Raw genomic sequence first — 115343 nt, 5'->3', positions numbered from 1 at the left:
AATCATTTACTTTCGCCAAAAGCCGATTTTTTTTCAACAAGTAAAAACCTGTGGGCAATGCAAAGAAAAGCACGTTGTATCCACTGCCCCCAATTTACATAATTAAAGCGTAGACTTATCTCCCGTCAGGGAAACCCCTAAGTACAAGTATAAGAATGTAAAGCATCTGTTGATTTACTGTGCTTATATTTCACAGCGAAACGTTAGCTTTTACAGCCAAAGACGGCGGTAGACGTTTACGCTCAAGCAAATGCAATTGGGAGGTAACCATCGTGTATAAAGTGCTGCTTGTCGACTATGACTCCACATCGTCGATGGAGATGTTGCAACATATGCCAGAGTGGAATGGAATTGGATTTGAATTGGACGCTTATGCGAACAGCTCTGCGGACGCTATCGAATTTCTCGATCGAAACTATTTTTCGCTCATCCTGGTCGGCATGAACGGCTCTCACCATGACGCCTTGTTTCTTTGTGATTACATTCGCCGGAAGAGCCGCGTACCTCTCGTCTTGATAGGCGGAAGCAACGACTTCCAGCTTGCCAGAAAGGCTCTCTATTACCAAGTAAATGATTATTTGCCAGACCCTGTTTCTTCTGTCGAACTGACTACATGTCTTCTGACCGTCAAAGGCGAGCTTGATTGTGTAAACGATAAAAATAAAGCGCTATCATGGACGCCAGTGGAAAATGATGCCCAGCTTCAGCCTAATATCATCGAGAGGGTCAAGGAATATGTCGATGAATCGCTGCATCAAAATATTACCTTAAAGCAAATTTCCAACAGTCTGCATTTCAATTGCTCGTATTTAGGTCAAAAATTCAAGTATCAGGAAAATATGACCTTCAATGAATATTTGCTGCAACAGCGCATGGAGAAAGCAAAGCTGCTGCTTGAGAATACGGACATGAAGGTGTACGAAATCGCGAATGAGATCGGATATTCGGAGATGGATTGGTTCTATAAGAAGTTCAAAGCGTATACCGGTGTAAGTGCTAACGAATATCGTAAGATGTTTTCCATTATCGCGTAACCGCTTACATTTTTTTTGCATAGCAGTATCGACTGACATTTCTAGCAAAAAAACCTCATCCTCGCCTAATAGCGGGAAATGAGGTTTTTGCTTTTGTATAGGAGGTTTCCAAATCACGTCATAATCTTTAAGATTGCTGCTACGTTAACTTTCCGTTCGTTCCTAACGCGGATAGAGGACAATGCGGCCATCCTCCATTTCTACCCTCACCTTGTTGATTTCTTTGAATCCTTCCGTGTCTAGGAAACCGGAAGGAATTTGCAGGCGACCCGCTTTATCCAGCACCGCATATTCCGTGTGGCTCTCCGCCTCCAGCATAGCGCTTTCGGCATCCAACATGGCCAGCTCATCAGCGTACGAGACTTTGCGGATCATCTCTGCCGACGTTTTGCCATCCCGAATCTGGACGACCCGGTCCACCTTGCGAGCCAGTTCCGGATCATGCGTTACAATTACGATCGTAATTCCGATCGATCGATTAAGCGCTCGGAACAAATCGAGTACTTGATTCGATGTGTTCGTATCGAGGGATCCTGTTGGCTCATCGGCGAGCAGCAGCTTCGGATCGTTGGCAAGCGCGATCGCGATCGCCACCCTCTGCTGCTCACCGCCAGACAGCTCATTCAGCCTGTTCTTCATCCGGTGGCCAAGCCCAACCGCCTCCAGCAGCTCCATAGCCCGTGCCCGCCGGCGCTTGCCGCGAAGCAGCATCGGAAGCTCCACATTAGCCAGCGCCGTTAAATAAGGAATAAGATTACGCGCATTGTTCTGCCATACAAAACCGACTGTATCCCGCTTATAGGCTACCAGTTCCTTTTCTCCGAACTTCAGCAGGTCTTTGCCGTCCACATAAAGTTTGCCGGCCGACGGCTTGTCAAGTCCCCCCAGCATGTTCAGGAGCGTCGACTTGCCGCTGCCTGAATTGCCGATAATCGCCATTAGCTCGCCGGCCTCGACCTGTAGATCCAGACCTTGCAGAGCGAACACCTCAAGATCCGCCATTTTGTAAATTTTGACGAGTCCTTCACTTCTAATCATCCTTTACTCCTCTCCAAGCTTGAGTGCTTGTGCAATCCGGATTCTCGACAAGCGGTAACCGAGAATAAGCAAACCCAGGGTCAGCGTAATGCCGACGATGCTGTACAGCTGCAAATAATCACTGAGCTGCTGAATCATTTCAAAAGGCGGCACTTGATCCTTCGTTGCGAAGGACATCTCGAAGAGCGGTACGAATAGCTCGCTTATCGAATTGCCGATGAAAACACCCAGAACAACTGCCGCTCCCGAAGTCAGCAATTGTTCGCTGACGAGCATGCCGATAATTTGTCCGAACCGAATACCCATTGCCCCGAGCACGCCGTATTGAAGTGTTCTGCCTGACAGCGTGAGCACCCAGAACAGCAAGAAGCCGAAAAAGCTGATGAGCATGGAGATAACGAATCCGAGCGTCATAACGCCATTGATTGCGAGTCTGAACGGATCGTTTTTCGATTCAATCAGCTCTTGCGTGGCATCCTGAAGCTGGATGATTCGCAGCTTCTTCTCTGCCAGTTGGTCGTAGACGAATTGGCTTGTAACGCCATCCTTCAGTTTCAGCCATACTTCGTATGGCTCTACAGCAAGTCTCTTCTGAATTGTTCCGAGATGGCCTACGATCAAGTTGGGCTGAACCGCTTTTTCATTATCCTTGCTGCCCGTAGGAAGCGGATTCCAGCTTGGCCAGTAGTCGATAATGCCATAGACGATGAATTGCGCCTGATCGAGCCCGTCCCAGGACAAGCTGATGGTGTCGCCTGGCTTTGCTTTTGCCTTCTTCGCGATTGAACGAGAGATCAGTACCGCCTTCGTATTAGGCGCGAGGAGATTAAGGTAGCCGTTAATGGGATAGTCAAGCAGCCCATCCTTCATCCATGTCGTCTGGCCGAAGTTCATCGTGTCGATGCCAAAGAGCGTCGTCGCTCCGCTTGCCCCGCTGGCAGGCGTGACGAAGCGCGCATTCTCTTTCTTAAATACTTTAGCACTCGCCTCAATGCCTTCCAGCTCTTCGAACGGCTGAAACGGCGGCTCGATGTAATTTACCCGGCTCGAGCTGGACGGTGTCGGTTCGGTCAGTGTTTGAGAGGCCGACGACATATAGGTTGAGGGACGCGCATCGCTTTCCCAGCGGGTCATAATCGACATATCCGCTCCGATGGCGTACTGAATCTTGCTCTCCATGTTGTCGTTTATGGTTCGGGCCGCATTCGCGCTAAAGAGTCCTGTCGCAACGGTCATGATCAGAAACAGCTTAATCGTCTGATATTGACCAGACGATCGGCTAATCTGTATTAGCGTGTTGTACAGCGCCGGCGACCACCATCTGCGGCCTGCCCAATAGATTAGACGTATGAACCACGGATAAACCCGCAGCAGCAGCAAGCCGCCCCCGAGAGCAAAAAGCGAAGGCATCAGAAACAGCATCGGATCGAGCTGGAAAGCATCCGAATCAAGCCCTAACCGCTGCAAATCCTCCTGCCGTTTGTTGAAATTATAGAGCAAATACATAGCAACGCCGACGAGGATAAAATCAAGTCCAGTCTTATGCCAAAACGTCAGCTTGTTATGGCGGGCATTCTGCTGCTTATGACTGACGATACTGACTCTGGTTGCCATGAAAGCCGGTATGAGAGTCAAAACCAATGCGGCAGCTACCGCTGCACCCGACATCAAGTAAGCGCTGCTGGTCAGACTGACCTCAAGGGCCGAACGATCGACGAACTCTAGGAAACCGTTCGAGGCGCCTAATACTTTAGTGAACAGAATGCCGAGAAAAGGACCAACCGCAAGTGCGCTAACGCCAAGAAACAGGCTTTCGAACGTATAGGCCGTCATAATCTGCAGACGACTTGCCCCTCTGCTGCGCAGGACGGAAATCTCCGTCTTCTGCCGTTCAATAATGAGATTGGCGGCCATGTAGAGATAAAAGGCGAGCATCAGCATGACCGGCGAATAAAGAGACAGCATCATGATATCAAGCTTCTCTTGCTTTCCTTGATAGGCATCCACAGTCGATGTGGCAGGGATATTGACTTCGTCGACGCCGATGCGACCACGGAAATATCGCCTGATGTCCTTGTCGGCCTGTACGAATGCATCAATCGAATCGATCGTTAACTTCTCGTAATCAAGCGCCACGCGCCAATCGAGGCTCGCGAGCTTCGTCTTGCCTCCAATTATAAAATCGCTCTCGAATTGATCGAATGGAATAATAAAACCATCGCTGTCCTCTGAAGCGAGATAAGGCAAATAAGGATCAGCAGTCGGATCCGTCTCCATGATCCCTACCGCGATAAAGCGGAACTTCATTTTGTCCGGCGCTTCCGCGATCAATTCATCCCCGAGATCACGCTTCGTCGCAATAAGGAACTTCTGCGTAACGAGAGCCTCGTAAATGCCATCCGTGCGTACGGCTGGCATCACGCCGTCGATCAGGCGAACGCGCTTCTCAAGACCGGATAGCGACTTGATGCTGCCCGCCGCCTTTTGCGACTGCTTCTCCTGATCCGTAGCATCAGCTCCGTACACCTTCATTCGCTGCGTGAAGCGTTGTTGATAAGCGGATAAAGCTTCGAGTCCCGCTCTTCCCGGTATCGTTTGCACGAATCGGTCAGCCCGCCTGATGGCCTCTACTGTCTTCTCGTCCACGGTCGATGAGGATACTGTCGTTCCGATGCGGATATATCCCGGATACACGCCTTCTTGAAGCTGCACCGATTGAAGCTCCTTCTGCAGCGTCTGCTGCAATATGGCTTCGGAGTAAAGCGGCATGGAGCTGAACAAAGCCACGCACACAGTAAGGCCGATCCAAAGGTTCAACTGCAGCCACTTGTTGTTTGCCATCTTTCGAAGGATCATCGTCCATAAGGCCATACGTACACCCCATCCCAGCGCCGGATACATTGCTGTATCCGGTCTTCATTGTTAGTTAGTTGTTCAAGATGACCTTCTGGCCTTCCTCGAGTCCCTTAATGATTTCGGCCTCCGTCGGCGTTATCAGCCCCACCTCTACGTCGACCTCCTTGCGTCGCTCGCCTTCCGCCACCTGTACGTAATAGCGCCCCATGTAAGAACGAATAGCCGAGCGAGGCAGGATGATGACGTTCTCGCGCTTCTGAAGCTCGATCGTCAGCTCGGCGCTATCTCCGATTTGGATGCCTGCCGGGGCCTTATCCATGCTCATGTAGAGCGTTACAGCATTGCGCTCTGCTTTGGATCCGTCCGTTCCGATAGGCACAGTGGAAGGCGATTGCAGCACTTTGCCTGTATACGCCTTTCCCTTATATTTCAAATTGACCGGCATTCCTGCTTCGACCGGCTGTACCTCCTTCATGTCTGCGGCAACATAAGTAAGCTGAATGCGGGACGTATCCGCGATCGATACGATAGCCTGGTAGGCGTTCACAAAGTCGCCCGCATTCAACGTCTCCACGAACGTCACCGTTCCGGGTAGGGTCGCATAAAGACGTGATTTTGCAAGACGCTTCTCCATCGACTGAAGCGATATTCTCTCGCGTTCGAGATCGATTTCGCGCAAACGCAAGTCAGTGGTCGACGCGCCGTCAAGATATGCTTGCTTGAACAGCAGCTCTGCTCGTTCCACGTTAAGCTGTTGAAGGCTAACCTGAAGCTCAAGATCACCGGTTTCCTGCTCCACGAGCAGATCGCCAGCGTGAACTTCCTGCCCGGCGCTTACCTTGATTGCTTTGAGCCGGCCTCCCGATTCCTTGAATGACAAGTTCTCCGCGCTCGAGGAAACGAAATGAGCCGTTCCTTTCAGATATGTCTGAATCGATCCGCGGCTTGCTTCTACGATATCCAATTGCTCCTGCGCTGGCTGAACAAGCGGCGGCTGCAAAGCAGACTGCTCTGCAGGGAGAAGGCCGCATCCGGACAGCGCTAGCATCAATGCCAACACCACTGCCGATCGGCGCACGCCTGAAAGCAGCAGTCCGCCTCCCTTATTCGATGTTCGTTTGCGATACAATTCTTCCATCCTCCAATGAAATGACATGATCGACAAGCTCCATAATGCCCGGGTCATGCGTGGTCAGAACGACCGTCATACCAGAACGATTAACGAGCTCCCGGAATACTCTCATCACTTGAAAGCCCATTCGGCTATCGAGCTCCGCCGTCGGCTCGTCCGCGATGAGCAGCACAGGCTCGTGGGCAATTGCCCTTGCGATCGCCACGCGCTGCTGCTCTCCTCCTGAGAGCTCGGCCGGCCGGTGCTTCATTCTTTCCTTCATCCCAACCTGCTCCAATGCCCGTTCCGCCGCCTCCCGATTGCCCTTAAACGGCGTGCCCGCAACGCGCAGGCCGAATTCCACATTCTCGTATGCATTCATGAGCGGAATAAGTCCAAATGACTGGAAGACAAGGCCGATTTCTTTGCGCCTCAGAGCACTTCTCTCTTTTCCGGTCATACGCGTAATTTCTCTGTCTCGGAAAAACACTTGCCCTTCCGTTGGCTCGTCAAGCGCGCTGAGCATATTCAGCAAAGTCGTCTTGCCTGAACCGGACCTGCCCTTAAGCGCAACCATTGATCCGGCTGGTATAGCCAAATGAACATCCGATAACGCGGTTACGGCGCCACTGCCTCTACCGAATACACGCTTAAGGCCGACCGCCTTCAGAATCATCCCGCCGATTGCTTCTCCCGGCAATTCTAACTTCGCCAATACCGCTAACCTCCTCATTTTTCCCCGTTATTACTATTTATTTTAACGCTTTCATTTCTGTAGAAGTACCTGTTCATTTCTTGTTCGTTTACCCTATAAACGATAGCTTTGTTCTCCATTAACGACTAAAAAACAACAAATTGAACCCTAAATCGCAAGCTAAGGCCTCTTTTCAATTGAACTATATAAGTTGAACTAAAGTTTCTCGTTTTGGTCGCTGGGCGAGAAGATCATTCTTACGATCGCGGTTGTAACCAGATTTTTTGATTGACTAAGACATTTAAAGGTAAAAATCCGGCTACAAAGGCGAACTCTGCGTTTCTCCAGAACGATCTTCTCGCTTCGCTTAAACTGTATTCCTTTAGTTCAACCAATATAGGAACTCCACTAACAACAAAACCTCTGCTTTACATCAAAGAAAAGACTCGCAGCGAAGAGGCTGCAAGTCTTTATCTGTTCAAGGAAGATGAATCGATTTCATTAAGGGTAACCTTTTCAATTATTTAGAAAACTGCCATGCACGAAATGTGAACAAATCCGTATCGGCCTTGCCTTTGAACACAAAATACAGATCGTGAATGCCTACGGCGCCTTCAACCACCGTATTTACTTCTGTCCAGCCTGTCGATCCGTCATCAGCCTGTGGAACAGCAAGCGAACCTATCAAATCGCCATCCGGACTGTCCAAACGAAGCTCTATGACGGCAGCTTCGCTTCCGCCTGCTATGAACGCCGAGAACGTAGAGGCGCCGGCGCCGAAGTCCACACCTGACACAGCTGTCCAATCGCCGTTGTGAATAGCTCCGATTGCAACCTCTTCTACCGTCGTTCCGTTATCGTCCATCTTATGTAGCAACGCATCAATGCCTGCGCTCCAAGCAAGCGTCCCCGCCTCCACTCGCACGAACGGGTTAAGCTTATCGAGCTGCGGTACGCCTTTCAAATCCGCTTCAATTTCTAGAATCGAGCCGTCCGCGCCGAAGCTCACTTTGTTCAAATGCGTCGATCGATAGCCTTTCGGTACACCCATCGCCTTTGATAATGTCTGCGCGTGATACGCAATGTACCATTCGTCCTGGAATTGGAACATCGCATGGTGGTTATTGCCGCCCACGCCGAAGAAGTGTCCGGGATTTTTCAGAATGGTGCCTTGGTATGTCCACGGCCCCATAGGATGATCGCTTGTCATGTAAGCGATTTCCCCTGCTGGCGGGCTTCCTTCTGGACGAGTGCCGTCGTAGAAGTTCGAGCAGTATGTGTAATAATAAGTACCGCCTGCTTTATTAATGCCGGCATCCTCGAACATAAATGGCGCAGGAATGACAGCGGCTTCACCGACGACGCTGATCATGTCGTCCCCTAGCTGCATAACGCGAGCCGTATCCGGCTTCTCCTCTTTGCCCTCTGGGATACCCCCGCCAAAGTAGATGTACGCCTTGCCGTCATCATCGACCAGCACCGCCGGATCGAACAGCCATGTCACGCCTTCTGCGGCCGGCGCCGATCTCGCAATTAACGGCTTGCCGATCGGATCGATCCAAGGTCCCGTCGGGCTGTCGCTCGTGAGCACGCCAATGCCACTGGCGTTATTCGCAAAGTAAAGGAAGAACTTATCCTTGCCGTCAATCACCTTATGCGCCGCTGCCGGCGCCCAGGATTGCGTCGCCCACTTCGCCTCCCCTTCGGGACCAGCGGCAACTACGAAACCATGATCCGTCCAGTTCATTAAGTCCGAGGAGGAAACGATCGACAGCCGCTTGATTGATCCGTAAGAGTTATCCTTCACCTCTCCAGCGGAGTCGTATTCTAGTACGTCGTAGGTATTGTAAATATAAACACGGCCATTATATACGAGAGCATAAGGATCTGCGCCGAATTTATGGGATACGATCGGATTGCCGTTCTGCGGAAGCTTCCCGACCGCGCTGGCAGGCGGCTCATAGCTCAACTTCGAGGTTGCCTGGTTAACGTCATATGCCGTGTTATTATGATTGGACTCCAAGATTTCCAGACTGCTTACCTTCAATTCATCTTTCATTTTCACAATCAACTCCCGCTTTTGTTTTAATGTAATCGTAGCCAGCGCTTTGCTGCCGTCAAGATTCGTGAATGAAACCTTGGAACCGTCGTCATTGCTGATCCAAAGCTCCAGCCCTTCATCGGAAGGCTTTAAGGCGACATTTGCCGCCGAAACATTATTGAGGTTCAGAACGATCGAACCGACTTCGAATGCAACCGGAATGTGAAGCAAGGCGCGAATTTGTACAACCTCAGCCCCGATCGGGAAATCATCCATGAGTAAATCCACTTCATATGTGCTATCCCTCTTCTTGCTAAGCTCTACCGTCTCTTCATTCAGATAAGCCGACAGCTTCACATCAGGCCGCTGCTCCGATTCATTCCGGTTAGCTTGCAATTGGCTTAGAAGGAATATCGCTGTGGCGGTCACTGCAAGGGCGGCAATGATTCCAAAGCGCTTCTTGCTTGTCAAAAAGCTTTCACCTCTTTCCCTATTATTGAACATAGTAAGGTTAACCTCGGCAAGGAACAACCCGCCAAGTTCTCAGTCATTACCCGTCAATTTCTAGTTGTTATGCAGATGAATCCGATCACGAAGCGAAATAGCAATTCGAGCAGCACCACCAACTAACAGCCTTCGGTCAAAAAACTATTGCAGGTTCCATTTATTTCGATATTCGGAAGGTGACATTTGCTCCAGCTTATCGAATTGTGTGATGAAGTAATCGGAATTGTTAAACCCGACACGCTCTGCCACCTCGTATATGCGCAAGTCCTTAATCCTCAACAATTTTTTCGCTTCTGTAATTCTCACCTGCTGCAGGTATTCATTAAAGTACACACCGTATTTTTTTTTGAAAAGCTGTCCCAAATAAGCCGGATTCAAAAAAAATTGACCAGCAATGATTTTTAAACTAATATTTTTGCTGTAATTTTGGTCGATGTACGTTTTGATTTTGTGAATTCTCCCCTTCCCGTAGGTTCTGTATAGCATGTTGATCAAATCGCTTGCTTCGAAAACGAAAGCGTTAAGCAGCCGTTTGATCTCGTCTAATGTGACATTGTAATCATACCAATTAATAATTGGTTCAAAGGACGTCAGCTCGGTTTCATCACCTTCCATGCTTCTAATCGATATACAAATTAATAACACGCAGTGTACGATGCTTGTTTGGATCGCCTCGGACGAGAAACGTTTCTCGCGAAATTCAGAAAATATCCGATTAACGACCAGTTTGATTTCATATGAATCATTCTCCTCTACTGCCTCTACCAACTTCCGACATAGGTCGCCGTCTAATTGTCCGTAAACCAATGTTGTTTCTTTCACTTCGCTATATGCAATGAAACACTCGGCGCTTCTGTAATACTTGCTAGTTACTGCTTTCTTGGCGCTTGCATACGATTCCTTGATCTTATCCAATTGCTTGACCGTTGTTCCCGCGTAGGCACGATACGGAAGCCCATAGCGATGTTCGAGCCGCATTAATAAAAGCTCCATAAACGTCTTTATGCTTCCTCCAACGCCAGCAAGATACATTGAGGGAACGATCAACCCATAGGTTCTTCCGTGTTCGTATATAAACGGCTCTGCCGCTCTTGGGACGATTTGCTGTATCGCATCCCGAATGTCTGCCCGAATTTTCTCCTTTAACGGAAACTTCCTTCCGCTCCAAGGATGAACGTTATTCAGCTCAATTAACGTGTATGTAAACGCCTCTGATCCGATCGCCATTTCCAGCAGTATGCTTTCCTCTTTCGCAGTCCCCGTCGATTCTCCCCTGATCAATGTTTCAATCTGCTTCTGGTTCTTCAGCATGCGTTTACGCACTTGAAGCTGTTTTTTCTTCTCCAGCTTGTCGTGCAGCTTCACAAGTGCATAAACAAAGTCATCTTCGTCGATAGGCTTAAGCACATAATCCAATACGCCCAAACGAACGGCCTGCTGCGCATAACAGAAATCGGTATGCCAGCTTATTATAACGAACTCGGTATCGAGCTTCTCCCCCTCCGCAGCTTGGATTAAGGCAAGACCGTCGAGTACGGGCATTCGGATATCAGTAATGACAAGATCAGGTTTTTTGTCTCTAATCATGGCAAGCGCGTCCTTGCCATTAGCCGCTTCACCGATCACTTGATAACCGTTGCCCTCCCAATCTATCTTTCCTATAAAGTCTTTGCGGAAAAATAGTTCGTCGTCGACAATAATAACGCTATGCATGAGGCAGCCCTCTCTCTTCGAAAATTGAAAAGTGCTATATTTTTTAAAGTAAACGCTATAATTCCTTAAGCATCGACCATGTTATGATATGTTCAAAAAAATGTACTGTGGAGGTTGCGACAATGTCAGACTCAAACCAAGGTGCTTTCCATACAGGCAGCTACAGAAATCTATTCAAGGAACTTGGGTATTCCTTTCAGGAAATCGAAAGCAAGCTCGAGCAGGCTTGGAACGAGCTGTTCTATGGCAACCCTGAAATGCGCATCTATTACCCTTTGGGCGACGACAAAGGGTATCTTCTAGATACCGGCAATCTGGATGTACGCTCAGAAGGCATGTCTTACGGCATGATGATGGCGGTGCAAATGAACAAAAAAGATGAATTCGACAGACTATGGAACTATGCGAAGACGTTCATGCAACATAAGGACGGGCGTTACAAGCATTACTTTGCGTGGCATTGCAAGCCGGACGGCTCTCGTATTTCGCAAGGTCCAGCACCTGACGGGGAAGAGTTTTTCGCCATGGCCTTAATTTTCGCCTCGAACCGCTGGGGTAACGGGCCAGTGCCGTTTGATTATTCCGAGCAAGCCAAAACAATTCTGCGCGCATGCATCCATCAGGGAGAGAACGGCGAAGGCGACCCGATGTGGGATCCAGCAACTAAGCTGATTAAATTCATACCTGAATCGCCGTTTAGCGATCCCTCCTATCATCTCCCGCACTTCTATGAATTGTTCGCGATTCATGCCGATGAACAGGACAGGCCGTTCTGGAGAGATGCCGCAGAAGCGAGTCGCGCTTACCTGCATGCCGCCTGCCATCCGGAAACGGGACTCTCCCCCGAATACGCGAACTATGACGGAACGCCTGCAGTACCTCAGCGGCACGGCGACTTTCGGCATTTCTTCAGTGACGCTTACCGCGTAGCGGCGAATATCGGACTTGACTATGAATGGTTCCGCAAGGACCCATGGCAAATCGATCAGAGTAATCGCATCCAGGCGTTCTTCCGCAACATCGATGTTTCCGACTATCGTCGCTATACAATCGAAGGCAAACCATTTGATGAACCGGCGCTGCATCCGATCGGCCTTCTCGCCACGAATGCAATGGCTTCTCTCGCTGCGGACGGACCCGATTCCGCCTATTTTGTCCGCTTGTTCTGGGACACGCCCCTCCGTACCGGCGAGCGGCGCTATTACGATAATTGCCTGTATTTCTTCAGTCTGCTGGCATTAAGCGGCAATTACCGTATTTATTAAACAATTTCACAAGGTGAAACGGCTGTCGCCGTCATTTGGCGGCATGGCTCGATTTATTCCGAGTTATATAAGATTTCTTTATTGTGTAAAACATATAAAGTCTTACATTTCAATAAAAAAGCGGCAATCGTCTCCCTTGCTAACACGAGGAAACGATCGCCGCTTTCTTCATCTTTCATCCATCCGCAAGATTGCGATCCGCGGCATCGCTCGGCCTCTCGTTACATCAATTTATCGTCTTCAAGATACATCCACAACCTGACGAATCATATGTTTTTACCCTTCAAATTGTAGTACTGCAACAACCGGCTGCGCGCAGAAACAATAAACAAGGCGAAAGGATAAGAGAAACCTTATCCTTTCGCCTTGTTCATTGGAATTCATCTATACGTTGAGTGAATCGCGATACTCTTGGGGCGTCATACCCGTCACCTTCTTGAAGAAACGCGTGAACGAATGAGCGGCTTCATACCCGACTGATACGGCAACCTCTCTTACCTTCAAATCGTTGTCATGCAGCAGTTCCTTCGCTTTTCTTGCTCTGCAGGTGTCGATATATTCAGATAGATTAATGCCTCGTTCCTGCTTGAAGAAACGCGACAGATAGGATGGATTGAAGTAGTGGATTTCCGCAAGCCTTACCAAAGAAAGGTCCTCCCTCAGATGGTCGTCGATGTACTGGCAGATTCGGTCAATAACTTGAGAGGTTCTGTCCCGCTCATCGCTCTGCTTATATCGGAAAATCGCTTCCGCGGTTTGCTTCAAATACTCGAACCCCTCCTTCATCGAGGCATGGCAGTCCAGTCGCATCAGCTTCCCGTGATCATCAAGGCGGCTTTGCAGCCCCAGCTTGTTCAAGCACGAGTAGAGTATCAGAGCAACCGAATAATAAGCTTCGATGGATCGCTGCGCTTGCTCGTTGTGAAGCAGCGCTACTCTCGACAATTGCTCCCAATCAGAATAAAACTCTTCCGCGCGGCCAGCCTCCAAATGTGCAGCCATAATCTCTACTTTACGGCTCGGTACGAATGCTTCTTTCCCCGAAAATCCGTCCATATTCTCATCATGATCCCTTAGAATCATGCAAATGCCAGTTCCGATCCTAAGCTGCTGCAGTCGGCGCAGTCTCTCATATTGCTGGGTGACGGCCGTCCAATCGCAGCTTGCTCCGCTTATTGTCAACGTGATTTCCAGTTTAAGAGAGGAGAGGCAGGCTTCTTGGATAAGCTCGAGTACCCCCTCGATATAACATGCAAAGTCGACCGCTGGTTTCCCACCGCTTTCACTTCCAGGCTGTATGAACCACATAAGGTCACCATGCCGATCGACAATTCCGATGCTCTTCACATGTTCCTTCAGCAAGGAATCCCATATCGTCCTGGCCGAAGCAAGCAGCTTGCTCCTCTCCGTATACGTCATGCCGGACGGGTACGACAACCTAGCAAGCACGAGCATGACAGTTTTCGTTGGGTCCAGTCCGATATTCAAATGGCCGAATTCCTCCATGAGCTCCTTCTGCTCCGAACAGAGCGAATCGCTCTCATGCAGCAGTTGCCTCATATAATCACCTTGCGCCATAAACTCGTATGCATACTTCTGCTCACGTGATTGCTCAAGCAACATGTTCTCGACCGTGCTTCGCTGAATATCGAGCAAGGCGCCCCGGACGGCTTCCGTCACTTTCGCATACCCTTCTGTCTTCAGCAAATAACGGACATCCGGCATTTGAAATGCCCGGTAAGCAAAATCGAATTCGCTATGTCCCGTAAGGAAAATGACCTTGCATCTCGGCCAATACGTCAATATTTCTTCCGACAACTCCAGTCCGTTCTTGCCCGGCATGGCGATATCAGTCATTACAATATCGATGCGCGTTCGCGACATCCACTCCAAAGCTTCCTTAGCCGAATACGCCTTGCAAACGTCCAATTGATCCGGAATGAGCTTGCTCAACACCTCATAAAGTCCGTCGGTTATAATTTCCTCGTCATCGACGATTAGCAGCCGGTGCATCCCCATCCGCCTCCTTTGAATTTATGCGTATTTCGACTCGCAAGCCACCTAACTCACTTCTTGATAGAAACAAGCCGCTGCCTTCGCCATAGGTCAGTATAATCCGACGGTGGATATTAATGATCCCTGTCATTTCATGCGCTTCCCCGTTATTTGCCATTTGACCGTTCAAAGCGTCGATTAGAGCGTCGTCGATCCGGCTTCCGTTGTCTTCGACGACAATCATGGACTCCTGCTCATTCCGTACAAAGAAGATTCGCAGAAAGCCCTCCTCCGACATTTTCTCAAGACTATGTTCATACGCGTTCTCGATAATCGGCTGAACGATAAGCCTTGGTACACGTATGCGCTCCATTTCCTTCGGCAGCTCGTCGAACTGTACGCTTATGCGTCTAGAAAACCTAAGCTTCTGGATCTCGGTATACATCCTTGCATGCTTGATTTCCTCCGAAAGGTAAACATTATCCTCCCCATTGCGCGTAATGAATCTGAAATATTCGCCCAGCATATTTGTAAAAAGCTCGATACGATCCGTATCGCCCGTTTTGGCAAGCGAATTAAGGATAAAGAAGCTATTGTACAGGAAATGCGGGTTAATCTGTGACTGCAGCTGCTTCAGCTCAGCCTTCTGCATCATCAGCTTCTGCTTAAAATCCTGATCGATCAGCGTCTGCAATTTGTTCAGCATCTGATTAAAACGATCATATAAATAACCGAATTCGTCCTTCTTCTCGTGATCGATCTGAATATCCAGCGTGCCGCCTTCCATTCTGCGGAAGCTCTGAACAAGCAGCAGCAGCGGCCGATGAACGAGCCTGTATGTCGAGAGGGAATAAACAACTATAGCGAGAATCGACGTGCCCGTGAACAGCCAAGCCCATAGATTAAACTTATTAAGCGGCCTTTTGACCGTCTCCTCCGGCAAATACGTGACGACCGAAAGCCCTAATTCCGGTGAATTGGCTTTGTCGACATGATACGATTGTCCATTTACTTTCAATAGCAGGGAACTTTCTTTCGAAAGACGAGTTGTTTGCAAATATTTGTCCAAAATAACGCTAGAATTGTCGTTGCCAAGCAGCGTAAAATCCACCTCATCGGCGATCAAAAAAGAACCGCTCTCAGCATAAACGCTCAGTTGATTTAACGATTCCTTCAGCTTCGCCGTATCGAGCTCGATCTGCACGATATAAAGCGGCTCTTCCCCCTTCCTTCCCCCGAACTTGGAGGCGCTTAGGTGAAGTGAATCTCCCTGCCTGATGAGACGCTTCGCCCCGTTTCGTTCCGACACGGCACGGATTTGATCATACCTTCCTTGCTCGAGATCGTGAACGGCATTGCCGAATGAGAGCGTTTTGCCGATGGAGGGGATATGAACGTATATATCCTTCATATAAGCGCTGCTGTTCTTAATGGAGGTCAGCCGATGAACCAAGTAGTCCATGCTCTCCTTCTTCTCGACGCTGTCCATCATATCCCACGTTACCGCGACTTTCGTAAGCTCTCCTTCCTGCAGCATATCGAATTGCTGAACCTCCAGCCATTCCACCTCGCGGTTCATGTCCTCAAGATACGATGACAGCTGCGCCAAGGTGTTTCTGGAAATGTCCTGGCTCGCGTTGGTGTAGCTCCAGTTATATAAATAAACGCCAAGTAAGATAATAGGCAAAATAACGACGAGATGCATGATAACAAGCCTTAAAAACAAAGCATGGCGCATGGAATTGACGGGTATCTTAAGCAATCTTACACAACTCCTCGCAAGCAGCTTTATCTATGGAGGGAACAAGGAATACTAAAGGAACGCCATGAGAGAACCTACTTCTTATCTAGGATGTACCGTCTTTCTTGGTATACCACTCGTTTACCTCAGCCGTCATCTGCGATCCGCCTAATCGATGCCATTCTTCGACGAAGCGGTCAAATTCCTCGATAGGCCGTCCGAGAATAATGTTCATATATGTTTTATGCTTCAAATCGTCCAATATGGATTGCTTCTCGATAATCGCTTGCGTCGGAACGCCGACGAACTTCTCGTAGAGCAGCTGATTGTTTTTTTCATACTCCCTGAAGATGGAGAACGCCCCCTTGGGCCCGTAAGTACGTTCCCACCCCCAGCCGGTTACGTTGTTTTTAGTCAAATACGCATCGATATTTTTTTTGATCGCTTTAGCTTCATCATGCAGCACCGCTTCGTCTCCCGTGGTCCGGAATTCATCCAGCTGCAGAAAGGCCTCGTAATTTTTGAGCAATGGCGCGGGAGTAAAAGGCGAGAGCTGCCATGCTGGATACGGAGTGCTGTAGTAGGTTTCGTATTCCGCTGTAACGCCCCAATTTTTCTCTAGATGCAAATTGATCATTTTCACGATCGCTTCGGGGTGCTCTACCCCTTTTTTGACGGCTAGAAACTGCGTAGTCGCAAAGCGAAGCGGTACTTTGGGCTTCTGGCCGCTATCCGACACAATAGGGAATGGCTGCCAGTCCGCATCGGCATCCTTTTCGTAGCTTGCTTGAACCAAGAATGAACCCCATTGCTCTCCGAACATCATGCCGATTTTCCCTTCCGAGATCATCGCCTTCTCTTTACGGCCGTCCTTTAACGCAAATTCCGGATCAATTTGTCCATCGCGGTACATCTGCTGAAGAACGGCTAGCGCTTTTTTCACTTCCGGCTGAACGGCTCCATTCATAAGCTTGCCCGTATCATCCTCCAGCCAAATGTTTGGGTAAGCGCCGTAACCGGCCATAAAATCCAAAGCCCCCATAACGGGATCCCACAAATATTGCGTTAGCGCCAGCCCGTACGTGTCGTTTTTGCCGTTTCCGTCGGGATCGTTTTCTGTAAACGCTTTCGAAATTGCGAGCAAATCATTCATCGTCTCTGGCGGCTTTAAATCGAGCCGCTTCAGCCAATCGGTCCGTATCCATAAGTATTGGGCGCCTTCGATCGATGCCGACGTTTCTGGTATCGCCATCAGCTTCCCGTCAATCGTTGCCGCCTCAAACGGCCCCGTCCCTTCCTGGTTCAGCACATCCTTGGTGAACGGCGCTGCATACTGCTCGTACACGCTGGTTAAATCCTGCATGAGTCCTTCGTTTGCCAATTGCCGCAACTGCTGCGCATTCACTCTGACGATATCGGGTATGTTGCCCGATGCTAACGCAGATCCTAATTTTTGTTGATAGAGATCCCTTTTGGCAGTCCATTCGTACTTAACCCGAATGCCAAGCACATCCTCGTATAGCTGGCTCCACCGATTGTTATCGAGTGTCTCCCCCGGAAAATTGGCTATCAAATCCGTAAAGTCTTCGTCTATTTCCCGTACGAGCGAAATTTCGATCGGAGGATTATATTTGGTTAAGCCTAAATCCGAATACATCGATTGTTCCGTAACTTCGGTATCAGGCTTCTCTGCCGCTTCCTTATTTTCGCACGCCGTAAGCGTCTGCATAAACATGAATACGGCGAGCATGAGCGCAGCCTTATTCCAAATTCGCTTCCGCAAGATGACAACCCCATTTCTCGACAACGAATTAATCATGCATGTTTATTATTCTCCATGATTGATCACCAAAAAATCAAGAGCCAATCCTTTATAATGTTACCCAATCTTTACTTAATGAAAAAAACGAGGTACAAATCGGAACCCGATTGCCGATAGCATGCAAAAAACACGCCGGTTCTGGCGTGTTTTCATGTGGCCTATTATTCCTCTCCCAGCTTAAGCGCTTGGCTAATTCGCGTACGCGACAACCGGTAGACGAGAATCGACAAGCCGATGCCAATCGTGAGCCCAACGATGCCATAGAGCTGCACATAATCTCCAAGCTTGCGCACGATTTGGAACGGCGGCACTTGCTCCGTTGTTGCAAAAGACATTTCGAACAGCGGAACGTATAGATCGCTCGTCAAGTTGCCGATATAGACGCCGATAATGATTGCGGCTCCCGAGGTGAGCGCCTGCTCACTGACAAGCATGCCGAATACCTGGTAGAACGGAATGCCCATTGCCTGCAGCACTCCGTATTGAAGCGTGCGTCCGGATAAGGTCAGTACCCAGAAGATCAAGAAGCCGAAGAAGCAGATGAGCATCGCAACGGCAAAACCAAGCGTCATAACGCCGTTCATTGCCATCCGCAGCGGAGCGTTCGCGGACTGTATCAATTCCTGCTTTGCGTCACGGACACCCACAAGCGGAATTCCTTTCTCCGCAAGCTGATCGTAGATATGCGAGCTGGAAATGCCGGCCTTCAGCTTATACCATACCTCGTATGGCTCGAGTCCAATCCGATTCTGAATTGTACCCAGATGTCCAACGATCAGATGAGGTTTCTCCGTCTCCTTGTCTCCGAACGACCTTTCGGAAGGTAGAGGATTCCATGTCGGCCAATAGTCGATAATGCCATATACAGTGAACAGGGCTTGGGATTGTCCCTGCCAATAAACCCGAATATTATCGCCCGGCTTTACGCCGTGCTCCTCGGCAATGGAACGAGAGACGAGCACCGCCATCGGGTCTGGCGCAATAAGATTAAGATAGTTGTTAATGTGAGAATCAAGCAATCCGTCTTTCATCCAGACCGTCTTGCCGTAATCCAACGTGTCGATGCCGATTATCGTCATAACGCCTGAGCTCTTGTTTTTCGTTTCTACGAAAAACGCGTCTTCCTTCCTGAACACTTTGGCTGCCGATTCCACGCCATCCAGCTCTCTCATCGGCTGGATGGGCGGCTCAATGTACTTCATTTGCTTCGAATTCGGTGCCAGACTTGCTTGACCTCCGGAATCGGACTCGTAGGTTTCCCACTTGGCCTTCACCGTGATATCCGCGCCGATAGCATATTGGATTTTACTTTCCATATTATCGTTAATTGTCCGCGCTGCATTGGCACTGAACAACCCTGTCGCTACAGTCATAATTAGAAACACCTTGATCGTCAAATATTGGCCGGATGAGCGACTGATCTGCACAAGCGAATGGTAAAGCGACGGCGGCCACCATCTGCGACCAGCCCAATATAAGAACCGAATGAACCATGGATAGACGCGAAGCGCCAATAGCCCCCCGCCAAGCGCGAACATTGTGGGCATGAAGAACAGCAGAGGATCAACCTGCAAGACATTGGCATCGAGCGCAAGCCGCTGCAAATCGTCCATTCGTTTATTGAAGTTAATCAGTAAATAGATGGCCAATCCGACCAAAATAATATCAATTCCGCTCTTGTACCAGAACGAGAGCTTAGCTCCTCGAGCCATCTTCTGCTTGTGGCTAACGATGCTAACGCGAGTAGCCATAAATGCCGGAATCAGGATCAGCACAAGCGCCGCACCAACGGCAACCGCTCCAATCTTGTAAGACTTGCTGCTCAAGCTGATCTCAAGCGCCGAACGCTGGACGAACTCCAGAAAGCCGCTGGAAGCGCCCAGCAATTGTGTAAATTTCACGCCAAGAAACGGTCCGATCGCAAGTGCACTGAGGCCAAGAAGCAAGCCTTCTACGGTATAAGCCGTCATCAGCTGCGTACGGCTTGCTCCTCGGCTGCGCAGCACGGATATTTCCGTCTTCTGCTGATTAATAATCAGGTTTGCAACCATATATAAATAGAAGGAGAGCATTAGCATGACGGGCGTATACAACGCCAACATCATAACGGTCAGTTGACTCTCCGTCGCATGATATGATGCCGTTGTCGGCGTTGCCGGAATTTCGACCTTGGCAATGCCGATATAACCTTGGAAAAAACGTCGAATCTCGGTATCCGCCTTAACGAGCTGATCGATAAACTCAACGTTCAACTGCTCATATTCCATAGCATAACGCCATTCAAGGAATGCGATTGCCGCTTTGCCTCCTTGTACAAACTCGCGCTCGAACGTCTCGAATGGAATCATGAATCCGTCAACGACCTCTTCTGCAACAAAAGGCAAATATGGCTCCGCATTTGGATCGGTTACAATAAGTCCAACAGGGATTACACGGAAGCGTGCACGATCCCCTGTCATCACTTCGGCGATCAGTTCTTCTCCGAGCTCCCTCTTCGTCGACAGCAAGAAGCGTTCTGTAACGAGCGCCTCGTAGACGCCGTCCGTTCGATCGACGGGCATCCGTCCCTCAATAAGAAGAACCCGATGTTCCATGTCCGTCAGCGTCCTAAAGCCGCCTGTCGCATTCAGCACTTTCTTCTCTTGCTCCGACGCGTCCGCCCCGTATATTTTCATTTTTGATGTAAATCTTTGTTGGTAGAACGCTCTTGCTTCCATACCCAACCGCTCGGGTATCGATTGTACGAATTGATCGGCCTCGGCGATCTGGCTTCTCGTCTTCTCGTCCGTCGTCTTGGAGGAGACGGTCGTACTAATTCCTACATATCCAGGAAATACAGCTTCCCTCTCTTGAAGCTGCTGGAGCTCCCTCAGCAACGTCCGCTGCAGGATGGCATCAGAATAAAGGGGCATCGAGCAGAATAGAGCCACACATACAGTCAGACCGAACCACAAGTTCAGCTGCAGCCACTTATTATTCACCATCTTGCGGAGAATCATCGTCCATAATGCCATATATACACCCCCGTCCTTGATATGAAGTTCATAGCAGGTTGGTTTGAAACCTAGATTATCGGTAAGCCAATGACTGCAATTCGAACATTCGGCAATATTCCCCTTGCAAGCTTAGCAATTGTTCATGTGAGCCTTGCTCGACTAGTGTGCCATTCTTCATGACTAGAATATGATCCGCCATTCGGCAGCTTCCGAGTCGATGAGAGATGAGCAGCGTAATGCGTCCTTCGGCCAGCTCCGTGAATCGCTTGAACAACTCCGCTTCAGCCATCGGGTCCATGGATGCTGTAGGCTCGTCAAGTACCATAATTGCAGAATCTCGCATAAACGACCTTGCGAGGGCAAGCTTCTGCCACTGGCCGACGGACAGCTCGTGCCCCCCATCAAAAATCGGGCCGAGCAACGTATCCATGCCGTCCGGAAGCCCTTGTACAACGTCCGCGGCACCGGACCGCGCGGCAGCCGCCTCAATTGCGGCCAAGTCTTCCATCCGGCCTACATCGCCGAACCCAATATTCTCCTTCACGGATACTTGGTACCTTAGAAAATCCTGGAATACCGCTCCAGTACGGTCGCGAAATGTGTTAACGTCCAGCTCCATCAAGTCAACGCCGTCGTATTTTATAGAGCCCGAATATTCACGGTAAAGTCCAATCAGACAATTAACGAGCGTGCTCTTGCCCGCGCCATTCTCCCCTACAATCGCTACTGTCTGATTCGGTTTGATTCGGAACGAAATATCGTTAAGCACGGGCTTCAGGCTGGTTGGATAGGCAAAAGTCAAATGATCAACGGTAATGCCTTCCGCAATGGGGCTGTTCAGCACATGCCGTCCCTGCCCGTTCTCTTCCTCCTCCGAATCCAAAAAGTCGTAATACTCGTTCATGACGAGCGTTTCCTCGTAGATGGACGATAAGTTCTGAGCAATCATGCGCATTGAAGCTTGAGTCGTGGCCAGCACTTGCGCGATCGCGACATAAGCCCCGAGCGATAGCTGCTGTGAATAACATACCCAGACCGCATAACAGGAGAATAAAAAGGCAAGCACTCCGTTCAGACCTTCAATTCCTATTCGCATCTTTTGCGATCGAAGCTCGACCTTCTTCTGCTCGCCAGCATTTTTCCAGAAATATCCGCCCCAATAGTGTAGCAGCTTATTAGCGTGCCGATACAATCTGACCTCCTTAGCGGACTGACGGTTGGTCATCAGATCGAAGAAGTAGAACAGGCGCCGCGAGAACGGCGTCTGCACACGCATCAGCCAATACTTCCATTCACCGATTCTCATATGTACAACAAGCGTCGGAACGACAACAAGCACCATTCCCAGCGACAATACAAAGCTAAAATGCCACAGCAGGGCGAAGAATGAAGCGACCGTGAGCAGCGATTGGCCAATGGAAAAAAGCTGCTCTATCAGTTGAAAACCTCGAAAAGAGACGTTCATCTTAGCCCTTTGCAGTTGATCATAGTATTGTGGCTGCTCGAATCGAGACAGCGGAATACTCATTGATTTCCCCGCCAGCATCGTTTCCATTTTGAATTGCGTCTTCTGTTTCATCAGCATCGTCATGTATTGGGCTGCGGCATCCAAAAGCGCGCCAATCAGCAGCAGACCGCCGCTTGCCGCCAGCCACTTGACGGGCTCCGACATCTCGCCATCACGCGTGAGCAATCCGGCGACCGCATCTGTTAATTCCTTCACGACCAATACCTGCATAGCCGGAATGAATGCGCTCACAACTCGCATAACGAGAAGCAGCAGCACAAGTGGCGCCGATAAACGCCACACGAGCATCAATGAACGCCCCAGTATGGCTATTATGCTACGAATCCCGATGTTCGGTCTCTGAGTTTGATTTGTCATATTCATCTTCTCCATTGCACGCATAGGATTCCGGCTGCTCAAGGTGATGCCATAAAGTCAGTTCAAGCATGAGACGCCTCCTTTTTATCTTACACAGTTTCATAACACTTCGAAAAGTTGTTTCGCGTATGCAATTTCATTTCAACTCCAGCTCTAACTCTAAAGCATAATGGTGCAGGGATTCACGAATCGGCAGGCCATTATGAATGGCAGCTAACCGATTAGGACTGCTCCATTGCTCAAAGTATGGCATGGAAAATGCCTCATGCATGAAGAGCGCTGCCGGAACGGAACGTTTCATTTCATGTATAATTAACGTTTAGAGGAGACCACATATTCGCTAACGCCTGTTTCATTCATATTCAGAGGTTCAATTGCGCCGCGCCGATACAATTCTAGCATCTGATTAGGCGCAAGTTCGAAGATATCCGGTACATCCTGTGCCCTCTGCGTTACTGTATACAAGTCGGCACAGAATTAGAGCCTTGTGTCAAACTATAATCATTTATCCAACGTATCGTAATGTTCGTATTGGGATTGAGATCTCCAAATCGTTCGATTTTCCGCGCTAGCCGATGGTGCTCTACTCCATAAAACGAGCCGTTACTGGAGACAAGCTGGATGGTCAGCGTGTCTTTCGACTTGGGTTCCTCACTGTTCCGTGCTGCTTCTTCAGCTGTTGTTGTCGACACGCAGCTGGATAATAAAGTGATGAAGAGCAATGCTACATTTATCATCATTGTGTATTTCACGACAGGGCTCCCACGATGTAAAAGTAATCTGTCAGATAACCGATTAGACTTGCTGCTCTGCATTAGATCTTTGCCGATAAAAGGCTAGTCTGCTTTTCTTCGACTGCTTCGGAGCCCACGTAAGGAGAAGGTCAAATTGCTCTTCATTCGTAATCAATCCTTTGGATGTGACTTTACCATCCGGAGATAGCAAATAGCCGAATGGGAAACGATCGGTCTTAATTGCTTTCAAACTTTCCTCGTTCTCCAGTTGAACAATCGGCACCATCAGGCTGTAGTTATGACCGATTGCCTTAACCTCTTGCAAATCACCATACATCATTGAGATAAACTCGTATTGATCGTTTTTGTTCTGCATGAAAGGATTGATCAGTGGATATAACGTCGTGCATGTGCCGCAGGTCGGAGAGGTGACCAATATAATTTTCTTTTTTCCTGAATCATTATGAACCGCAGCTTGTCCGCCAGTGATCGTCTGAAAGTGTGTTACTGGAAATTTCTCCCCTAGCGGCGCACCGAAATCGGAGTACAACAGTTCTTTTAGCTTGAAAGGCATATAGACCTTATTGCGCAACCGCAGCACACTGACCGCTAACATTATGACTAATAACCATAGAACAGCATTCGCTATGGATTGCATGTTATCCAACTCCCCCTAACTTGGAACCGTCACTTGCTAAAGTACCAAATGCCGCGTACGGCATTAAGCTGTAAACCAGAAGCACACCGATCGAACCAACTCCAGCATAATAGATATCTTCGATTGGATACTCCGCCCATACAGTTGTTGTTCCGGTTGATAAGAGATATAGGGTAATGACAAGTAACAGGACAACCCGTAGTACCGTATTCCAACCGAACGACTCTGGATTAATATTGCCGAAGCAATTACAGGCCACTTTCAGCTGGCGTTTATATGCCCGGTAGATAGACCACACAAAGCAGCCTAGTAAAAACAAGATTATTAAATACGCGAGATACTGAGTCCCTGAAAATATAAGAAGGATCGAAACAGATAATTCTAGCAGTACAACAACAGCTGCACTCGGTAAAACAAGTCGACGACTGATTTCTAATTGTTCAATCGTCTTCTTAAAATCTGCGAAACTGATTAGTTTTCCGAATCCAGACAACAAAAAGGTAATCAATAACAGGAACTGCAAAAAGGGACCCATCACTTTATGATCCTCCTATTCCAACATGAAATATAATGAGAAAACACGGCATAAAGCCGTGTTTTCTCATTATTGTAAGCATGTAGTCCACTGATTTTAAAGGTTGCAGCAACCCGACGAAGTCTGGGATAGAATGACACCATCACATACGTAATTCACCAGTTGAACCCCCAGTTTAGAAGAACCTCCGCAGGAACTCGCCAGACAGCCCCCTGATTGATATCCACACATATAATCACCTCCGTTTCTATTTTTTACCAAGACCAGTCCTTGGAGAGTACAGACTACAGAATCGACAAAACTCTCGGACTCACAATCATTTTAACATTTATGGAATAATTTATAATACATGTCTAATTATTGGTTTTTGACTCAAAAACATTATTTGTCTCTCGCATCGCTATCCAGTTGATCCGCATACTGTTTTAGCATATCTCTAATTGACTGCCCGTCCCTGATCGCAAGCAGTGGTTTTGGCAAAAATAATTGTATCGCGTCATAAAAACCGATTTCGGCTACCTCATGCGTATTAAGTATTGCTGGAACGGACCTTTTCATAGCCTTTATAATTATCAATTTCCGTGCAGCGTCCACTGGCTCCTTCAAGGTTCTTGTAGCGGTCTGAAGTGTATGCGAAGCAATGTCCGTATACAATGAATCTCGGTCTTCTGATAGATACCGAATTAACTGCATAGCCAATTCTTTATGTTCAGATTTCGAGGTTAGGGATAATCCCGATATTAAAGCCGGATTATGACCGTTCGTTCCCACAGGTAACGCTGCCACTCCGATTTGGTTATTCTCTTGCGCAATCTCCTCATAGCTGTTTTTCATAGATATATTAAACCCATACGCATATTCTATCGCTAGCGCGATTTTACCATCGACCAAATCGTAAGGCATAGGGGGACGTAAATCAGTTAAGGACATCGAGGCATATTCCATTTTCGTTCCGATAGTCATAATCCACTTGGCAGCTTTAATTGCATTATCACTATCGATATAACCGGCGAATGACCTGCCGTCTACTCCGACAACACGTCCACCGTACAGTCCCGTTGCCCACTCCAGTGTAAATGGCGATAGAGGAATATAGAGCGTCTCTCCCGCAGCCTTCAGCTTGACGATCGCATCGTTCAACATATCGATATCCCATTTTTCCGAAGGAACTTCAATCCCCAAGGTAGAAAAAATATCTTTATTGTAGTAAAGAATCATCGGGTTAATCTTGCTTTTCATACCCAGAACATATCCGTCATTAGTCGCAATCGCATAATCATCTAGATCCGATTCGTTCAAATTTAACGGCTCGATAACTTCCATCCGATACAATTCTCGCATCTGGTAGGGCACCAGTTCAACGATATCCGAAACGTTATTAGAGTCCTCATACAGCTCAGAAGGTACCTCAATTGGAGTCCAAGGTGCAAACAAAACTGGAGATTTGCTATACGGATTATTATAAGACTGAACCCACTCGATCTTAATTTCCACATTCGAATGCATATCGGCAAAACGCTGGATCTTCTGAGGGAGCGTATCCCCGCTATAACGACCAACCAGCTTAATTGTTAGCTGCTGTTTCTCCCCGACTCGAGCAGACGTATCGTTATTCTTGAGTGTATGCGATGACGACATACAACTCGATAACGTCATAACGAACATTAGCAGTATCCCCAGTTTTCTGATGTTTGACATGAACATATTTCTCCTCTACGCCTTTACTTCACATGACAATGTAATGCCAGATGTTAATCTCGAGAGCCAAATTCAATATCTAATTCTTTCGCATATTGCTAACGCCTCTCTCCCATTCTGTCCGTTCACAATCACTTGAAGAGACTTGGTGCTGCTAAACCGTATTTCTTGCTCAATATTAGACTTTCCTCCAACATTCACGGGTTCATCTAATTGATCGTAATTTGTACATTCGGATACTTTTCGCGGAAACGGTCGATTTTTTGCTTCAACGGATTATCCTCGTTTGACGAAGCTATCGGGGCCCAGGAAACAAGCTGTATGATCAATGACCTTTTTAGCAGTAAGATTGCAAATAACCTTTTGAATTTCATGACGCTCATCCTCCTTTTGCTTGTTCGTCAATGTATACGAAATGTTTTCTTCATAAAAAAGTGTAACGTTTACATGTTTTGTAAACAACCTTTTGTTCAATGGTTTCTATACCTGTTAGATGATGGGATTTTCTACACAAGAGCATGGGTCAGATACTCATTTCATCGCACTAAAAAACAAACAAGCAGCCGACATGGTCGACTGCTTGTTTGTTCTATTCATTGCCGCTATTCGGTTACGAATATGACTTTCTAATCGTGCGTTCTGCAAATTGATTCTCCCACGTAGCGAACCTACTTTGTTCAAGATCTGCTCCTTATGGGTCATCCATGCAGCTACAGGACCAACCAATGAAGCCGGCATCAAGATCTGCCTCGGTACAATCTCGAATGGAAACTATGAGACTCTCCTCCTCGTATTTTCAATTATTTCAGGTTCCTTCAGATAACATGCTTGCTTTAAACACTCCGTAAATATGGTGTTTTAGGTAGAACAAACTCAGCATATACCTCACCAGAAGGGTGGGTATTTCCTGTTTCAACAAATCCTAATGAGGCATATAAATTTTTCGCAATGATGTTTTCGGGGTTATAGGTAACTTCAACGACCCTCGCTTCACCATGAGAAGATGTCTTAGCGAATTCTATAGCTTTTTCCACGGCTTCCTTCCCATACCCTTTGCCTTGATATCGCCCATCAATCATGATTTTAAAAACGCCATAGCTGCTGTATTCGAAATTCCCATTTCCATCGTCATAATACATCATGATAAAGCCGACCATAGTCTCATCTTTATAAATAGCAAATGTAATAATGACCTGCCCCTCTTTTGATGCGATATATGCTTCTGCGAGTGCATGTTGATTAGAGGAGATAAAGCGTTTCTGTTCCTCTGCAACTTTCAGCTCAATACATTCAATAAAGTTGTCCCACGTTATTTCTCTAAATTCCACTATCCAAGCCACCCCACAATCATTATTTTTCAAGCTCCTACAACCACGCGGTAACGTGAAGCCTGAAGGTTAAACATTTGAGCGTACTTCCCGTCCATTCTCATAAGCTCTTCGTGTGAGCCTTGCTCAATGATTTGACCATTTTCCATCATGAGTATGCGATCCGCCATTCTGGTCGTCGATAAGCGGTGTGAAATAAAAATGATGGGTCGATCTTCTGCCTTCTCCAGCATCACTTGATTCAAATGATATTCGCTCATTGGATCCAAGGCGCTGGAAGGCTCGTCTAATAGGATGAGAAGAGTCGGCTTGGCGAACACTCTTGCGATCGCTACCTTCTGCGCCTCTCCACCAGATAGCTCTATCCCGGCGTCGTCAAACTCCTTGGTAATGGAGGTATCGGTCCCCAATCGCAAGGTCTGCAGCTTATTGCCAAAATCACTTTTCTCCAGCGCTTCTCTTACCAGAAATGAATCGCCGGATGAAAACTGATTCATGACGACATTTTGGGAAAGCGTAGCAGCGAACAGCTGATGATCCTGAAACACTGAGCTAATCTTCATACGGTAATCATCCAGCTTGAACTGATCGATTTGTATCCCATTTAAACGAATTTCTCCCGAGCTTGCATCGTATAGACGCATGATCAGCTTCGTCAATGTCGTTTTTCCGGCACCATTGTAACCAACAATTGCAATTTTCTCACCTGGCCTAATGCTGAAATTAACATTATGAAGAATACGCGGCCCGGATGGACCATATTGAAACGATAACTCTTTTAGCATTAATCCAGTAAACTTATCCGGCACAGGCAGTGGATCTTCAACTTCCTTCAGAGCGTTCTTTTGCTCCAGGAAACTTCTTAACTTCTCGATGTACAAGCTGTTTTCTTGCATCTCACTGATGAGTGTCGTCATATATTGCATGTTGCCTTTTAGACGCCATGATGAATTCAACAGTGTAACCGCGCTGCCAAAGCTTAACGTTCCTTTCACTAACGTCATAAAAACAACATAAGTCACGTACAGGCCGCTCAATATCAACTCATTGAAGAAATACTCTGAGGTGAAGTTTAACCAAAACTGCTTTTTCGAACGTTTTTTAACAATCCCGTGCATTTCTTTATGCGTATCGGTGAAATCTCTAAAAAATTTCTCCTTGATGGAATAAAGTCTTAATTCCTTCGCGTAATCAGCCAAGTAAAACAATCGTTTCAGATAGATTCGTTTACGATCCTTTTCGTTAAGCTCCATTCTCATTTTGTACCTGATTTTATTGGAGATCATGCTGACAATCAGAGTTAGAATGAAAGACGCGAGCACAAATAGCAATCCAAGCTTGTCAACAAACAAGAAAAAGCTAATAGAGGTTATAATAACCGTGACGGATCGGCACAATTTTCTAATGTTGTTTATCGTAGCATCAATTCGATTATGGGCATCATTGGCGCTCCATACATAATCATTATAATAAACAGGATCATCATAGTTGGCCAAATCGGTGCTAATCGCTTTTTCGTAGAGATCCATCCTTATTTTTTGATACAGCAATTCCTTTCCTTTCGGTTCAACGCTTTGAAAATAGATGCTGTCCAGCACAAAGCAAATTGCGATAAACAAAATTGTAAGTCCGATATATAGAGCAACGGTAGAGAAGGAAGTTCCATATTGAACGCTGTCGAATACAAACTTAATCAAAATGACATGCTCAATAAAAATTTCGATTTCCTGCAAGCATGCATACAAGCAAGTAAAGATGATATAGTTGCGGGAATGGCGCAGCCCGTATTTCATAATAAACCAATTATTTTTAAGGACTCTAGTAAAGCTATGCTTATTGGGCTTCATGCAGATTCACCACCCCTGCCAACTCTTCTTGATCAACATACTTTTCCGCTTGCTTTAAGAATAGCTCCGCATATTTCCCCTGCAGCTGCATCAATTCCATATGTGAACCAGACTCTCTGATTTCGCCATCCTCCATGAAATAAATACGATCTGCAAGCATAGCTGATGACATGCGATGAGAAATAATAACAACAGCTTTATCCTTGCAGGCTTCCATCATACTTTCAAAAATTTCATATTCCGCAATCGGATCCAACGCGCTCGTAGGCTCATCAAGCACGAGGATTTCAGCCTGTTGCGCAAAGATTCTTGCTATCGCAATCTTTTGAAACTCGCCGCCTGATAAAACAACCCCGTGTTCATCAAACTCCTTCGTGAGCATCGTATTTATTCCCTCCGGCAAAGAGGCTACCTTATCATAAACTCTGCTTTTCTTGAGCGCATCTATGACGAGCTTGCGGTCTGCTTCGGAAACCAAATCACGCATAAGCACATTCTCTGCAATCGTCATCGAAAAAATCTTGAAATCCTGAAATATGGTTCCATACATTGAGCGGTATGACAGGAGATCAAACTCTTTAATATTTTGGCCATTCCATAATATTTCGCCGTCAGTAGGATCGTACAATCGCATCATGAGCTTGATTAGCGTTGATTTGCCGGCGCCATTATGGCCGACTAGAGCAATTTTCTCATTCTTATTAACTTCTATCGTAATATCGCGAATAGCAGCCTCAGCTGCCCCATCATAAGTAAAGTTAATATGCCTAAATGTTAATTTCTGTATTGGCGGCGCAATTGCTTTAACTGGACCGGCATGCTCCTCGATTTCGGAAACGTAGCTTAAAAAGGTTTTTAAATTTTCAATGTAAATGCCGTTTTTATTAATTTCTACAAAACTATCAGACAATCGGATGAGCGACCACGCACCGCCGACCATTGCGCTTCCCAGAACGATAAAGGAACTGATAGAAATCGACTGCTTGACAATAGCCAAATAAGCTCCATACAACAGAACCCCTTGGAATATTAGTGTAAAGGTTGTAAATATCTTAAAAAAGGAAACAACTCCTGCTTTGACTCGATACTTATGAACGACCGAAATGGCACCGTCATACCCTTCTATATAGGTGTTTCTCAGAACTGAAAATATGCGGGACAGACGGATTTCCTTGGCAAAGTGGGATAAATAGATGACCCGGTTGACATAATCCATTTTCCGTTGGTAGGGTACCCGTTCATTATTTTGTTGAAACTGAATTCGGTTAAGCTTTTTTCCAAAATAAAAATTTCCGAAAATAGGCAATAAAGCAAACCATACCACCCATGGGTCAATGGCGTACATCACGGCAAATATGCTAATGGTTGCGAGCGATACGAATATCACCCTTGAGAGATTTTCAAGAACAGCGCTGACTCTTTGATCGGCTTCTTGAATGGCTTTTGTATACTTGTTATAAAACTCATAATCCTCAAAACATTTCAATTCTACGGATGCTGCCTTCCGAAAGAGAATGAGATACAGCTTCTCATATAACTTGAGATCACTTAAGGGTTTGAAGCGAATTTCATACCAATTGTCTAGTAAAATTAAAGCAAGTATCAACACTAACGTCATAATTATGAAATGGATAATTTGCTGAAAGTCCCTTTCGATTGAAATAGACTCAATGAGGTACTTCATGAAATATACAGAAAAAAACACATTGCCAATCATTCTACCGGCTTGAACTGCAAAATCCGCCAGCACTCTCTGTGGATGCATACTCCAAGCTAATCTGAACACAAATAAGTTATTGGCAATAATCACTTTAATATGTTGAATTGTAAGTTTAATTTTCTCCAAGGCCGTTTCTTCCTCCAATAATTAGTAATTCAAAATTTACTACATAGTGGAATTGGAAACAACCTGTCAATTAGCTGATCATTCACCCGTCAAATCATAGTTTATTTTACATTTTATTGAATTTACTGCCAATATCCCTTAAGATTGTTAAGCTGTAAATAATCGAAGTAGCGATAAATTCTAAAGGCAGGTGACGATGTGAGTATAATAGCTGTTAACCGAATTACTAAGACGTATCGGCAATACAGAAGATTTCCTGGACTGATTGGGTCCGTTAGAAGTCTATTTACAAGGCAATATACGGAAGAAGATGCTGTTAACAATATGTCATTTACGATCAATGAAGGAGAAGCCATTGGTTATCTGGGACCAAATGGTGCGGGTAAATCTACAATGATTAAAATGATGACAGGCATCCTGGTCCCAACGAATGGAGACATTAAAGTACTCGGCGCAGTACCGCATGAAGCAAGAAAAGCGAATGCACAGCAAATCGGGGTCGTTTTTGGACAACGAAGTCAATTATGGTGGGACCTTCCTGTCACAGATTCCTTTGATCTTCACAAATACATCTATAAAATACCGGATTCTGCTTTTCGTAAAAATCTGGAGCTTTGCATGAGCCTGCTCTCCATCCATGAATTTGTGCAGAAGCCCGTGAGACAGCTTAGCCTGGGGCAACGTATGCGCGTTGAGATCGCCATGGCGCTGCTTCATGAGCCCAAAATTCTATTTCTCGATGAACCAACGATCGGTCTAGATGTCATGGCCAAGGATCAAATTCGGCGCTTTCTTCGCACTGTAAATCGGGACCGTAAAGTAACGATCGTATTAACTACCCATGACATGAAAGATATTGAAGAAATTTGCCCACGTATGCTTGTCGTTAACAAAGGAAGCCTGGTCTACGATGGCTCTGTTGAAGATTTGCGAGCTAAGCTGGGAAGTGAAAGGAAAGTTATCATCGATTTCCGAGTCGATCCCGGGCTGATCGATATCCCTGGCATTACGATGCTTCAGGACGAGGGAATACGCAAAACCTTTCTAGTACCGCGAGGTGAATCAACCGTATTTGAACACGTCAGCCGGATTGCCTCCCAATACCCTGTAGAAGACGCCTCTATTGAAAGCCTGGATATCGAATCTGTCATACGCAAGCTGTATCTTCAACTGGCTAGCGAGGAACAAACGATCAGCAAAATCGGATGAGAAGGAGCAGACAATGTCGACCTATTTTATGTTTACGTTAAAGGCCTTTGTTAACCAGTTAGCATATCGTTCCGAAGTATGGCTTCGTCTGCTGGGCAACTATTTTGCAATACTCATCCAAGTGGAGATTTGGAGGGCCGTTATCGGAAATGGCGGTTCAGCCAGTACGACAGTCGAACAAATGATTACATATAGTATACTAAACACCCTCCTTTTTGCTCTTTTGCTAAACCGGGTTAGCAGTAAAGTTGACGGCAGTCTCAAGTCCGGCAGTATCGCATCAGAGCTCGTCAAGCCGCTCTCCTATCCTTTATATCTGCTTTTTGACGGGCTTGGACAATCGCTTTATCAGTTCATTTTCACAGTTATCCCCTCTCTGATTCTTGCATGGATTTTGTTCGGGATGCTTCCTCCTGCTTCCACGATACATTTCATTGCTTTCCTAGTGGCTCTGCTAATGGCTTTAATACTTTCTTTTCTTCTTGGTTATCTTGTTTCTCTTCTGGCCTTTTGGTTCTTAAGCCATTTTGCGCTCAGTTGGACGCTTGGCGGCCTAACTACCATTTTCAGCGGTTCGTTTCTGCCCTTGTGGTTCTATTCCCCTTCTTGGGCAGCGGTCGCCAAGTTGTTGCCATTCCAATATCTAGGCTATGTACCTGCGGCGATTTATCTCGGCAATCTGAACGAGGCAGAATTATGGAGAACCGTCGCGTTGGGATGTGTATGGATCATCTTGTTGCTTGTTGTTGCCTATTGGCTTTGGGGCAGAGCCGTACGGCGATTAATCGTTCAAGGAGGCTAATAAGAAAGGAGGCGTACTATGACTTTATTACTCTTCAGTAAGCTGGTTCGATTATTGTTGAAAGAGAAAATGGAATACCGAGCTGATTTTGTACTTTCTGCCTTCGCGCAAATCATTTCCTATGCAGGCGACTATATTGTCATTTGGCTGTTCATGAAGCAATTCAACTCGATTGCTGGCTGGAACTGGCCTGAAATTGCTTTGCTTTATAGCATCGGATTATTTACATATGCACTTGGCGCTTCCTTTTCTTACGTGCAAATGTCGGGTCTGGAAGGCCAAGTTCGGGAAGGCACCTTCGATACGCTGCTCATTAAACCTGTCAACCCCTACTTATACCTGATTAGTCGCGGCTTTAACCTGGCATACGTCGCCCATATCAGTATTTCCGGAACTGTATTGATTTGGGCCATTGCTCAATTAAATTTACAGTGGGCATGGACAGATTACGTCTATTTGCTGCTTGCATTAATCAGCGGTGCAATGATTCATGCTGGATTGCTCACTGCTATTGGCGCTACAACCTTCGTGTGGGTGAGGACGGGATATTTGTTTTCATTGTTTTTCCATTTGAAGGAGTTCATATCCTATCCTCTTCCAATATTCGGAACAGTGGTTCAGCTGCTCTTGACCGTTGGCGTTCCACTCGCTTTTGTCAATTTCTATCCTGCAGCCTTTCTTTTGTCGTACGAGACATCGCTAATACCGCATTGGGCCAAGTGGCTGGTCCCGCTCGCGGGTCCGCTGATTTATGGACTAGGCTACCGCTTTTGGATGTACGGCGCAAACAAGTATCAGGGAGCAGGCGGATAACTATTTGCCGTTCTTAAAGTCCGTTTCGTTGTGTAAAATGATTAATTAATCCCGTTTTTTCCGTGCTCGATATTGCTGTGGCGTTACGCTGACAATTCTTTTGAATAAGTTCGAAAAGCTTCCTAAGCTGGTATAACCTATACGCTCTGCAATGTCTGTAATCTTGTATTCGGTTTCTTCCAGCAATCGTTTGGCCTCTTGGATTCGTTCCTGAATGATGGCATCCGACAAAGATAACCCGGTCTCCTTCTTGAACAATCTGGATAAATATGCCGGGTTCAGATAGACATGGGCAGCCATTTCCTCCCGGGTAATCTCCTGGTTCAATCGTGAACGAATGTAATGTCTAATCTTGGTAACTACAGCAGAAGATACTTTGTTGCTTACCGTGAGAAGTCGTACGGTTGCCTTCAGGCAGCATCTCGTCCATTGTTGCAGGGCATCCGAGTGCTTGGGATAGCTTTCCTTATCTGTCAAGCTCTTTAATTCCGCTGACTTGTGAATGGATAAACCTTTTTGGGCCAATATGGTGTGAATAATGAAGAGAATACCGTGGATAAACTGATGATGTGATTCCTTTGTCCATGTATTTCCTTCACTGCTCCAGAACCATTGCTTCACTCGGCGATCCAGCTCTTCTAACTCGCCAAGCTCCATTATAGTGGACCACTCTGCAAATAAGCTTAGTGGAGCTACGGCCAGCAGTTGATTCATGCTTTTTTCCATAGGAGTAGAGGCAGGCATGAATACTTGCCGGGATCGAGTTAAATTGTGCTGCTCTCTCTCTGTCACATACGTGTAGGCGCTAACGATTTCCGGTAATACTACCGTCGGACTAATATAAATAGATAAGGAGCATTGAAGAAGCCGTTCACACTCGTTCAGAAACTGACGGCAATTGTAATTAAGCACCTTGCTAATAGAGGTTTCTTCACTTCTCACATATACGATCGCCAGATTAAGCCCTGTATGATCCTGAAATACAACACCTTCCAGCTCTAGCAGAAGCAGTTCTCCAGCCAAATTGCGAAGCGCGTATTCCATAATGGCTTCATCACGCGCGCTCAGATTATCTTTCCATTGCTCAAGTCCAAACAGAACCAGGATATAACGATCATCAGGCTTGATCGACAAGCCACAAGTTTGTGCGGATCTTTGCAGCGAGTCCGGGAGCAGAGATGCCCGCTGACTAAGGATGTCCTGCCAGAAGCGTTCCACCAATATAGGCAGCTGATGTTCCCATTTTCTTCGATAGTCCTGCATCAGAGCTTCAAACTTTTTTTGTTCTTTTTGCCTACCGACCTCTGCAAAAGCATCGCCGGCCACTTTCTTCAATTGCTCATAATCGACGGGCTTGAGCAAATAATGGAACGCTCCATGATGGATGGCGCGCTGCGCGTACTCAAAGTCCGCATGACAAGTAAGCATAATCGTCAAAGTGTACGGCGAATGCTGCTCCACCCAGGCCAACAAATCCAAACCGCTGCTCCCCGGCATTTCGATATCGCAAATTAGCAAATCGACAGTAGTGTTACTTAGCACCTTCAACGCTTGATCCACGTTCTCCGCCAAACTAATGTGCGTAACGCCCAGCATGCTCCAGTTCACGCCTTGCTGCAAACCGAGCAAGGCAAAATATTGGTCATCAACAATTAAGATTGTATACATACGATGATCAAAGCCTCCTTTGCATAGGCAAATTGATATTCACTATTCCACCGCCCTGTGGATCATTGCGGAAGGCTATATTCGCGCGTCCATCATAGAACATAATCAAGCGCCTGCGCACATTCCATATCCCCAGTTGACGGTCTGTCGGCTCTTTTTCATATAATCCAAGGTTGAGCATGTCCAATTGCTGCTTGGAGAATCCCGGTCCAGAGTCGCGGATTTCGATGGCCATGCATGAATCCCCATCTTTACTAGTTGCTTCACTTACCGTGACGCTGACTTCAAAATGCTTGGTATTATTAATAAATCCATGCTTCATAGCATTCTCCACGAACGGTTGCACAAGCAAGGGCGGAACAAGGACGTTCTCTAATTCCTCGGGCAGCCGATCATAAAAACTCAGCTTGTTCGGATACATGACCATTTGGATTTCCATGTAGTTCCGGATATGATTAAATTCGCTAACAAGCGTAATCCATGTATCGTTGGTGCTCATGATGAACCGGAAATAGGAAACTAGGTGGCTGATCATCTTCTTAATCAGCGAATACTTCTGAAGCTCTACAAGATGGAAGACGATATTTAAGGAATTCATGAAAAAATGGGGATTAATCTGAGCCTGAAGATGCTTAAGTTCGGCTTGCTGTACTTTCATTTGCTCTTCATATACATAGATCTTTAGATTCCCGATTTGTTCAGCCATTCGATTGAACTGTTGTGTAATCAGTTGGAACTCCTTGGATTTCTCTTCCTTCAAACGGTATTCTAACTGTCCCTTGCCAAGTATGCGCATCCCGCTTGCCAACTGCTGAATGGGCTTAAATACAAGCCGGCTTAATAGAAAGAACAATACAACTAGAATGACAACTACCGCTATGGGAATGACCTTAATTACGCTTTGGAACAGAGGCAGCTCGTCCAGCAGCAATTCTTCGTCCAATAAAATGAAAACGTTGAGATCCGAAAAAAGAGACGGTTTGCCTACGAACAAATAGCTGCTGCCGTCACTAAGTCGAATAGAAGCGCTAGAGCGTTTCGATTGATCGTTCAGATGGCTGCGGATGCGGACAAGATCTTCATTGGCGAATTGCCCCCACAACAGATGCCCCTCTTTGGATATAATGCCGATTTTCTCGTCGCTCTCTACAGACTCCAACCGGATTAGAGGCTGAGCTAAGGAGTCAATGCTGACAAGTACACCGATGAGCAGCCTTCCACTTTTATCCGGAAGTGCCTTAAATAAGACCGGCTCGCCACCGACGTTAATGATTTCCCACTTCAAGGACGTCGGAAGCTTGAACTTCTTCAGCCGAGCGGACAGACCGGCACGGATAGCCTCCTTCTCCTCGTAATACTCCTTTTGACTGCTGAGGAATAGCTCCTCCCGGTCAAGATGATACACGAATACACTGCGAATAATAGAGTAGTAGCTAACATCGCTATACCATTGATCCATTAATTTTCTGATAGATAAATAATAGTTTACACTGTCTGGGTCGCTCTCCGAGTATAGCTCGAGCAGCATGCTTTCATTTGCCGTTCGCAGCAAATAAGTACTGGTCTGCTCCAGCAGCTCATCAAGAGAGCCTAAATGAAGGGTCAACGTGTCCGATGCGGATTTCGCTACTTTCTCACGAACAATATTTGTGGAGTAGATATTGGTGTAGTAAAGAAAGAAAAAAAGTGGCGCCACTAATAGCAGGACGAGTGCGCTTACTTTAAATTGCAATGAAAGTCCCACAGTTCCACTCCTTTGCCTAGTATATGAACGCCCATGCGGCACGAAAGGGGAAAGACCATTTCGGTCTTTCCCCTGCCTGCTTATGACTGCTTCGCCTTCCACTCATCGTACTGCTTCTGAACTTCGGCGCGGATTTTCTCGATACCGTTGGCCTTTAGCTTGTCGTTGTATTCTGCCAATACCTTGTCGGCATCTAAGCTGCCCGTTTCAAGCAGCGGACGATATTCCTTGATAATGTTGCTGACGACGGACACCTCTGTTTTGACAGCGTCTGTATTGAAGTTGAAGCCAAACGACCTTACTTTGTGAGCTTTTTCGTTATAGGCTTTGAACTTCTCCCATTTGTCCGAGCTTTCGCCTTCCCATAAATAAGTGAGGGTCTGATTCCCAAACATCCACTCAATACCCGGAGCCCACCCCGTATCCGCACGGGTAGAGACGCCATCTTGCAGCTTAATGAAATTATCCTTGCCCTCTACCTTGACATATTGCCGTCCTTCCACACCGAAATCGATCAGGTTGACCAGATTTTTATCGGTATGAAGAAGGTTTAGAAGCATCATTGTGCGCTCCGGATCGACAGATGTGCGGCCGATTGCCATCATGGAGTTGCTGACGCTTGCTGTACTGATTTCAGGATCATTCCCCTTCAGCTTGACTAGTTCGATACCCGTCGCGCTGGAATCTTCCTTGTCGGAATCCGGTTTATCGGAACCGAATTTCATCCACGTTTTGCCGGCCTTAAATGCATCTTCGGCGCTCGTTTTGGTCGTCGCGGCATCCTGATTAATGAATCCCTTTTTGAACCATTCGCTGTAGAGCCTCAACCTATAAATAGTCGCATCGGATTCCAACGTGCTGATGATCATCTTATCTGTCTTAGTATCCAATACAATACCGGCAGGTGCTCCGGCCACCAGCTCGTATCGGAAGTTTTCTTCCATGCTCGGCTTTGTTTTGTCGAAGTAGCTCAGCGTATCGGAACCACTGCCTGAGAGCCAGATAGGTGCAAGGCCGGGTTCCTTATCCTTAATGGTTTGAAGCCACGGCTCTAGGTCTTCCAGTGTTTGGATAGAGTTGATATCAAACCCGTATTTATCAATAAGATCTTTCCGAAACATAATCGTGTGGCTCTCGCCGATTTCTTTGTTGGTTGGGATCGCGTAAATTTTCCCATTTACTCTGCCCCCATCGAGAAAACGAGGATCTAGCGTCTCCATTATTCCTTGCCCGTATTCGGTTAACAAATCATCTAGCGGGAGAAACGCCCCTTTGGTTACATTGTTGGAAAAATCTGCCCAGTTCGGAGCAAAAGTCAAGTCTACTTGCTCTCCGGACTGATAGGCCAGCGCCATCTTCTCAGCCCAGGAGGACCAGGGCAGTCCTTGGAAGTCGATCTCCGCATTAATTTTCTCTTTCAAGTATTTATTGATTTCTGCTACAACTGCCTTGGAGTCGTTTTGTGGAAAATTGCCTACCGTATAGACTTTGAGCTTGCGGTAGGTCGATGTATCGGAATTGCTTGTGCTTGATCCGATTTCCTCGGATGGCTTGCTTGTTGACAGCGGTTCTGCATTAGGTGAACCGGATGATCCTGAATTTGTGCTGCAGCCTGACATGACAAGCATGGCCACCGTTAGCCCAGCAAGCGTTTTGCCCAAACCTTTCGTTACCTTCATTTTTTTAACCCCCAATAAATTTTCATATATTCTAACCGGCCGTTAAGCCAGAGCTAGACGAATTAACCTTTGATGGCTCCAATGGTAAGTCCCTTGGTAAAGTACTTCTGAAAGAAAGGATAGACAAACAGAATGGGACCAATGGAGACGACTACCATCGCCATCCGTAAGCTTTCTGTCGGTACCGATTGCTGCACTAGCAGAGCTACTCCGCTGCCCGCCAATTGATTTTTGAAAAACTCCGCTTGGCGAATCATTTGAATCATGACGTACTGCAACGAGAACTTTTCGCTATCATTAATGAACAGCAAGGAATTGAACCAATCGTTCCAATACATTAGCGTAGTAAACAATCCGATCGTTGCCAGTACCGGAAGCGAAATAGGAAGAACGAGCTGAAAAAAAATTCGCCACTCCGACGCTCCATCCAGCTTACCCGATTCAATCATCTCTTCCGGTATCGTTTGCTGGAAGAATGTACGGGCAATGAAGATATAAAACGCGTTCGAAAGGCCTGGAAGGATAAGCGCGACATAAGTGTCCTTCAGATCCAAATAGTTGACGTACAACAGATAGAAAGGGACAAGCCCTCCAGAGAACAGCATCGTAATCAGAAGATAGATATTAAATATTTTCTTAAACGGAAAATCCTTGCGAAAGATCGGGTACGCATATAACGCAATTAACAATACCGCCAGCAAGGTTCCAATAAAAGTTACAGATAAGCTAACCCCATAGGCTTTCATAAGAGTCGACGAATTGGCAAATAGATGGTGGTATGCAGATCCATCGATTTCGTCAGGCCAGAACTTGTAGCCCTTTAGCGTTAGGAGCTTTTCATTTGAAAATGAGATGGCGACGATCAGCAAGATCGGCAAGATGCAGGCGAGACTGAAAACGATAAAAATAGTATGAAGCACTATCGCGGCTAGCTTAGATACCTTCTGATACGGTTTAACGTTCGTTGCTTTGTTCATATTGATTCTCCATTCTAGAAAAGTGCCGTGTCGCGATTAAGCTTTCGAGCCAGACTATTTGCTCCGATGACAAGGAAAAATCCAACTACCGATTGGTAGAAATTCGCTGCGGAGGCCATTCCCAAGTCATTGAGCTGAATCAGGCCTCTATAAACATACGTATCGATGACATCCGTCGTGGAGCGCAACGCGCCGGAATCGAGCGTAACATGATAAAATAACCCGAAGTCAGAGCGGAATAAGCCCCCCAAATTTAATATCGTCAGAATGACCATCACGGGAGTCAGGAGCGGAATCGTAATTCGGATGATCTGCTGCCATTTGCTGGCTCCGTCCATGACCGCTGCTTCGTACAGCTCTTCGCTGATTCCAGTTATTGCGGCCAAGTAAATGACGCTGCCTATGCCGACGGAGTGCCACATTTTCGTCAACCACAAAATATAAGGCCAAGCCTCCGGGTGCATATAAGCATTAACCGAAGAGTGTCCGAACAACGGCAACACGTATTTGACCAGAAAACCGTATTCGGGGTGTAAAAAGGCGTATACGATATAGCTGACGACAACCATGGACAAAAAATTTGGCATGATCATCACCGTCTGATAGAGTCGCGATGCCAGCTTGGCACGAACCTCGTTTACGGCAATGGCAATCGCAACGGAAAGAAGAAGACCGGTCACAATAAAGACAACATTGTAGGCAACCGTATTAATTGTTACTCGCCACGCATCGGAAGTAGCGAAGAGAAAACGGAAATTGTCGAGCCCTGCCCACGGACTGCCCATAATTCCGTCGATGTAGTTAATGTTCTTGAAAGCAATGAAAACGCCAAACATGGGAATATAACAATTAATGAAAAAAACGATGCTTGTCGGCAGCAGCATAAGCAGCAGCACGCGATACTTCACAATGTTCCGCAGCAAACGGACGTAGCTCCTCTGTCGCTGTGAATGTGCTTGCTTAGCAGAAAAATTTACAGATGATGGAATTGACATAGCATTTAACCTCACTCTATTTCAATAGGATAGATTTATTATAATGAAGTTGGAAATTGGAATTCTCTATCCCAGGTGATCTCATTTATTAGAAAGTTACCTCTTAACCTGATTTCCAAATATCATCCTCGTTGTCTATTCTTCGTGTTTCGTCTCACAATCAAAAGTGGAACAAAACATCACAAAAGCATCACCTTAATAAGGTGATGCTCCGATTGTTGAGAATCCAAATTGTCATGATAACATGGTTATTATTTCACTCGTGTACATCTAAGAGATTAGTCGCTAGACAGGCTATCTAAAAATGAGTTGGGAAAAATGGTATAAATCGTTTTTCCAAACCGGCCAATCGTGGCCGCCACTCTCCTCGTACCAAATATGGGGTACATCGTTCCTCTCCAAATAGGCATGTGTCCGGTCGCTGACATGCTTAAGATTGTCCAGAAGTCCGCATGACAACCAGAGCAAACTCAGCTTAGCCGCCGCATCTTCCGGATTCGAAACAAGCAACTCGGGTTCCTTCGTGTTTGGAGCAGAGGAAAATCCTCCAATCCAAGCAAAATGATCTAGATTGCCTAATCCGATATTGAGCGATTGTCCTCCTCCCATCGATAAACCGGCTAGAGCACGGTTCTCTCTCCTCGTCAGAACCGTATAGTTCGATTCCACATAAGGAATGAGATCATAAAGCAAATCGAATTCGAAATCCTCAAACGCCTTTAATTTGTCTGCGTCGAATAAATTGCCCTCCGCCCGGTCGTTCTGCATGGCACGGCCGTTAGGTAGAACCACAATCATGCGCGCAAGCTTATTGTCTGCATACAAATTATCAAGAATCACTTGCGGACCCGCATGATTGTACCATTCCTCTTCGTCTCCGCCGATACCATGCAATAAATAAAGAACGTTATATTCCCCTTGACCATCCGGGTAACCTGGAGGGATGTAAATCATCGCTCTACGCTTGCATCCTATTGTCTTAGAGAAATATTCAACCGTTTCAATTTTGCCGTGGGCAATATCATCCCTGTACTGGTCATACCCGGTCGGAACGACACGTCTTAGCAAATCATAGTTAATTGGACTCATCCTTTTTCCTTCCCCTTCCTGTTTACACCTACTTAACTGCGAAAAGTATAAACTTTCCATAATGAACAAACAACCTGTCAATTGTTACTATCACTTGTACGTTAAAGATAGAGTTAGAAGGGTTTCAGAACCATAATTAGACAGGTTGTTGATAGTGTCAAACGAATAGTAAACTCAATTTTGTAAGCGCATACATATTAATTTTACAAATAATATACCTCTTTCATCTTCTCCTCTCCTGAAGTCTAAATGGTTATAAATCGTTATTCTTCACTTCTGATTCGTCTCTGGGTACCTCATCCGCCGTATGCTTCACCACACCCTTGTACTACCATGAATTAACATATGTAAAACAAAAAAAAGGAGATGAGTATTAATGATTAAAAAGAAAGTCAGTTTGGCAATGAAGCTTCTGCTGCTTTTGGCGCTAGTGATGTCGCCATTATTGCTGAGCGGCAAGAAGGCAGATGCGTGGGTTGGCATGCCGATGTCCAAGCTCCATGTAAGCGGCAACCAATTGGTGAACAGCAGTGGACAGCCTGTTTTGCTAAGCGGGTGGCATCAGCCTTCGGGCGCTTACTGGACGTACCAGAACAGCAATTACTACCTGAATCAGAATGGCGGGAATCGACATGCAGCGATCTTAGCGTATTTGAAAGATATCACCGACACCTTTACAAGCACCTCGGCCAAATACGGCAACAACCATGGATGGTATATGAATCAGGTACGTCTATTCATTGACCGGGAAGACATGGGCGACGTAGCGGCGGGCACGTACAATTTTGCCGGCCTGCAAGCCGTTACTCAGAACGTCATCATTCCTTATATCAACTATGCCAAGACCAAGGGCCTGTATGTCACCCTCGGCCTAGATTTCACTTTAAGCAACAACCAAGCAACAACCCCTGCCAATCTCGCAAAGTTTAATCAGATTTGGGGTTACCTCGCTGATCAGCCAGGAATCAAGAGCGCTGACAATGTTATGTTCGAGCTCATTAACGAGCCCGTGCTGTCTGATGTCAATGGCGTCTGGGGCGGTCATCCTTCCCAATCCAATTTCATTGCGTACTGGAACTCGCTCAAAAATTTCCAAAATTCCATGATCTCCACAATTCGCAGCAAAGGCGCGGATAACGTCATCTGGGCATCGGGACTTGGTTGGGATCAATACTATCAGCTATGCGCAGCCTATCCATTGACGGATTCACTGAACAATATAGGTTATTCCGTACATTGGTATCCGGGCTATGGCGCTTATGATGACTACACTCCTTTGCAACAGCAATGGGATACCAATATTAAGCCTTGCGCTGATAATTATCCAATTAATATTACGGAGACAACCTGGTTCAAGACCCAACCGGGAGACTCTTCCTACTGGGATCTGTTCAACGGCTCGAACGCGGGCTTCGGCAAAAATACCAAAGCGATCTTCACGGCAGCAGGCAATGTGAGCATCGCTGTCCATATGAATGGATTTTTGTTGAATCCCGGCACGAGAAGCTCATTTGCAGACCCAACAGGCGGATTGATGTATGATGGCAACACTGCCCGGGACGGCATGGCCCGATTTATTTTCGAATGGTACTATGAACGTGCGCAGTTTAATCCTTGGAATGGTATATGGAATGGAGTCACGAATGGCGCAACTTACAAGCTCGTCAACCGTGCTTCGGGTAAAATACTCGAGGTTCCAGGCGGCCAGAATACAAACGCGTTGCAGCTTCAACAGCGAGCAGACAATAATACGACAGCTCAGCGCTGGATCGTCACGGATCAAGGCACCTACAATAACTATTACGAATTGCGAAGCGTAAGCTCAACTGACAACAAAGTCATGGATGTTCGTAACGGGACAAAAAACAACGGGGAAGCGATTCAGCTTATGCAGGATCTCTCCAATACCGCGCAGCAGTTCCGATTGATCAAGCTCAGCAACGGTTACTGGAGCATCTTGAATGTGAATAGCAACAAAGCGGTAGAGGTCGCCGGCTCCTCCACGGCTGATGGCGCGAATATTCAGCAAAACTTATACAGCGGCAATCTCAATCAGCAATGGCAGCTAGTACAAATCAACTAATAGGAATAATTTCAATATTTTAGCAAAAAAAGAACCTTCAGATTCACTCTCATAGTGGTTTTGAAGGTTCTTTTGCACATACTATGGGATTCTCTCACTCCGGTTTGCCCTTTTGGGATATCCTCTATATTAATTCGGCAGATATGCAATTCTACATTGTTCTTAATTATTTTCTATACTGCATAGTCGCAGGATAGCTGCATCTTTCTCACACTTACGTGCAGCTATACTGTATTTCCTACAACATAAGCGCTGTTAAAGTGCAGAAATGGCAGATCATATAGCAAGTTATTGCATAAATACAACATAAGTATCCACACAGCTAAAAATGGCCGAAGTTCCTGCAATAGTGCAGGATAGCTGGACCTAGATTGCGGAGATTGGTGTGGCGACTTCGCATCAAAACAAAGAAAAAGTGTAAGGATATGCGTTGTCGGTAAGACGAATGATTGAACACGAAAGTGTATTCGGGCAGATCAAGAATAACCCGGGATTTCGACGTTTTCTGCTTCGCGGCTTGCCTAAGGTAAGTCTAGAGGTCGGGTGGCTTTCGCTTGCCCACAATCTGATGAAACATGCAAATATAGACCAGAATAGAAAAATAGCCGTACAGGTATAGCTCTCCTGTATGGCTATTTTTCATACTTCCCAATATTTCCGTTCAAAGTGAGCTATCCCTTCACCGGGCTGAACGCTTATGGGACAGCCTCTTACTTTATCACTCTTATATGCAATTTAGTATTTTATCATGTACAAATATGGATAGCATACTACATTTCGATCAATTCAGTGCAGCAGTTATACGTCATAGCCGCATAGCGCTCGCTTGACTCCACGCAGCTGCTCAACGTAAACTCCCCCTTGTATCATTGCTTTAAAGGTATAACCATGTTCCATGTATTGGAAGCATCCATAAAACCGTCGATGCCGTCCGAGACGGCAGCGAACAAATGAGTAGGCTTGCCGTTCTGGAAAAGCAGGAATGGCCGCTCCAGATTTCCCAGCGTCTGCACCGTGCCATCATCATAGCGTACCGTCCGGGAGTAGCTTTGCGGCTGTCCATGCAAGCTCCATTTCAACCCGTCTGGAGACTCCGCGAAGATGCCGCCATATTTTTCACCACATAGACGTCCTTCCATATCTTTGGCGATCAAATGGTATCCTTTCGCTGTTTGCCAGATGAACGGATCTTCGATATGGAACGACTCCGGAGGAAACACCGGCTCTCCGCTCAGCACCCGATATGGTCCCTCGTAGTGATCCGCATACGCGACGCCAATCGTCATGCCGCCATGCAGGTTGCCTTCGTAGCTTCGTGCCTTGTAGATCAGCAGCACGGAACCGTCCTCCCGGACACACGGAGCCGGATTGGAGGTCAGAAAGCTATCGAATCGGCCGGGACGTGTTGGCAATATCGGTTCATCTGCTCTGCGCCAAGGGCCGAATACGCTGTCCGCGACAGCCAGGCCTACCCGTTTGTTCGCCCGCGCCACGATGCATTGCGGATCGGTTAACCCGAAATTTCCGGGCGGCTCCGGATCGCCCAGCGGATGGGTCGAGCCCGTATAATAAAGTAAATATTTGTTGTTGTGCTTAACGATATGGGGGTTGTGCGTGCAGCGTCCGTCCCAATATTGCGCTCCCCTCGCCGGAAGCGCCACCTCGCGGAATTGGTACGGTCCCTCGGGCGTATCCGAGTCCGCCCTGACAATCTCCGATGCCGTCATCCAGCCGGGGTGCATCGGCAAAGTCTTCGGCCAGCGCGAGGCAAACATATGGAATTTGCCGTCCTCGCCCTGCACGACGGAACCACACCATATCCAATAACCTTCCATTCGGAAGCCGCCGCCACGCGGAGCCGGCAGCATCGTGTTAGTATGCATGTAACGTCACCTCGCCTTTTCCCTCTGCTCCATAGCTTCTGCGAACCATGGTCTCCCATCCTTTCAAATAAAGTAAATAACCGGCATGCTCCGCACAGCTATGGAACGACATAGCCATGCCGGCGGACCGACCGCCGGCATGCTTGATCATTAATTACCCTAAGGCGTATTCAGCCCCACATCGCCTGCCGCAAGCGGGCGATTCAGCAGAGGCGCTCCGGAATATTCATCCGCTCCCACATCCGTTGTCGCCCGCATTTGGCCATCCATATCCGCCTGCAAGAACGCGTATGTCCCTACAGCGGCGTCAATCGCCGGGCTGCTTGCGGTCAGCTTCTGGATGCCGCTCACCGTAGTGAGCAGCGGATTGATATCTCGGATCTGCCCCGAGCTGCGCGATATGTTGCTAATGGTGCTGCCATACCCGATGTTGCCCTGAAACAGCGTATTCGTTGTCGCCGCCTCGTAATAAAGCGTGCCGGTACTGTTGCGCACGATATTGTTCGCCACGACGGAATCCTGCGGAGCATACGCTTTGCCCGAACCAATGACGATGCCGGTTGTACTGTTTACAATCGTATTGTTGACGATTAGCGCCCGGTAAACTTTCCACTGTTTGCGTAATTGTTCGACCGTCGGGCTTGGAGGAGAGCCTCCAGTACCTCCGTCGAAATCGCCGTTTGGCAAGTAGATTGCTTCGCCTGTCAAATTCTCGAAGTAATTGTTATAAATCTTATGGTCATTGCCGAACATCCGGATGCCTTCCTGATCCGACTCCACACCGTCCCCGAGGAAGAAGTTGCCGTATACGCTGTTGTTATGGCCGTGCCGCAGCGTTAGGCTGCCCTTGGACGTGAGGAATGAATTGAAGCGCACCGTATTGCTGCTGCTCTTGACCGAAACAATTTCCGGCTCGCCGTCGCAATTCTGAAATACATTATATTGTATCGTATTATAGCCGTGGGAGAGCGTTAGACCGGACAAGCCGAGACGGATCGTCTCTTTGCCGTTGGCTACCCATGGGCCTATATCATGGAAATAGTTGTATTCAATAATATCGTACTGCGAAATTTGCCCTGAGCCATCCTGTCCTTCGTAAGCGATCAGCGGTTCGGTGTCGCTCTTCATTCCGAAGTCGTTCCGGTCGATGCGGTTATGATGGCTGTTCGTGCCCCGCACTTGCAGCCACATCAGGCCACCGCCCGAGCTTGGCAGCGCAAATGTATTACGGGTCAGTCGCACATGGTGCGAGCCTTCGAGCACCACTGCGCTATTGCTTACGTTCGTAAACTTTAATCCGTCCAGCACCACATGCGAGGAGTTCTCGACGCGGAAGCCCGACGCTCCCGAGATGATAGCTTGGCCGCGGTTTTTCGCCTTAATGACGATTGGCGCGTTGGCGGTGCCGTTTTTGTTCTGAACAGCAAACGGGCTTGTACGCGAATACGTGCCGTTTGCCAGAACAATCGTTTTACCCGCCGTAGCGGTTGCAAGCTCGGCAGTGAGCTGCGTGGAAGTGCTAACTTCGACGACCGTCCCTTCGCTACCGCTGCCGCTTGAATCGCTGCCATAAATTTCGACCTCTGCGAAGCTGTTCCATGCGTTCACCGAGTTGCCGTGGCCAACAATACGAACGTATCGGACAGGGACCACATCGGCAAAATCAAATGTCTGCAAGCTGTTGGTCAGACTGCTGACCGCTCCCGAAAGCGCTGTGCTGAAGTTGTAGCCATCATAGGAAGTCTGGATATCAAAGCTGAAAGTTCGCTCTGCCCCGTTGGTGAAGGCGATCTTCACATATTCCACTCGTTTGCTCGATCCAAGGCCGTATTGGACCCACTCCCCGTCGCCACTCGCCGCCCAGCGCGTGCCAAGATCGCCGTCGATTGTATTCGCGACGATGTTGCCGTCATCTCCACTAGCCATAAGCTGCGGTACGGTAACCGCCAGCTTGCTTGCACCCGGCGCAGGGCCGCTCGCGGTGCCGTACAGTTCAACTTCGGTATAGCTGTTCCACAGGTTGGAGGAATTTCCGTGCCCAACGACCCGCACATAGCGGGCAGGATCGACATCCGGGAAATCGAACGTTTGCAGGCCTTCCACAAGGCTGCTCACAACTCCACTGCTGACGGTCGTGAAGGCGGAACCATCCGTAGACGTCAAAATATCAAAAGTAGAAGTGCGGCTTGCCCCATTCAGAAAAGCAATTTTAATGGAAGACACTTTGCGGTTAACGCCCAAATCGTACTGAATCCATTGCCCGTCGCCATTCGCTGACCAACGTGTGGCGAAATCGCCGTCCACCGTGTTGGCCGGAACATTGCCGTCATGTCCACTCGCCGTCACGCTGGAGCTGCCAATTGTGAACTTCGCATCGGCCGCCCTCGCCGCTCCTGGCATTAACGCAACTAGCATACAGAGCAAAATCATGCATGTCATACTTTTGGTTCCCATAATTCTTCATCCTTTCCGTTATGAATTGATGGTTATTGAATCATTCCCTTCGTTCCGTCCGCACCTCCTCTCAAGAATACGGAAGCCGGGAGGTGCTTCCTGTCCTCCCGGCTTCGTTAATACTGCTCATGATCCCGCTCAAAAAATATGCTGGCTCCAGCCCTTGCTCTTCGCCAAAGCTTCAATATAATAGTAATCGCCGTAAATCAGCGATACGTTGATGTTGCTATTGACTGGTTTATGCCCGGTTGCACCGAGCAGAATGCCTTCATACTTCGGCTGATCGAACGTACTGTATTTGTTCGACAACGAGCGCAGAATGCGCGTGGCCGCGCGCTGATATAAAGCGGCTTCCTCAGGAGGCACCTGCGACGCGATATCGATCAGTCCGGATGCCGCGCAGCTTGCCGCCGAGGTGTCGCGCGGCTCGTCCGTCAAGTCGGCCGCCGCACGGAAATCCCAATGCGGCACATCGTCTTCCGCCAACGCGCTGATAAAATAATGCGCCACCCGCTTCGCCGCATTCAAGTAACGCGCTTCCCCCGTATAACGGTAAGCGCAGCTCATCCCGTAGAGCGCCCAAGCTTGGCCACGCGACCAGGACGATTGCGGCGCGAAGCCCTGTCCGCCGTCATAACTCTCCACTTCGCCCGTCTCCGGATCGAAGATTACGATATGATGCACCGAGCCGTCGTCTCTTATAAACGAGCGGAGCACCATATCTGCATGAGCAACCGCAATATGCTTGAAGCGTGGATCATCACTTTCTTCGCTCGCCCAGAACAGAAGTGGCAAATTCATCATCGAATCGATGATCGACCATCCCGTCTGGTTGCGGGGCCACGCTCTAATGAACTGTCCGACTGGGTTGTACCTGCCTGCCAAATAGTTGGCAGCAAACAGCCCGCGCCGCCGTGCGTCCTCGTCGCCGGTCAGCTTGTAGCGAATAACCGATGTCGGCAAAAACTGAAAGCCAACATCGTGGTGGAAATGGTTGTCTCGCAAGTAACATTGCTCCATGCGTACATCCCAAGGCTCTGCCTCCTCCCGATAACGCCGCTCTCCGGTCATATCGTACAGAATCCACAGAATGCCCGGCCAAAAGCCCGATATCCACTGATCCACTTTGATCTGGTCATATTTGCCTGCTGCCGAAACATGCGGCGCTTCTGTCCAGCCCGCTTCGATCATATGATCAACTTTAATCTTCACTTTATCCCACCAATCCGACAGCTCGGATGGTTTCAGCTTCACATTTTCATTGCTCATCTCAAAATTCCACTCCTTATCCTAACCTTTGATGGCACCGATCAAGGCGCCTTTCACAAAATATTTTTGCAATAACGGGTATACCAGAAAAATCGGAAGGGTAGCTACCATAATCGTGGCGTACTTCAATGTCTCGCCGAGTATGATGATCTCATCCTGGGATGCACCCTCCGCCATGGAACTCGCCTCGCCGATAATCAATATTTCTCGCAGGATCAACTGCAAAGGATACATCGACCGATCCTGAAGGAAGATCATGGCATTAAACCACGAGTTCCAGTGGCTTACTCCGTAATACAGGCCTACCACTGCAAGCACGGGCTTGCATAACGGCAGGAAGATGCGGAACAGAATGACAAAGTCGTTGGCGCCATCGATCTTGGCCGACTCTTCCAGCGCATCCGGCACCGCCTCGAACGAAGTCCGCATAATAATGAGGTTAAACGCGCTTATCGCGGTAGGCAGGATTAGCGCCCACAGTGAGTCCGTAATGCCCAGCCCTCTAACCAGCAAGTAGAACGGAATTAATCCACCGCTGAAAAACATCGTAAACACGATAAAGAGCGTAAGCTGCTTGCGATATTGCAACGTTTTTCTGGACAAGGCATATGCCGCGAAGGAAGTGAGCAGCAAATTGAGAGCCACGCCTACAATGACAATAAATAACGTGTTGCGGTAGCCAAGCAGGATCATCGGGTTGCTGAATACCGCCCCGTATGTTTCAAGCGAGAAGCCCAGCGGCTTCCACAGAATACCCTTATGCGCCATCATCAGCGCCGGTTCGCTGAATGAAGCAAATGCCACGTACAGAATTGGGTACATTGTTGCAATCATGAGCACGGACAAAAACAGCGTATTGCAAACCCGAAATAGATGTTCACCCAAGCTTACTCGCATGCGAACCCTCCTCTACCACAAGCCCGTATTGTTCAACTTCCGGCTTATCCAGTTGGAGCCGATAACGAGCGCGAAGTTAATCACGGAGTTGAACAATCCAACAGCTGAGCTGAAACTGAATTGAAAATCTTGAAGCCCGATTCGATACACATACGAGGAAATGACATCCGCTGTCACATAAGTGGTCGGGTTGTACAGCAGAATAACTTTCTCGAAGCCAACGCTCATAATTCGGCCAATGTCCAGGATGAGCAATATAACGAAGACGGGCAGCAGCCCCGGTAGAGTAACATTAAGCATCTGCTTCCAGCGTCCACCGCCATCGATCTTGCAAGCTTCATATTGCTCGGGATCGATCGCAGACAGCGCGGCCAAATAAATAATTGTACCCCAGCCTACATGCTGCCATATATTCGACGAGACGAAGATCGTCCGGAAAAAAGACGGCTCCAGCAGCATCGTGATCCGCTCGCCGCCGAAAAATGCGATAATATCGTTAATGACGCCGTCACTGCTCGTAAAATCCTTGATCATGCCGCAAATAATGACAAGCGAAATAAAATGCGGCAAATAAGTGATTGTCTGAACCGAACGCTTGAACAGCGCATTTTTCACCTCATTAAGCAGCAAGGCGAGAATAAGCGGAGCGGGAAAACCGAAAACGAGATCGTACAAGCTTATCATCAGAGTGTTTTTAAACACCCGCCAAAAATACATTCCGCCAAAAAAGTCTCTGAAATGCTCCAGCCCTGCCCACGCGCTGCCCCCAATTCCAAGCCTGGGATTAAAATCCTTGAACGCAATAATCGCACCGTACATCGGAAAATATTGAAAAATAATGAAATATGCCAAAACAGGAGTAAGCATGATGTACAAATACTTGTTCTTAACTATGTCTTTCGCGATATTAAGCGGCAGACGCCCGGCATGCGCGACTTTGCTGCGTCCCAGCTTCAACTGAGCCATCTCCTACTCCTCCTGTCCACATGCAGCATCATCGACAGGGGATGGTTGCACCACCCCCTGTCCCCACGGCGGCCTGCAGCCTGCCGCAAGACGATACATGAAATTATCTATTGTTGTAGCGTTCCAAGGCACCTTGATAGATGTCGATTACATCGCGAATGCCCATATCTTCCAGCTGCTTCACGAAGCTGTCGAACTTGTCGAGCGGTTCATTGCCCATTAAAAATTTGATAAACATTTCTTCCAAATACGTATTGATTGCCGTCATCGTCTGCGCTACCTTCTTGCTCTCATCTACAGTAGGCGTAATGAACGCGGGCAAAATATGTTTCTCCGCATCGGTCTCCGCCCAAACCTTGACCGCCTCATCCTGTTGTGGAAACGTGTTGGTCGTTTTTTGCTCATGCATCGGAAACGGACCATTCGGAACCGTATATTGCGCCAGCATCTGCTGCGAAGTGTACTTTTCGTTTTTCACGATCATATCGGTAAATTTCGGAACACCGTTGTCCATCGTGTAGCTTTCGCCGTCAACGCCGAAGTTGTACATCATGGTTCCTTGCTCGCTAAATGCGAAATCCAGCCATTTTACGATCGTTTCCAGGTCTTTCGCTGATGTCGTCACTGCCGCGCTTGCTTTCGGGTTATATTTGAAATCGCGCTGTCCAGTGAATGGTTTTTCGCCTGCTTTCAATACCGGATAAGGAGCCGCTGCGAGATTAAAATCCGGATTTTGTGCTTTGCCGGACTCCAGCCATTTGCCCATCCCGCCGCCCAGCAGGTAAACAGTTGCGCCGGACTCGCCGTTCAGAAACCGCTTATCCAGCGTGTTGCGCTCTACGATTGGAAAGTCTTTATCAATCAGCCCTTCGGAATACCACTGGCGGAACAACGTCAAAACATCTTTGTATTGCGGATCTAACGGACCGTATTTCACTTTGCCCTGATCGTCAATATAGAAGCCGTGCGACGTTTTGTATGCGCCGAAAAACGCATCCTGTAAATTCATTTTGTTCGCGTATAGTGCCGTCAGTGGTGCCGCGGCGCCTTTTTTCTCTTTGAACGCTGTCAGGACCTTATGCCAATCATCTATTGTTACAGGCAATTGCAGCCCCAGCTCATCCAGCCAGTCTTTGCGCAGCATTGGTCCGCGGAAGACTACGCCTTCCGAGTTGCGTACCATCGGGAAGGCATAATATTGGCCGCTGTCGGTTTTCACCATTTTATCCAGATCCGGATTAGCTTCCAGCATCTTCTTTAGATTAGGCGCATATTGATCGATCAAATCATTGAGCGGTACGATAACCCCGTCTGCAATCGCCTTTTCTGGACCACCTGGATAGATGCTCCAGTCGTACTCCAGCACATCCGGCAGCTTGCTGGAAGCCAGCAACAAATTAAACTGCTCTTCCGCTTGACCGTCGGTCGGGTGGATGTAGGTTACTTTCACGCCGGTAGCTTCTGCAATCGCCTTCCCGATTGGCGCTTCCGCCAGATTCGTTGTAAATGTAATCAAGTTTCCGTTGATTGGAGCCCAGTACGAGAACGTATCTTTGGTATTCAGCGGATAAACCGGCTTATTCGCTCCCTCGTTGCCTTTGCTTTCGTCATTTCCGCCCGTATTGCTGGCGGCGCTTTGAGTTGGCTCTGTCTTGTCCTTGTTGCCGGAGCCCCCATTACTAGTGCATGCGGTTAACAACAATGAGAGTACCATTGTGATCCCCAGTGTAAGCTGCAGCCCTTTGTGCATCTTGCCGTTACGTTTTTTCGCCATTGTGCCCCTCCGTTCTTTTCGTATGAATATGTTGGTGTGAATACGCTTTCATCGTAACGCTAATTCAGTGTCACAAACCATTGTCAAAACCTCAAATATACTGCAATTTCTCGAAAATGAGGGTAGCAAAACCGCAAGTTAACCGCTTTTTCTTGAAAAAAAGCCCGAGAGCTACTTGACTTCCCTGTAGCGCCCGGGCGTAATGCCTTCGAACTTTTTAAATATGCGGTGGAAGGTATTCACATCGTTGTAACCGACCATCAGCGATATTTCGCTGACATTATATTTCTCACTGGTAAGCAGCAATTTGGCCTGCGCCAACCGCGTCTTGTTAATGTAGTCGAGCAGAGATTCGCCCGCAAGATCCTTAAACAGTTTGGAAACATACGACGGCGTCATGGAGAAGGCTTCCCCGATCATCGAAATGTTCAGGTTCTCGTCTTGGTAATACTCGTTAACATATTTCATGACCTTATCGATTAGCGGATTGCTGCAGTATTCGCGGTTATTATTAACGTAGCCGCACAAAAGCTCCAGCATATCGTATAGCTGGCTGCGCATCTCCCCAACCGTCTGGCATTGCATCAGGCGTTCGATGGCGCGCACTCCGTCAGGCATATCCGGCTTGCCCGCGATGCGGATTTCTCCGATTACTTTTTGCAGCGTTGCCATCAGATCGAACATGAGACATTTCGCTGTATGGAATGGATACGGCTCTGTCGTAACATTTTTCTGAACAATCTCCCCGACAAACGTTTTCGCCTTTTCGAGCTGGCCTTCGCGAACCATAACGATCAATTGCTGCTCGGCCTTGAGAGGATAAAAATAACCACCAGGAGCAGTCCCCTGGTTGTCGCTGCCGCTCAGGTCCGCATAATGAATAATGCCCCCGCTGCCTGCAATGATACGGTATTCCATCGCCTCGACCGCTTCCTGAAACGCCTGGAAGATGCCATATTCGCCCTCCTGCTGTGCACTGATGGCAGCGGTCAACTGGACATCGGCATGACTTGCGATAAACGACATCGTTTCTTCCGCGATGTGCTCCAGCTCCCCCCGCTGCTTCTCCGGCGAAACAAGCTGATGGTTGACGATGCAGGCGAGCAGCTCCTGGTCCAGTTCTACCGCATAGGCGTTAACGGACTTTCGCGCAACCTCCTCGACCACATTGGCGATCAGGAAGTGCAGCAACCGCTTGTTATGTACCTGATCCTCATCCTTCCGATGGAACTTGCCGAAATGCTCGATGCGCAGCAAGATGACAGAAAATCCGCCCAGCGGGAAGCGCAGGTCATAGGCTGAGAACGATTCGTGCAGCGGGATATGGCTGTCGAGCTGCCCCTTCAGCAACCGCTGCAGGAAATGCGATCGGAGCGTATTGTTATGCTGATTCAGCTTGTTATGAAGCTCCTCCTTCTCATGGAAGGTGCTGCTCAGCGCCTGCTCCAGAAAGGAGTATTCATTAGAGCCGCGATCGAATGTAACACCTGCCTTGAACGACAAGCTCTGTATAAGCGCATGAATAGGCAGGTAGTTCCGCTTGAGCAGCCAATACGTCACACCACCGCCAATAATAAGGCAAAGCAAGATGCTTGCGATCGTCAATTGCTCTACCACGTTCATCTTCTGGTGGTATACGCCCGCCGGAAGCGTCATTACATATTTCCATCCCGTAATGGAGGAGGTCGTGTAGGATGCAACAAGCTTGCTACCGGAAGCCTCGATCTCCAGTTGCCCCGACTCTTCCGGCATATCGCCGTAGTGCAGAGCAGGTTCCGCCAGCGACTCGCCCGTAGACGCAATGAACCGGTTGTCTTCATCCAAAATAAAGATTGTGCCTTCCTCAGGCACCGACGCTTGCTCCAGCAGCTTGCCGCGGTCAATCATGAATAGCAAGACAGCTCCCGGCTGATTCATGATCGTTGACGTCGCATTTTGGGCATACATGACCGTAGGCCTCCACTCATTCTCTTCAGACACAACAACCGAGTGGTAGCCTTTAATGTACCATTGGTCAAAATATTCTTGAAACGACTGGAATGGCATTTGCTCTTCAAGGCGGATATGGTCGTATAACCCTTCGATGTTCATACGGTTGTTGCGGGCGATGACCGTATCGCTATTTTTGTAGTAAATATAAATGCCTTCAAGAAAATCGTTAGCGATTTCGTATACTCGCAAATCATTGGCGATTTGGTATATTTCATAGTGATCTGAATCAGACAACATGGGATCGGCAGAAATAAATGATGCGATTCGCCTGTTGAGGCTCACCTCGAGGCTCAGGTTCTCGATTCCTTTGAACTGGCTATCTATGGCTTGCTCCATCTGAACAAGAATGGATTGGTTGGCGCGGTTAATTTCGGCCTTTACAACGTTCAGCGTCGCGCCGTATATAACGCCGCTGATCAGAATGGGCACGAGCAGCACCGAAATGTATGAAAGCATCCAGGTCAGGAATACGCTGCGATTTTTGTGCCGGAGCTGCTTCAGATAGATCGTCCACCGGTTTCGAGTTTGGGCCATAGGTTCTCCTCCATGTTAGCTTTAGTCGGAGTCGGGACCGACGTCAATTCTTGTTAGAATGGCCGGACATTGAATATCCTCGACTTCCGCTTTCTGATTGTTGATACATACCGCCGGAGACGGCCGGTATTCATATATGGTCGGTTGCTCCTTGCCGCATACACGGTTGTAAGCGATTACACAATTCTCAGGCGCATAAGGAATCCGCTTGCCGAGCGTGACGCCATGACGACAATTAACAATCGTATTATTCACAACATGCGCGCGATAGACGCGCCAATGTTTCCTCAGTTCCTGCTCCGTCGGCGCCTCCGGATAGCCGCCCGGACCCCCATCGTAGTTACCGCCGTCAATGAGCAGCGCATCCAACGTCAAGTTTTCCATATAATTATCAAAAATGTGATGGTCATTGCCGTAAATGCGAAACCCGCCCATCTCTTCCTTCATGCCATCACCGATAAACACATTGTGATGAAAGCGGTTTCCATGCCCGTGCCGCGCTGTCACTTGGCCGGCGGAGCTTTGGAATGTGTTGTACCGAATTGTATTATAGCAGCTCTTTACCGAAATAATCTCGGGCTCTCCGTCGCAATTTTCAAACAAGTTGTGTTGAATCGTAATATAACCGTTCGAGAGAGAGATTCCGGACAAGCCGAGCCGGATCGCTTCAAGCCCGTTGACAACTCGTGGGCCTATATGATGAAAATAATTATATTCAATAACATCATGCTGCGAAATTTGTTCCCCGTCGCCATCAAAAATGACGAGCGGTCCAAGGTCGGCCTTTGGCCCGAACTCGTTGCGTTCGATTCGGTTCCAGCCGCTGCCGCTTCCCATCACAGACAGCAGGCTATACTCCGCCCCAACCTGTCGCGGCTCAAATCTATTCCGCGCAATCCTCACATGCCGCGAACCGTCCAGAATGATAGATTCGCGCTGCTCGACCTGGAAATGCAGCCCCCATACCTCTACATAAGCAGAGTTCAAGATGCGTATACTTGATTCGCCAGCTATCGTCGCTTTTCCTTTATTGACAGCGCGAATGCTTAATATGGCGGTGTCCGATCCCACTTTGCCTTCAATAATATAGTCTTCATTCCGCTCGTAAACGCCGTCTGCCAACAAGATCGTGGAACCAGGTTCTGCCCGGCCCATGGCTGCCGCCAACTCGTCGCTACTCGACACCCAATAAATAGTAGTCATCTTCCCACCTGCTTCCTATTAAATAGGCTGATATGATCCGCAGCCTCTGCAGGATCATATCAGCAACTTCACAACCTCTATTATGAAAGATACGTTTCCCATGCCATAGTGTAAAAAAATGAAACAATCATAAAAAAGTAAACTGAGGCTTAAAAATAGCGAAAATAATCACCTTGCAACCTGTAAACCGCAACCTGCCGGTGGACAAAACATGAGAAAGGACGTATCCCGATATCTAATCGTGGATACGTCCCCATTGCAGTTGCCTGTTTACCAGCCCGCTTAACCGAAAAAAAAGTAGGCAACCTTCATCTCTTCTTCCTTCAACAGCAACTTTTGTGCTGCTTCAAGCAGAGGTGTGCGGTCATAGACAAGACTTTTCATTGCAATTTTGCCATCGGTAATCGTGAAATAGTGCGCTTCTTTCGACGGATCGTCGCGACGGCGGTAAGACACGCTTCCCGGATTCAGCCACAAACTGGCGTCGCTCAAATAATGAATGCATCTGCGATGCGTATGTCCGAATATAATGCGGCGATCTCCTGCGGTTCCAGTTGCCTCGCCGCTGCGTTCCGCCCAGAAGGCGTCGTACTTGGGCAAGCTGTCAATCGTCAAATAGTTGTCGTACAGATGCTGCATCGTGTAACTATACCCGTCCATCTCGAATGTTCGGTAGACTGGTATGCTTTCTAGGAAGGAAATTTCCGCTTCACCGAGCAGCCTTGCATTGCAATGTGCCCACTTAATCCCTTCCTCCGCCACATCATGACCTCTATTGCCGTTTCGGTATAGGTCGATAATAATGTCGTCGTGGTTGCCGCGAACGCAAATCGCATCGTTCTTATGCACCCATTCGATAACTTCCCGCGGGAAAGGACCGTAGTCTACGAGATCACCCGCGCAATAGATTAGGTCACAGCCTTGTTCTGCTTTGCGGATCGATTCCAATGCATAGACGTTGCTGTGAATATCCGAAATAATTAAAGCTTTCATAATCAGTTCAACTCCCAAAAATTCAAAATTCCCAGCAGTAACGTCACCGCTTCCGTCCGTGCAATGTATCCCCTGGCATGAAACGGTTGCGCTCCAGAGGATAAGCCATTAGCACCATGTCAGCCATCTCGGCGATGCCAACTTTACTCCCCTCGTCACCCGGCACGAACCCACTACAGCATTCGGATTTAAGTGTTCTCCCATTTGTCGAGCACACTCTCCCTCCTTTATATAAAAAGATGGAACTCTGATAAATCGTCAAAAGCTAAAACCGCCCTCATATATTTCTACTTCCTATCTGCAATTTCTGGAATGGGCATCAAATTTTAAAAAAGTCACTCATGAGAACGTACATTTTCGAGAAAAAGGGCACGTACGCTGCCTCATATTAGCTTCCATTAGCTTAAAAAATAGAGCAGGTTACCGTAGCACCTGCTCATCAATGTCTTTTATTCAACAATCGTGACTCGTTTGTGCTCGGCAACCCTCAAATGCAAGGGGGACGGGATGTTTTTCATCCTATTTAGAAGATTAAATGATTAACTTGCTATTCCTATCAATTTTCTTGCGAAATCCTTATACATAAAAAGTCCGGAAATTGTCTGATCATTAAGCTTGATATCACAAAGCAGAAATTGGTCTAATTATATACTGTTCACCTGCAACTGTAGGAAAAGAAATTTTCTTAATATGCTGCTCCGACTTAGCTATAACTACTCCATTATTGATAGCTTCAATTTCTACTTCAGCATCTATTGTACAATTGCGTCCTAGCTTTGAAACAAGCTTGGCCTGCGAAAGCCTACCGCTTGCCCATTCGATCCCTATCTCGAATCCGCCGCGCGCACGCAAGCCTGTTATGCTTCCCGCCTGCCAAGTATCCGGCAAAGCCGGCAGCAGTTGCAGCTTCCCTGCATGTGACTGCAGCAGCATTTCAGCAATGCCAGCCGTTACCCCAAAGTTTCCATCAATCTGAAATGGAGGGTGAGCATCGAAAAGATTCGGGTAAACTCCTCCAGTATGCCCTCTATCTGGGTCCCTCTCATCAACAATTCGCAGCAAATGACTAATTAATTTACGAGAACGGTTGCCTTCGCCAAAGCGTGCCCATAGTCCAACTTTCCATGCGAGACTCCAACCTGTTCCTTCATCACCCCGAATTTCTAAAGAGCGACGAGCTGCCTTGAACAAGTCACTATCGTGATCTTTCGTAAATTGACTGCCCGGATAAACACCATATAAATGAGAAACATGGCGGTGATGGGGATCCTCTTCATCGAAATCAACAGACCATTCTTGGAGTCTGCCTCCTCTTCCGATTCGAAGCGGAGCTAACTTATCTCTCTTGCTGAGCAGCTCCTTCTGCCACTCCTCATCCACCTGCAGCACTTCTGCAGCTTCAACGCAGTTTGTAAACAGCTCCCAAATAAGTTCTATATCCATAGCGCTTGCCGTCGACACACCAACCAAGCTGCCATTCGCAGGATTTTTGAATTTATGCTCGGGAGAAGTGGAAGGCGATGTGACTAACGAGCCTTGATGATCCTCCGTTAAATAATCACTTATGAACAGAGCCGCCTGCTTCATAATCGGATATGCACGCTCTTTAAGAAATAGGAGACTACCACCAAATAAATAATGCTCCCATAAATGACTGCATAGCCATGCTCCCGCCATCGGCCATAGTGCCCAGACTGGATCGCCATGCCCATAGTCGCCTACAGGCGCTGTTTGTGCCCAAATATCAGTATTTTGATGAGCTGTCCAGCCTCTTATGCCATAATGCACCTTGGCTGTCTCACTTCCTTTAATTTTCAAACTGTCAATCAAATCAAATAATGGGTCGTGACAATCGGGCAATCCGCAGGTCTCTGCAAGCCAATAATTCATTTGCGCATTAATATTCAGCGTCCAATTGCTGCTCCACGGCGCCCTCGTTTCTCGGTTCCATATCCCTTGAAGATTAGCCGGCTGACTTCCTTTCCGAGAGCTGGCAATAAGCAAATATCGTCCATATTGGAACAATAGCTCTATGAGTCCATGATCATCAGCCCCGTGCATCCTAATCCGTTTATTATTTGGTATCTCTGATTCATGTTCCGATGAAGCCGAATCTAATTGCAATTGGACACGATCAAACAAAGGCTTGTAGTCGGCAAGATGTTTATCCTTCAGCACATCGTAGGACTGTGCTGCCGCTAGCGATAATCGTCTTGCAACCTCCTCAGGCGGATTCTTCCCCTCATGAGTAGGCGACTTATCATAACCATTAAAGCTAGATGCAGCAGTCCATATAAGCATAACCGAAGAGGCTTTACTGACATGCAGACCGCTATCATCCAGCTCTATCAATCCACCATCCGCTGTTGCGGTTAGCCCCGCCTCAAAGCGAATAGCCTCACTTTCCACTTCTTCTTTATATACGATTGGGTTATCTGTACAATAATAGCTTGGATCCACATGATCCGGACAGCGGCCATTCATGACGAGACTATCGTCTCGCACAGACATTCGATATTTTAGCGGACTCTGCATCCTAGCAGAGAAGTTAAGCGACGAATCTTTGCTGGCAGTTAATCTCATTACTAGTATCTTATCTGGGTAAGAACAGAACGTCTCACGAATGATTCGGTTATCTCCCACCTTAAACTCAACGCGGGCTATAGCAGTCCCCAAATCAAGGCTTCGTTTGTATTCGGTGGCTAGATCGCCATGATAAAAATCGAGTATGAGATCTCCTAACGGCAAGTAGGATTGTGTATAGGGGCCCAACATAGACTTCGCTAACTCGTCTGCTTCTTCATATCGCTCTTCTTGCAGCAGCTTCCTAACTTCGGGCAACACCGCTAATGAATTCGGATTATTATCTCCCATAGGGGGACCTGACCAGAGCGTATCCTCATTTAGTTGTAATCTTTCTCTTTCCACACCGCCGAAAATCATCGCCCCTAGATGCCCATTCCCAACAGGCAGCGCCTCTGTCCATACATCTGCCGGCTTGTCAAAATACATATTCATTCACGTTCACTCCTCTTTGTTGTTTCCCGATAACTGCCGGGGGTTACGCCAACATATTGTTTAAAAACATTATAAAAATGTCCTAGCCACACAAATATTTGAAACGTGATCTGCTTTCTGAAACGTCTGCTGAATATGTCTGGTAAAGGACTGGTCAGAGAGGTTCATGTAACAGGATTTAAATTCGTTTTCATGTTTGCCTCCTTTCTATAGGCTTAATTATAAAACGTTTTCATTAAATGAATACGGATCATTTATAAGCACTTAGGTATCCGATATTAAGGTGCTTTACATAAAACATAAAAATCCCTAACCCCTAAGTTATTAGGGGATTGGGGATTTGCTTCAGTTGGGCTATTCGTTTGGTTCGCCGTATCGGCCTAGCCTATGCTAATCGCATACTCCGCTTCCGCAGAAAGCGCCAAAATCTCTGGCTGGCGATCTTCCAGTGGTCTGGATGGCATGTAGATGTCTCTTTCCTTTAATAGAGGAGAAATTTTCAGAACAATCGAATGGCTCGCCAATTGATCACGAAATCTCTTTAAGCCTATTTTCCAAGGGACGCCGTTATAAAACTGATCTGCGACGCATTGTCCGGCAATATAGGCTTGTGCTACATCTCCTACGAAATCGACGATCAACGTGATTTCGCTCGCTTCACCGAATGCCGAAGCATCTATGCTAATCTCCCATTCAGGTGCTGTTCCTTCTTGCCCCTTATCTTCGAATAAATATTGGAAGAAGTCTCCGTTTAGCGAAGAATCGCGGGTCCGCTTCCATGACAATTCGACTTCACGAGTTTGGAGGTTCGGCTTGAACGCCTGGAATATCCCCTCTTTGTCTTGTGAAGACTTCAACGAAACGCCCTGACAAGTGATGCTATGTTCAACAGGAGGATAAACATCAAATGCCATCCGGTCGGCTTCAGTACCGCTAATGCACAACCCTTTCTCCTTAAACACGACGTTTCCTTCGCATAGAATTAACCGTTCACCTCCAAATGCCCGGCCCTTCCACAGATGCAGGGACTGCTCTTCGGTTATTGTCAGCACCTTAACAACATGACTGGCAGCAGAGCGAACAGTGAATTCGCAGCCAGATCCCGGCTTCAGATCGGAAATGGCGAGCGTACCATCCTGCCGCACCAAAGTTCCCTCTTTCAATTCGACATCGGAAACGGTATCCGATTCGAAGGAGAATTCGGGGCACACGCCAGAAACCTCGAAGAATACATACAGCGTCTCCCCATCTCCGCGAAGCATGCATAACAGCTGTGCGGTCGCATATTTCAAACGTACACCGTCCATATCCATATGGAATGGCCAGAAGAAGTAACCGTCCTTCTTAAGCGTAAATCCATTTGCAGGAACGTTCAGCTCACCTCCGGGTAACCGCAATTCAACCTGTACGCCATCCTTGTCTTTCATCTCCGTTAGTCTCTGGTAGTTGTTGAAGAACAGGAAGCCGCTATCTACTTGTGCTCTCGCAACGACGCGTACCGTCTCGTTATCCTCCAAGGATGAAGGCCGAACTTGCGGAAAAACCACAGCCATGGGCGCAAGCCTTTCTCCGAAATCGTGTAGAAATAAATGAAGCCGCTTTAGTATTCTATAAGAATCCCTGATTCCGCCAAACTCTCCGAGCGGCGCCTGGAAATCGTAGCTCCGTACGGGCAACTGATTGCCTTGGGGATTGGATTCTTGCATCGTTGAAAGTTCTCCGAGCGGCTGGGTTCCTCCATGATACATATAATAGCCCAGCAGATTGCACCCGTTAGCTATCTTAATCATCGCCATCGCGCCAACGTCGTCCGCCTGTATGATGGGACGCCGATGATAGGTAATTTGCACGCCGCCCCCAAGCTCGCAAGAGCCATCGGGATAACGTTCGATGTCTTCCAAATCTTTAATATCAACGGCTTTCTCTCCGAACAGATCGCTGCCGATGCTCGGATCGTTCCGTACTGAATGGAAGAAATAATGCGGTCCTGGAGGCAGTTGGTTTGTATGCTGTTCCCAAGGATGATCCGGATAACCTCCGAATAACGGCAGCATTTCGTCCTTCGGAATCCGTGCTCCACCTGGGCCCCCCCAACCTGTAACCGTATATAAAGGAGCTTTCATGCCCAATCCTCGCGCGATACTCTTTAAGGCTCGCAAATGCTCGGGGTTATCCGTCAATTCGTTGTCGAATTGCATGCCGACGATCGAGCCGCCTTCTTGGAAGGACAACCCTTCGATCTGCTTGGCAATTTCCCCGTAAAACCTTCTAACATACCGCAAATAGTCATCATCGTTTGTCCGTAACGCGCATCTTCCATAGATCCAATCCGGAAATCCTCCATTACGGCATTCGCCATGCGCCCATGGGCCTATGCGAACAAGGACCTCCAATTCGTTCTTATGACAGAACTGCACGAATTTCCTAAGATCCTTGTCTCCCGACCAATCGAAGCGACCCTCTGTTTCTTCATGATAGATCCAGAATATATAAGTAGCGACGATCTGAATGCCGCCCGCTTTCATCTTAAGCAGCTCTTCCTCCCACTGTCCATGAGGAAACCTGGAGAAATGAAACTCCCCCATAACCGGCAGCCACGGCTTTCCTCCGCGGGTGAGATGCAAGCTGTTCACGTTGATTTCCTCTCCCGCCGGATTGGTGCCTCCCATTTTTAGATGACCTTCGATCAATACTGGCTTTCGTTGATTGCCAACATCTAGTAAGTATTTCATTGTTTCACTCCCCGAGTATGCGTCTTTCCAACCCATCCCAGCTGTTGCACTGGATTCGAGCGCTTGAATTAATTTTCACTTCCATCATAATTTTGGTATCCTACCTGAACAACGGGCATTTTTTAAGATCATTGTCCAAATCCGTCGAACTGTCTTATTCAAATATTAATCTCGTAGTCAGATATTTAGAAAACTGTCCGATCTTACGATTGAACAAGCGGAACGGTTCTCGAAACCGAATAGTCTCATAGCTTGTTGTCCATCTTCCATCGTTCACCTGCAAGCAACTTCAACTTGCTCACTTCTTCGCCCCTTACTCTAAAATCGATTGTCTGATCGACGTTCGAGAGAAGCGTCACGCTCATCCTCCGATTCTCTAGATTCCAATTCAATATGGTGAGATATAGTTAGATTTTTAGGTCGTTCTCATTTCTTAATATTCGAAGCAATGATAGATATAATCGTTTGACAATGTCTATTGTTCCGAATATGATAATACTGACTAGTCAGTGCAAATTAAATAGGAGTTGATATTCATGCATGAAATGTACGAATTGAAAGCTATCTTTACGTCGAATGAAGGAAAACGCGGAGATTGGGCAAAACTGAAAGTGGAGTACGGCAATCTCGGGGATAGCGTCGAGATCGACAAATCGATCGTAAGAATTTCGGATTACGGGATTTACGATGCAATGAAACGCGAAGAAGATGGATCGTTCACATGGTCTTATCCAATTCCGTATGAGGCGCCGATCCAAACCTACGAGATCGAAGTGTATGCGATAGACAAGATAGGAAACAAGGGACCAAAGCAAACGGTTATCTTCACTGTTACCAGCTAAAAATTCCCTTTCACACGAAACCGACGGCAGCTCGAATGTCTGCCGTCGGTTGTTCCTCCTAATCTACCTTTTGTCCTCTTCGGTTAATATCTTCATCCAGCGACGCATTGTCATCAAAGCGAAAGTCTATCGAGAACTTGTCACTTGCCGATCCATTTCCCGTTTGTGAAGTCTGGGATCGCTACCGGCTGCCCGCCCATGGCAATCGAATCCTCGGTTAATGAGGATATACTCATCCACGAAGCCATATCATATACATCAATCGGCGTTTGCGCCTTGTTCCTGAAACTCTCGATGAAATCCCGGAAGACAAGCCAATCCATCCCGTCATGGCCTCCTTTAACTCCTTCCTGCAAATAGCTCTCCCACAGCGGATGTTCATATTGCTCGCGAAGGTGCTCGACGTTCCCCCATTGCGTCTTCCAATTCGATTCATACTGGTTATGCTGTCCATCTATGAATAAAGAATGGTTCTCCTCCATATACATTCCTTTTGTTCCCCTTACCGTAAAACCTCTTGAATAATATCTAGGCAATGTAGTATCCAATGTGAGTGTAATCGTTTCTCCGCGAGCGCACTGGATGATAGTCGTTACGATATCGCCTTGCTTAAACCGAGTACGAGCAAGCTCGCTATCCTTCCTCTTGCTTGTGATGTATTCCTGCATGCCTTCCGCCTTTGAGGCGAGAGACACAAGCGATACCATACGATTTCCTCTATTGATATCTAGTATTCTGGCGATGGGGCCTAGCTCGTGAGTGGGATAATTATCGCAGTTTCTATGAATATATTCGTTCAGTCGATAATGACGGTTTTCTTTGCCATTAGCGATTTCATAACGCAGGTCGTGAAGATAACCTCCTGAGCAATGGACGATTTCTCCGAGAATACCTCGCTTTACCATATTTAATACCATGAGCTCATCGCGGCCGTAGCAGCAATTCTCCAGCATCATGCATGGAACCCTCGTTCGCTCATAAGCTTCTACCAGCTTCCAGCATTCCTGCATGGAATAAGCTCCTCCGACCTCGCAAGCGACATACTTCCCTTTCTCCATCGCTTCGATTGCGATAGGGATATGGGTGGACCAAGGTGTGCAGATCATGATGACGTCAACTGCCTCTTTATTCAGAACTTCCTTATAGTCACCAGTTTCAAAAGGTCGACTGCAGCCTGCCTTTTCAATCATATTAGCTGCCTGTTCGCGACGATCCTCGTGCAAGTCACAGACAGCGACGACTTCCACGTCCTCCATTTTCAGCAATATGATTTCCAAAAGCCCCGTTCCCCGTCCACTAAGCCCAATTAAGCCGATTTTCACTTTAGATTTCATCCTCGTGATCCCTCCGAATAATAGCTGCTTGCCCCTTATCGATCGCAAGGTGCTCTGCCTTCATTGATATCGTCTTTACGATTGCGACTGCCTTGTCTGCCATTGTATTCCCGCGAATTTCAACTCCGCTGCATGCCCGTAAGCGGATGATTTCTTGCGAATCAGCGTATTCTCCGCCCATATCGCCGTTCCTTGAGATCTGGTTATCCGCAACAATTAAATCGTTTGTGCTCTTCGCATCCAATAATGGGGAAGCGTCCAATTCAAAGCGGTTATTACTAATCACAACGTTGCTGTGCACGGGAGCATCCACTGATACAACCGTGTTCTCCGGTTGAATCAGAATGACCGGCTGATTACCGTTACCACAAGCGACAAACCGATTTCCCCTTATCTGGACATCGCGAACCATCCCCGATTCATACCAGCTTACCGCATCGTCGGCGATGAGAATCGCGCTCATATGCAGCTTCTCGAACAGATTATTCTCGATGGTCACTTTACGGCGCGTTGTCACTAGAATTCCACGAGTCGGTATTCTCTTGAAGACATTTCCGCTTATGGATACTTCGGGTGTCCATGTGATATTCTCGATGACATCCTCGTCCCCGATCATTCTCGATACCGGAGCATCCAGCGTCAGTTCGGCTTCACGCAGACTACGCTGCTTGATGTCGACAACATGACGGGTAGCATAAGGTATTAACGAGCTAGCCGAAATAAAATCAATCTCATCGCCCAAATGGAAGGCGCTGAATCCGTAGCTTTGCGGATGCATAAACCGCACGCGAATGCGTCTCTCGTCCTCTGCGCCAATGATTTTTAGATGGGTACCGTGAATATTGATGGCATCATCGTGCGCACCCTCGAATAAGCAATCGTTGATCGATATTTTTCCTTTCATACCGGAAAGATGAACAAAATCGGCGAACGCCGCCGCTGTTCGTCCATGGGAAGGATCCGGCGCCAATCGCAAGCCCTCCAAAGTCAAGTTTTCGCTGAATTGCCCGACGATCCCAAGCCCATGCATATATTGCATCCAGACATGACGCCAAGTAATATTCCGGCAGCCAACGATCAGAGCACCAACCTGATCCCGAATGCCGTCGCGCATTTGAAACACATGACCAACCTTCGTGATCGGAGCTGCCGATACAAACCAAAGCCGAAGCTTACCGAGCTCCATCTGTTCGACATGGCTGGCCAACGTGATCGGGTTGGGTACTCTCCAGGTCCGGTTGCTCACCGGGTCAAATTCCTGGGCAGGGCCCCCGCGGTAAGACCAATCTTCATCAGTCCAATAAAGCTTATCGTCCATCAACAAATAATAAGAATCCGGATGAACCTCCACCTCCCAATAGTTTTCGAAGATCGCGACGATTCGCATTTCAGATATAGTCGGCCGGACGAAATCGATCGTCAGGTTCCTTATTTCCACGTCGACGCAGCCGTCCATGACGATCGGCGTCATTTTCCCGTGAAACAGCAGTCGCGAGCCATTCCCTTCCACATGAATTCGTTTTGCCCCTTTAAACCAGAGGCCTATCGTTTTGATCTGATGGGGATGCTCCTTTTCGCTAGCCGTATTCGAGACGTAGTAAGGTTCTTTGCTAGCGTTATTGGCATACAAATCATATCTTCCCGGTGGAAATTCGATTACCGTCGGCCCATCCTCGGCCGAAGCGGCAACGATCGCAGCCTGTACGGACCTAGTCGCATCCTCGCAAGAATCCGGGATCGCTCCGTAATCAGTTACCCGAAACAGACGGGGCGCCGGATCGTTTCCTATCACATATGCTTGACCTCGCATGCTTCATCTCCCAGTATGATCGACTTTTCACTACACCCATTTCCTACGACAAACTGCGCTTGAACGCCATCGAATCAATTGTTGAAGCTGCAATGAGCGCCCCCTCGTCTCCTTCGTCCGCTCATTCTCTATTTATTGCTGCGATGGAATGATTGATATCGCCATTCCCGGCGCTAGAGAAAGCTCCAGCAACCCTCCCACAATTCGTTGACCAAGCTGCGCTTCCGATAATCCTTCAGCCGTAATTCGGTAGATATCAACGGCAGCTACTTCGTTCCAATCAGGCGGAAGCGACCAAGCCTTCTTCGAGTAACCACTCTTGCTGAATGCGATTAATTCCGGTTGCACTTGCCATAAAGCAGGGAACAGCACGTCGTCTCCTACGCGCAGCGGCTTGCTGTCTCGACGAACGGAGTGATCCGCTAGATGAACGGAATGCCCTCCCGAATAATGAACGACCCTGTTATCGCCCTCGCCCTCTATCTTAATGCGATCAAGCGAGTTCAAATACTGGTATTGAAGCATTCTTGTACAGATCTGCTCCATGAAGATATCGTGCCAATCCTCGCGTGAAACTTCGTTGCCTTGATCCCAGAATACATCCTCGCCATGCACGCCCGCGCCGAACAAGAACTCCAGATCATGTCTGCGAGGAATGCCCGGTTTAGAGTAATCTCGAATAGCAGCTCCGCTCAGCAGCTTGGCGGGTCTCTCCAGAAAATGCTTCTCCTGGTTCTGATCAAACCACCAGCACCACGGTTGCAATCCGATGAACGGATCGTTGCGATGATGGGCGAAGTTTTCGCTTGTCACATCAATCCCGCGACTTCGGAAATAGCGGATCGTCCGGCGCATGTAGGAGGACTCCTCCTCCTGGGAGACGCCTCGGAAAACATTCGCTCTCGGAAAATAAGCGTCCAGGTGTACCGTGCCGGCCTTATCAAGCTCGAGCAGCGAGATCAACTTCTCGATTCGCTGGACGATTATCCCGCTCTCCCATTCCTTCTTATAAAAAATTTGATAGGCAGCCATATTATTATAGTTACCGATTTGCAGCAAAGAACCATCTTCGTTACGCGAAATCAGATCATGCTCCATGTAAAGATCCCAATGCGGGCTATTATCGTAGGCGTCCGTCATATTGACATGAACGCTGACTGTTGTGTTATAACGTTTGGCTGCTTCCGCCAACCACAAATAGCTGTCCTTCGCAGTCGAATCCTGCGGCCTCTTCAAATGGACATTCACTTCATCCCAGGCAGGGTATCTGTCATCGTGACCATTATACTGCCATCCGACCAAGTAAATGATTTTCGGAATGCCTCTGGTAAGCCGATCGATGTCCACAATATATCGAAGCGCCTGTTCAAACGTACAAAACACCTTCGACCCGCCTTTACCGTCCGGAATCGCCATGCCTAGCTTCATCGTCAGCGTCTGACTATAATCGAAATTGTAAGGGCTCTCCGGCTGCATCGTTTCTTGCCAATCGTAATATTCCCCCGGAATGGATCTCCACGCTTCATCAATATCTATTGAGTTAGTCATCCTGGCCTCTTCCTTTCTGTAATGAAGAAACCTGACAGCGCCACACATCGACGCTGACAGGCTTCGCATTTCTTTTTACTTGGATACTTGAGCGTTCATCATATCCACGATCGATTGATAATCGCCAATATCTGAAAGCTCCTTCTTAAATGCATCCCATTCGGAGAGATTTCTCTCGCCAAGCAGGAATTTATAAATATTTTCGTCCAAATACGTTTGTACCGCGGTCATGATTTGCGCTTTCTTCGCTTCGTCATCTTTGCTCAGACGAACGACCGGTGCTTGTTCATACGGAGCAATGGCCGTTTCCGAACTTGTGAATTTGCCCATTCCCTCTTGAGGACGCATCTCCTCGAACTGACCCTTGGCGAAAAATTGCACTTTTTTATAAGCGATATAGTCAGTAGAATAATTTTGCGGGGCGAAGACGAAACCTTGACGCGTTGTACCATCGCCATTTAAGTCTTTTTTCTCTTGCCAGTCTCCGTTTTTGTTGATGAATTCCTTTTTACCTTCGACCACTTGGTAGGTTTTCCCTTCAACGCCCCAATGCATCAAATCAATCATTTCATCCGAATACTGATAATCGAGCATCTTGACGATAAGTTCCGGATATTTCGTGTTTTTGGAGACCATGACGCCGTAGTTGGCATAAATGGTATGACCCAAGAGGGCCGGCCCCAACACCCACTGATCGCCGTACTTTTCGTTTTTCGGATTGACCGCTGCTCCCCATGAGACGCCTTGGTCCGGAACGGAATATTGCTCCCACCAACCTGCCCACGCCAACGGAAGCATGAAGGACTTGCCGGTCGTTACTTTCGCCTTCAATTGATCTTGAGACTGGCTCAGGAACTCGGGATCGAGCAGCTTCTCGTCGTACAATTTGCGAATATACATTAAACCTTCTTTGAAAGACTCCTCAGTCGGTCCGTATACGTATTTCTCGCCGTTCCAGTAAATATCGCTTTTCGTATGGTTCGAGAGAGCTAACGCGTCTATGAATTTTGGCCATTCCTGCGAATTGACCGGATAGGAATCCGGATACAGCTCTTTCAGCTTAACGGCCGCATCGTAGAATTCATCCCAGTTTTCCGGAACTTTGATATTATGTTTCTGGAAAACATCGAACCGGTATAACGCTGGGTATGCGGAACCCGCTAACCCCGTATCGTTCCGGAATCCATCCCCGAAGAAAAACATTTTGCCTTCCGGTGTATACATACTCTTGTCCGAGAACTTTGTAGACTCCAAATAAGCTTTATAGTTTGGAGCGTACTCGTCCAGGTAAGGCGCAATGTCCAAGAGGGACCCTTGGTTGCCGAATTGGAACATGACTTCGGCATCCTTCACACCCGACATAATGTCCGGTGTATCACCGCTGGCCAGCGTCAATTTTATTTTCTCCGGATAGTCGTCACTGTTCACATAGATCCATTTAATATCAAGCTTTTTGCCGATATGCGCTTCCATCTTTTCCTTCCAGAGCTTATAGAGCTCGGTATCCTTCGGATCGTCCCCGAAGCTGGACATGTAAGCGTTAATCTTGATCGTTTCCTCAGCCGGTTCGGATGGCTTGGATGTCTCACCGGAATTGCTGTCGTTTGTTTGCTCTGACGGTTTGTTGTCTCCTTTGCTGCAGCCAGCAAACACGAGTGTCGCAACGAGCAGAAAACTAAGCACTAGAACCATTTTTTTCTTCAAAGCATAACCCCTCCATGAATAGTATTTGTTAATCTATGTTTAATTTCAGATCAACCGCTGTTAGCCTTTCACCGAACCGATCATCATTCCGGACACAAAATGCTTCTGCAATAGCGGGTAGACGAACAGAATCGGTAATATCGTGACGATGATAGACGCCATCCTAATGTTTTTGGTATTCAGATTGTACGTCTCGAGGAATCGTTGCAACCCGCCTGAACTCGTATCATCCTTCAGTTCGATTACCATCCTGCGCAAGAGCAACTGGATGGGATGGCTGCTTTCGTCATTGAGAAAGATCATTGGTTCAAACCACATGTTCCAGAACATGACTGCACCGAATAGCGCAAATGTCGCCAGCAGCGGCTTGGATAATGGCATATATATGCGAAACAGAATGCCGAGATCATTCGCTCCATCCAGGTAAGCGGATTCCCGCAACTCCTTGGGGACATCTTGGAAGAAAGTACGGAAAATGATGATATTGAATGCGCTCATTGCAACTGGCAGTACGATCGCCCATATCGTATTGAACAAATGCAAATCCCTGATAAGAAGGAAGTGCGGAATAAGTCCCCCACTAAATACCATCGTTATGATCACGTATAAGACCAACGGTTTACGAAATACGAATTCGTTGATTGCTAACGGGTAGGCGAATAAGGAGGTCAGCAGCAATTGAAGAAAAGTGCCGATGACTAAGAACTCAATCGTATTCATATAAGCATTCAAGATGTTTTTATCCTGTAAAATGAATTTGTAGCTGTTAAAGTCAAATCCTCGCGGATACCAAGTAATCTTGCCCTGAGCAACTAAGGTGGGATCGCTAATCGAAACAGCAAACGTATTTAATAGCGGATAAAGCATAACAATACATAGCACGATCATAATCGTGTAATTAATAATATCGAAAGCTTTAGACCCAAGCCCTTCATTATATACTTTCAATGTATCCCCTCCTTACCATAAACTGTTTTCAGATACTTTCTTGGAAAAGTAATTCGCAAATACAATTAAAACAAGACTGATCACGGAGAGCATCAAACCGACCGCGGCGCCATATTCAAACTGTCCGCCTTGCACGCCTACCCGATAGACGTAAGTTTCGATAACGTCCGCCGTTTCGTAAATTTTCGGATTGTACATGAGAAGCACTTTTTGAAAATCCGTGCTTAGAATACTTCCTAGCTTCAGAATGAGCATGACCGCTGTCGCGGGGATAATTGCCGGCCATGTGACATATCTCAGTCTCTGCCAACGATTCGCGCCGTCTATGACCGCTGCTTCGTGTTGCGCCGGATCGACACCGGTAAGCGCTGCCAAATAGATGATGGCTCCATAGCCCAATTCCTGCCATATACCCGCACTAATGTAAATCGGTCGGAAAGCTTCCGATATATACAGCAGCGTCCTTGGTTCCGCCCCAAACCAAAACAGAATTTTATTGACGATTCCCTCTACTGAAGTAAATTCATGAACGAAGCCGACAACGATTACCGCGGATAGAAAATGCGGGAAATAAGTAATCGTCTGCACAGCCCGCTTAAAAAATTTGTTGCGAAGTTCATTCAATAATAAAGCAAATAGGATTGGAGCCGGAAAACTGAAAATCAAAGAATAAAAAGCAAGCAATAGCGAGTTTTTAGTAATCCTCCAACTCATCGGACTATCAAAAAACGCCTTAAAATGGTCGAAGCCGACCCAAGGACTTCTTAAGAAGCCCAACGATGCGTCATAACTTTTAAAAGCGATTGTAATTCCATACATGGGTAAATACTTAAAAACTAGAATAACCAGAAATCCAGGCAGCACCATTAGGATCAAGTAGCGCTGCTTCCAACATTTTCGCAGAAAGCTTTGTTTTTTTCTGAGTTGCAGATTATGCGCAAGCTGTTGATTCTGCAAATTTCACCCCTCCAGTACACATATACATAATGTCATTAAAATGTAAGCCCTTTCGAAATGCAGCTGATCATCTCACCAAGCCCACATCGTTCTTGGTGACCTCAGCATACGGGAGAAGATGATTTTTAAGCAATTATCAACTATTAATATCGTTTGAATAATTTCATTTCGATCGAAAATCGATTGTATGTTAAAGAACGAAAATCGCTCCTGCATACGAAATATGGGAATGTCATTTATTAATGTGCTGTTCATTATTTCAGCTGCGCATGACAGCCAAGAATTATCCCCTTATAATGATGGAAAGCGCAACCCGTTTTATGCAAGCGGTTACAAAATAAAGATTAGAAACCGATCTACCTTATAGAAAGAAAAAAGGGGGGCTCCCAACTTGAACAGATTATTCCGAACTGTTTCCACTCGATATCACAGAAGCAGCGTTCTGTTTAAGCTGCTCATCGTCAACATGATTTTTATCATTCTGCTCACCACTCTGCTTGGGTTCAACTACTCGTATTTGAAAACAAACGTCAAGGAACAAGTTGTGCGAACGAATGAAGGCTTCCTGAAGCAATTGTCCGGGGACTTGTCTGGTGAATGGTTGGAGATTCGCAACATGATTTACAATTTCAGCGTTAGCTTGGATACGAAGCTCCTGTCCAACAATCCCAAAAATTCGCGTTCTTATTACCCCACGTTAATGGCATACAAAAACAAAATAACGCAATCGAATCTGCAGCTTCCGTTCCGGGCGCAGATCTCCACTTACTTCCCGAATCAGGACTTGGTGATCAGCAGTGACGGAACGCGTAGTTTGAGCGTCTTCTATAAGAATCTGGATGTTAAAAACGGTGGTGAAACCTGCCGTTGTCTGCTGCAAAACGAATTGGAGCATCTGTATAATTTCCGCAATACTATCGTGTTCTCATACCGGCTTTTCCCGGAAGGCTATATATTCGTACAAATCGCCAAAGCGGAGCTGCTCGCTTATCTGAACAATCAGACAATGTTGCTTGATAACGTTATCGTGATAAGCGATAGGGAAAATCAACTTTTTGTAAGTACAGCGACACTTGATCCAGCAATCGCCGAGCAACGGCTTCCTGAGCTAAAAGGTCCGCTCATCATTAATGGAAATAAATATACGCCTATTTCTCAAACAGATCCATTGTTCACTTACACCGTTTTGTTCTCGGAAAGCCAGATGCAGGAAAAGCTTAAAAAGGCCAACGGGTACACCTTCGTCTTGTTTGCCCTTTTCTTCGCCGTTAATTTGGGATTTCTGTTCGTCAACTGGTCCATGTTCAGGCCGCTAAGGCTCATGGCGAGAACATTCAATCAATGGACGACGGGCCCTGCTACGAAAAATGAATTCGCGATTCTCTCAGATACGTTCAAGGAACTAAATTCCGCCACAGTCTCCATGAAACAGGAGATCACGGAGCAAGCCGACATCTTGGAGCATAACGCGCTGCTTCGGCTGTCAACGGACGAGAATTATACGATGAAGCCCCACATAAACCGGATGCTGTCCGTGAAGTATGATTCCTATGCCATACTCACCGTCATTGAAGAAAGCAACCAAGGCCAATCCGTTACCTTGTATGCTCCATTACTGGAAGCGGCGTTAAGTCAATCCCGACCGTACATTCGACTGCATGCCCATAGCGATAAATCTATATTTATCACAAGCTGCTCCGACACGAACGCACTGGAAGCTCTGGTTTCCCGCGTCTTTGATAGCTGTCCCGATCCGGTAGACAACATGCTTGTATTCTGCGGTATCAGCTCCGTTCATACACGGCTAGAGGACATCGGCAAAGCACTTCGTGAATCGACTGACGCGATTGACAAGCATGTCCCCAATCTAACCCATTTAAAGAGCGTCATTCTATATCAAGATCGGAACAGCGATCAAGCGGCGGTCATCCACTTGTCCATCGATAAGGAGCAAGAACTTGTCAACTACACCCTTAAAGGAAATACGGAAACGCTACAGCAATTTTTCGATAAAACGATACAAAAGACGTTCAAAAATTTAACATTTGAACAGTTCCGGAACATGCTTCGTTACCTCCACGACCTGCTGCTTGTCATCATGAACAGTAAGAAGATCAGCGTCGAAGAGGTGTGGGACGTTCCGCCGGCATTTTCGCATACGTACCATCTCCAGTATTTATTCCGGCAGATCCAAGAGGGATATTTTCTCGTGGCTAAGCGATCCGCCCTGCCGATTACGCCTCTTCTGGAGCAGATCAACCAATATATTGATAAGCATTATGCCAATCCGGATTTATCGTTAACGCTTATTGCCGAACATCTGGCTATCACTCACGTGTATTTATCGACATACTTTAAGAAGCACTCCGGCTACAACTTAAACTACTACATGCACCTTGTTCGCATCCAAGCTGCAATTCGCCTTATCCAGTCTCATCCGAATATGACCATGAAGGATATCGCGGAACAAGTCGGATACTCGAATGCCGGAACGTTCATCCGGCATTTCAAGAAAATCTCTGGGACGACGCCCACGCAGCATGTCAGGTTACAGCAGGAATAGAAATAAACAGGACACGATACTAGTAAGGAGGCCGTTGCTTTGAAAGGCCTCCCTGCTGCTTCGCTCCGGCACTGCCGGGCCTTTATGTTTCGAAGGTTATGATCCTGTCTACTCCCGCTCCGAACCGGGTAAGGCGCAATTCGCCCTTTGCATAATCAATACTGATGAGATCGAACGCCGTCTCAGTCACCGTTCCGACCGTCCTTTCGGGGCTTTCGTCATAATTTCTGTAGCTGACCGCGTTAAGCGTAGATATCATCGGAATACCGTCATGATACAGCACCTGATCGATATGAACGTGTCCGAACAAGCAAGCGACGACGTGTTTACGGTTTGTTTTAATGATTTTCCAAATCTTCTCACCGTTCTCAACCTCTCCGTCGACGTACCCTTTAACCCCACGTTGAATAATAGGCAGATGCGAGAAAATGACAACTTTCCAGTTTTCGCTTTCCGGTACACCGGTAAAATCGAACACCCTATGTTCAAACCAATCGACCTGCCTGTCCGAGAAGGCGTATTCCCATTGCCCGTTTTGCTGCAGCATCCCGTCCGCTTTTATTTTGTAGAGAATATCGATGCTGTTCAACATTGCGATCCTCGTCTTTTTTTCCGGGATATCATAGTAGTAATAAAGTCCGCTTTCGTTTCCCTTATCGAAGGAAACCGTTCCGTTCAGACATTGGTATATATCCGCATATACCTCGACCGGGAAGATCACATGATTAGCCCCTTTTAATTTCTGGTGAAAATCATGAATCGAGTTGTCGTCATGGTTTCCCCTAGTCGGAAAGACAGGGCATTCCGGCATCCTAATCGCATCCATGAACTCCGACTGAGCATATACGACATTATCCTTTAGCCCATTCTCAACGATGTCACCGCCGACCACTATACAGTCCAATGAGAGCAATTTAGCGGCGTGCTTGATCGCAGCCGCAGCCCAAAGCTGATTCCCTCCCGGTGTATGATGGGGGTCGGTGTAGAACACGATGTCGACTGTCCAATTTGCCTGCGCTTGTTTTGCTCTATCGATCGCTTGGCTTAAAGGCGAATGATAATACTCTGGCAAATCATGATATCGATCACCCGTCAACAATGAGTCTGTTCTGTTCTCAGACGTATCCCGCTCCATATATTCGTTTATCTCCTTCATTGTTTTTAGATGCTTACGACTCTATCTTCTCCTGCTCCGAACCGCGTTGCAGTCAGTTCGCCTTTCAAGTAATTGATGCTGACGATGTCAAATACCGTTTCGGAGAGAGTTCCTTTTATTTTCTCCGGGCAATCGTCAAAGTCCTTATAGGAAACCGCATTCAGTGTAGAGATCATCGGAATGTCGTCCCTGATCTGGACCTGGTCATAGTGTACGTGACCGAAAAAGCAAGCCACGACATGTCGACGGTTCTCTCGAATGATTTTCCACATCGCTTCGCCTCCCGCAACTTCATGATCGGCTCCAGTCACACCGCTTTGAAGAATAGGGACGTGAGAGAAGATCACGGCCTTCCAGTCGTCCTTGTTTGGTTTGCCGCCGAAATCGAATACTTTGCGCCGAACAAAGTCCAGCTGTCTTTCAGAAAAGGAGTATTCCCATTGTCCGTTCTGCCGAAGCAACCCATTATCCGCGGTAACGTAAGGAATATCGATGCAATTTAGAATGACGACCCTCGTATTCTTGTCCGGGATATCAAAGTAGTAATAGAGGCCGCATTCGTTCCCTTTATCGAATGTTACCGTGCCTTCCAACGGTTTAAGCCAATTCTCGTAAGATTCAATCGGAAAGATCACATGCTCTACGCTTCCGGTTTTTCGAAAGAAGTCATGTATGGAATTATCGTCATGGTTGCCTTTCACCGGTAACATGGGACACTCCGGTACCCGAAGCGCGTTAAGAATTTCTCTTTGCGATTGCACGACCTCCTCTTTCGGCCCGTTCTCACTGAAATCTCCGCCGCACACGATCGCATCAAGTGGAAGCAATTGCGCCAATCGCCTGATGGCCGCGGCGGCTTGTAGTTGATTGCCTCCCGGCATATGATGCGGATCCGTATAGAAGAGCAATCGTACGATCGCATCTCCCTGATCTTTTGTTGCCTTTTGGGCCACTACCGAAAGCTCGGAACGGAAATACTCTGGAATTCCTATGTCCTGATTAAGGCGGTTCACTCGACTGCCTCCTTGAACAAGCCCACGGGAACTTGGCCTGACCAGGTGTTCGGTGCCTCTAAACCGAGCGCTTTAATGACGACAGCAGCAGTATCTTCTATGCGAATGGGGCTCACCTCGGTAGGGGTGGATACGTTCGGGCCTGCGCAGCCCCAGAAAATTGTCACGTCCTTCGGATGTTCGCTGCCGTGATTCAACGGATCCTCGCCGCCCCCGCCATGATCCGCGAGAAATATAATTAGGCTTTCCTCCAACAAGTCCTTATTCCGAAGAAGATCGAGAATGTTGCCCACCAATTCGTCCGTCTCTTCAATGACTTCCAAGTATAGCGGCGACCCATAACCGAAGTTATGTCCCGCCCCATCGATTCCGTCGAATTGGATGAACATGACCTTGAAGTCCGAATTCTTTTCGGCAAAGTCGGCTACTTCTCGAACCAGATGCTTATCGGCATGGACGTTTGCAATATACGTCGCAACCCCCTCTTCAATAATTCCGTCATTAATCGGCTTCCATGCGCTGAACGAGGCGATTACAGCAGACGGATCGGCTTCCTTGACGAGTCTCATAAAAGAAGGATAAGGTGAATCGGCTGGATACTTGCTCTTCTCGGCTCTTTCGTTCGTCAAGCCATGCAGCTCAGGCTTTACCCCATGAAACATAGATCCCCAACACTCCCCGCTAATGGTCGGAATCACTGTTTGGGCAGCGTAAGTAATAAATCCGCCGTCCAATGCTTGATCGATATTCGGAGTACGTGCTTGATCGATCATATTTCCGGCGCCATCCAAACCGATAACAATTACTCTCTTCGTTAATTCCTTCACGTTAATCATCTCCTTTATTTGTTATCCGCTCATTCCAACTACAATAATACCGGCTGTTATCGCGGAAGCTGTCACAAGTCTTCTGAACCCGCTTTTTTCTTTTAGTATCCATATTCCCAGCAAAGTAGCCATGACCGTACCCACTTCCCTAATCGGAGCCAGGTGGGACACCGGTGCTAATTCCATTGCAACGAGGAACAAGAAATATGAGCCCGGCATCAGGATTGATCCGAGCAGGATCATTCGTTTGTTTCTTCGCCACTCGCCCGTTAACACTTGTACGTTCAGCATCGTTCGACTATTTCCTAGCATAAAACCAAAGTTGGAAACCGAAATCAGAATCAAAGGAGATACGTATTGCAAAGTCATTTTATCAATGAGCACATAAGAAGTAATACATAATCCTACTCCCACAGCGGTCAATATAGGCTTCATCTGGAAAGGTTGACCTGCTGAGGGGACCCTCTTCCATTCACTTAGTCCCAATATGCCGATAAATATAATACTGACTCCAATCCATCCCCATAAAGATAATCGCTCGCCCATAAATATGACGCTAATCAAAGGTATAAGCAGCACTCCCGTACCACGCTGAATCGGATAAACCTGCGACAAATCACCTAACGCGTACACTTTGGATAACATCCATGCATAGGTCGCTTGTGCTGTCATGGACATCAACAATAGAACATATACCTCCGGCGGATAGCTCCTGCTCACCAAATGAATCAGTAATAAGGGAATAAGCAGCACGTTCGCCGCAATGACAATGAGGGAGAGATAGGCTTGCTTATGCTTACTTTTCTTAGTGAATAGATTCCATAGAGCATTCATTGTGCCTGACACGAGAACCAACGATACAGCGATCCACAACATACCCAAACCTTCTTTTCGATTTATTGCCTTAACAAGCTAGCGATGGTCTAATCCGCATCATGTTTTGAAGCTAAGAAAAACGTTTCCACGCTCTGCCTCGAAACGAATGAACAATGTCAACAACCAGCCTTCTTCGCAAGCGCTGTCGTCGATCGTAATCGCGAGTCCGATCCCGGAATGCTCCTCAAGCGTGTACGAAGCCGGCACCTTTATCCAGTAGTGCTCTGTCATGCCTCTCGTCCCGCACAGCTCGAGCCGCAAGAGGTTATTGTCCCAGCATTCGTCGAGCACGCTAACCGCATCCATGCTAACGTGGCGGGAAGAACCGATTAATTGTGGTCGGTTTTCGGCTTTACTTAACCCGACAATTTGGCAAGCCCCAAGCTCTAATGGATTTAACGCGATCGCTACAGAAAACTTGCCCATATAGCTTTGCTTCCAGAAATCAAATGCATGATATGCGTCACTCGAATCCAATGCCAATGCTTCAAGCTCCAGTTCAACCTCAGTTAGCGGAACAATCGCGAATCGGCCAGCTACGCACCAGCGGCGAAATGGAAGGTCGAAATGAATGGCCCAGAGCGATGCCGTCACATACGATTCTCGCATTCCGTCGTTCAAACCCAATATCGCATACGCATACTCTTCCCTCGTCTGACTAGCATTGTGCTGCGGATAAGATAAGTCCAATGGAAAAGTCATATCCAATGGGCCGGTTTCCCCTGTCATCGTCGGCAGTGAAGGGATGCAGCGCTGAATGGAGCGAATTCTTTCGCTATCGTACAGGTCTGTATTATCGCTAATAATCATCAAGCCGCCTGTTAGCGATACGAGCGAAAGAAGCGTTTGCCCCCAGTCTTTCTCTGTTCGCACGCAAACGTAATCAGGATCGTTCAAGAACAAAATTCGCTGCGTATGATACCACCTTGCTGTCTCCACCATTTGCTTGGAAATCGCTGTCCAGCTCGCATTGGAATCCCCTGCAATTCTACAAGCATCGACGATTCCGACCGCTTCTGTTAACACGCCCCAGCATGCTAGGAAATATGCATCCTCCCCGAGCTGCTCTCGCGCACATTGGAGATAAGCTCGCAAGCTGCGAGATGCCTCTTCGCTCGTAATACATCCTTCATGGACAGCCTTGTGCAAGCCTTCGTATAGATAGTGACGAATTTGATCTGTTTTGAAATAGCTATAGCCTATTTCCTTCAATCCCTTGTAGAGTGGCGCAACCTGCTCTGCAAGCGTTTCTGGCACTGCCTTGATCACGTATTCAATCCATTGTCCATATAGCGGATCGCCGTTGATATCCCGCTCGAAAAGGTCGCGATGTGCAGCGACGAACTCAGGATTCGTGACCATCGCGCTCGTCCATATACCCGCCTGAAAATCTCGCCCCACGATGCTGGAAATTATACCATCGTGTCCGTCAGGAAAGCGTGCGTTCGTCGATAGCCAAGCGTCAGCAACGATGCCATCTCTCTCTGGCGGAATAGCCTCACGCTGAAACCCGTCATCAATCTGCATGTGAGTCAGACCATAAGGCTTGAAGTGCGTTTCCAAAAATGAAGCCGTACGTTCAATATCTTCCCCGGTTACCTGTTGTGCGAATGCCTCCCATGAACTCCAGCCGGTAATCGGCTGCATTTGCGGACGCCATTGCCAAGGCTTATGGTACTCGTAATGAAGATGCATCCGATAATAGTGCATTCGTAAGTTGACGATCCAAGGCCGTAAGCCCCCTTCTATTTCGAGTTCAGCTTGACAGTTCCCATATTCGTTCTGCTCTAATCGCGATTTTGTCCACTTCCATCCTGCTCCGTGCCAATCGATCAACAAATCCTGTAGAACATCGTACAAGCCATTAACCCCAGAGAGCAGCGGTTTGCCTACCTGTCCAAGTATGGCTTGCCCTCTTACAGCACGATTCGGCCTCATGTTTATCGCTTCTTTACTCAAATAAACGATGACTTTGACCGCAGCTGGTTTATCCAATGCCAAATAGAGCTGCTGGGCCAACGGGCTGCTTTGGATATTGCCGTTCGATACTTCCCGATAATACGGCTTTATCCCCTCTGGAATGCTCATCGACAGTAAGCGACTGCCGTTATAATCGTAATTCAGTGACCGAGTGCTGGCATCCCAGCTTTGCGATGCATGTGCAACGGGGGGTTCCTTGCCTGATATCACGCTCATCCAACGACCTCCATATACGTTTAATTTCCCCATACTGTCATGCTAATCAAGAGCATATTCAGACACAACATTCATAATTTAATCTGGCACTCGAAAATGCATAAGCACGATATTCAATTATTCATATTCCTTTCAAATTTTTAACCGAACAACCCTGTAGCACCATTTTTTCGTAATGATCTTAATAAAGCGATATAGTTGATTCCCCCTTTAAGTGATAGATTAAGGGGCATCACCATCTATTTTAGAAGGGAACAGTGATATGACCATACAAAATACGGAGCAGTTATTCATGATGGAAAACAACGGCATGAAGGTTTCGCTAGACAAGAGAAGTCTAATTCTGCGCGTGGATACAGGAGACACCACGTGGGAAACCGTTCCCGAGGCCGCGAGTATGGCATTAGGATTCGAGGATACAGGTCGAGTTCAAATCCCTCTTAGTCAGGCTGAGAACAAAAGCTTCTCACCGATCGTGTCGGGCTACTTCCAAGGCGTCCGCATCCAGCTTAAACATTCTTCCGAGGACGGGATTGCCAGCGGGATTCAAACGGTTGTCACCGTTCTAATGAACACACATCACGGCGAACTCGTGTTTGAAGTGCTTGAAGTTAGCGAAGGTAAAGACGTATGCGAAGTCATCTGGCCCGGTACTTTCCATTACGCCAGTGCTCGCGAGAGTGATTATACGGTCGTGCCGGCCATGCAAGGCTACTTAATTCCGGGAAATTGGCCGCAGCCTATCCGTAGATATCATCAAGGAATAATGTTCAGCAGGGATGCCTATATGCCTTGGTGGGGGCAAGTTAAAGATGGGAATGGCTATCTATCCATCATCGAAACGCCCGCAGACGCCCGATTGTCCATCGAGCATATTCCACTTGTGCACACGCATGCCGAAGTCGTATGGATTCATTCGCTTGAGCGCTTCAGCGCTGCGCGGAGACTGCGTATCCGCTTCGCCAAAGATATGAGCTATGTCGTAATGGCTAAGTTATATCGCCAATATGTACGCAGCCTAGGGAAATTACACACATTGACAGAGAAGCAAGTGCAGAATCCGCAACTATCTGCTTTAATCGGCTCTGCCATCGTACACACGAGCGTGCATACTCGCATTGCACCAAACTCTTATTATTTTGATAAGGAAAATCCCGAGCTGAACGACTATGCCGTATCCTTCGAAGAGCGGGCCCGACAGCTCACATCGCTCAAACAAAAATATGCCGGTAAGCTCTATGTCCACGTGGATGGGTGGGGGCTTAATGGCTATGACAATCTTCATCCTGACGTCCTCCCGCCAACCCCTAAAGGTGGCGGATGGGAAGGATTCCGAAAGCTTCAAGAGGTTTGCCGGGAGGAACAGATTCTACTTGCACTGCACGACAATTACCGCGACTACTATCACGATGCCGCTTCCTACGACCCTAATCTGACGATTAAGGATAGGAAAGGAAAGCAGGAATTTTCCGACTACTGGGCAGGAGGCGCCCACAGCTGGCTTTGTACAAGTTTGTCCAAAGGCTATGTTGAGCGCAATCACGATCTGCTGCAAGAAAACGGTATCCACCCGGATGGCGTTTACATCGATGTCTTCGCCGTAGTGCCTGGGGATGAATGTTATGATCCGGGGCATCGGATGACCAGAACAGAATGCTTGGCTTACCGTGCCTCCTGTTTTGAGGAAATCCGCTCTAGAGGGATGCTGGTCAGCTCGGAGGAGCCCGCAGATTGGGCATTGCCTGCGCTGGATCTCGTCCATCATGCTCCCTATGCGCTTGATCCGGACCCTGGAGGCGGTAAAAGCATCGGCGTTTCAACCCCTTTATTTTCCCTTGTCTATCATGATGCGATCATTGTGCCTTGGTCTTTGAATAGAGGAGACTGGGGAATCCCAGAGACCGATCTCGGATCACTTCATGGTTTGTTGAATGCCGGCGTCCCTTATCTGTCGATCCAAGCTGCAGACAAAGAGATTCCGATCGTCCGGACGCTAGCTCGGCTTCATCAGCTTGTAGGGGTTCTTGAGATGATGAGTCACGAATTTATTGAAGGAAGTAATTGGCGCAAACAACGCAGCACGTACGCAGACGGTACAATCGTCGAGATTGATCTAGACAAGGACAGTTATACGATCATTCCGGCTAACAAGGAGTCGTTCTCATCAGTAGAACTTCAATGGGCCGATTAACACCTAGCCAAGCCGTAACTAATAACCTCTCTTTCAATTTCAGATTGACATTCCCGTTATCCATCATTTAAGATTGAACTGACTAGTCAGTTCAATTCTAAATAAGGGAGGAATTCATATGAAAAGCATGACAACAAAAGGCTCTCGTTTCATTGATGCTCAAGGACGCCAAGTCATTCTTCATGGCATAAGCATGGTTTGTAAGGACAAAGAAAAAGGATATATCGATGATTGGACACAGACGGATTTTCTAAAATTAAAGCAATGGGGATTCAACGTCATCCGGCTGGGAATTATTTGGGACGGAATCGAACCGTCGCCAGGACAATTCAATGGCCAATACGTAGATAACGTCCGGGAGATGATACGGCTCGCCGATCAATTCGGCCTGTATGTCATTCTCGATATGCACCAAGATTTGTATAGCTCGCTATACGCGGACGGCGCCCCTGCATGGGCTACATTGACCGACAACCATGAGTATGCCCGAACCGATCTCTGGAGCGATGCCTATCTGTTCGACCGGGCAGTTCAAACCGCATTCGACCATTTCTGGAACAACACCCCTGCTTCCGATGGCGTCGGCTTACAGGACCATTACGTATCGGCTTGGCGGTTCGTTGTCGAAAGGCTTCGCGACGAGCCTAATCTCATCGGATACGATATGATGAATGAACCCTTCATCGGCTCCAAAGTCGGGGAAATGGTTCAAGGCATGTTTGCTGCATACGGAGAACAGGCAGCAAAACTAACGGGACAGCTCCCCCCTAACATGGAAGAGCTACTGAACATATGGCTCGATCCCGAGAAGAAGCTGCAGGCACTAAGTTTGCTGGATTCCATCGATGTTTATCGCCAAGTCATGCATGCGACTGCACCCGCGCAGGACGTTTTCGAACGGGATGTGCTCTCTCCCTTTTTCCAGAAGACGGGCCAAGCCATTCGCGAAGCCGATCCTGACCGAATTCTGTTTCTTGAAACGAATTACTTTTCTAATCTGGGAGTGACCAGTTCGATCCAACCAGTCGTCGGGCCAAACGGCCAACCAGATGATCAGCAGGCGTATGCGCCGCATGGCTACGATTTGGTTACAGATTCCGATTACGTGCACGTTGCTAATAGCCGTCGTGTTGACTTTATTTTCGACAATCACGCACAAACCCAGAACAGGCTGAACATGCCGATGGTCATCGGGGAATGGGGAGCTTACGGCGAATCCCATCTGGCGGAACAAGCGTGTCTTGACGTTCAGAAAAACTTTGAACGATTGTTATGCGGTGATATTTACTGGTGTTATTTATACCCCGAGATGGATCAGTTCAGCTCCTTTAACGGAGTGTGCCGCGGCTTTCCTGCAGCCGTCGCCGGGAAAATCTTGAGCTACTCCTATGATCGTAGTCACAACCGTTTCGAGATGGAGTGGGATGAGGATGCCGGCGTCGAAGTACCGACGAGAATCTATTTTCCGGATACCAAAGCCATGCAGTCCGCAGACTTGATGCTAACCTCCGCTGAGAGTGGATATGAATGGTCTGGCTTAGAAGGATCGACAGCGGGTTATCTTTGCTTACAGCATTCAGGTGGAGGAAGAAGGACGCTGAGAATCGGTTAATTCCCCGACATATGGTATACTCTAGGGAAAATCAATACCTAGGAAGGGACCGATAGTAAGGTGAGCAGAAACAAAATTATAGATGCCGCAATCAAACTTTTTTCCGAATTCGGTTATCACAAGACGAGCATGGACGATATTGCCAAAGAAGCCAACGTAGCTAAGGGCACGCTTTACTATCATTTCTCGGGCAAGGGGGAGCTGTTCGAGAGAATCGTGACTGACGGACTTCAAATGCTGATGGAGAAAATCGAGGACGTGCTGCAGGAAGACGAGACCGCCGATAAGCAAATCCGGAAAATCGTTAGCAAGCATATCGAGTTGTTTTTACAATACGGTGAGCTTATTCATATTATCTCTAACGAGATTACGAACGGAATCGAGCCAGATATATTGGAGCGGATCGGTGTAATCAAACAGAATTATATCGTCTTCTTGTCTGAAGTTCTCCGCCAGGGGCATAATGACGGGGAATTAAACAAACTGAACTTCGAGCTCGCAGCTGCCTGCTTACTCGGTATGTTAGAAAGTGCGAGTATCTATGTGGTCAAACATTCGGAAGCTGTCACAAGCGAGCATTTGCATGAGACGATCAATGCTTTCGTGCTTCCGGCGCTATTGAGAAAATAGTAAGCTTCGCTTTGTTAAGAGAAGACTAAGAGAGTTGACGGTATCTCTTTCAGTAATCGAGACGCAATATCCCTATCATCTTCTCTTCATTTTCAAAGGTTAAGTTACATTTGTGAGCCCTCTTGAAATATAAACTTGAGGATTGCAGCCCATTGCCGCAATCCTCTCCATATTGTAGAGGACCTCACGTTTTTTAAAAACGTGAGGTTTCTTTTTTTGCTGTTCTCGAGGAGAGGCAATAGGTTGTTACACCATGAGCGTTTGTTCCGTCGCGTTCCACAACCCTCGCAAACGGCAGAACCTGTTTGCATCCGTGTTGATTGAGTCCAATTTCCAGCAGACTTTTGCGAATCAGCATACTCCTGTCTCGAATACGGCGTCCAATGAACAGCTTTTGCGACTTGTTCCGGGTAATCCCGAATCACCTTGAACATCCTCTCAGCCATGCTCCACTTGCTGCCGGGACAGTGCAATATTCTCAGCGCTCACATTAGACAGCACCTCCTCCCTAGTCATTCAATATTCAATCTTGGCTTTTATTCACTTCTATCAATCGTGCAGATCGTGCTATAATTCCAAAAAGGGGTGTTATCATTGAGTGGTTTCTTAATCGTTGTCATTATTTTTGCAGTGTTATTTGGTTTTTTCAAAAAGAAGAAGAATTGATTCAATATTCAGCGAATGTTCGTCAGAACAGCCTCATTTGCCCGTCCACTGAACCAGCGGCCACCTCGTTTATCCAAAGGATTTCGGTCTTGATTTGCCCAGCTTCATCCAATGCTTGCCGCACTTCTTTATGCCAATGAGATAATGTTAACAGCTGTCAACTAAGCTTATAATACATAAAGCCTCTGCAAAGGTATTTACTCCCGGCAGAGCCTTCAATCTTTTTGTTAGATTCCTATGGCTTCATATTCAAGTGAGCCGACCAGCCTAGATCGCCCTGTCTGAATTAACCCGTAGTGATCCTCTTCACGATACTGGATGATGTTCATTGTTCTTCACCTTTCTTGCTTTTTTAACATCTTCTACCCTACTCGCGCGATTGCCAGTTCCATAGCTGTACTTCACCAACCCTTATATCTCTGACCCACGGCTCCTCACGCAGCTTAAGCAGCTCTTTGACCGGGCCGGTAATAACAGCTCCATACAGCCTTACACCATTTTTTTCCACATAATCAATTGTGTGATCTAACTGTAGAAAAGGAGCTACTTTGGTTGAAATACCTTTATTTTTCTGTAGCATGTGTAAGGTTTTCTTGAAGTAGCCATTCCTCTTTTCCCCGTCTCCATAGGATTCGAGTGATGGATAAGATCCTCCACTGGACACCACTTTTCCGAACCACCCTGTCTTTTCTTCTGAGTAAAAGTCCACCGTCATATCATCAGATTGCCAGATCGGATAGTAAGGAAAACCCACTGGATTTGTAATGGCTCCGCCGCTATCAACTTGCTTCGGATCAAGACCGGTATCCACCGCGAACCAGACTGGCTCCATGTTCTTATGCTCGAATTGCTTTAATAGCTCATCTGTCGAGAATAACCGGTCCAATGATAGATAAGCTTCTGCCACAGTTCCCTCTGGGAGCTTCTTGAGCTTTACCCACTCATTATGGTTAAAGCGCTCCTCTTCCCGGCGGTTAGTCTCCTGCTGTTCGCTTTGATTTGCTGGTTTATAATCGGGATGATAGAAAATACTATTGCCCCCTATAATGTTTCCCTGCCAAGTAATCTGCGGAGCCGAGGCTAGATTCAACAGAAACCGCATCGAAAAATCTGCTACAGCAATCTCTTCGTCACCAACTCTCTTATTCAGCTTACCTGTAAAGTCCATTGTAAAAAAAGCGTTACCTGTTCCATTCATATTGACCTTCAGATTGGGGTGGGAAACAGCGACTGCTGACTCCACAACATCCCGGTAAGCCTTCATCCGGTCCGGCGTGCCGCTCCCGTAAAATACACCAGTAATAATCATACTAATCACAGTCAGCACTAGTAGGACGGATAGTACCGTAAAGACATTCATCACCCGCGCCTTCCATTTGCCACGTCGGATAATAACGGCTTCTTTCAATGAAGGTATGCGATTACGCGTCGTCTGTCCATCCTCCCCCTCACGGGAAAGCTTCTGGTCTGACTGTGTGACAACTTCCTCCAAATAAGCTTGATAAACCTCCATCTTCTCCATTTCACGCTCTACTTCCTCACGCTCTTCATCAGTGAGCTTGCCTTCAGCATAATCCTGTAACTTCCGTTTGAAATCCTCACTCATTCTGATCCCTCCCCCTTTCTACCCTGTCCCCGTACCGCTTGCCGTGCTCGAAACAGCAAAATCTTCACATGTGATAATCGGATATCCATAATGTCTGCAGCCTCCTGATACGTAAGCTGGTTAAAATCAATGAGCAGCATCGCCTGCTGCTGATTTTCCGGCAATCCGGATAAAGACCGCCCGATTTCGTTCCAACGCTCCTGACGCAACAGTTCATCCTCCGGGGTATGATGATCTGCAAGACGCTGAAAATAATCAGGGGTCTGCAGTGTTGTGCGGCTCTCCTTGCGCTTGTAATCTACATAAGCATTATAGGCAACCCGGAATAACCATGGCTTGATCTTCTCGTCTTGACAATTTTCCAAGTAAAGATATGCCCGGTAAAAGGTCTCCTGCATCAAATCTTCTGCCGTATGATGGTCGTAGCAGAGGGAGCGCAAGTAGCGATAGACATCCTGCACATAAAGCTGGTAAATATCATCCAGATGGTTTCCCTTCATTTTCTCCCCCCTGCCCTAATCACGAATCAGACGAACTAAAGTTACAGTTTACAGTCAAAAAAACGGAAGTCGTCCAACTATTCAATTAATGACTCTGGATATAAAAAAGCCATCTTAGCCCTGTTAACATTGCTAAAATGGCTTATTATTTGCATTCTAATTTCATTCCTCAGATATAAAGCGTTTGGGATAAACCGGAACAATTTTATAAATTTCTTGCCTCGGCAACCAATCCGTACTTTGTGCATTAATTACTTTTACATAATCTGTGAATTCAGGATCTTTAACATCAAGAAGAACACCCTCATAGGTAACTGTTGAGTCTAACTCTACAACGACTACATGTCCAATAAAATCATCGATCCGCATTAAGCCGCCCTCCTTATTTTAAGCAGTTCGACAAGATCAAAAACTATCCTTCAAAGATTGTTGCTTATTTTTTACTATATATCATCCCGAAGTCATTAGGCGCAAAATTCGCAAGCATGTTCTAATCAGTAACCTCAACGGAGACCCGAACAACATAACTATCCGAATCCATCTCTGAGAAGTAGTTGAGCAAATCCATTACGTACACATTCCCGCATACTTTCATTCCTTTGCGCTCAATGTATTTTTTAATAATGGAGCAAGCCTCTGAAATACTCTCGTAAGAGCCTTTATGGTCCATAACAACATAAAAACCCTTGGGCTTGATTAGCATTCTGCCTCCCGAAATCGGCGCTTTAATCCTATTAGCTACATGGCTCCAAGAAAAGGTGCTGGATTCATAACTTTCTTTGCTTATAAGCGCCCAGATCGGAAATTCGTGATTGATAAAATGTTTTTCACAATAATTGCGATGTTCACTTAACTTAACAGCAAATTCCTCTTCGTCCCCTTGTTCGAGCGGCGTCGCGATTAAATACTCCATTTCACATTCTTCTGTAGAAGGATTGTCCCGTAGCGTCTCCATCGATGTCTTCGTCATTTGAATGGCATTTTGCAAAATATCTTGCATCCGATTAATTCGAAGCAGCTCTGCTTCCAATTCGCGATGCTTTTGATTAAACAACTCGATGAGACTCGAGGTGTTCCGGTTCTGGATAAAACCTTTGATTTGCTGAAGAGAGCTCCCAGCCTTCTTAAGCACATTAATAATATCCAAAATATAGGATTGGCGATGAGAATAATAGCGATATCCATTTACATGAATAAATTCAGGCTTTAAGAGCCCGATCTCGTCATAGTGAAGAAGGGTATGTTTTGTAACTCCGCTTATGCTCGCCAGTTTGCTGATCGTGAGATAACGACCGTTAATATCGGACATGTTGTATATTCCTCCGAGTCTGAAAATCTCATAAACCGATACATGGATTACCGCTAAATTTTACCTAACGAAATTGGCTTTGACAATAGGGTAACCCTGTAGTCTAGAGTTAATTCAGAAGGTTATTAGATTAGTTTGACGTGGAGGGGAAAGAAAGATGTATCGTTTCAATCGTTGGATCGTTCTGGCAGTTGTCTCAAGCGCTCTTTTGCTCATAGTAATGGATGCGACGATTCTTTATACGGCTATGCCAAGCTTAACTTACGATCTAGGTGCTTCGGCATCGGATAAATTATGGATTCTGAACGGTTATTCGCTTGTTATGGCAGGTCTGCTCCCGGCGATGGGAGCGCTAGGAGATCGTTACGGCCATAAAAAAATATTCGCCCTTGGATTGCTCGTATTTACGGCAACTTCTCTCCTAGCCGCTTTTGCTCCAACTCCATCTGTGTTGGTAGTAGGACGGATACTCCTTGCTGTTGGGGCATCCATGATGATGCCTGCTACATTATCCATCATCAGAGTCACATTTACCGACCCGCGTGAGCTCGGACTTGCGATCGGCATTTGGGGTTCCATTGCTTCTGGAGGGGCTGGAATTGGTCCCCTTGTAGGCGGATTGCTTATGGAGCATTTTTGGTGGGGTGCCGCCTTTTTGATCAACGTTCCAATCGCGATCTTGGCGTTTGTTTTGACGCTGGTATATGTTCCGAAGCATGAAGGCAATAAGAATACGAAGTGGGATCTTACCGGCTCCATTCAGATCATGATTTCCATGGTGGCGATTGTTTTTGCTATTAAAGAATTTGCAAAGCGCGAAGGGTCCCCCATGCTTGCTGCTATTGCCGCCGTTATCGGGATCGTGGCAATGATTATCTTTATTCGTCGTCAGCTCAAAAGCCCAAACCCGATGCTCGACCTGTCGCTCTTTAAAATATCTCCTTTTATGACAGGATGTATTACAGCTTTAGTCGGTCTATTTGGACAGCTCGGAGTTCAGTATATTGTGACTCAGCGACTTCAACTAGTGGTAGAAATGAGTCCGCTGCAAGCGGGTCTGATCACGCTAAGCGTACCGGCGGCGGCTCTTATTGCAGGTCCACTGATCGGAAAGATATTGCATCGCTATAATGTGATATATATCAAAGGCCTCGCTCTTCTGATTGCCGCTTTGGGAACGATGATTTATGTCTTTCAATTTGATTCCAGCATTGCTGGACAAATGATAGGACTAGCACTCCTCGGAGCAGGCTTGGGAGCAGGAATGACGGCAGCTTCTCACTCGATCATGAGTTATGCACCTCCTGAAAAAGCGGGGATGGCGGCTTCAATTGAGGAAGTGGCCTATGAAGTCGGAGGGGCGTCCGGAATTGCAATCATCGGGAGCATTTCTGGTCTAGTGTATACGCTCGCTATGAATATCCCCGAGGGACTTCAGGTTCCTGCCAATGTAAAAGATAGCCTGGACGAAGCGCTGTTGGTTGCCGACGGGTTGCCTGTTCAGGCATCCGAAGCGTTGAAAGCGGCTGGGCGCTTAGCTTTTGATCAATCTTTTTTCGTCATACTGCTGGGGTTATCCGTATTTTTCGCAATAACCTCATTAGTTATATTATGGATAGGAAATAGATCAAAACAAAGTAGTTCAGGAAAACGTTCAGAACAATCATGAAAGTGCTGAATGAAGAAGCTTGAAGAGAAGCGGAGCAATCAAGATACATTACACTCCTACAAGCAAAAACCCCGACCTCTTACGGTCGGGGTTTTACATGCTGATGGCGAACCTTGGATATGCAACACTACAATTCCTTTAACTTTACTTATTGTTCAAGCAATTTATCCAACAAGCGAATAATCATCGCAACTGACTCGGCACGGGAAGCAGATTCACTTGGTTTGAACAATCCGCTGCCTTTACCGCTTACGATACCTGCATTAGCAAAAGCATTAATTGGTTCAGAAGCCCAGTTCGTGACTACATCCGAGAACGGATTGGTTGTGCTAGGAACATAGTTCGTCAACCGAGCAAGCATTGCAACGATTTCAGCACGGGAAATTTTTTGATTAGGATGGAAAGAACCATCACTATAACCTGTGATTATCCCATTAGCCTGTAATGCTGCAATCGCTTCTGAGGCCCAATGCCCCTTGGTGTCAGAGAAGGAAGCACCGTTTGAATTCGTTAAACCAAAAGCTTTTGCAAGCATCGTGGCGAACTCGGCGCGAGTTACATTTTCATTCGGATGGTAAGAACCATCACTATAGCCTTTTACAATCCCCATCTTAGCAGCACGCTCCACTACTAAAGCACTCCACGAAGATGCCGGGACGTCCGTAAATTTTAAAGCAGGAGCAGATTTCTCTTTTTCCACGATAGCTTTAACTACATCCACATCGATCTTGTCGTTGAAGACTGGTTTCGTAATCGTTGGTGTCGATGTTGGCGCCGGTGTTGCTTTTGGTGTCGACGTTGGCGTTGATGTTGGCGTCGATATTGGTGCTGATGTTGAAGTCGGCGTCGGCGTCGGTGTCGGTGTCGGTGTCGGTGTCGGTGTCGGCGTTGGCGTTGGCGTCGGTGTTGGTGTTGGCTCAACTCCCGTTGTTTTCACGACAGTAAACTCATCGATCTTATTACCCGCACTTGTACGTGCTTCCACATGAATCCCGTCCTCCGTAATTTCAATAGCGGAATATACTGGCACGTCCTCATCAAAGATATGTTTCAAATAATTATATTGCGTACCATCATAGAATTTCCAGCCCGATGCACCACCATCAAGATAAACGGTACCTTCATTTGTATCCTTATTGGGCTTGCCATCTTGCATGGGATAGGTACGCGCATACACATGATCATGACCTACTAGAACCAAATCAACTTTTTTCTCTTCTAAAATAGGCGCAAAATAGGTTTGCGTATACTCAACAAGGGTTTCTCGACCATTTTCTGTATGGTAAGCAGGACGATGGAACATAACGATAGTCCATTTTTTATCATTTTTATTTAAATCTTCTTCGAGCCAAGCTGCTTGATCTATCATTTGTTCCTCTGTACCCTCTGAGTTCAATACGACAAAATGAGTATCATCAACCTCATAAGAGTAAGCATATTGGAGCTGAGATTCTGGTCCGTTCGTTGGGAAATTCGCCCCTTTGGTAAATACTTCTTTCCCTTCACTCTTCACATCATGATTACCCAATGTTAGAGCAGTTGGAATTTTTGTTGCGTAGACCGCAGATGCTTGCCAGAACTTCTGCCATTCTTCAAATGCGCCGCCTACATCAACCATATCTCCACCATGCATAATAAACTGTGTTGATGGATGTTGTTTTAAAGCGTTAGTCATTAGTTCTTGATAGGCTTGTATGCCTTGTGATTGATTCGTATGAGAATCTGTAATAAACAAGAATGAGGTCGGTGTTGATTTATTCTGATCAACTGTCGAATATTCATACCACGCCGACCAATTGCCCTCATAACCTACACGATATTTATAGGCGGTATTTGCTTTCAAGCCTTCAATCAGAGCATTATGAAACCGGATTTCACCCTTCGTTCCATTTTCCTTCATACTAAGCACTTGAAGCTCACTCTCAGCTTGATGTTGTTTTACATGTTTGATATCAGGGCTTTCTCCTGTTCCCCATTCACTAGCTTCAATGTATTCAAGATAAGTAATGGTTTGGTCTGGCTTTGTTTGCCAAGCAGCGCTCAGCTCAGAAGACATATCTTCTGCCACATAGGTTTGAACATATTGAGGTGTATCTGTACCATATTGCTCCACGACTTCATAATTGACAACCTTACTGTTTTTATCACCATTGACCGCTTGAACCTGATAGGTTCCAAGTGCCAATGTAGTTAGGTCTGTCGTTAATTGTCCTTTAGCATCTGTTTTACCAAGGCTGCCGTTCAATAACTGACTGCTAACATCCGATTCAGAGATATAACCTGTTGTTTGTCCATCTGCGAAAATAATTTCGAATAACCCATCTTCAGCTTTTGCAGAAGCATAGTAACGTTCACCAGCTTTTGCAACCATTAAGACATCAGAAGACGTATCGTCATCCTCATATACATTAGACGTTACGGTGTTAACAGTAACTACTGAGCTTTGCTTTAATAATCCAATGAAAACAATGTCCGCACCTTCATACGGCTTGCCCACATGGTCTAATACTGTAAATGTAGAAGGCGTGCCTAAACCAACTCCCGTCATTTCCAGCTGATATGGAAATGCGATGGTATAGTGAATAGGAGCAGCGAGTGGTGAGCTAGTCTGAACTTCGCCAGCTGTAAGATTTGTATTACTCATGGTTATGGTCTTGTAAGCTTCACCACGTTCCAGCGCGGCATGAGAGCTCACTCTAAAATTAACTGTAACGGAATTATGGGCTGCTGCTACGTTATTAAGTGCTACTTTAACCATGCCGTGCTCATTATCAATATCTGAATTTAGGGCAACACCAGTCGCCTGAGTAATGCTTTCAACTTGAAGAATACCCTTATCATAATTTAGTGCAAATTCTGCCTGTTCTGCATTCAAATAATCTTTGATACCTACTTGTACAGAGTAGATTTCGTTACTTATTGCTTCTTTGTTAGCAGTCATGAACAATCGTTCTCCTGCATTCACTGTGAAGGCGAATGTTTTCCCTGCCGGGTTACCTACCTTATCCTTCACTTCAATCACAAGCTCATGATAACCGCCATCCACATATTTACCTGGATAGGTTAATACGTTTGTATTTTCAGAATAGTCCACTTTATCCGTTATATTCGTTCCATCCAAAAGAACAGACAATGTATTCAAATCCAAGCCTGATCCATTATCGTCCAGCTCCACCTTCAATGCATCAAGCGGAGCGCTTAATACTTCATTCGGAACAGGGGCTATAGGTTTAATGGTCGGAACTTCTTTATCCTCATCAAGTTCCTTATAGATAAAGGTAATATCGTCTACCCAAATCGAGCCTTTATTTTTCTTGCTCATATTCGATTGTTTCAACTGGAAAAACAATTCAAGGACGATCGGACCTGGTTTTCCCTGAGGCACATCCGCCTCAATATATTTCCAACCTGACCAGTCTACACCCATTTGATTTTCATCATAAAATGCTGCTTGAAATGAAGATCCGCCTTTATCTCTAAATTTTGTCGTTAGCAAATGTCCTTCATTGTTCCCATAAACCCACATGCCTACTTTAGTAGGATAGCCTGTTACTGGAATATTTCCTGTTTTATACCCGACTTCAATTTGAGATGGGTTATCTACGATGCCAATCATATCGTAATCAATTCTAGCTGAATATTGTCCATTTCTTACATGCTTCTTGTTGTTCTCCAAGTGCAGCGTAGCCTCATACATACGTTTAGGATTAAATTTCACATCTGAGATTCCATCTTCAAAATCTTCAATGATAATATTTGGCGATGCTTCATCTACTGCAAAGACATGGTTTTTTTGACCAAAACCGGTATGTAGTCCCCCTCCTAGCAGCGTTATAATGGATGCAATTACTATTGTCTTGCGTAATACTTTTGCTTTCATTACGTTTCCTTCTCCCTTAGTAAAATGGTTAGTCAATGAGAACTATAACAGTGCATTGTAAAATTAAACCTCCTTAACTATTAAGAAATTTTATTTTTATTCACAAATATTTGTAATTAAGCATCCTTTCATGTTTAGCAGTGATGGGAAAAGACGAGTAGAACATACAAAAAAACCCGATCTCATTCGATCGGGTTTTCTATTTCCGCGGAATTCATTCATCGTACTTTCCCCAGCGCCTCTCTAAGTTCTACACTATGGATTGACGACTATTCCACGATTTTTAGTTTTTTTGGAGTACATGCCCCTTTACAAAGCCGCTTCCGCAGTCTCAAACTGGCTATTGTACAATTCAGCATAGAAGCCGTTTGCCGCAAGCAGCTCGTAATGATTGCCGCTTTCGATAATATCCCCGTCCTTCATGACGAGAATAATATCGGCATTCTTGATCGTAGACAACCTGTGCGCGATAACAAAAGAAGTTCGTCCTGCCATCAACCGATCCATCGCTTCCTGAATGAGAAGCTCCGTTCTCGTATCGACTGAGCTTGTTGCCTCGTCGAGGATGAGCAGCGGGGCGTTCGCAATGAGCGCTCTTGCAATCGTGATGAGCTGTTTCTGACCTGCGGAAAGGTTCACTTGCTCGTTCAATACCGTGTCGTAGCCATTCGTTAAGGTTCGGATAAAATGATCAATACCGACAGCCTTGCAGACGGCCTTCACATCCGCATCAGTAACCCCTTGCTTGTTGAAGACGATATTTTCTTTGATCGTTCCCTCGAACAGCCATGTATCCTGAAGCACCATACAAAATTGTTCATGAACATTTTCCCGAGGTAGCTCATGGATCGGAACGCCATCGATAGCAATTTCCCCGCCATTCAGCTCATAAAATCGCATCAACAAATTGACGATCGTCGTCTTCCCTGCACCCGTCGGCCCGACGATGGCGATCTTCTGACCAGGCAAAGCACGGGCTGAGAAATCGTGAATGATGAGCTTATCCGGATCATATCCGAAGGAAACGTTCCGGAATTCGACCTGCCCCTTAACATCCTTAAGCACCTTCGATTTATGGTTCTCTTCCTCAAGCTCTTTCTCTTCTAAAAATTCAAAAACGCGCGCGGCTGCAGCTGCAGTTGATTGCAGACTAGTCGCGGCTTGTGCAATTTGCCCCAAGGGCTGCGTGAACAATCGAACATAAAGCATGAAAGCGACGATGACACCAAACGAAATATGACCATTCATCGCTAATGCTCCGCCGACAATACAGACCGACACATAACCGAAGTTTCCGACAAACATCATGAGCGGCATCGTCAAGCCGGATAGAAACTGCGACTTCCATGAACTTTCATATAATTTATCGTTTATCTGATTAAAAGTTTCCTTCGCCTTCCGCTCTCCATTATAGACCTTAACCACATCGTAGCCTGAGTATATTTCTTCGACATGGCCATTCATCGCACCAAGATTCGCCTGCTGGTGAACGAAATGCGTTTGTGATTTTTTGATCATCACGGTCATAAAGGCAAATCCTAGAAACGTCGAAATGATCGCCGTCAACGTCATCCATACGTTTGTATAGAACATCATGACCAAGGAGCCGACCAGCATCGTAACGGAAGTAACCAGCATCCCGACGCTTTGATTCATCGTTTGCCCGATCGTGTCGATGTCGTTCGTGACGCGGCTCAGCACGTCTCCATTGCTCGTGGAATCAAAATATTTGAGCGGAAGCTTATTGATCTTCTGGGAAATGCGCGTACGCAAGCTTTTCGATACCTTCTGGGTTACCGTAGCCATAATATAGCCTTGGAAGAACGAGAAGATGACGCTTAATCCATATAGAACAGCAAGCAATATACCAATGCTGCTAACTGCGTCCATATCAATTTCGCCCATTAACCCTTTGGTAATATGATCCGTCATATCCTTCAGCTTGCTTGGCCCGACAATCGTAAATATCGTGCCCACCACGGACAGCAGCAGAGCCACGACAATAAGAGGAATGTACGGCTTGCAATAGGCGACGAGCTTGCCCATTGTGCCTTTGAAATCGATGTTTTGTTTGGTAGCGACCTGTTGTTTAGCCAATTTCAAGCTCCTCCTTCGATAACTGAGAGTTCGCGATCTGACGATATACCTCGCAGGTTTGAAGCAGCTCTTGATGCGTGCCTCTTCCTACAATTTTGCCTTCGTCTAGAACGAGTATGAGATCGGCTTCCTTAATAGTTCCGATTCGCTGCCCCACAATTAGGTTGGTAGCTCCAGCTGTTTCTTGATTCAACATGGAACGCAGCTGGCGGTCGGTTTTGTAATCAAGCGCAGAGAAGGAGTCGTCAAAAATATAAATGTCAGGCTTACGGTAGATAGCCCTAGCGATGGATAACCGCTGCTTCTGTCCGCCAGACAAATTCGAGCCGCCTTGCGAGATAGTGCCCTCATACCCGCCTTCTAGCTTCTCGACAAACTCTTGTCCCTTAGCGATCGCTACCGCTTTCTTCACATCGTCCGCCGAGCCAGCCACATGCCCATTATCACCATAAGCGACGTTGGACGTCACTGTTCCGCTGAACAATACGGCTTTCTGAGGAACATAGCCAAGCTTGTTATGCAGATCTTTCAGTGAGTAATCCTTCACATTCATTCCCGCAACAAGCACTTCGCCGTCCGTCACATCGTAAAATCTTGGAATTAAGTTCATCATTGTACTCTTGCCGCTACCCGTGGAGCCGATAAACGCAACCGTCTCTCCCCTGCGTGCAACGAAGCTGATATCCCTAAGTACATATTCATCCGTATCCGCATACTTGAAGCTGACATTCCGGAATTCAATCTCTCCTGCTTTCGCAGCATTAGTTGATTTCGAACTGCCATCCTTGATGCTTGGTTCTGTATTTAATACTTCCATGACACGCTTGGCAGCAACCGAAGCCCGCGGCAGCATGAAAAAAACCATCGATAGCATCATAAAGGCCATGACGATTTGCATCGCATAGGACGAGAATATGACCATGTCGCTAAACAAGCCTAGTCTAGCTGCTGTATCCGCTCCATTAATCAGATACGCACCGATCCAATAAATCGCCAAGCTTAATCCGCTCATAATTAAGCTCATGACCGGCATCATTAATGCCATTAATCGGCTTGTGAATAGATTCGCATCGGTTAACTCCCGATTTGCGTACTCGAACTTTGCTTCTTGGCTTGGTCCAGCATTATAAGCACGAATGACTCGCAGACCTTGAAGCCCTTCTCTAGTTACTCGGTTCAGTTGATCCGTTAATCCTTGAATCATTCTGAACTTCGGCATGGCGAACAAAATAACGATCGCGATCATGAGAAGAAGCAGTGCAACCGAAATACCGGACGAGAGCGTCCATTGCCAGCTCTTGCTTGAGATTTTCACAATTGCCCAGCCTGCCAGAATAGGCGCTTTAATCATGACCTGCAGCCCCATCGCCACAATCGTTTGTACTTGCGTAATATCGTTCGTGGAACGCGTAATGAGGCTTGCTGTTGAAAATTGATTCATCTCGGCCATGGAGAATGATTCAACCTTGTCGAAGAGCAGGCTTCTAAGCCTCTTAGCGAGCGATGCAGCGCTCTTCGCGACCAAATAAACAACGATGAAGGATGCAATTAAGCTTCCAATGGCACACAGCATCATATAGGCGCCTGGCTCCCATACCTCGTTTAAGGAGCTGCCTTCCGTCTGCACCAGCTTTGTGATTTCTGCCAAATAATCGGGAAGCTTGAGATCGAGCCATACCTGGAACACGATAAATGCAGTACTGATGACGATAAACCAAACATTTTTGGGATTGAAATACTTCAAAATCTTAAGCATTTATCAAACGCTCCTTCTCCATGTTGTTAGCCATAGAACTGTAAGCCTACTAACTATATTACAATAATGAAAGCCGCTCCAACAACTTCGGCGACTACTCCAAATTCTTTTTGATTTTATCGAGCACATTAAAAAAAGTATCCAACTCCTCTTGCGATAGACCTTTCTTAATTTCGCGCTCCAATTCAACGTATTTTAAAATAATAGCTTCATGGTATTCAATAGCTTTTGGCGTAAGAATAATCCTCTTTAGTCTTGCATCATAAGGAACAGACTCTCTCGTTATGAGATTATTTTTCTCCATCAATTGCAAAATTTTACTCGCGGTCGAACGCCGAATCGTGAACTGGCTCTCGAAATCGCGTTGAAAAATCTCCTTGTGCTGGTTCTCAACAAAGTACCTCAGCACCCATCCATGCATGCCAGTCAATTGATCGCCATATTTTTGACTCATAAACCCGCTAACCTGTCTATGCAGCATATTTCTTAGCGTTCTAAGTTCGAGCGCAACTGATCGATCTCTGTTCATTTTCGCCCCCCTTTACCTATCATCTCCAGCTCTTTCCTCATTTTATCACAATTATTGTTAGTCAACTAACATTAATTATATATTAAAAGCTTTAAACCACAATGAACATCAAAGAGGAGCTGACCTCGCGGCAGCTCCCTCCTACTATCTCATCCTTATATCATTTTAGATAGCTATCTACTTTCTACATAAGTCTTATTCGATTTCGATGGCACTTCTAGAAGTTTAATTAATTTAAGCAAAAGAACAGGCTCTTCTTCTCGGAATTGGTCAAAGCGGAGCCTCAACCGTTTAAATACTTCCTTATCTTCGCGAATAACATGGCGAATGTATTGATCTCTCAGCTTCATCGCCCGTTTTGTTATATCCTTGTAGCCTTCCACAAGCTCTTCGTCATACGAGATTATCCCCTCTTCTACTAGATAACCGATTCGCTCGCTCATCATTTTTTTATGCTCCCAGAGAATGTGAAGATGTCTCGCATCGTTGCGGTCACCCAGCCTAGAATCGTTTTGCTCTACAGCATCAAAGTACATTTGCAGATAGTCATACACCTTGATTCCGAAAGCTTCCTCGTCTGGATTGTAATTAATTCGGTTTAAATGGGTCTCACCATTAACATAATCGAGCAGTTGGTCGATCGCGGCCGTTTTATCAAAAGGATAAGCAGAATGCGGTGCGTATTTGTAAAAATACGTATGATGATCAGACGTGAGCTTCTCCTTCAAAAGCTTTCGCATAGAACCTGCAGCATCCTGAAACTCTTGGAATGGGATCTTCACATTACGGTACACCCCCGTATGATCGAACATGGAAGCATCAAACATATTTTCCTCCCAGTCAAAACCGTACAGAAAAAGATGATGAGGGAACGGCTCTTTCTGATAAGAAGCTGCCGGTGACAGCTTGGCTTCGTCCACAAACACAATGCAGTAATAGCCGCTGCGGATCTGATCCGCGAAAAATTTCGGCCAGTCATCCAATGCCAAATTGTCTAGAATCGTATAATTCACAGAGCATGTTAGAAGAAATGGGTTATTGAAATTCAACTCGTTTGGCTTGCCCCGAAAAAAATCGATAAAATATTGCTTGCCGTCCTCCAGAAATTTAGTGGTACAGGATAACTGGATAAAGTTGCTGTAATACCAAGGAATCGTTTCTTCGTGGACGCTGGTGATTGAAAGGGTGTAGGCCCATCGTAAAAACCCTTTAAGTGGCGGATTCAACACGGGAAGCTGTACCGCGTTCATATGATTCGCCTCCTTCTAATGAGTAATCGGGAAGCGTAACCGGTAAAATTCCTTCAGGCTTAAGCTTGCCCAGTAAAACGCTAGAAAGGGCCTGCAATGTTAGCGGATGATGCTCATAACAGGCTAGAAAACCTTTAGCTTCTGGAAATGCCGCGAGATCAACGGGGTTGCGAAGGGAGATCGGAATGACTTTGTTCCCTCCTGCCAAAAGCTTGTGAACCAAAACGGTCTGCCCGTGATTAGAAGCCGTATGGAATATTCCCACGACGATCTGCCCATATCCTTCTGCTCCAGAGACCAAGTCCGCAATTTCATCCGTACTCGGACTAGTCCCATACAACCGCTCCATAAACTTTGCTTTCATCAAAGGATATAGAAAGCTGCCGAGGGTGTCATCGTATATCGGTTCATCCTCAGACTTGCAAGCAGCCGCCATCTGCGGCCAAAGCACAAGCGTGTCGACTTCGGAAGACAACTGGCAAAAATTCGGTTCACGGTTCATCATGGTGATGCTTTTCTGGCGAAGCAGCTTAATCGTCCGAAGTGTTTGCGAATGATCGAGATAGGTCTGCGTTTCTTCCCAGCTGCGCTCTCGCAGCTCTCCGATGCGGAGCTCCTTAAGGAGAAGAATGCGCTCCACGGAAGCATCAATCCGATCTTCAGGCAGACGCCCATCTGCTACTGCATGTTCCAGTGCTGCTGCCGCCTCCAGCTGGCTTTCGTACGTATGGCTGACGAGAAGAAGATCTGCTCCAGCAAGTACGGCTCTTACGACTGCCTCCCCGACGCCAATGCCTTGTGTTACAGCGTTCATTTCCATGCAATCCGTCACGATAAGCCCCTTGAAATCCAGCTCTTCCCGTAGCAGTCCCGTCAATACTTCATGAGAGTGTGTGGCTGGAACAGACAAACCGCCACTTAGCAATGGAATCCCGACATGGGCAGTCATTACGGCTTCGGCCCCTGCCCGCGCACAGCGCCGAAACGGTACGAGCTCGACAGACCGCAGACGCTCAAGAGAATGCCTCACGACCGGCAGCTCAGCGTGCGAATCTACCTCCGTGTCGCCGTGCCCAGGAAAATGCTTAATAACAGAGACGATGCCTCCATCCTGAAAGCCAAGCATTGCTGCGATCCCAAGCTCAGCGACAAGTTCAGCTTCGTCACCGTATGCCCGGACATCAATAATCGGATTTCGCGGATTGACGTTAATATCGACCACCGGCGCGAAATTCATATTGATGCCTAGCAACTTCAGCTCCTTTGCCGTTCCCTTTGCGGCTTCATAAAGCAGCAAAGGATCACGTGCCGCTCCCAAAGCCATTGCCGCTGGCAGCTGTGAAATTCCCTGTCTTAATCGGACGACCATGCCACCTTCCTGATCTGTTCCGATCCATAGCGGTATGCCTGTTGCATCCGCAGCCATTTGTTGGAGTTTCTTCGTTAAAGCAAATGCCTGCTCAGGGTTGTCCAAATTACGGGAAAAGAACACGACTCCCCCAATGAAATGGTTTTGCAAGAGGCCGCCAATAATCGCATCTGGCGTAAGTCCCTCGAAGCCTACCATAAGCATCTGCCCAATTTTCTCTTTCATCGTAAGCTGGCTACAAGCTCTCACCTGCATTCCTCCTCTGACATTACAATTGCGTCCAATCGAATAAAACGCCTAACAAATCAGGCTTACTCCCGGAGAGCCGGGAATAAACCGATACAGCTTCGAGCGGGCTTGCTTCTTCCGTTATGAGACTTGCGACGTCCAATTTCCCACGGCGGATAGAATCGAATATGAACATGTTCATTTCCTCTTCCGTCCAGCCATTAAAACCTTCCATCATTCGGCCGTGAATGCCTAATATGCTGACCGAATTGAAAACGACTTTGGGACCGATCGTCTGTTTTGAAGGCTCTGTCGAGTCACCTAGCAGAATGACTTTGCCGAGCTCCCGTGTCAGCTGTGTGCAGTAGGGCAGTACCGCATAAGAACCCGTCACATCATATATCGTGTCCAGCATTTTGCCATCAGTAAGTTGTTCTACCGCTCCGAATGCTTCGGCTACCGTAAGATTCAGCAGATCGGTCGCACCGCTTCTAAGGGCTTGGTTCAGGCGGGAGCTTTCCGGAGCAATCGCAATAATCTGCCTTGCACCACTCGAATTCAGATACTGAATGACAAGCTGGCCGATAAGACCGAGTCCAACAACTCCCACTCTTTCACCAAAAGCAGGTTCTGCGCGCAGAATACCTAGAAGAGCAACCTTCGCGATCTGTGTAAAAACCGCCTCTTCATCACGGATCGAATCTGGTATAATTGCCGCTTCCTTATAGTCTGCGAGGAAATATTGTCGGTGACCAGCCGGGCAGATGACCCGATCGCCGGGCTTTATTCCTTCCACTCCAATGCCTGTCTCCAGCACTTGCGCCGCCATCGAGTAACCGGGATAGAATGGGTACCGAACCCACGAGGACCAGACCGTTCCTTCATCGAAACGCCCCTTTAGACAAGCCAGCTCCGTTCCTGTACTTATTAGTGATTTTTTGGCCGCACATAAAATTTGTCCTCGTCCTGGCTTCGGCACCTGTTCCTCTATAAGCTCAATTCGATCTGGCTCCTGAAAAACGCAATTTATCGAGGTACGGCCTTGCGTTGTCGCCATGTCCGGCATACGATGACACTTCCTTTTCTAGGCATGGGATATAGATACTGATATTCGTAATTTCCTTATGATCGCAAAACCATCTTAACTGCTCGCGCTGCTATACCCCTTCACAGCCTGTTTCCAAAGCAGCCGTACAGCTGCGAAGAGCAAAAGCGATCCGAACAGCGCCAGCCCTGCATATAACCAGCTGAGCTGTCCAAGCAGGAACATAGGTCCGAAATTAGTAATAAGAAACAGCGGAATAACGAAGGTCCCGATTCTGCGGACCCAAACAGGATAAATAGCCATAGGGAAATTGTTGGCATCCCAGGCGGAATGGGCGATATCCGACATCGCCCCCGTCTGGACGAACCAGAATGAAAGCAGCGCTGGGATAATCATTAGGCAATACGTGATGACAACGGAGACCAGCAGCATTAAAGCAAATCCCGTAAGTTGAACGAGCGAAAACGGAATATCCATCGCATGCCAGCCGATACCGACCATAGTGAAACCGACCAAAATATCGGGAATTGGCAGCGCCAGATCGACGTATCGCAATGATGCCATAAACTGCAGGGAAACGGGCTTCGTAATCATCAAATCAAGCGAGCCGTCTTTAATATACTCAGGAATTTTCATGAAATTTGTAAAAAACAACCCGACATAAATTCCCGTAACGACGGTGTGCATACCTATAAATAGAAGCAACCCTTCAGGAGGTATGCCTTCTACATGTAGATCAGTGCGGAACACGACGAGCACATACAAAAGCTTGGCAAGCAGATAGACAGATTCGACAAGCAGGCTCATCACAAAATTGCCCCGAAACTCCATCTGAGCAATGAGACAATTTTTGATAAACATACCGTACAGGCGCAAGTATTTTCTCACAATTTTAAACATATGGAACGTCTGCTACCCCCCGACCGCCGAATATTTCTTTATGGATACGCGCCACGTCAGACGGGAAATGAGCAAGAAGAGCAATATCCATCCACCCTGAATAAACAGCCCCTGATACATAGCCATCGTCCCTGTTTTACCGCTCAGAACATTCACCGGAAAATAAATGGTATACGGAAAAGGAGTATATTGAAGCGCCTTTACAACCGATTCCCCGAAAATTTCCAAAGGGAACATGCCACCGCTCAAAATATTGACTAGCAAACTTGTAATCACAAAAAAGTATGAGATTTCATGCAAATAAAACGCGCTGGCGCAAATGCAGTAGGCGATCAAAAAGTTGAGCAGAAGCGCACCCCACAGCGTCACAGTGAACAGGATTATACGTACGACCTCGATATCCAGCACATCCCTAGCGGCTGAAATCCAGATCATACAAATAAGCAAAAGTGCAGTAATAACGTAATAAATCGCCTTTTGACCGATAAAAGACATCAGCCGGTACCCGAAGTAGCTGACTGGCTTAATCAAATATTTGTTAAGACCGCCATTCTTAATATCGTCGGCAATCTGGTGCTCAAACTGGGTAGCAATCAGCTTGGACACCAGCCCTGCCAAGATCGTATACAAAATAATTTGACCATACGAATACGAGAACAACGCCGCCTTGCCGGAATGTTCGTACACCGCCGTCCAAATAAAATATTGAACGAGAATCGGAAAAGCAGCCCCAAGAAGACCTAGAAAGAAGTGAAATCGGTATTCCATCGAATGCTGGACGCCCACCCTAAAAACGGCCATGTACAATCTGCGTCTGTTCATCCTACGGCTTCCTTGCGATAGAGCATGGAAATGCTCTCCTCGATCGGTACGTCTTCTATCGTCCAGTCGATGATTGGAAACGAATCGAGCACGGCGCGCGACACTTCCTTTAAGCGATGCTTGGGCAGCTCTAGAACAACGTTGTATTCGTCTCCGCTTACAATTTTCCCGAATTTGGCCAGCCGCTGCTCGGCAACAGGTTCGGAGAAGTGCAGCCTTATAATTTTCTGCTCGCCAAACAGATCGTTGATCTTGTGAAGATCCCCATCGTACAGAAGACTTCCTTCATTAATAATGATCGTCCGCTTGCAGAGGTCCTCCACATCCTTCATGTAATGGCTCGTAAGCAAAATCGTCGCACCAAACTGCTCATTGTAGTATTTCAGAAACTCTCTAACCTTCTTCTGGGAGGGGAAATCAAGCCCGATCGTCGGTTCATCGAGATAAAGCAGCCTAGGGCGGTGGATAAGCGCGGCGATCAGCTCCATTTTCATCCTTTCGCCCAGCGACAGCCTGCGCACCTGCACGTTCAGAAGATCCTGCACATCTAGCATCTCCGATAGCTCAGCAAGACTTCGGTGGTAGAGATCATCCTCGACGTCATAAATGCATTTGTTCAAATAAATCGATTCGCTAGCTGGAAGGTCCCACCAAAGCTGATTTTTCTGCCCCATCACAATGGAAAAAAGCCGTTTGAACTCATGCTTCCGCTCCCATGGCACATAGCCAAACACATCGGCTTCTCCGCCTGTCGGATAGAGAATGCCAGACAGCATTTTGAGCGTTGTTGTTTTACCCGCCCCGTTAGGTCCGAGAAATCCGACGCATTCGCCAGGGCCTATGTCAAAAGAAAGCGATTTGACCGCTTCCTTCACCAGCGACTTGCGAGCAAATAAATTTTTCAGCGAATTTTTAAGCCCCGCTGCTTTCCGGTAGTACACGAACGATTTGTGCAGCTCCTGCACACGGATATAGTCCATCCCCGTTCCTCCTGGCTTAAACTCCATTGTTGTACAGCAGCACACACTTAGAGCATATCGGCATTAAACCGCAGGCAACAATTTCACGCTGTTTCCGAAGATCTTCACCGTGAAAAACATCGGCTACGCTTTCTTCGTACAAATTGCCAACACTGAATTCCGGGAAAAATTTGCACGGATTCACTTTGCCGTCCGGCATCACATCCATCCGATTCGAGATCGAAAAGCACTTCGTACGATTCATAGCCGGTTTCTCGCTGCCCCGGATAAATCCTTCCACCTCTTCGGGCTCCAGCGCAGGCTGATAACGGACACGCACATTCCAAATTCGGGAATTCACACGTTGAAGCTCTTCGAGCAAAATATCAAAATTGTCTGGCGAGATGTGGAACGTGAAGGAGTGCCAACTATTCTTGTGATCGTCTGCAAAGCGGGAGGCAAGGTGCGGGAAATGAGCATCGAAGTAGGTGTCCATTCTATCCGCCGTATCAGAAGGGATATACCAGGGGAAGCAGAAATAGACAGAATCTACGCCCATCTCTTCAAAAAATTCCATAAAGCTGTAAAGCTTGCCGACCATCTGGTCGTTAACCGTCAAGGCCACAGAAACCTTGCCTTTATATATACCCTGCTTTTTCAGATCTAGCAGCAGCTGAATCGCATGGATTACTTTTTTAAACGTGCCTTTGCCTCGGATCGCGTCATTTTCCTTCTCAAAGCCTTCAAGGCTGACCAGCATGACCAGATTTTCTGACATTTTCAGAATGGAATCCAGCTTCTGCTCAATGAGAATCGCATTCGTGCAAATCGTCGTGTAGCGCTCTTCTTTGGATAGCAGCTCTGCCAGCTCATCGAATTTGGAGTAAAATAACGGTTCGCCGCCCCACAGGAAAACACGTGATTTGCGTGCTCTTGTTTCAGCCAAAATCTTCTCCACGACGGGAATATCGATTTCATCTTTCTTCACTTCTTTCGCAAAACCGTGATGGAAGCCATCCGGATTCCACTCAAAGCAGTGTGTGCAGCGTAGGTTGCAGCCATTATTAAGCTTAATTCCTATCTCATAAGGCACGGGTGCTGCATAAGTTGGATCATCTCTGCGCTTCCTTCCGGTTTCCGCCAGCGGAACCAGCGTTCTTTTCATATTACGAAATGTGATTTGGTCAAACGTAACTGCTGTTTTCGGCTGCATAGGTGATCCTCCCGAAATGGTTAATTTTTGACCGCTGCTCTAATAATCGTGTGCAAGTCTCCTCGAGCAAATGCTCCGAAAAACGTTGGTTTTTCCACTCCGTAAAGCGGATTCCGAGTCCACAAGATTCCCAATAGGTTGAATTATGAAGCTCATGGTCGCCGAACGGCTCCAACATGACAAAAGGGATTCCAAGTGACAACGAATCGTTCAAAGTCGCTCCCCCCGGCTTACTGATGATCGCCCAGCAATTGCGCATCAGCTCGGTGTAAGCTGAGTAATCCTTGAGGGGATACTCCCTGAGAAGTCCGTCTTCACGGATATACTGAATCATAGGCGGGAAAGAATGTCTCCCATGTTTGTCCCTGCTCCACGGATCCCAGGAGACCTCCGTCCCAAAATATCGCGTGGTCCCGTCGTCCTCCTCCACCTCTGAAGGATTGTAAACAATGACATCCAGACGGTGTCCGAGCATTCGAAGTTCGGAGATCGTCATGGCGTAGGTGCCGATTCCCCAGCCACCGCCATGGATCAGAATGCGTCCGGCGCGCTGCCAGAAAGGCAAAGGCTTCGCTTCGTCTGAAGCGATATAACTGCCCGGAGACATTTTTTGAAGCTCGTAAAACCAAACGTTCTTATAGACGGGGTACAACTGCTTATGTACCTTAAACGACGGGGTATCCCACGCATCCAGTCGGATCAGCCGGATGTCCAATTGCTTGTTAGAATCTGTCTTGTAACGCTCCAATATAGGCAGCCAGAAACCCGTAAACACCGCAAAACGGGTGACATCGGCCTGTTTCCAAGCGTTCAGCAGTCTTTGAACCTCTTCCTCGTCCAAGGAATTGTCAACAGGTTTGGCCAGCTTATGCCCCATAAGAGCAACAGCGAAATCCGCATGAAATGCTTTTTTGGTGGATCTGATCTTGCTTCGCACTTTTTCGTCATACAAGCTCTCCAGAACGTAAATATCCGTTTCGACTCCTATGCTTTGCAGGTACGTATGCAGATGCATAGCCGGAATGTACGCGCCAAGCGAATTACCCGACGCCAGCAAAATAACTGAAGATGAATTCATGCTCAGCTCCCGCGTTCCAAATTTAGTTGTACACTTTAACGGATAAGTCGGCGAGCACCTGTCGCAAGCTGTTAATCAGTTCGCTGCGGTGTTCATCATCTCGGCCTACGACCGAGACATAGAGCCGTCCCTTCGGCATGCCTCGTTTGTTTTGCGTTCCCTCCGCCATTCGGCGGCGAGTCAGAATCTCGTTTATCATTACGGTATTGGATGATAGAGGAACAACCCCGTACCCTGAGGGGGTTGTCAACAGAAGTTCAGATGCACGCAGTGCGTGCAGTAGAGTGCCAAACTCGAAGCCTTCCGGTAATCCGAGGGATAAAAACGTAAGCCAGCCGCTATGTCCGTACGTTTCCCAACATTTATCGAGATACGCGTTAATAAGTCCCATCGACTTGCGGGCGTTAATCTCTACAATCGATACGACTTTTCCGTCCTCCAATATCATGGAGTCAAAGCAGACAAAGCCGTGGTAGCCGTCTCCCGCCAGCAGCCGGAGCGCTTTCTCCATCACGTTGAAATAGCCAGCGTTCTCCAACATGCTGATAAAAACATCATCCGCTTTGATAGACCCGCTGTAGTTTTGCTGGTGATTAATCATCCGCTGAACTGAAATGAACTCCGTCTCGCCACTCTCCTTGATGAACCAGTGAGAGCTGAAGTCGGTCTTTTTCTTTAGCAGCGGCTCAAGCAGGAATTGAGAGCGCAAACCTCTTTCCTCCTGTTTATGCAAGTGATCCGTTATTCTTCGCTGCATGGATTCGCTGTCAATGAGCATATTGCCTTTGCCAGCAACGCCGAAGGGATCTTTTAATAAATAGTGCCCCTGCTTCAATAGAGCACTTCCGACCGTCTCTATTTCTGCTGCGCTGTTCGCCTCCATGCCGTAGCACTTCTCGCCTATTCTAGCCAAGAGCCTGTTGGAATACAGCTTTGAATTAACACGTACAACCGTCTCTAGATCTGGCAAGGAACCGCTAAGTTCGGCGGCGTATAGGTACGCTTCCGTATCCGATGTTATGGCGTACGGGGACACCATTTTGGCAGCGCGGGAGAACATCTCTTCACCCTGTGATTTCATCTGCTGCAAAACCACACCCTCGGGGAAACCGGAACCGGTTGTCTGAAGCACTTTGTTTGCCGGTTTGGAGAGCCTTGCTTGATCGGCCGCAAGCCTGAACATGCATGATTTAAATAAGTCCGGTTCGGGCAAGGGATCCTTCTCATCATTCAAATCATAGTGATAACGAGTTCCAAACGAAAAACCTAGCCCATTTAGATACTCATGCAGTGCTGGGTTGATTTTGCAACGGCTGTAGAGGATATCATTAGGCCCGCAAAACGGAAAGAGCAGCTCATCCATGCACAGGACAATGGACTCGCTATCCTTGTCCGGCATAGCAGGCAGCTTGGCTAGATCAGGATCTCTCCACCTCGTTTCGGGGTCGAAGGTACCCATAACCATTTTCGCAATCACGTCGACTTTACGACTTAGCATCTTCGTACAACGGCTGGCCTTGCGGCTGGCAGCTTTTCACAAACTGAATAAAAGCTCCGATCGACTGGAGATGCTCATAATCGAATTCGTCATAGTCAATGGCCACATTCAACTGATCCTCGACTTGGAGCATAAACTGGATCATTTGCAAAGAATCAAGGCCAATATCATTGTTCAGATTCGTTTCAGGGGAGAGGGAATGGCGGAGTTCCGGCTGGTCTTCTTTGATCATGCACAAAATATCAGCAATTTTATCGAACATTACTACACTCCTTTAAAGGTTTAATGTATGAGGAGCATCTGAATCCTCACTTACACAAATTCCAACAAAATAAAAAAATCCTTGTTCATCCCTCCAATTCCTATAAATTACAATTATTATCATGCTCTAGCATGAATCTGTCAACGAAAATAGAGTAGATCATTTACACTATTTTTCAATATAATTTCGTGAACACCCTTTGAATAGGTAGCAAGAATCATCTCATTTTGAACCTCGGCATTGGAATACGACAAATTTATACATTAATATTGATTGATTCTATTCAAAACTGTCCGCTTATTTAGGACTTTTTAACCTAAAATTCAAAAAAATAATCTAACCATTATTTTGCTGCAACTAGTATTAGTTTTTTGTACTATTTTCATCTAAAACAAAAAAGCCCCCCGGAGCTCCCATTCAACTCCGAGGGCTTAATTAGTTTATGGCTGCAGCTGCCACAACGCGGGAACGTTGCTAGGCTCCCAACCTGCTAACGAAGTGTGCGGTTGAATACATTTATACGTCGCACCATTGTATGAGACTAGAGCATTCGCTGCATATGCCGTGTTAGCAGCCCATGGTGTAGCGCTTGGTCCTTGAGCAGTCGTAGCGGTAACTGCGTTGCTGTTGCCTGATTCATTTTGAGATGGATCAATAGCACGAACCGTGAACGTATAGGAAGTATTAGGAGTAAGACCCGTAACGAGCTTCTCGGTAGCTGTGCCCGTTACTGTTGCAACGACATTTGAACCGACATAAATGCGGTAACCCGCGATGCCAGAAGCATCCGTTGAGGCGTTCCACATCAGTGTAAGTGAGTTTGAGCCAGGAGCTCCCATGACATGAAGTCCAGACGGGTTCGTTGGCGGAGTCGTGTCGTTCGGGATCTGAACCGTCGTTATTTGTACGCTATTGCTGGCTGGAGATCGATTACCGGAGGAATCAAACGCTTTGACGGTTAAGTTGTAGGTGGTTCCGGCAATCAAATTCGTCAGGTTGACATTTAATTGATTTCCCGGAACGGTTGCTATTGGCGAGGTGTTAGAGCCGGAATAGATCTCATAACCTGAGACACCATTATTGTCCGTTGAAGCTCCCCATGATAGTGAAGCTGTTGTTGTACCGACTGTACCTGCTGTAAGGTTCGTTGGAGTAGTTGGGGCAATGTTGTCTGAAGCGCCAAACTGAACATCAATTACGTTATACCAAGCGTTTGGTGTATCATAAATATCCCATACGGCAAGGATGATTTGATAACCAGTTCTCTCTGGTACACTACAGGTATGGGACAATGTTGCTGGAGGCTGTTGACCGTTCCCCTGTACCGTACAGAATGGTGTCAGATCAAGCTGTGCACGAGAAAGCGGGGCATTTGGATTCCAATCTTGCTTGGTAATAAAATAGCGATAACTTGTCGTCGCATGACGGGCTGTGAACTTCCAAGTAAATGTATTGGTACCGCTGCTAATATTGACCTTATTCCAGCGTGTAGCTGTTTGTTGGTCAAGATTGGCGAAGGCAGCAAGGCCGGCACTAGCGATTTTACCATCTGCAGGTCCAGTTGCTGGAAAACCTTTTAATCCTTCGAGGCTTTGCGGCTCATAAATAATTGCGCCACAGTTCGTATTCAGTCCATTTTTACATTGTATCGCCCGACTTGCAGGATTATCGATATAACCATGAGCAGAAACAGGCTTAACGAAAGCAATCATACTGGTTAATAGAAGCAGCAGACCGAGACAAGCAACCAACACACGTTTCTTCAAACTCGAATTCCTATGAATCTGATTCATCATCACATTACCTCCTAGGTTTTTGGTCTGGTTTTAGAATCCATCCATTTCCTAACAGCATGCGGATATCAGTATCATTTCCCCCCTCTCATCATAGCTGCGACGTCTATAAAGATAGGTTCACTTTAAGCGACCAACTCCTTTAAAATCCGAATTTATATAAACTCCTAAGAGCTTATACACGCATTAAAAAATGAGTAGTGAAGCCAAGATAGGTATGGTTTGGGTTCATGGGAAGGTGTGAGGTTTGGTAAAAAGAGAAATCTTTCCGGATGTTTGTACCGAAGTGTGGTGGAGATGAATGATCCTAAAATCGGATTGTAGCTGAGGAATGTTCTATGAATCAATCATAATGTAAACGTTATTATTTTGCACTGCTATTTTAGAACTAATATTTTTCACGCTCAAAATAGGTCTTGCACCCAACCCCAACGACCTAAGCTTATGACACAAGGATGTATATATTACCATTTTTTGTGTTTAAAGACCTAAATTTGTTTTCGTAATTGCAGCATATTAGGATACTTACATTGTTCTCCTATAATAAATTGCTTTTACTTCTATTTCAGCAATGGTACGTTTATTTTGGGGTTGAACAGGACGATGATTATCAGGGAATATGGCTTGAAATGCTTTTATTTGAGCTTTCGACATTTCGATAGGCTTCTCTAGAACAGTCCACTTCACGCCCTCGGAACAAGGCGGAGTCGTCAGTGATCCTTGGTAGCGATAAGCGTCCAGATCACTAGGAAGAAGCGTGCTGAGATCAATTTTGTTTTTCAAAATAAAATCAGCAGCTGTCTTTGTTTTGGGCAGCTTGGACCAAATTTCAGTCAAGGCCGGGTTTCCTTTACCCTCCTTAATAAGTACGCCTAGCACAGCTAGATTTCCAGTCTTGCTCTTATGTACAAAGTGCAGCTCCAAGGGGGATGCTTTTCCGTCTATTAAATGCTCACTCGGTGTATGGAAATGGAATTGAGCCAATGTGTACTTAGTATCGCCTATTGTCAACTGATTGGCAGCTGAAGATGTATTGGCTTGAATGGTATGTCCGCTATTGCCAAAGGTAAAGGAGGTTGGTTTGTAATGGACGGTCACCTTCGTTTTGTTGCCATTTTTATTTGCTTCGTCGCTATGTATATCGATTGGTGATTGCTCCACTCCAGCACTGCAAGCAGCATATTCCGCATTAAGATGGGCCCAGTGCTCTGGTCCAGTGCTGCCATCATAACTCCAATGCGATGCTTCGCTCTCGGATTTTGATGCTGGTGCTGCATAAGCGACAGTTGAAGCTAACAGAACTAGCATAACTGCGCTTGTGAGTAATTTAGTCAAACTTGTGCTCATAAATCAATTGATCTCCTTAATAAGTTATGATTGAATGATAGAAAAAACGGTACGCTGCTTCGAACACCTCCTACAGTATAGTACCAACAACTTGGCTAATTATAAATAATTAGAAATATTTTGTGCATATTGAATATTTTGAACATAAAACTCATATTTTCATCATGACGATTACTGGCAAACATAAATAATGGAGCAACTGCCGCAGCAATTGCTCCACTCTCCCGTTTATCATCTACTTTTCAAAAAACGCTTTAGCATATTCTACAACCCCATGGACATCTGAAAGTCCAGCATCAATAAGCTCCAATGCCATAAAGTTATCGTCAGAAACCTCGAATGGTGCTTCGATACCATATTGACTGGCTTTTTTATAACCAAACTTCGGATAATACTTATCATGACCCAAAACAATGGAACCTTTATAACCAAGCCGTGCAGCGATTTTGTGGCCTTCGATTATCAGCTGCTTCCCTATGCTCTTGCTTTGCATCTCTGGAAATACAGCAACAGGTGCAAGAGCAATCAGCGTCTGATTGCCTACTTTTATTTCTGTAAAAAGAATATGACCCACGATTTCGGCCTCGTATTCAGCTACAAGAGATAACTCCGGAATATAGTTCGCTGAAAGCCTAAGCCTGTTTACCAAGTGATGCTCATCATGATCTGAATAGTCAGCATTTTCAAAAGCTTTTTGTACGACATGGTAGATTTCGTTAACGTCTTCATTGTTTTCTGGTCTGATTATAATATTCATTGGTTTAACCCTCTTTTAGTTGATTATGCCCGCTTCACAGCGGCAAAGTAGGTATGAATTTCGCTTTAACCTTCTCATTATCACTAAAGCTAGTCATAGAATCAAATGTTTGAACTGTGTACTCATTCATTTTAGCATTAAGTGTTCGCACGTTCACGATATTAGTCATTTTTTTCATAATTGGCACCTCCATCCTCATTACGCCTGCAGGGCTTACTTTGGTAGCGAAACAGGATGCTTGGATCGTAGCCATAGTAGGGATCGGACTCAACATTCTAAGCGTCCTCATTTATGTCAGTCTCGGTAACCGTTATGGAAAATAGAATTTCTAGACTTTGAACCCATACTGGAGTATGGCTTTAAGCCCATTGTAAAAGCTGGCTTCTCCTTTTCCGGATTTCAGGAAATGATTGTACTGCTCATGATTTATCCTTATGTAGCGAAATCAGCAAAAAGAGGACGAGGCTTTGTATGGGGAACCCTAA

General features: G+C 46.9%; 86 protein-coding genes and 1 pseudogene (1 of these 87 cut by a window edge). 15 read left to right on the top strand and 72 right to left on the bottom strand.

The genetic code is table 11. The annotated features are described in order from the left end of the window. Window positions 1-272: 272 nt before the first annotated feature. Window positions 273-1034, top strand: a complete 762-nt coding sequence (locus ACIFSR_RS23350; protein ID WP_339204241.1) for a response regulator transcription factor — start codon at window positions 273-275, stop codon at window positions 1032-1034. A 162-nt stretch (window positions 1035-1196) separates the two neighbouring features. Here the strand turns inward: ACIFSR_RS23350 and ACIFSR_RS23345 are convergent, their stop codons facing one another. The 6 genes from ACIFSR_RS23345 to ACIFSR_RS23320 all read right to left on the bottom strand — a co-directional run bounded on the left by ACIFSR_RS23345 (window position 1197) and on the right by ACIFSR_RS23320 (window position 10994). Next, on the bottom strand, window positions 1197-2072 hold the full coding sequence (locus ACIFSR_RS23345; RefSeq protein WP_430060255.1) for an ABC transporter ATP-binding protein: 876 nt from the start codon (window positions 2070-2072) through the stop codon (window positions 1197-1199). Window positions 2073-2075: 3 nt separating this feature from the next. After that, window positions 2076-4943, bottom strand: a complete 2868-nt coding sequence (locus ACIFSR_RS23340; RefSeq protein WP_339204243.1) for an ABC transporter permease — start codon at window positions 4941-4943, stop codon at window positions 2076-2078. A 55-nt stretch (window positions 4944-4998) separates the two neighbouring features. Next, the gene (locus tag ACIFSR_RS23335) at window positions 4999-6084 is read right to left on the bottom strand and encodes an efflux RND transporter periplasmic adaptor subunit (RefSeq protein ID WP_339204244.1); all 1086 of its coding nucleotides are present in this window, start codon (window positions 6082-6084) and stop codon (window positions 4999-5001) included. Then, window positions 6032-6715, bottom strand: a complete 684-nt coding sequence (locus ACIFSR_RS23330; RefSeq protein ID WP_430060460.1) for an ABC transporter ATP-binding protein — start codon at window positions 6713-6715, stop codon at window positions 6032-6034. The genes ACIFSR_RS23335 and ACIFSR_RS23330 overlap by 53 nt, the downstream gene beginning before the upstream one ends. 538 nt (window positions 6716-7253) lie before the next feature. Then, the gene (locus ACIFSR_RS23325; RefSeq protein ID WP_430060457.1) at window positions 7254-8792 is read right to left on the bottom strand and encodes a glycoside hydrolase family 43 protein; all 1539 of its coding nucleotides are present in this window, start codon (window positions 8790-8792) and stop codon (window positions 7254-7256) included. Between the two features lie 630 nt (window positions 8793-9422). Beyond that, a complete protein-coding gene (locus ACIFSR_RS23320; protein WP_430060252.1) occupies window positions 9423-10994 on the bottom strand; it encodes a response regulator transcription factor in 1572 nt (523 codons plus the stop codon). 122 nt (window positions 10995-11116) lie between these two features. Here ACIFSR_RS23320 and ACIFSR_RS23315 point away from each other — a divergent pair, with 122 nt between their 5' ends. Beyond that, the gene (locus ACIFSR_RS23315; RefSeq protein ID WP_430060250.1) at window positions 11117-12259 is read left to right on the top strand and encodes a glycosyl hydrolase family 8; all 1143 of its coding nucleotides are present in this window, start codon (window positions 11117-11119) and stop codon (window positions 12257-12259) included. 384 nt (window positions 12260-12643) lie between these two features. Here ACIFSR_RS23315 and ACIFSR_RS23310 read toward each other — a convergent pair whose 3' ends face one another. From ACIFSR_RS23310 to ACIFSR_RS23245, 14 genes are all read right to left on the bottom strand, one after another. Next, complete coding sequence (locus tag ACIFSR_RS23310; protein ID WP_430060249.1) at window positions 12644-14272, bottom strand: response regulator transcription factor; 1629 nt, start codon at window positions 14270-14272, stop codon at window positions 12644-12646. Further along, window positions 14247-16016 carry a sensor histidine kinase gene (locus ACIFSR_RS23305; protein ID WP_430060247.1) on the bottom strand — a complete coding sequence of 590 codons (1770 nt, stop codon included), beginning with the start codon at window positions 16014-16016 and terminating at the stop codon, window positions 14247-14249. Before ACIFSR_RS23305 ends, ACIFSR_RS23310 begins: the two co-directional genes overlap by 26 nt. Before the next feature lie 85 nt (window positions 16017-16101). Beyond that, window positions 16102-17814, bottom strand: a complete 1713-nt coding sequence (locus ACIFSR_RS23300; RefSeq protein WP_430060245.1) for an extracellular solute-binding protein — start codon at window positions 17812-17814, stop codon at window positions 16102-16104. A gap of 164 nt (window positions 17815-17978) precedes the next feature. Beyond that, window positions 17979-20831, bottom strand: a complete 2853-nt coding sequence (locus ACIFSR_RS23295) for an FtsX-like permease family protein (RefSeq protein WP_430060243.1) — start codon at window positions 20829-20831, stop codon at window positions 17979-17981. A 55-nt stretch (window positions 20832-20886) separates the two neighbouring features. Further along, complete coding sequence (locus ACIFSR_RS23290) at window positions 20887-22629, bottom strand: ABC transporter ATP-binding protein (protein ID WP_430060241.1); 1743 nt, start codon at window positions 22627-22629, stop codon at window positions 20887-20889. A gap of 521 nt (window positions 22630-23150) precedes the next feature. Continuing rightward, entirely contained in the window at window positions 23151-23450 is a 300-nt protein-coding gene (locus ACIFSR_RS23285; protein ID WP_430060239.1) for a hypothetical protein, read from the bottom strand. 43 nt (window positions 23451-23493) lie between these two features. Continuing rightward, a complete protein-coding gene (locus ACIFSR_RS23280) occupies window positions 23494-24090 on the bottom strand; it encodes a hypothetical protein (RefSeq protein ID WP_430060237.1) in 597 nt (198 codons plus the stop codon). Window position 24091: 1 nt separating this feature from the next. Continuing rightward, complete coding sequence (locus tag ACIFSR_RS23275) at window positions 24092-24625, bottom strand: MauE/DoxX family redox-associated membrane protein (RefSeq protein ID WP_430060454.1); 534 nt, start codon at window positions 24623-24625, stop codon at window positions 24092-24094. A 381-nt stretch (window positions 24626-25006) separates the two neighbouring features. Then, window positions 25007-26323 (bottom strand): ABC transporter substrate-binding protein, encoded by a 1317-nt coding sequence (locus ACIFSR_RS23270; protein ID WP_430060235.1) that lies wholly within the window; start codon window positions 26321-26323, stop codon window positions 25007-25009. Window positions 26324-26532: 209 nt separating this feature from the next. Beyond that, a complete protein-coding gene (locus tag ACIFSR_RS23265; protein WP_339204259.1) occupies window positions 26533-26697 on the bottom strand; it encodes a hypothetical protein in 165 nt (54 codons plus the stop codon). A 157-nt stretch (window positions 26698-26854) separates the two neighbouring features. Further along, window positions 26855-27061 (bottom strand): hypothetical protein, encoded by a 207-nt coding sequence (locus ACIFSR_RS23260; RefSeq protein WP_430060233.1) that lies wholly within the window; start codon window positions 27059-27061, stop codon window positions 26855-26857. A gap of 95 nt (window positions 27062-27156) precedes the next feature. After that, window positions 27157-27651 carry a GNAT family N-acetyltransferase gene (locus tag ACIFSR_RS23255; protein ID WP_430060231.1) on the bottom strand — a complete coding sequence of 165 codons (495 nt, stop codon included), beginning with the start codon at window positions 27649-27651 and terminating at the stop codon, window positions 27157-27159. 29 nt (window positions 27652-27680) lie between these two features. Continuing rightward, the gene (locus ACIFSR_RS23250; protein WP_339204261.1) at window positions 27681-29498 is read right to left on the bottom strand and encodes an ABC transporter ATP-binding protein; all 1818 of its coding nucleotides are present in this window, start codon (window positions 29496-29498) and stop codon (window positions 27681-27683) included. Further along, complete coding sequence (locus ACIFSR_RS23245) at window positions 29485-31344, bottom strand: ABC transporter ATP-binding protein (protein ID WP_339204262.1); 1860 nt, start codon at window positions 31342-31344, stop codon at window positions 29485-29487. Before ACIFSR_RS23245 ends, ACIFSR_RS23250 begins: the two co-directional genes overlap by 14 nt. A gap of 198 nt (window positions 31345-31542) precedes the next feature. Between ACIFSR_RS23245 and ACIFSR_RS23240 the strand changes: the two genes are divergently transcribed. Genes ACIFSR_RS23240 through ACIFSR_RS23230 form a run of 3 tightly spaced genes read left to right on the top strand, consistent with a single transcriptional unit; the run spans window position 31543 to window position 34168 of the window. Further along, the gene (locus ACIFSR_RS23240; RefSeq protein ID WP_339204263.1) at window positions 31543-32553 is read left to right on the top strand and encodes an ABC transporter ATP-binding protein; all 1011 of its coding nucleotides are present in this window, start codon (window positions 31543-31545) and stop codon (window positions 32551-32553) included. A gap of 13 nt (window positions 32554-32566) precedes the next feature. After that, window positions 32567-33355 carry an ABC transporter permease gene (locus ACIFSR_RS23235; RefSeq protein ID WP_430060228.1) on the top strand — a complete coding sequence of 263 codons (789 nt, stop codon included), beginning with the start codon at window positions 32567-32569 and terminating at the stop codon, window positions 33353-33355. A gap of 18 nt (window positions 33356-33373) precedes the next feature. Continuing rightward, on the top strand, window positions 33374-34168 hold the full coding sequence (locus ACIFSR_RS23230) for an ABC transporter permease (protein WP_339204265.1): 795 nt from the start codon (window positions 33374-33376) through the stop codon (window positions 34166-34168). Window positions 34169-34213: 45 nt separating this feature from the next. On the opposite strand, the gene ACIFSR_RS23225 is transcribed toward ACIFSR_RS23230, so the two are convergent. From ACIFSR_RS23225 to ACIFSR_RS23200, 6 genes are all read right to left on the bottom strand, one after another. Next, complete coding sequence (locus tag ACIFSR_RS23225; protein WP_339204266.1) at window positions 34214-35836, bottom strand: response regulator transcription factor; 1623 nt, start codon at window positions 35834-35836, stop codon at window positions 34214-34216. Window positions 35837-35843: 7 nt separating this feature from the next. Continuing rightward, a complete protein-coding gene (locus ACIFSR_RS23220; RefSeq protein WP_430060225.1) occupies window positions 35844-37580 on the bottom strand; it encodes a sensor histidine kinase in 1737 nt (578 codons plus the stop codon). 80 nt (window positions 37581-37660) lie between these two features. Next, complete coding sequence (locus tag ACIFSR_RS23215) at window positions 37661-39259, bottom strand: ABC transporter substrate-binding protein (RefSeq protein WP_430060223.1); 1599 nt, start codon at window positions 39257-39259, stop codon at window positions 37661-37663. A 62-nt stretch (window positions 39260-39321) separates the two neighbouring features. After that, window positions 39322-40236 carry a carbohydrate ABC transporter permease gene (locus tag ACIFSR_RS23210; RefSeq protein WP_339204269.1) on the bottom strand — a complete coding sequence of 305 codons (915 nt, stop codon included), beginning with the start codon at window positions 40234-40236 and terminating at the stop codon, window positions 39322-39324. A gap of 14 nt (window positions 40237-40250) precedes the next feature. Further along, the gene (locus ACIFSR_RS23205; protein WP_339204270.1) at window positions 40251-41159 is read right to left on the bottom strand and encodes an ABC transporter permease; all 909 of its coding nucleotides are present in this window, start codon (window positions 41157-41159) and stop codon (window positions 40251-40253) included. Window positions 41160-41525: 366 nt separating this feature from the next. Beyond that, the gene (locus ACIFSR_RS23200; RefSeq protein ID WP_430060220.1) at window positions 41526-42320 is read right to left on the bottom strand and encodes an alpha/beta hydrolase; all 795 of its coding nucleotides are present in this window, start codon (window positions 42318-42320) and stop codon (window positions 41526-41528) included. Window positions 42321-42696: 376 nt separating this feature from the next. Between ACIFSR_RS23200 and ACIFSR_RS23195 the strand changes: the two genes are divergently transcribed. Then, window positions 42697-44403, top strand: a complete 1707-nt coding sequence (locus ACIFSR_RS23195) for an RICIN domain-containing protein (protein ID WP_430060218.1) — start codon at window positions 42697-42699, stop codon at window positions 44401-44403. A 421-nt stretch (window positions 44404-44824) separates the two neighbouring features. Next, window positions 44825-45022: pseudogene (locus ACIFSR_RS23190) on the top strand (transposase); the annotation flags it as partial. Window positions 45023-45269: 247 nt separating this feature from the next. Here the strand turns inward: ACIFSR_RS23190 and ACIFSR_RS23185 are convergent. The 13 genes from ACIFSR_RS23185 to ACIFSR_RS23125 all read right to left on the bottom strand — a co-directional run bounded on the left by ACIFSR_RS23185 (window position 45270) and on the right by ACIFSR_RS23125 (window position 64118). Next, window positions 45270-45896 carry a glycoside hydrolase family protein gene (locus tag ACIFSR_RS23185; protein WP_430060216.1) on the bottom strand — a complete coding sequence of 209 codons (627 nt, stop codon included), beginning with the start codon at window positions 45894-45896 and terminating at the stop codon, window positions 45270-45272. 379 nt (window positions 45897-46275) lie between these two features. Then, complete coding sequence (locus tag ACIFSR_RS23180) at window positions 46276-46437, bottom strand: hypothetical protein (RefSeq protein WP_339204277.1); 162 nt, start codon at window positions 46435-46437, stop codon at window positions 46276-46278. Between the two features lie 8 nt (window positions 46438-46445). After that, window positions 46446-48740, bottom strand: coding sequence for a chondroitinase-B domain-containing protein (locus ACIFSR_RS23175; RefSeq protein WP_430060213.1), 2295 nt, complete (start codon window positions 48738-48740; stop codon window positions 46446-46448). A 138-nt stretch (window positions 48741-48878) separates the two neighbouring features. Continuing rightward, window positions 48879-50009, bottom strand: coding sequence for a glycoside hydrolase family 88 protein (locus ACIFSR_RS23170; RefSeq protein WP_430060211.1), 1131 nt, complete (start codon window positions 50007-50009; stop codon window positions 48879-48881). A 21-nt stretch (window positions 50010-50030) separates the two neighbouring features. Continuing rightward, window positions 50031-50906, bottom strand: coding sequence for a carbohydrate ABC transporter permease (locus ACIFSR_RS23165; protein ID WP_430060209.1), 876 nt, complete (start codon window positions 50904-50906; stop codon window positions 50031-50033). Window positions 50907-50918: 12 nt separating this feature from the next. Further along, entirely contained in the window at window positions 50919-51872 is a 954-nt protein-coding gene (locus ACIFSR_RS23160) for an ABC transporter permease (protein ID WP_339204281.1), read from the bottom strand. A 103-nt stretch (window positions 51873-51975) separates the two neighbouring features. Continuing rightward, window positions 51976-53646, bottom strand: coding sequence for an extracellular solute-binding protein (locus ACIFSR_RS23155; RefSeq protein ID WP_430060207.1), 1671 nt, complete (start codon window positions 53644-53646; stop codon window positions 51976-51978). 171 nt (window positions 53647-53817) lie between these two features. Then, the gene (locus ACIFSR_RS23150; protein ID WP_430060205.1) at window positions 53818-56172 is read right to left on the bottom strand and encodes an AraC family transcriptional regulator; all 2355 of its coding nucleotides are present in this window, start codon (window positions 56170-56172) and stop codon (window positions 53818-53820) included. 21 nt (window positions 56173-56193) lie between these two features. Beyond that, window positions 56194-57375, bottom strand: a complete 1182-nt coding sequence (locus tag ACIFSR_RS23145) for a polysaccharide lyase 6 family protein (RefSeq protein ID WP_430060203.1) — start codon at window positions 57373-57375, stop codon at window positions 56194-56196. Between the two features lie 282 nt (window positions 57376-57657). Beyond that, window positions 57658-58368: a metallophosphoesterase family protein gene (locus ACIFSR_RS23140; protein ID WP_430060201.1), complete on the bottom strand. Its 711-nt coding sequence runs from the start codon at window positions 58366-58368 to the stop codon at window positions 57658-57660. A 43-nt stretch (window positions 58369-58411) separates the two neighbouring features. Further along, complete coding sequence (locus tag ACIFSR_RS23135) at window positions 58412-58585, bottom strand: hypothetical protein (protein ID WP_430060199.1); 174 nt, start codon at window positions 58583-58585, stop codon at window positions 58412-58414. A 404-nt stretch (window positions 58586-58989) separates the two neighbouring features. Beyond that, a complete protein-coding gene (locus ACIFSR_RS23130) occupies window positions 58990-61386 on the bottom strand; it encodes a glycoside hydrolase family 95 protein (protein ID WP_430060197.1) in 2397 nt (798 codons plus the stop codon). 380 nt (window positions 61387-61766) lie between these two features. Next, complete coding sequence (locus ACIFSR_RS23125) at window positions 61767-64118, bottom strand: beta-galactosidase (RefSeq protein WP_430060195.1); 2352 nt, start codon at window positions 64116-64118, stop codon at window positions 61767-61769. A 536-nt stretch (window positions 64119-64654) separates the two neighbouring features. Between ACIFSR_RS23125 and ACIFSR_RS23120 the strand changes: the two genes are divergently transcribed. Continuing rightward, the gene (locus ACIFSR_RS23120) at window positions 64655-64960 is read left to right on the top strand and encodes a hypothetical protein (protein WP_430060193.1); all 306 of its coding nucleotides are present in this window, start codon (window positions 64655-64657) and stop codon (window positions 64958-64960) included. A 140-nt stretch (window positions 64961-65100) separates the two neighbouring features. Here the strand turns inward: ACIFSR_RS23120 and ACIFSR_RS23115 are convergent, their stop codons facing one another. The 6 genes from ACIFSR_RS23115 to ACIFSR_RS23090 form a co-directional block, all read right to left on the bottom strand. Continuing rightward, entirely contained in the window at window positions 65101-66294 is a 1194-nt protein-coding gene (locus ACIFSR_RS23115) for a Gfo/Idh/MocA family protein (RefSeq protein WP_339204292.1), read from the bottom strand. After that, a complete protein-coding gene (locus tag ACIFSR_RS23110; protein ID WP_430060191.1) occupies window positions 66284-68104 on the bottom strand; it encodes an alpha-1,3-galactosidase-related protein in 1821 nt (606 codons plus the stop codon). Before ACIFSR_RS23110 ends, ACIFSR_RS23115 begins: the two co-directional genes overlap by 11 nt. A gap of 132 nt (window positions 68105-68236) precedes the next feature. Further along, a complete protein-coding gene (locus ACIFSR_RS23105; protein WP_430060189.1) occupies window positions 68237-69652 on the bottom strand; it encodes an endo-alpha-N-acetylgalactosaminidase family protein in 1416 nt (471 codons plus the stop codon). Window positions 69653-69727: 75 nt separating this feature from the next. Then, window positions 69728-71356, bottom strand: a complete 1629-nt coding sequence (locus tag ACIFSR_RS23100; protein WP_430060187.1) for an extracellular solute-binding protein — start codon at window positions 71354-71356, stop codon at window positions 69728-69730. A gap of 60 nt (window positions 71357-71416) precedes the next feature. Then, window positions 71417-72304, bottom strand: a complete 888-nt coding sequence (locus ACIFSR_RS23095) for a carbohydrate ABC transporter permease (RefSeq protein ID WP_339204296.1) — start codon at window positions 72302-72304, stop codon at window positions 71417-71419. A 12-nt stretch (window positions 72305-72316) separates the two neighbouring features. After that, window positions 72317-73261, bottom strand: coding sequence for an ABC transporter permease (locus tag ACIFSR_RS23090; protein WP_339204297.1), 945 nt, complete (start codon window positions 73259-73261; stop codon window positions 72317-72319). A gap of 391 nt (window positions 73262-73652) precedes the next feature. Here ACIFSR_RS23090 and ACIFSR_RS23085 point away from each other — a divergent pair, with 391 nt between their 5' ends. Further along, window positions 73653-75824, top strand: coding sequence for a helix-turn-helix domain-containing protein (locus ACIFSR_RS23085; RefSeq protein WP_430060184.1), 2172 nt, complete (start codon window positions 73653-73655; stop codon window positions 75822-75824). An 82-nt stretch (window positions 75825-75906) separates the two neighbouring features. Here ACIFSR_RS23085 and ACIFSR_RS23080 read toward each other — a convergent pair whose 3' ends face one another. From ACIFSR_RS23080 to ACIFSR_RS23060, 5 genes are read right to left on the bottom strand one after another with little or no spacing between them, the layout of a single operon-like run. Further along, window positions 75907-76959: a metallophosphoesterase family protein gene (locus ACIFSR_RS23080; RefSeq protein WP_430060182.1), complete on the bottom strand. Its 1053-nt coding sequence runs from the start codon at window positions 76957-76959 to the stop codon at window positions 75907-75909. 26 nt (window positions 76960-76985) lie between these two features. After that, window positions 76986-77993 carry a metallophosphoesterase family protein gene (locus ACIFSR_RS23075; protein ID WP_339204301.1) on the bottom strand — a complete coding sequence of 336 codons (1008 nt, stop codon included), beginning with the start codon at window positions 77991-77993 and terminating at the stop codon, window positions 76986-76988. Then, entirely contained in the window at window positions 77990-78820 is an 831-nt protein-coding gene (locus ACIFSR_RS23070; RefSeq protein ID WP_339204302.1) for an alkaline phosphatase, read from the bottom strand. The genes ACIFSR_RS23075 and ACIFSR_RS23070 overlap by 4 nt, the downstream gene beginning before the upstream one ends. A 21-nt stretch (window positions 78821-78841) precedes the next feature. Then, a complete protein-coding gene (locus ACIFSR_RS23065) occupies window positions 78842-79696 on the bottom strand; it encodes an EamA family transporter (RefSeq protein ID WP_430060180.1) in 855 nt (284 codons plus the stop codon). 57 nt (window positions 79697-79753) lie between these two features. Then, on the bottom strand, window positions 79754-81892 hold the full coding sequence (locus tag ACIFSR_RS23060) for a hypothetical protein (protein ID WP_430060178.1): 2139 nt from the start codon (window positions 81890-81892) through the stop codon (window positions 79754-79756). 262 nt (window positions 81893-82154) lie between these two features. Here ACIFSR_RS23060 and ACIFSR_RS23055 point away from each other — a divergent pair, with 262 nt between their 5' ends. The 3 genes from ACIFSR_RS23055 to ACIFSR_RS23045 all read left to right on the top strand — a co-directional run bounded on the left by ACIFSR_RS23055 (window position 82155) and on the right by ACIFSR_RS23045 (window position 86325). After that, window positions 82155-84083, top strand: a complete 1929-nt coding sequence (locus tag ACIFSR_RS23055) for a DUF5696 domain-containing protein (protein ID WP_430060176.1) — start codon at window positions 82155-82157, stop codon at window positions 84081-84083. Between the two features lie 118 nt (window positions 84084-84201). Then, window positions 84202-85695 carry a cellulase family glycosylhydrolase gene (locus tag ACIFSR_RS23050; RefSeq protein WP_430060174.1) on the top strand — a complete coding sequence of 498 codons (1494 nt, stop codon included), beginning with the start codon at window positions 84202-84204 and terminating at the stop codon, window positions 85693-85695. Between the two features lie 60 nt (window positions 85696-85755). Next, a complete protein-coding gene (locus ACIFSR_RS23045) occupies window positions 85756-86325 on the top strand; it encodes a TetR/AcrR family transcriptional regulator (RefSeq protein ID WP_430060172.1) in 570 nt (189 codons plus the stop codon). Between the two features lie 1033 nt (window positions 86326-87358). On the opposite strand, the gene ACIFSR_RS23040 is transcribed toward ACIFSR_RS23045, so the two are convergent. The 4 genes from ACIFSR_RS23040 to ACIFSR_RS23025 form a co-directional block, all read right to left on the bottom strand. Further along, window positions 87359-88597, bottom strand: a complete 1239-nt coding sequence (locus ACIFSR_RS23040; protein WP_430060170.1) for an anti sigma factor C-terminal domain-containing protein — start codon at window positions 88595-88597, stop codon at window positions 87359-87361. Continuing rightward, the gene (locus ACIFSR_RS23035) at window positions 88594-89097 is read right to left on the bottom strand and encodes a sigma-70 family RNA polymerase sigma factor (RefSeq protein WP_339204310.1); all 504 of its coding nucleotides are present in this window, start codon (window positions 89095-89097) and stop codon (window positions 88594-88596) included. Before ACIFSR_RS23035 ends, ACIFSR_RS23040 begins: the two co-directional genes overlap by 4 nt. A gap of 162 nt (window positions 89098-89259) precedes the next feature. Beyond that, window positions 89260-89466, bottom strand: a complete 207-nt coding sequence (locus tag ACIFSR_RS23030; protein ID WP_076267682.1) for a hypothetical protein — start codon at window positions 89464-89466, stop codon at window positions 89260-89262. 121 nt (window positions 89467-89587) lie between these two features. Further along, window positions 89588-90406 (bottom strand): MerR family transcriptional regulator, encoded by an 819-nt coding sequence (locus tag ACIFSR_RS23025; protein WP_430060168.1) that lies wholly within the window; start codon window positions 90404-90406, stop codon window positions 89588-89590. A 157-nt stretch (window positions 90407-90563) separates the two neighbouring features. On the opposite strand from ACIFSR_RS23025, the gene ACIFSR_RS23020 reads away from it, so the two are divergent. Next, entirely contained in the window at window positions 90564-92075 is a 1512-nt protein-coding gene (locus ACIFSR_RS23020) for an MFS transporter (protein WP_430060166.1), read from the top strand. A gap of 148 nt (window positions 92076-92223) precedes the next feature. Here the strand turns inward: ACIFSR_RS23020 and ACIFSR_RS23015 are convergent, their stop codons facing one another. The 18 genes from ACIFSR_RS23015 to ACIFSR_RS22930 all read right to left on the bottom strand — a co-directional run bounded on the left by ACIFSR_RS23015 (window position 92224) and on the right by ACIFSR_RS22930 (window position 115036). Continuing rightward, the gene (locus tag ACIFSR_RS23015) at window positions 92224-95955 is read right to left on the bottom strand and encodes an S-layer homology domain-containing protein (protein ID WP_430060164.1); all 3732 of its coding nucleotides are present in this window, start codon (window positions 95953-95955) and stop codon (window positions 92224-92226) included. A gap of 309 nt (window positions 95956-96264) precedes the next feature. Beyond that, window positions 96265-98001, bottom strand: coding sequence for an ABC transporter ATP-binding protein (locus tag ACIFSR_RS23010; protein ID WP_430060451.1), 1737 nt, complete (start codon window positions 97999-98001; stop codon window positions 96265-96267). A 43-nt stretch (window positions 98002-98044) separates the two neighbouring features. Beyond that, window positions 98045-99808: an ABC transporter ATP-binding protein gene (locus ACIFSR_RS23005; protein WP_430060162.1), complete on the bottom strand. Its 1764-nt coding sequence runs from the start codon at window positions 99806-99808 to the stop codon at window positions 98045-98047. A gap of 94 nt (window positions 99809-99902) precedes the next feature. Then, window positions 99903-100337 carry a MarR family winged helix-turn-helix transcriptional regulator gene (locus ACIFSR_RS23000; protein ID WP_430060160.1) on the bottom strand — a complete coding sequence of 145 codons (435 nt, stop codon included), beginning with the start codon at window positions 100335-100337 and terminating at the stop codon, window positions 99903-99905. A gap of 173 nt (window positions 100338-100510) precedes the next feature. Continuing rightward, complete coding sequence (locus ACIFSR_RS22995; RefSeq protein ID WP_430060158.1) at window positions 100511-101587, bottom strand: hypothetical protein; 1077 nt, start codon at window positions 101585-101587, stop codon at window positions 100511-100513. Further along, window positions 101547-103211 carry a glycoside hydrolase family 3 protein gene (locus ACIFSR_RS22990; protein ID WP_430060156.1) on the bottom strand — a complete coding sequence of 555 codons (1665 nt, stop codon included), beginning with the start codon at window positions 103209-103211 and terminating at the stop codon, window positions 101547-101549. The genes ACIFSR_RS22995 and ACIFSR_RS22990 overlap by 41 nt, the downstream gene beginning before the upstream one ends. A gap of 13 nt (window positions 103212-103224) precedes the next feature. Beyond that, window positions 103225-104250 carry a zinc-binding dehydrogenase gene (locus ACIFSR_RS22985; protein ID WP_430060154.1) on the bottom strand — a complete coding sequence of 342 codons (1026 nt, stop codon included), beginning with the start codon at window positions 104248-104250 and terminating at the stop codon, window positions 103225-103227. A 75-nt stretch (window positions 104251-104325) separates the two neighbouring features. Beyond that, on the bottom strand, window positions 104326-105129 hold the full coding sequence (locus ACIFSR_RS22980; RefSeq protein ID WP_430060152.1) for an ABC transporter permease: 804 nt from the start codon (window positions 105127-105129) through the stop codon (window positions 104326-104328). 12 nt (window positions 105130-105141) lie between these two features. Then, a complete protein-coding gene (locus tag ACIFSR_RS22975; RefSeq protein WP_339204320.1) occupies window positions 105142-105951 on the bottom strand; it encodes an ABC transporter permease in 810 nt (269 codons plus the stop codon). Continuing rightward, entirely contained in the window at window positions 105948-106931 is a 984-nt protein-coding gene (locus ACIFSR_RS22970; protein WP_339204321.1) for an ABC transporter ATP-binding protein, read from the bottom strand. The genes ACIFSR_RS22975 and ACIFSR_RS22970 overlap by 4 nt, the downstream gene beginning before the upstream one ends. Window positions 106932-106947: 16 nt before the next feature. Next, complete coding sequence (locus ACIFSR_RS22965; protein ID WP_339204322.1) at window positions 106948-108123, bottom strand: radical SAM protein; 1176 nt, start codon at window positions 108121-108123, stop codon at window positions 106948-106950. After that, the gene (locus ACIFSR_RS22960) at window positions 108095-109201 is read right to left on the bottom strand and encodes a hypothetical protein (protein WP_430060148.1); all 1107 of its coding nucleotides are present in this window, start codon (window positions 109199-109201) and stop codon (window positions 108095-108097) included. The genes ACIFSR_RS22965 and ACIFSR_RS22960 overlap by 29 nt, the downstream gene beginning before the upstream one ends. A gap of 22 nt (window positions 109202-109223) precedes the next feature. After that, complete coding sequence (locus ACIFSR_RS22955; protein WP_339204324.1) at window positions 109224-110699, bottom strand: hypothetical protein; 1476 nt, start codon at window positions 110697-110699, stop codon at window positions 109224-109226. Further along, a complete protein-coding gene (locus ACIFSR_RS22950; RefSeq protein WP_339204325.1) occupies window positions 110686-110961 on the bottom strand; it encodes an acyl carrier protein in 276 nt (91 codons plus the stop codon). Before ACIFSR_RS22950 ends, ACIFSR_RS22955 begins: the two co-directional genes overlap by 14 nt. 440 nt (window positions 110962-111401) lie before the next feature. Further along, window positions 111402-112754, bottom strand: coding sequence for a lytic polysaccharide monooxygenase (locus ACIFSR_RS22945; protein WP_430060449.1), 1353 nt, complete (start codon window positions 112752-112754; stop codon window positions 111402-111404). A 525-nt stretch (window positions 112755-113279) separates the two neighbouring features. After that, window positions 113280-114101, bottom strand: coding sequence for a carbonic anhydrase (locus ACIFSR_RS22940; RefSeq protein ID WP_430060146.1), 822 nt, complete (start codon window positions 114099-114101; stop codon window positions 113280-113282). Between the two features lie 235 nt (window positions 114102-114336). Next, window positions 114337-114858: a GNAT family N-acetyltransferase gene (locus tag ACIFSR_RS22935; RefSeq protein ID WP_430060144.1), complete on the bottom strand. Its 522-nt coding sequence runs from the start codon at window positions 114856-114858 to the stop codon at window positions 114337-114339. Window positions 114859-114892: 34 nt separating this feature from the next. After that, window positions 114893-115036, bottom strand: a complete 144-nt coding sequence (locus tag ACIFSR_RS22930) for a hypothetical protein (protein WP_339204329.1) — start codon at window positions 115034-115036, stop codon at window positions 114893-114895. Here ACIFSR_RS22930 and ACIFSR_RS22925 point away from each other — a divergent pair. Then, window positions 114975-115181 carry a GerAB/ArcD/ProY family transporter gene (locus ACIFSR_RS22925; RefSeq protein WP_430060142.1) on the top strand — a complete coding sequence of 69 codons (207 nt, stop codon included), beginning with the start codon at window positions 114975-114977 and terminating at the stop codon, window positions 115179-115181. The genes ACIFSR_RS22930 and ACIFSR_RS22925 overlap by 62 nt on opposite strands. After that, window positions 115178-115343 carry the beginning of a GerAB/ArcD/ProY family transporter gene (locus tag ACIFSR_RS22920; protein WP_430060446.1) on the top strand. Its footprint extends 464 nt past the window's final position, so only the first 166 of its 630 coding nucleotides appear in the window; the start codon lies at window positions 115178-115180; its stop codon lies beyond the right edge, outside the window. Before ACIFSR_RS22925 ends, ACIFSR_RS22920 begins: the two co-directional genes overlap by 4 nt.

Origin of the sequence: Paenibacillus sp. NRS-1760 (assembly GCF_050467785.1) — a bacterium.
Lineage (GTDB): Bacteria > Bacillota > Bacilli > Paenibacillales > Paenibacillaceae > Pristimantibacillus.
The sequence above is the reverse complement of the archived record's forward strand: the minus strand, read 5'-3'. Positions and strand labels throughout refer to the sequence as shown.

Excerpts from the sequence above, each read along its gene's own strand:
- ACIFSR_RS22970 (WP_339204321.1), bottom strand. The coding sequence starts at position 106,931 with ATGGACTATATCCGTGTGCAGGAGCTGCACAAATCGTTCGTGTACTAC.
- ACIFSR_RS23330 (WP_430060460.1), bottom strand. The coding sequence starts at position 6,715 with ATGATTCTGAAGGCGGTCGGCCTTAAGCGTGTATTCGGTAGAGGCAGT.
- ACIFSR_RS22945 (WP_430060449.1), bottom strand. The coding sequence starts at position 112,754 with ATGAATCAGATTCATAGGAATTCGAGTTTGAAGAAACGTGTGTTGGTT.
- ACIFSR_RS23275 (WP_430060454.1), bottom strand. The coding sequence starts at position 24,625 with ATGGGTCCCTTTTTGCAGTTCCTGTTATTGATTACCTTTTTGTTGTCT.
- ACIFSR_RS23050 (WP_430060174.1), top strand. The coding sequence starts at position 84,202 with ATGAAAAGCATGACAACAAAAGGCTCTCGTTTCATTGATGCTCAAGGA.
- ACIFSR_RS22935 (WP_430060144.1), bottom strand. The coding sequence starts at position 114,858 with ATGAATATTATAATCAGACCAGAAAACAATGAAGACGTTAACGAAATC.
- ACIFSR_RS23125 (WP_430060195.1), bottom strand. The coding sequence starts at position 64,118 with ATGAAATACTTACTAGATGTTGGCAATCAACGAAAGCCAGTATTGATC.
- ACIFSR_RS23335 (WP_339204244.1), bottom strand. The coding sequence starts at position 6,084 with ATGTCATTTCATTGGAGGATGGAAGAATTGTATCGCAAACGAACATCG.
- ACIFSR_RS23065 (WP_430060180.1), bottom strand. The coding sequence starts at position 79,696 with ATGTTGTGGATCGCTGTATCGTTGGTTCTCGTGTCAGGCACAATGAAT.
- ACIFSR_RS23080 (WP_430060182.1), bottom strand. The coding sequence starts at position 76,959 with ATGGAGCGGGATACGTCTGAGAACAGAACAGACTCATTGTTGACGGGT.
- ACIFSR_RS23120 (WP_430060193.1), top strand. The coding sequence starts at position 64,655 with ATGCATGAAATGTACGAATTGAAAGCTATCTTTACGTCGAATGAAGGA.
- ACIFSR_RS22985 (WP_430060154.1), bottom strand. The coding sequence starts at position 104,250 with ATGCCGGACATGGCGACAACGCAAGGCCGTACCTCGATAAATTGCGTT.
- ACIFSR_RS23250 (WP_339204261.1), bottom strand. The coding sequence starts at position 29,498 with ATGAAGCCCAATAAGCATAGCTTTACTAGAGTCCTTAAAAATAATTGG.
- ACIFSR_RS23310 (WP_430060249.1), bottom strand. The coding sequence starts at position 14,272 with ATGCACCGGCTGCTAATCGTCGATGACGAGGAAATTATAACCGACGGA.
- ACIFSR_RS23140 (WP_430060201.1), bottom strand. The coding sequence starts at position 58,368 with ATGAAAGCTTTAATTATTTCGGATATTCACAGCAACGTCTATGCATTG.
- ACIFSR_RS23055 (WP_430060176.1), top strand. The coding sequence starts at position 82,155 with ATGACCATACAAAATACGGAGCAGTTATTCATGATGGAAAACAACGGC.
- ACIFSR_RS23150 (WP_430060205.1), bottom strand. The coding sequence starts at position 56,172 with ATGGCCCAAACTCGAAACCGGTGGACGATCTATCTGAAGCAGCTCCGG.
- ACIFSR_RS23270 (WP_430060235.1), bottom strand. The coding sequence starts at position 26,323 with ATGTCAAACATCAGAAAACTGGGGATACTGCTAATGTTCGTTATGACG.
- ACIFSR_RS23280 (WP_430060237.1), bottom strand. The coding sequence starts at position 24,090 with ATGCAATCCATAGCGAATGCTGTTCTATGGTTATTAGTCATAATGTTA.
- ACIFSR_RS23000 (WP_430060160.1), bottom strand. The coding sequence starts at position 100,337 with ATGAACAGAGATCGATCAGTTGCGCTCGAACTTAGAACGCTAAGAAAT.
- ACIFSR_RS23290 (WP_430060241.1), bottom strand. The coding sequence starts at position 22,629 with ATGCTCGTGTGGCGTTTATCGGCGCCACTTGTGCTGCTGCTTCTCGTT.
- ACIFSR_RS23020 (WP_430060166.1), top strand. The coding sequence starts at position 90,564 with ATGTATCGTTTCAATCGTTGGATCGTTCTGGCAGTTGTCTCAAGCGCT.
- ACIFSR_RS23145 (WP_430060203.1), bottom strand. The coding sequence starts at position 57,375 with ATGACTACTATTTATTGGGTGTCGAGTAGCGACGAGTTGGCGGCAGCC.
- ACIFSR_RS23215 (WP_430060223.1), bottom strand. The coding sequence starts at position 39,259 with ATGAAGGTAACGAAAGGTTTGGGCAAAACGCTTGCTGGGCTAACGGTG.
- ACIFSR_RS23320 (WP_430060252.1), bottom strand. The coding sequence starts at position 10,994 with ATGCATAGCGTTATTATTGTCGACGACGAACTATTTTTCCGCAAAGAC.
- ACIFSR_RS23165 (WP_430060209.1), bottom strand. The coding sequence starts at position 50,906 with ATGCGAGTAAGCTTGGGTGAACATCTATTTCGGGTTTGCAATACGCTG.
- ACIFSR_RS23175 (WP_430060213.1), bottom strand. The coding sequence starts at position 48,740 with ATGGGAACCAAAAGTATGACATGCATGATTTTGCTCTGTATGCTAGTT.
- ACIFSR_RS22930 (WP_339204329.1), bottom strand. The coding sequence starts at position 115,036 with ATGAAAAAAATGACTAATATCGTGAACGTGCGAACACTTAATGCTAAA.
- ACIFSR_RS23295 (WP_430060243.1), bottom strand. The coding sequence starts at position 20,831 with ATGGCATTATGGACGATGATTCTCCGCAAGATGGTGAATAATAAGTGG.
- ACIFSR_RS23110 (WP_430060191.1), bottom strand. The coding sequence starts at position 68,104 with ATGCGAGGTCAAGCATATGTGATAGGAAACGATCCGGCGCCCCGTCTG.
- ACIFSR_RS22995 (WP_430060158.1), bottom strand. The coding sequence starts at position 101,587 with ATGAACGCGGTACAGCTTCCCGTGTTGAATCCGCCACTTAAAGGGTTT.
- ACIFSR_RS23230 (WP_339204265.1), top strand. The coding sequence starts at position 33,374 with ATGACTTTATTACTCTTCAGTAAGCTGGTTCGATTATTGTTGAAAGAG.
- ACIFSR_RS23195 (WP_430060218.1), top strand. The coding sequence starts at position 42,697 with ATGATTAAAAAGAAAGTCAGTTTGGCAATGAAGCTTCTGCTGCTTTTG.
- ACIFSR_RS23300 (WP_430060245.1), bottom strand. The coding sequence starts at position 17,814 with ATGATTAATTCGTTGTCGAGAAATGGGGTTGTCATCTTGCGGAAGCGA.
- ACIFSR_RS23170 (WP_430060211.1), bottom strand. The coding sequence starts at position 50,009 with ATGAGCAATGAAAATGTGAAGCTGAAACCATCCGAGCTGTCGGATTGG.
- ACIFSR_RS23025 (WP_430060168.1), bottom strand. The coding sequence starts at position 90,406 with ATGTCCGATATTAACGGTCGTTATCTCACGATCAGCAAACTGGCGAGC.
- ACIFSR_RS22965 (WP_339204322.1), bottom strand. The coding sequence starts at position 108,123 with ATGCAGCCGAAAACAGCAGTTACGTTTGACCAAATCACATTTCGTAAT.
- ACIFSR_RS23155 (WP_430060207.1), bottom strand. The coding sequence starts at position 53,646 with ATGGCGAAAAAACGTAACGGCAAGATGCACAAAGGGCTGCAGCTTACA.
- ACIFSR_RS23180 (WP_339204277.1), bottom strand. The coding sequence starts at position 46,437 with ATGATCAAGCATGCCGGCGGTCGGTCCGCCGGCATGGCTATGTCGTTC.
- ACIFSR_RS23210 (WP_339204269.1), bottom strand. The coding sequence starts at position 40,236 with ATGAACAAAGCAACGAACGTTAAACCGTATCAGAAGGTATCTAAGCTA.
- ACIFSR_RS23160 (WP_339204281.1), bottom strand. The coding sequence starts at position 51,872 with ATGGCTCAGTTGAAGCTGGGACGCAGCAAAGTCGCGCATGCCGGGCGT.
- ACIFSR_RS22990 (WP_430060156.1), bottom strand. The coding sequence starts at position 103,211 with ATGCAGGTGAGAGCTTGTAGCCAGCTTACGATGAAAGAGAAAATTGGG.
- ACIFSR_RS23015 (WP_430060164.1), bottom strand. The coding sequence starts at position 95,955 with ATGAAAGCAAAAGTATTACGCAAGACAATAGTAATTGCATCCATTATA.
- ACIFSR_RS23325 (WP_430060457.1), bottom strand. The coding sequence starts at position 8,792 with ATGAAAGATGAATTGAAGGTAAGCAGTCTGGAAATCTTGGAGTCCAAT.
- ACIFSR_RS22960 (WP_430060148.1), bottom strand. The coding sequence starts at position 109,201 with ATGAATTCATCTTCAGTTATTTTGCTGGCGTCGGGTAATTCGCTTGGC.
- ACIFSR_RS23030 (WP_076267682.1), bottom strand. The coding sequence starts at position 89,466 with ATGCGGATCGATGATTTTATTGGACATGTAGTCGTTGTAGAGTTAGAC.
- ACIFSR_RS23225 (WP_339204266.1), bottom strand. The coding sequence starts at position 35,836 with ATGTATACAATCTTAATTGTTGATGACCAATATTTTGCCTTGCTCGGT.
- ACIFSR_RS22950 (WP_339204325.1), bottom strand. The coding sequence starts at position 110,961 with ATGTTCGATAAAATTGCTGATATTTTGTGCATGATCAAAGAAGACCAG.
- ACIFSR_RS23115 (WP_339204292.1), bottom strand. The coding sequence starts at position 66,294 with ATGAAATCTAAAGTGAAAATCGGCTTAATTGGGCTTAGTGGACGGGGA.
- ACIFSR_RS23315 (WP_430060250.1), top strand. The coding sequence starts at position 11,117 with ATGTCAGACTCAAACCAAGGTGCTTTCCATACAGGCAGCTACAGAAAT.
- ACIFSR_RS23035 (WP_339204310.1), bottom strand. The coding sequence starts at position 89,097 with ATGAAGGGAAACCATCTGGATGATATTTACCAGCTTTATGTGCAGGAT.
- ACIFSR_RS23105 (WP_430060189.1), bottom strand. The coding sequence starts at position 69,652 with ATGACTAACTCAATAGATATTGATGAAGCGTGGAGATCCATTCCGGGG.
- ACIFSR_RS23010 (WP_430060451.1), bottom strand. The coding sequence starts at position 98,001 with ATGGGCAAGCTCGTCGCCTATTGCAAGCCGTACATTCCTCTTATTGTC.
- ACIFSR_RS23060 (WP_430060178.1), bottom strand. The coding sequence starts at position 81,892 with ATGAGCGTGATATCAGGCAAGGAACCCCCCGTTGCACATGCATCGCAA.
- ACIFSR_RS23345 (WP_430060255.1), bottom strand. The coding sequence starts at position 2,072 with ATGATTAGAAGTGAAGGACTCGTCAAAATTTACAAAATGGCGGATCTT.
- ACIFSR_RS22980 (WP_430060152.1), bottom strand. The coding sequence starts at position 105,129 with ATGTTTAAAATTGTGAGAAAATACTTGCGCCTGTACGGTATGTTTATC.
- ACIFSR_RS23340 (WP_339204243.1), bottom strand. The coding sequence starts at position 4,943 with ATGGCCTTATGGACGATGATCCTTCGAAAGATGGCAAACAACAAGTGG.
- ACIFSR_RS23005 (WP_430060162.1), bottom strand. The coding sequence starts at position 99,808 with ATGCTTAAGATTTTGAAGTATTTCAATCCCAAAAATGTTTGGTTTATC.
- ACIFSR_RS22940 (WP_430060146.1), bottom strand. The coding sequence starts at position 114,101 with ATGAGCACAAGTTTGACTAAATTACTCACAAGCGCAGTTATGCTAGTT.
- ACIFSR_RS22975 (WP_339204320.1), bottom strand. The coding sequence starts at position 105,951 with ATGAACAGACGCAGATTGTACATGGCCGTTTTTAGGGTGGGCGTCCAG.
- ACIFSR_RS23200 (WP_430060220.1), bottom strand. The coding sequence starts at position 42,320 with ATGAGTCCAATTAACTATGATTTGCTAAGACGTGTCGTTCCGACCGGG.
- ACIFSR_RS23265 (WP_339204259.1), bottom strand. The coding sequence starts at position 26,697 with ATGAAATTCAAAAGGTTATTTGCAATCTTACTGCTAAAAAGGTCATTG.
- ACIFSR_RS23260 (WP_430060233.1), bottom strand. The coding sequence starts at position 27,061 with ATGCCGGCTTCATTGGTTGGTCCTGTAGCTGCATGGATGACCCATAAG.
- ACIFSR_RS23130 (WP_430060197.1), bottom strand. The coding sequence starts at position 61,386 with ATGAATATGTATTTTGACAAGCCGGCAGATGTATGGACAGAGGCGCTG.
- ACIFSR_RS22955 (WP_339204324.1), bottom strand. The coding sequence starts at position 110,699 with ATGCTAAGTCGTAAAGTCGACGTGATTGCGAAAATGGTTATGGGTACC.
- ACIFSR_RS23235 (WP_430060228.1), top strand. The coding sequence starts at position 32,567 with ATGTCGACCTATTTTATGTTTACGTTAAAGGCCTTTGTTAACCAGTTA.
- ACIFSR_RS23040 (WP_430060170.1), bottom strand. The coding sequence starts at position 88,597 with ATGAGTGAGGATTTCAAACGGAAGTTACAGGATTATGCTGAAGGCAAG.